Source organism: Flavobacterium sp. PL11 (genome assembly GCF_035985025.1).
Classification (GTDB): domain Bacteria; phylum Bacteroidota; class Bacteroidia; order Flavobacteriales; family Flavobacteriaceae; genus Flavobacterium.
Genome location: NZ_JAXCIA010000001.1, coordinates 230,687 through 346,029 on the forward strand (window position 1 = coordinate 230,687; position 115,343 = coordinate 346,029).

The window sequence follows — 115,343 nt, forward strand, 5'->3', positions numbered from 1 at the left end:
TGATTTACTAGACGCAGAAAACTCTTTGACAGAAGCACAAAATAATTATACAACCGCATTATTAGAGTACAAACTAGCAGAAATTCAATTAATCAAATCCAAAGGAGAATTAAAATCATTACTAAATAATTAAGAACATGAAAAAAATTATCATAACCACAATAGTCATTTTAGTTTCATTAGGAGCTATTGCATTTGTTTTAACGAATAACAAAAAAGAAAACGAAGCTAAAATAGCAGTGGTAGCACAGAAAAACGCAACTGTTTCTGTTAGAATTGACACGGTGAAAACTCAGGAAATCACTTTAGATTTCGTATCAAATGGAAATTTTGAACCAGTTCAAGAATTAAAATTTTCTGCTGAAAAGTCGGGGAAAATCACCAAAATTTTAGTAAAAGAAGGGGATTATGTTTCTGTGGGACAAACTGTAGCAATTGTTAGAAGTGATGTAATTAATGTAAATGCTCAAAATGCAAATGCAATATATCAAAACTCTGTAAATGATTTCAGCCGTTTTGAAAACGCTTTTAAAACCGGTGGTGTTACAAAACAGCAATTAGATCAAGCTAAACTAGCAATGGTAAATGCTAAATCACAATTGACTCAAGCTAATATTAATGTGGGCGATACTAGAATCAAAGCGCCAATAAGTGGTTATATTAATGCTAAATATATAGAAGTAGGTTCTATCATTTCAGCAACACCTGCAACACAATTATTTGATATTGTAAATGTTTCTAAATTAAAATTAAAAGTAAACGTTAGCGAAAGCCAAGTGGCTAGTTTAAAAGTAGGAAGCAAAATAGATGTAAAAGCAAGTGTTTATCCTGATGCAACTTTTTCAGGAAAAATTACATTTATCGCTGCTAAGGCTGATGAGCGTTTGAACTTCCCAGTAGAAATTGAAATTGCAAATAATTCTTCAGCACCTTTAAAAGCAGGAATGTACGGTACTGCAGAATTCGCTTCAAAACAACAAAAACAATCTTTGAAAATTGTTCCTAGAAATGCATTTGTAGGAAGTGTAAGCAGTAATCAAATTTTTGTAATTGAAAATGGCACAGCAAAATTGAAAAAGGTAACTGCTGGAAGAGTTGTAGGTGATCAAGTAGAAATCCTTGATGGGTTGAACGATGGCGAAACTGTTATTGTTACAGGACAGATCAACTTACAAGACGGAACAAAAGTGGAAATTATAAAATAAAGTAATTAGTGATTAGCGAATAGTGAATAGCCAAAAGCTCTTTACCATTTACTATTCACGAATCACCAATCACTCTTTTAAAATAAAAATATGAAATTAGCAGAAATATCCATAAAACGTCCGTCGTTAATTATTGTACTATTTACAATATTAACACTTGGTGGACTGTTTAGTTACAATAATTTAGGTTACGAATTGATTCCAAAATTTGAGACAAACGTCATTACAGTTGCAACAATTTATCCTGGAGCATCACCGAGTGAAGTTGAAAATACAGTTACTAAAAAGATTGAAGATGCGATCGCTTCCCTGGAAAATATAAAGAAAATAGACTCTAAATCATTTGAAAGTTTGTCTACCGTTTCTATTACATTGACCTCATCAGCTGATGTGAATATTTCTATGAATGATGCACAGCGTAAAATAAACGCCATTATCAATGATTTACCAGATGATGCTGAAGCGCCTTCATTGACTAAATTCTCTTTGAGTGATTTACCAATTATGACTATTGGTGCTAATGGGAATATGGATGAAATAGCTTTCTATGATTTAGTAGACAAAAAATTATCTCCCGTACTTTCAAGAGTCCAGGGTGTTGCACAAATCAATATCATTGGAGGACAAGAAAGAGAAATACAGGTAAATCTTGATGCTGCTAAAATGCAAGCGTACGGACTTTCCATTCCGCAAGTACAGCAAAATATTTTATCCTCGAACTTGGATTTCCCAACAGGTAATATTCAAACAAGAGAGCAAAAAATCTTGATACGTTTAGCTGGAAAATATAAAAGTGTTGACGAATTAAGAAACTTAATTGTTTCATCTAAAAACGGAATACAGGTACGTCTTAATGATATTGCTGATGTACAAGATACACAGAAGATCACCGAAAAAGTAGCTCGTATCAACCAGAAAAGTGCAATCATTTTACAAATCATTAAACAATCTGATGCTAATGCGGTTGCGGTTAGTGAGGAAGTAATTAAAACAATAAGCAAACTAGAAGCTGATTATAAAAAGGAAGGATTAAAACTTGAAATCGCAAAAGACAGTACAGTTTTTACCTTAATGGCAGCTGATGCGGTGGTACATGATTTACTTATTGCAGTCCTATTAGTGGCGCTCGTAATGCTGTTTTTCTTGCATAGTATCCGAAACTCACTGATAGTAATGGTTACCATTCCTGCTTCGCTTATTGGTACTTTTATAGGAATTTATTTGATGGGTTATACCCTGAATTTAATGAGTTTATTAGGATTATCTCTTGTTGTAGGTATACTAGTAGATGATGCTATTGTGGTTTTAGAAAACATATATAGGCACATGGAAATGGGTAAAAACCGAGTTCGTGCCGCGTATGATGGAACTGCCGAAATTGGAGGAACAGTAGTTTCTATCACCTTAGTTATTGTAGTCGTGTTTTTACCAATAGCCTTGAGTACAGGTTTAGTTTCAAACATTATTACGCAGTTCTGTGTAACGGTAATTATCTCAACATTGCTATCCTTGCTAGCTTCGTTTACTATTATTCCATGGTTATCATCAAGATATGGAAAATTAGAGCATATAGAAGGTAAAAATCTTTTTGGAAGAATCATTTTAGGTTTTGAAAGTTATTTAACTCGTTTTACGAACTGGATTTCTAATTTGTTAAGCTGGTGTTTAGATCATTACATTAAAACTATTGTGGTTGTTTTAGTATTGTTTTTTAGTTCAACTGTTGGATTATTAGGTGGAGGTTTTATTGGTGGGGAATTCTTTGCGGCATCAGATAGTGGTGAGTTTTTAGTTCAAATTGAAATGCCAAAAGACGCTTCATTGGAACAAACCAATTTTATGACTCAAAAAGCAGAAGCATTTTTAAGTAAAGAAGAATATGTTTTTAGCCAAATTACCACTGTTGGGCAATCCAGTGGCGGTTTAGGAGCGTCACAAGCTACCGCTTATAAATCAGAGATCAACGTTAAGATGGTAGAGTTAGACAAGCGTAGTGAACCTGCAAATGTGTACGCCGCAAAAACAAAACGTAAGCTTGAAAAATTATTGGTAGGCGCTAAAGTGAAAACGGTTCCTGTTGGTATTTTAGGTACTGCTGAAGATGCTACACTAAACTTAATTGTAACGGGTCCAGATGTGGAAAGCGCAATGAGTTTTGCCAAAGCAGCTGAAAAAGAACTACGTACAATTGCTGGAGCCACTGAAATTGAGTTATCAGTTGAAGACGGTAATCCAGAAGTAAATGTAAAAGTGGACAGGGATAAAATGGCTGCACTTGGCTTGAGTTTACAAACTGTGGGAATGACCATGCAAACAGCATTCAGCGGAAATACCGATGGACGATATAGAGCTGGAGAATATGAATACGACATCAATATAAAATACAATGCATTTGACAGAAAAAGCATTAATGATGTGAGCAATCTAATTTTTATAAACGATATAGGTCAACAAATAAAACTAAATCAATTTGCAACTGTTACTGAAGGTTCAGGACCTAGTAATTTAGAGCGAAGAGACAAATCAGCATCGGTGACTGTAAAAGGTCAAAATGTTGGGGTTTCTTCAGGAACTATTGTTGGAATCTGGCAAGAAAAAATTGATAAGTTAGAAAAGCCAACAGGAGTAAATTATATTTACGGTGGTGATCAAGAAAATCAGTCGGAAGGTTTTGGAACACTGGGAATTGCTTTATTAGCCGCTATTATCTTAGTGTATTTAGTGATGGTGTCCTTGTATGATAGTTTTGTACATCCATTTGTAGTATTGTTTGCCATACCGCTTTCGTTTATTGGAGCGATGTTGGCTTTGGCTTTGACCAATAATACATTGAATATATTTACCATTCTTGGTATTATCATGCTAATTGGTCTGGTTTGTAAGAACGCGATTATGCTTGTTGATTATACAAATCAACGACGTAAAGCGGGAGAAACAATTAGAACAGCATTAATCCAAGCGAATCATGCTCGATTACGTCCTATCTTGATGACAACCATTGCGATGGTTTTTGGAATGGTGCCTATCGCACTCGCATCAGGAGCTGGAGCAGAATGGAAAAATGGATTGGCTTGGGTAATTATTGGAGGATTAATTTCTTCATTGTTCCTAACCTTAATCATTGTTCCTGTAATTTACGAAATCATGGAGAAAATTATCGCAAAATTCTCTAAAGATGAAAAAGTAGATTACGATGTAGAAATGATTGCTGATTACGAGCATAGAGAATTAAGTGAAGATGGGTTTACACCAAAGCACTAATTACTCATTACAAAAATAAAAACGACCTGTTCATTAGTTTGAGCAGGTCGTTTTGTTAATAATTGATTTTGAATATATTTTGGTTGTACGAAGGATTGGCAAAGTCATTTAAAAAAATTTATAAATATATATGAAGTAATACCACATCATCATTGAAGATACTACAATAAGTTGTTGATTTTTTGTCTGATTAAGCGCAGTCGAAATGCTTTATAAAAGTCATATATAATCTCGACTACGCTCGATTTGACCAGAAGCTAAACGATAAATTTAAAACACAATTGGTATAATTAAAAGAGTGACCAGTTCACTTTTATTAAAAATAACTTAAAAAAATTTGCTTTTATAGTCATTCTTCAGTACACAAAAATTAATCAATAATCTAATTCCCAATTCATTACAATTAACGAGTGATTTAAATCGATATAAAAGGGAAATTAAGATTAAACTTTATGGCATGTTACTTGAATATTGCTGCCAATAACGTTTAAAAAGCGAAAGCCGAAAAGCTAATGAGTAGGCAAAATTCCAAAAAACATTTATCATGAAAAAAATTACTTTATTAGTAGCTAGTATTTTCCTTTTTGGAAATACCGTAGCTAACGCAGCAGAAAAAAAAGTTTTTTCTGTAGAGAAAAACTCTTTAACAAACTGTGGAAATACTGAACCCGTTGTGTTCACAGAAAGAGGCGTTGAGTTTTTCATATTTACTGACGGACAATTAGATTTTAACACTCGCCCTACAAATCGTAAGGAGAAGTACTACAAGTCTAATAGTCGTGGAGATGTAAATAGAACTTACGGAGCCCCTAACTATTACAGCAACAAAAATCATGGTGTAAAAGTGGAACATGACAATATGGGTCGTGTGCGACGTGTAGGTAATGTTTTTATCAATTACGATTCTAATGATAGAGTGAAACGAGTAGGATCTGTTTATATGAGCTACAACCGTTATCTTTTAGAACAAGTGGGAGGTTTACATATTATTTACGATCGTCGCGGAACTATAATTGATTTTATAGGATCAGTAAATAATGGTAAAGGATATGCATTCAAGCAAGATAACTACCGTAATAATGATTACGCTTTCAATCAAAACAGCGACGAAGACCAATATTACTTTAAGACAAACAAATCTATAAATATCAGAGATAACGAAGTAATTGTTATTAAAAGATAATGAACTAGCTAGTCTTTTATTGTTTTCTTTACCAATAAAATTATAAAAAAATCCCGTGGCTATGTAAAGCATTGACGGGATTTTTTGTAATTATATTTTTTTTCACTTTTTAGTCACAGCCGTCAATTCCACAACTGTCTCCACTTGTAGTATTTAGCACGGTAATCTTTGAATCAAATTTACCTTCTTGCCATACTTTTTCTAGCGTTTCTAGAAAAGCTGAAGCAGGTTGTGCTCCAGAAACAGCATATTTATTGTCAAAAACAAAAAAAGGCACTCCTTGAACACCTACGGCTTGAGCATTTTTAATATCCTGATATACATCATTTGCGTAAGCATCAGAATTCAAAACTTCATTAATAGCATCTGCATTTAATCCTACTGCAATTCCTAATTCGTTTAGTGTCGCGTTGTCGTTGATATTTTTTCCTTCAGTTAAATACGCTTTAAACAAAAGCTCTTCTAAATCATTTGCCAGTTGATGCTTCTTCGCTAAATGCAAAAGGCGGTGTGCGTTAAAAGAATTTGCTAGAATTGCTTTTTCAAAATGAAAATCCAATCCAACACCTTTAGCATTTTGAGTCATATTATCGAGCATTCCTTGAGCCCAAATTTTGTCTTTTCCATATTTATCAGCTAAGTGATCTACCATATTGTCATCAGGCGAAGCGACAAAGCTAGCATCCAGTTGAAAACTTTTCCACTCAATGGCAACTGCATCTTTATGTTCGAAAAGATTTAGCGCTTCTTCAATCCGTCTTTTTCCGATATAACAAAATGGGCACATGATATCCGACCAAATTTGTACTTTTAATTTATTCTCCATTCTTCTTTTTTTTTAAACAATTGTTATGTTGTTCCAGAATAAAATTCGCCACCGATTAAAAAGATTTTTCCTGATTTGCAAAGATTAAATTTTTCTAGATCCCTTTTCGCAGATCTAATTTCTGAATCAATTAAAGTTTCTTAGCTACTTTGCTTGCAAAATATTTTCTATTAAAATGTGTAGTTATTCTGGTCTGTAAAATTAGTCAATTGAATTTATAACAATCCTAAATCAATCTAAATTGTTCCTATAATTTTATCCATCACCCAAGCTGTATGAGCACCCGTAAAACCATTTGAGGGATGAACACTATTTCCTAAAAGATGCTCTCTTATTTGAGCTACATGATATAATTGTATGTTTTTAGGATGCTCAATTAAAAGTTCTTTTTTTCCTTGTTCATTTATAAGGATTATTGGTTGATCATCAAAAACAGAGAAAGTAATCTTGCCTTTGCTACCAAAAATCTCAACACTATCTTCGCGAGTGCTACAGCCAAAATTCCAACTGCCCGTTCCAGTAATCCCACATTCGTGTAGCCAGCAAGCCGTAACTGCATCTTTAGCAGAATAGAGTCCTTGCTGATTCAAGCTAATTCCTGTAGCCTCTTTTATCTCTCCTAGGAGATGAACAAATAAATCTAATCCATGACTCGCTAAATCATCAAAGTATCCCGCTGCTGCTATACCTGCATCAGTACGCCAATTATAGCTTCCTGCTAAATCTTGATCTGTAGCTGGTTTGCTTAAATGCCACCTAATGTGCCTCACCTCGCCTATTTCTTTAGCACCAATCCACGCTTTTATTTGATTAAAACGAGGTAATGATCTTCTATAGTAAGCCACAAATAAAGGAATATTTTTTTCGTTGAAAGCCTCATAAATCGCAACGCAATCATCATAATGCGGTGCTAAAGGCTTTTCTATACAGCAAATTTTTCCGGCTTTGGCTACTTTAAGACCGTATATTTTATGTGTATCAGGAGGAGTAGCTATATAAATAGCATCAATTTCAGGATCATTTATTAATGCATCAGCATCACTATAATATTTTTTAATTCCATGTCTTTTTGCATAATCAGCTGCTTTTTCAGCATCACGTCTCATTACAGCTACCACTTCGAATCCCTCTGTTTTTTGATATGCAGGACCACTTTTCTTTTCCGTTACGTTTCCACATCCCAAAATACCCCAGCGAATCATTCCTAATTTATCTTTTTCGGTCATTATATGAATTTTTATATCAGTTTGGATAATAGCAAAAATAGAAATATTTATCTGAGATTTATTACTTTTTAAATCTTGTGATTATTAATATTTTCTAAGAAACGCAATCAAAGCCTGTGATAAATTTTAATAGACATATAGAAGAATAATTTTAAAAACTACACCTATTAACTACTAGCAGTAATACTTTCTTTTTACTATGCTTCAATCTAGATTGAAAATTATGATGCAAGTATTGTTGAACTTCATTTATTTTTTGATTAAACATAACATTCATAAAATAAAATCGAGTAATTTTTACACATCTGATAAAAAAACTGGTAGGGACTGGTGTACTTCTTTTAAAATTCAACATATATTTGGTTTTTAATTCTTTAATAAACAATTTAACACAAGTTGAGCATTTGAGCATTAAAAAATTAAAATTAAATTAAAAATAGAAAACCTAATCTTTTTAACCTTGTAAATATGAAAATTAATAGCCTTTTAGTTATTAGCTCTTTATTTCTTTTTGGTGTTAATTCCTATAGTCAGAAAGCTGATATATGGCATTACATTGAAAATGAAAGTGTAATTAGCGAAAACAAAGAACCTGGTCGCGCCACTTTTACCTCTTTTTCTTCTGCCGCCGACGCAACTAATGGAAATGCAAAATACAAACAAGTATTAGATGGACTATGGAAGTTTAAATATGTTGATTCTCCAAAAGATCGTCCTACTACCTTTATGAATCCTAATGAAAATTTAAGTTCTTGGGACAATATAAAAGTACCTTCAAACTGGGAAGTAGAAGGTTATGGCATTCCAATATATGTAAATCATCAGTATGAATTTGCTGATTACAAAGCACCGATTGCAAAAGATATGGAGCTAGATGGAATCTATCCTAAATATCCAGGAAAAGTTCCTCACGAAAACAATCCGGTAGGTTCGTACCGCAGGGATTTTGATCTTGCTCAAGATTGGGATGGCAAAGAAATTTTCCTACACATAGGAGCAATGAAATCAGGTGGTTTTGTGTGGCTTAATGGAGAATACATTGGTTATTCTCAGGGAAGCAAACTACCCGCTGAATTTAATATCACAAAGCATGCTAAATCAGGGAAAAACACCATTGCTATCCAAATTTTTAGATGGACAGATGGTAGTTATTTAGAGTGTCAAGATTTTTGGAGAATCAGCGGTATTGAGCGTAGCGTGTATGTATATGCGCAACCAAAAGTGCGACTTAAAGATTTTGAGGTTGTTTCTACTTTAGACAAAGCTTATGAAAAAGGGATTTTTAGTTTAGATATTGAGCTAAAAAATCATTTTGATAAAAATCAAAAATTAAAAATAGCGTATAGTATTCTTGACGGGAAACAGCTTTTACAAAAAGGACAGCAGGCCTTGACGATCGAGAAATTAGCTTCAGACCAAGTAGCTTTTAACACAACCATTGAAAATGTAAAACAGTGGAGTGCCGAACATCCTAATTTATATACTTTGAATATAGATGTTTTAGATTCAAAAGGTAAAGCAATCGAATCAACCACACGCCAAATAGGTTTTAGAAGTGTTGAAATTAAAAATGGATTGTTATTAGTAAATGGCCAACGTATTACCTTAAAAGGTGTAAATGCTCAGGAAACAGATCCTGAAACGGGTCATGTTATGTCAGAAGAAATGATCATGAAAGACATTCGTCTTTGGAAAGAAAATAACATCAACGCAGTGCGTTTAAGCCATTATCCTCGCGGTAGCAGATTTTATGAATTGTGTGATGAGCATGGTATATATGTTGTTGATGAAGCAAACATTGAGTCACATGGTATGTATTATGGAGAGCAATCATTAGCTAAAAAGCCAAGTTGGGAAAATGCCCATGTTGATAGAATGACTCGTATGGTAGCTCGTGATAAAAACCATCCATCAGTTATTATATGGTCTATGGGTAATGAAGCTGGAAATGGTGTGAATTTTTTTGCTGGTTATAGAGCAATCAAAGCCATGGATAAATCAAAACGTCCTGTACAATATGAGCGTCCTTACAAAGATTATGACGGAAGCAATTATGATATGGACTGGAATACTGATATTATTGTTCCTCAATATCCATCGCCTGCAGCATTTGAGGAAATAGGTAGATCTAAAACAGACCGACCTTTTATTCCAAGTGAATATGCACACGCAATGGGAAATAGTACAGGAAATTTTCAAGATTATTGGGATATTATTGAACAATACGAAAATTTACAAGGTGGATTCATTTGGGATTGGGTAGATCAATCGATATGGAAAACGAATGAAAAAGGAGAACGCTTTTATGCTTATGGTGGAGATTATGGTAAAAATATGCCAACAGATAACTCCTTCCTAAATAATGGAATTGTTTTTCCAGACCGTTCACCACAACCTGGATTATATGAAGTAAAAAAAGCACACGAATTTATTAATTTCAAACAAAAAGGAATTAATGGACAAAATGAATTAAGAATACTAGTGGAGAATTTATATGATTTTACCAATCTTAAAGATTTTGATTTAATTGCAAGAATTAAAGCAGATGGTAAAGTATTGAAAACAATTCCTGCTACCACATTAGATGTTGAAGTGCATACTGGTAAATTGATCCGTGTTGATCTCAAGGGAATCGATTACAAAAAAAACACCGAGTATTTTGTTGAAATCGAAGCAGTAACTAAAAAAGACTGGGGTATTTTGCCGAAAGGCTTCCAAGTGGCACATGAGCAAATAAAAATTGATAGATTGCATGTAGAAGAGCAAGCCGCTCTAACGAATGGCACTCCTTTGAAAGTGAAAGAATCCAGTATGGGTGTGTCAGTTTCTAATGAAAAAGTGAGCTTTGAATTCAATAAAAAAGAAGGGCGTATTACTTCCTACATCTACAAAGGGAATGAACTTTTAAAAGATGGCAAAGGGCCTAAACCTAATTTCTGGAGAGCTGTAACAGATAATGACTCTGGAAGCAGAATGTATACTGGAAATATCGAATGGAAGAAAGCGTCATTGTTTTCTGAAGTTACAAGTATGACCACTAAAAGGTTAGCCGATAATTTAATCGAATTAAAAGTAACTTATGAATTACCAGGTGTGAATACTAAATTCTTCAGCACCTACCAAATTGATGGAAATGGAATTGTAAAAGTAGATAATGTTTTAGAAAAAACAGATTACAAAGCAGATTTACCTAGACTTGGAATGCGTATGCAATTGCCAAAGAAATACAACAAAATGACCTATTTTGGTCGTGGACCATGGGAAAACTATTCTGATAGATACCACTCTGCGTTTTTAGATTTGTATGAATCAAGTGTAAGTGATCAATATGTTCCGTACGTGAGACCGCAAGAAAATGGATATAAAACAAATGTAAGATGGGTAGCACTTACTGATGATAAAGACAATGGATTATTAGTTGTTGCTGATAATGTAAAAAAAGGATTAGGAATAAGTGCATTACACATGACTATGGAAGACTTTGACACCGCTGATGGCTTAGATTATGGAAAAGCATCTAAAGTAGAAGCTAAATACATCTCAGATGGAGTTCCACAAATCAATGCAAGCAAGCATATCAATGATATAAAAGAGCGCGACTTAGTAGAGCTAAATATAGATTTAGGTCAAAGAGGTGTAGGTGGAGATGATAGTTGGGGAGCACAACCACAAGATAAGTACAAAATCAAAGGAAATGTAACTCAAGGGTATTCTTTCTACTTAATTCCTTTTGAAAAAGGAACTAAAGAGTCCATGATACAGTTGTCAAAAGAGTATGCTAACTCAAAAGTAAAAACAGCAACTAACTAATAAATATATTTTAGATAAGTAAAAAAGAGTAATAAGGTTTTAAAGCCTTGTTACTCTTTTTTTTTAAAATAATTTAATTCAAAATTTAAATTTATAACCGCAATAATACCTAATAAAATTTTTTAATAGTAAAAGTTTTGAATATAAAATTATAGGCTTAGTTACTATTAAAATTTAAAATAGATGATGTTATTAATCCGAAATAATTTTTTTTATTAATATTATCTTAAAAAAACTGGTAGGTACTATAGTTTGATAATGTTAATCTATTTTACTTTTGATACAGAATAGAAGGCTAAAAATAAATCATAAACCTACAATTGACAGTTACATATTGTAAAATTAATAGTTAATTGTTTTAGTATCGTCATAAATCCTGTGCGCTAACAAAATAATTTTTAGTTTTTATTAATGCTTTTTAGGTAATTCTGATCTGATAAATGTTGCAACTGGTAGGTAAGGAAGAAAATCGAAATAATAAACTTTGCTGCTTTATAAAATTTAAATAAAGTTTGCTCATGCTATCTAACTGATTATTAACAAAAATAAAAACAATGTAAAAATCAAAAAAAACAGAATTTAATATGATAAGGAAACGACTTTGTATTACTTATTGAATATACAGTAATTATAAAAAAGTAAATACTGAATATTATTTAGTCACAAACTAACAAATCAAACTAACGCATGATTAAAAAACACAACACTTACACGATTTTTAAAATAAAAAAAATCGCAATTGTTCAGCTTGTACTAGGAACCTTTATGGTGAGTACGGCTTACGCTGAAACCAGCAAAATAAATGAAGTTGTAACACCTACCTCTGTAGCAATCTCCAATAAAAATATTGCTTTTGAAAAAATTACAGGTCAAGTAGTAGATGAGCAAGGGAATACACTTCCAGGCGTTAATGTAATAAAAAAAGGTAGCACAACTGGAGTTTCTACTGACATGGACGGTAATTTCACCATTGATGCTAATAAAGGTGAGATTTTGGTGTTTTCTTATATTGGTTTTTTAAATCAAGAAATTCAAATAAGAGACAATAAAAATTTGAAGATTATTTTGAAATCTGAGGCAATGCAGATGAATGAGGTAGTTATCGTGGGTTATGGTTCTCAAAAGAAAACGAATTTAACAGGATCAGTTACTCAAATTGATTCTAAAGTTTTAAAAGACCGACCAATCACTAGATTATCACAAGGTTTGCAAGGAGCTGTGGGTGGTTTGAATATTATTAGTAATGGTGGAGCACCAAACGCAACTCAGTCAATAAATATTCGTGGATTTACTGGTTTAGGTTCTTCAGGTTCCCCATTGATTGTTATTGATGGAATTCAAGGAGGCGATATTAACTCCATAAATGCTAATGATGTGGAAAGCATCTCCGTTATAAAAGATGCTGCTGCTTCAGCTGTTTACGGATCAAGTGCTCCTTATGGAGTAATATTGATTAAAACGAAACAAGGAAAAAAAGGGCAGCCTGTTTCTATTACTTATAATAATAATTTTACTTTTGAAGCGCCTATAGGTCTTCCTAAAATGTTGAATTCATTAGAATTTGCAAAAATTTATAATCAATCTCTCGCAAATGGTGGAGGCGCTGCCTTTTTTAACCAAAATACATTAGATCGAATGGCTGCATTTCAAAATGGATCTCTTACAATAGAAACCGAAGCGAATACAACTGGTGATTCTTATAAGGCTTGGGGCGGTGCCAATGCTAATAATGATTGGTATAAAATATATTTCAAAGATGTTTCAAGCAGTCAGCAGCACAATTTAGGAGTAAGTGGAGCAACTGATAACTCAAGTTATTATGTAGGTTTAGGATATAATAAAAAAGAAGGAATGTACCGTTATGGAGATGATAACTATAAGCGCTATAATCTACGCGCAAACCTTTCAAGTAATCTAACTGAATGGTTGACATTTAATTTTAGAGGCGCTTTCTCTCAAGATAAGTTTGACACTCCAAATACTTACAATGGAAAAACTGGAGGTAATTATATGCATCAAATAGGCAGGAAACATCCAAACTTAGCTTTATATAATCCAGACGGTGGCATATCTGACGAAAGTGATGTTTTGTTATTAAAAGATGGCGGTAGAAATATTTCAATTAATGACAAACCAACGTTTACTGGTGAGTTTGTCACTAAATTTACTAAGCAATGGACCGCCACTGTAAACTATACTTACGATGGTGCATTTAATAATCAAACCAGTCATGTAAAAACGCTTTATACGACATTACCTAGCGGAATGTTACGCGAAGTAGGGGGAACCGCTCCGAATAGTTTTTCTAGATATTTTTCTAAATATCAAAAAAACATCTTAAATGCTTTTACTAGCTATGATTTAGAACTTAAGAAACATCAGATTAAATTTTTAGGTGGTTATGTTCAAGAATTAACGGCTTTCTCTTCCTTAAATGGGTCTAATAATAATTTGTATTCTGATAAAATTCCATCCATACAAACATCTTATGGAACAACTCCATCTGTTTCTGATAATGCTTATAAATTAGCCATTCAAGGATATTTTGGAAGAATTAATTATTCATACGATGACAAATATCTATTAGAAGTAACTGGTCGTTACGATGGTACTTCTAGATTTTTAAAAGACGTGCGCTGGAAGGCATACCCGGGGATTTCTATTGGCTGGAATGTAAATAAAGAAAATTTCTGGAAAGAGGGAATTTCAGATGTAGTTAATACGCTTAAATTTAGAGCTTCTTATGGATCTTTAGGAGATCAAGCTCCTGATCTTTTAGGTAATTATCCTTTTTATCCGAGTTTAGGAACCGTTTCTCCTACATCAAGTAATTGGTTTTTTGGTTCTACTAGACAACCTTATGTGAATACTCCAGGCTTAGTTGACCCTAGTTTAACTTGGGTTACAGCTACTACTAGAAACTTTGGTGTTGATGCTTCATTTTTGAATAGAAGATTAACCGCTACTTTTGACACTTACATTAGAAAAATGGATGATTATATTGGACCTGCTCAAGAGCTTCCAGGTGTTCTTGGAATATCGGCACCAAGAACTAATAGCACTTCTATGGAAACAAAGGGTTTTGAATTGACATTAGCTTGGAATGACAACATTGGTGATTTTAAATACGGAGTTAGAGGAGTTTTAAGTGATTATCATGGACGTGTTACTAAGTATCCTAACCCTGACAAATTATTAAATAATTGGTTTGAAGGTGAGAACATGGGTGATATTTGGGGATTTGTTACGGATCGTTATTTCACATCAGATGATGATTTACCAAATGTGAAACAATTAAATTTATCAAATTGGTCTGCTGGAGATATTAAATATGTAGATCTAAATGGTGATGGAAAAATAGATTATGGCAATTCAACTGTGAGTAATCCAGGCGATAGAAAAGTTATTGGAAATTCAACACCTAGATATAGTTATAGTTTCTTTACCGATGGTAGCTGGAAAGGATTTGACTATAGTATCTTTATTCAAGGTGTTGGACAAAGAGATTATTATACCACTAGTAATATGTATTTTGGAATTGTGGGTAGCGAATGGCAAAGTTCATTGTTTTCTGAACATCTTGACAGATGGTCACCAGATAACCCTAATGGATTTTTTCCTAAAGCTTACATCGGTGGTGGAAATTGGTGGAAAAATACAGAAACCCAAACTAAATATTTATTGAATGCTGCTTATTTACGTATTAAGAATGCTCAAGTAGGATATACACTACCAGCCAATATCTCAAATCAAGTTAAAATTCAAAAATTACGTTTTTATATTAGTGTAGATAATTTAGGAACATTTACTAAAATGAGTGATCACTCTGTATTAGATCCTGAAAACGCATTTTCTGATGCTAAATTGTACCCTCTTCAGCGAAGTGTATCTATAGGTGCAAATATCACTTTATAAAGAAAATAATAATTTTAAAATATAATAATATGAAATTTATAAAATGTTTTAGTGCAGGATTAATATGCCTTTTGGCTCTTAATTCTTGTGAAAAAGACTTCTTGGAGCGTTCGCCCGAAGTAAATATTAGTGATGGTGAATTTTGGAAAACTAAAAATGATTTAAAGTTATATACCAATAATTTTTACAATAATTTCTTACCCTCGTATCAAGGTTTTGGAACTCAAGGAATTTATGGTTTAGATGCTGATGAAGGAAGTGACAATATGGTTCACCTTAATTTTAATGGAAACATCCTCAATGGCGAGCGCATTGCTCCTTCTTCAGGTGGTGGATGGAGCATTGGGGATTGGGGAAGAATTAGAAACGTAAACTACTTTTTACAAAACTATACTAAAAGTACAGAGAATTTTGAAATCATTAAAGATCATGTAGGAGAAGCTCATTATTTTAGAGCACTACTATATTTTGATTTAATGAAAAGATTTGGAAATTTACCATGGATTGATAAAGCATTAACTCCAACTGATACTGAATTTTTAAATACGCCTAGGGTATCTAGATCTATTATTGCAGATAACATCTTAGCTGACCTTGACAAAGCAGTTCTTTATTTACCAACTAAGAGTGGTGCATCAAGCAACCGTATTTACAGAGAGATTGCTATGGCATTGCAAGCACGTATAGCATTGTACGAAGGTACTTGGGAGAAATATCATGCTGGAACTGTATTTGGAGTAACAGGATCAAATGGTGAAAAATATTTAACTAAAGCGGCGACAGTTTCGAAGGCTATTATGGATTCGGGCTATTTTGATTTAGATAATAAAGTTACTGGCGCTAATAGAGGTTACTGGTCACTATTTAATCAATCTAATTATGATAGCAGTAAAGAAGTAATGTTCTGGAGAAGATATGATGTTGCTTCTAATTTCACAACTCGCTGGGCTCAATATTCGGCCTTAGGAACTGGTAAAGGATTAACAAAAAGTCTGGTGGACGCTTATTTATGTATTGATGGCAAGCCTATAGCAGCTAGTTCATTATATCAAGGTGACAATACACTAATAGATATTGTTAAAAATAGAGATCCAAGATTAAATCAAACTATCTACGTAAATGATAATGCACATCCTAGAACTAATAATAAACCAGGTGGAGCACCAAATGACGAATTTTTACATCCAATAGTTGATCAAGCAACTGAAGATAATGTATCTACAGGTTTTATGAGATACAAAGGAACAGATCCAAATTATGTGAAGCAATTCAATGGAATGGGTGATCAAGGTTTAATTTTCTTTAGATATGCTGAGGTATTATTAATTAATGCTGAAGCAAAAGCAGAGTTAGGAACTATTACGCAAGCTGATTTAGATTTAACAATCAATAAATTAAGAGCTAGAGTTACCATGCCTAATTTAGTAATTGGTGGTATTGTTACTGACCCTAATTGGAATTTTCCAGCATTATCTCCACTTATTAATGAATTAAGAAGAGAAAGACGTATTGAGTTAGCTGTTGAAGGTTTCCGTCACGATGACATTTGGAGATGGGCTGCTGCAGATGAATTAATTATTGGAAAAAAACCATTAGGTGCTAAAAAAGCACAGTGGGCAGGAGTTCAAAATATAAACATTTATAATACAAATGCTGATGGATATGTAGAACCATATAAAAATGTGGGAGCTATGGCTACAGGATATAAATTTAGAGCGGATAGAGACTATTTACTTCCTATCCCTTTAAACCAAATAACACTAGCTGGATATAATCAAAATCCAGGCTGGTAAAATTTTTCAAGTTAGTTTTATTTTTTGAGAAAAGGCTTTTTATTCGTAAAAAGCCTTTTACTTTTTAAAAATGTTGGATAACAGTTTTTCATTATTTGAATGAATTTTATCTGAATGTCAAGAATTTATAAGAGAGCGATCAAAAAAATTTAGTTTTAGTATTTTTCTAAATTAAAAATAAACTGGTAGGGACTGGTTTATTAAACCAGGAATCTATTCTATTTTTGAGAATAGTTTTCAAATCTGAGATCAAACAATAAATAATATTGAATTTTAAGTAAAAATGTTTTGAATATATGTTTTTTATTTAAACATACATTAAAAAGGGTTTCTTTTATAGAATTTCAATTTTATTATAAACCATACCTAAAATTAAGAACAATCAGAAATCATAGTACATATACAATAATCAAGAAAAACGATAATAAATAAAAGCAGACATTTTTGTTAAATATTGAAATTGAAAAAATTACTAAATAATGTGATATCTGTATATAAACGTTTTTCATCCTCTTTTTATCAATGATAAATAATGAAAATTTAATAAAACAATACATATCAAATTAGCAATCACATTGACCATAATTCTTTACTATTAATTAATTATTTAAATACTTAAACAAATGAAACAGCTACATATTTACATCTTTTTGTTAGTGCCTTTATTTATAATAGCTCAAACTAACGCTGTTGCTATTAACACTCAACATACTAAAACATTACTAACTAAGAGTGCAGCAGATAAAGATCCCTCCATAAGTATTCCTATATTGCCAAACGAGCTTTGGTGGGGCGGAGCAGTTAATGACGGATTTTCTATGCCTTATCAAGAAGGGTTTTCTTATAATATGTACGGCGATAATAAAGGAAATCAAGTCCAACCTTTGCTTATCTCTAATAAAGGCCGTGTGCTGTGGAGTGAAGAACCTTTTCGATTTTCATTTCTTAAAAATACAATTGTAATAGATAAAGCCAAAGGTGAAATTCTACAAAACAAAGCAGGTAAATCCTTGAAAGAAGCCTTTAATTTTGCTTCTAGAAATTATTTTGCTGCAGATGGCAAAATGCCAGATGAAATGCTTTTTTCAGCACCTCAATACAATACATGGATTGAATTGATGTACAATCAAAATCAAAAAGACATATTAGCCTACGCACATGCAATTATTGATAATGGCTTTCCTCCAGGCGTATTGATGATAGATGACAACTGGCAGGAAAATTATGGAAAGTGGGATTTCCATCCCGGACGTTTCCCTAATCCTGATGCAATGATGAAAGAGTTACATCAGCTTGGGTTTAAGGTTATGCTGTGGGTTTGTCCTTTTGTCAGTCCAGATTCCGATGTCTATCGCGACTTAGCTAAGAAGGGATTATTCCTTAAAAATAGTAAAGATACTAATTCATCAATTGTACCTTGGATTCCACCTGGACAACCAGCGATGATTTACTGGTGGAATGGCGCTAGTGCCGTACTTGACTTATCTAATCCTGCAGCAGAGAAGTGGTTTAAAGGAGAGCTAAATTCCTTAATGAAAAAATACAATGTTGATGGATTTAAGTTAGATGCTGGTGATTTTTATTTCTATCCAGATAATTTAGTAAGCCATATTCCAGCGACTACGCCCAATGAGCAATCTGAATTATTTGGAAAAATAGGTTTAGATTATCCACTCAATGAATATCGTGCTATGTGGAAAATGGCAGGAAAGCCATTAGCACAGCGATTGAGTGATAAAGCGCATAATTGGAGAGACCTACAGATGCTTATCCCAAATATTACTGGGCAAGGACTTATGGGTTACGCTTTTTCATGTCCAGACATGATTGGTGGCGGAGAGTTTTCTTCTTTTTTAAACACTAAAACTATCGATCAAGATTTAATCGTAAGATCAGCACAAATACATGCTTTAATGCCTATGATGCAATTTTCTGTCGCACCATGGCGAATTTTAGATCCTGAACACTTGAATGCAGTTAAAGAAGCGGTTGCACTTAGAAAAAAGTTTACGCCTTATATAATGACTCTGACAAAAGAAGCTGCAAAAACAGGTCAGCCAATTGTGCGAACTATGGAATATGAATTTCCAAATCAAGGTTTTGAAAAAGTAATCGACCAGTATATGCTTGGTGACAAAGTATTGATTGCGCCAGTTTTAGAAAAAAATTCACAAACAAAAAGTATACAATTACCACAAGGAACTTGGAAAGACTGGACAGGTAAAATTTATAAAGGAGGAAGTAAAATAACTGTAAAAACAGCATTAACCACTTTACCTCACTTCGAGAAAGTAAGCAAGTAATATAAAATATCAAAAACAAAGTTCAGTATAATTATACAAAACTCCTTTAAAGGATGTTTTAAATTTATATGCATTAAACCATAAAAATGACAACCAATGAAACTACAAGTATTAAATAAGAATCTAATACCTATTATTCTTTTAGCATTACTTTCAATAAGTTCTTTCGCTCAGAAAAATAGATCTTTTTTAAAATCGCAAATTGCTATTGTCCCACAACCTTTATCTCTAAGTGTGCATGAATCTTCATTTGAATTTAAAGATGGACAAGCTATTTTGACAAATTTAGCAGAACAACAGAGCGCAGTACAAGATTTAAAAAATCACGTCTCAGCGATTACTAAATTTAAGCTTTTAGAAAAAAAAGCTGGGAAAACATCAATTGTTTTCGAACAAAAATTAGGTTTAGATGCTGAAGGTTATGAATTGAAAGTAACTCCAAAAAAAATAACTATCTCAGCCACAAGTAAAGCAGGTTATTTTTATGGCGTACAAACTTTGAAACAATTATTGTCTATTGAAACTGAAAAAGATTCACAAAAAACGGCATACTTAATACCATCCGTTACTATAAAGGATAATCCACGTTTTAAGTGGCGTGCTTATATGCTTGATGACGCCCGCTATTTTCATGGCGAAGCATTCGTAAAACAAATGCTTGACCAAATGGCATTGTTAAAAATGAACACTTTGCACTGGCACTTAATTGATGATGCTGGATGGCGCGTTGAAATAAAAAAATATCCGCTTTTAACTAAAGTAGGTGCTTTTCGTAAAGACAGCGAAATTGGCACTTGGAAAAGCGGAAAAACTTCTGGTCAACCACATGGAGGTTTTTACACTCAAGACCAAATAAAAGATATTGTTGCTTATGCTACAGCGCGAAATATTACCATCGTTCCTGAATTTGAAATGCCAGGACATTCTAGCGCAGCGATTGCTGCTTACACTTGGTTAGGAACAGCAGGTATACCTATCGAGGTTCCCGTTAAATTCGGACGTTTATATGATAATTACGATGTTACTAAACCAGAAGTGATCACTTTCATTAAAGATGTTTTGAATGAAATTTTTGAATTATTCCCATCAGAAGTGATTCATATTGGTGGCGATGAAGTAGGGTATGAAGTATGGGAAAACACCGCTTCAGTTCAAAAGTATATGAAGGCAAACAATATTAATTCACCTGCCGATTTGCAAATTGATTTCACCAATAAAATTTCACAATATATCGAAGAAAACGGGCGTAGAATGATGGGATGGAATGAGATTTTAGGTAAAAATATCCATCAAGATTTTGCAGAAAAGAAAAGTGACAAAGAGGCCGAAAAGGAACTGGCTAAAAATGTAATTGTTCATTTTTGGAAAGGTGATTTACAACTTTTAACTGATGCTGCAAAAAAAGGGTACGGTATTGTAAATTCATTACACGACAGAACCTATTTAGATTACAGTTATGAATCTATTCCTCTAAAAAAAGCATATAGCTTTGACCCTATTCCTAAAGGTTTGGAACCGCAATATCACAAAAATATTTATGGATTAGGTTGTCAAATGTGGAGTGAATGGACACCTACCGATGCTGATGTAGAACGTCAAACTTTTCCAAGAATTGCAGCCTATGCAGAAGTAGGTTGGACAGTAATGGATAATAAAAATTACGACAGTTTTAAAATAGCACTTAAAAAAATGCAAAAACATTGGGACACTTTAGGCATAAATTATTTTAAAGATTCAGATAAAATGGATGCAAAATGGGATGCTAAAGAGTAAAGATTTTATTAAGAATACAAAATTTAAGTTGGAAATAATTTTTTTTAAATTGGTTCTATTTCTTGTTGAAAGGCTTTTTATTCGTAAAAAGCCTTTTTTTAGTTATATGATCTATCAACATCTACTGTTTTATAAAAGGATTGAAAAATAGAAATACAATTCATTTAAAAACTAAAGAGGATATATATGCTTTTTTTAAATCTAATACAGAAAAACTGGTAGGTACTAATTTATTTAATACCAAATCTGTTAAAATAATATTCATGTTATTTTATAAAAAATTTATTCTTAAATATTCCAACGAATTATATTTAGAATTAATCCTAAATAATTGCACTCTACAAAGGCTACATGACGAAACAGCTATAGTACCTTAAATTTGTATAAGTACTTAATTATAGATGATAGTAAAATACTTCGTTATTAATTATGACAAAGTTAAAAATTTTACACAAGTAATAAAAAAACTGGTAGGTGCTGGTGTAATCCATATAGAATCTGTTATATTTTTGTTAATATGATTTATTTCAAAATTAGTTAAATAGATGAAATTTTAATCAAAAGACATTTTTGTACTTGCTTTATCTGATCGAATCATCTTTACTGAAATTAACTGTGATTCAAATAAAAAGATAATTATAAAAATAGTAGATATATCATATTAAACTTTAGCAAATAACAGGATTTAGTTTAGTATTAATTTCAAAACTTATTTTTTATCATGTGAGAAATACAAAGGATAATTATGACAAAAATAAATACTAACAATAAATAAATATTATGAAGAAAGGCAAAAAAAATTAGCAACAATTACAAGAAGAAGAAAATTACTTTAAAGCAAATTATTTTCAGAGAAGTTATCCAAAATTAATACTACGTAATTCTAATTAATCTAAAACTAACAAAACCATTTAAGTATGATTAAAAAACATAAAACCAAAACAATTTTTAAGGTAAAAAAAATTGTATTCACTCAGCTTATATTAGGAGTCTTTATAGTCGGTTCAGCTTATGCTGCAAACAGCAATGTAAACGCAAATTTAGTAAATACCTCGATGGCAATTTCAAATAAAAATATTGTATTTGCAAAAATCACAGGCCAAGTAGTTGATGAGCAAGGAAACACACTTCCAGGCGTTAATGTAATGAAAAAGGGTAGCACAACTGGAGTTTCTACTGATATGGACGGCAATTTCACGATTGATGCTAATAAAGGAGATATTTTGATTTTCTCATATATAGGATTTTTGAATCAGGAAGTAATTGTAGATTCAAAAACTAATATAAAAGTTATATTACAATCTGTTGCCGCTTCATTAGATGATGTTGTTGTCGTTGGATTTGGAAAGCAAAAGAAGGAAAGTGTAGTGAGCGCAATAAGCACTATAAAAGGGGAGGCTCTTAGATTACCAAATCGCAGTTTAAGTAATAATTTGGCCGGCCAAATAGCTGGTATTATTGCAGTTCAACGTTCGGGCGAACCAGGGTATGATAATTCTGAGTTTTATATTAGAGGAATTAGTTCTTTTAAAGGTGGAACAACACCATTAGTGTTAGTTGATGGGATACCTAGGAATATGAACGATATAGAACCAGATGAGATAGAGACTTTCACGTTGTTAAAGGATGCCGCATCTACTGCTATATATGGAGCTGAAGGAGCTAATGGCGTAATATTAATTACTTCTAAAAGAGGTAAAGTACAAAGGACAATAATTAGCTATAGAGGAGAGTATAGTTTATTGCAACCTACTCGATTACCTGATTTTTTAGGTTCAGTTGATTTTATGAAACTGTACAATGAAGGTTTGAACAATGAAGGTAAGCAACCTAAATATTCAGATGAAGTAATAGCAAGAACTCAATCAGGACTAGATCCTGATTTATATCCAGATGTATATTGGCTTGATTTATTGAAAAAGACTACTAACAATCAAAGACATACATTGAATTTTAGAGGAGGAGGAGAAAAAGCTCGTTTCTTTATTTCTGGTGCATATTTTGGAGAAAGTGGTATTTTTAAATCAAATCCTAATGTGAATTATGAAAATAATATTGGATTGAAACGCTACAATTTAAGATCAAATGTGGATTTTGATGTAACAAATACTACTTTATTAAGAGTTGACTTAAGTGGTCAGTATTTAGAAACGAATTATCCAGGAGTTGGTACTTCTACGCTTTTTAGAAATATGACAACAGCACCGCCAAATTTATATCCGATGATTTTTTCAGATGGGCATTTTGCTTCACACCCAACACCTAGTGACAATCGTTCGAACCCTTATAATTCACTTATGGAATCTGGCTATTCTAAAGAGTGGAGAAGCAGTTTACAATCAAAAGTTGCTATAGAGCAAAAACTTGATGTGATTACTGATGGATTAATGATAAAAGGAGTTGTAAGTTATGATTCTGATTCCAAATTTCTTTCTTCCAGAAGAAAAACCCCACCTCAGTTTATTGCCAATGGAAGAGATATTAATGGGGATTTGATTTATAGCCAAACTGTAAATGAAACAACTTTTGGAGAACCTATTGAAAGCAGTACTGGAAATAAAAACATATATCTTGAAACATCTTTAAACTATGCTAAAACTTTTGATAGTAAGCATCTCGTGGGTGGAATGTTGTTATACTATCAGAAAGAAATTCAATATAATGACCAAGCTCTTGCCTTTAGAAAACAGGCATATATTGGTAGAGGTACATACATGTATGATCGTAGATATTCAATTGAAGCAAATTTTGGAATTACAGGAAGTGAAGCTTTTTCTAAAGGTAACCGATATGGATTTTTTCCAGCAGTAGGTGTGGCTTGGATTGCAAGTAATGAAAGTTTTTTTGAGAGCATAAAAGACGTAGTTAATGAACTAAAAATTAGAGCGTCTGTAGGAAGAACTGGAAATGATAATACTGGGGGTGATAGATTCCTATATAGAGGAACTTTCGTGAATGTTGCAGGTTATCCAATTGGTATTGGAGGAAGTGGCACTTTAAATGGTTTAGGTGGTTTTGCTGAAGGACGTTTTGCAGCGCCAACTTTGTCGTGGGAAATTGAAGATAAACGAAATATAGGAATTGATTTAGGATTTTTTAATAACAATCTAACTTTGACAGCGGATTATTTTGATAACTCGAGGTTTAATATTTTGTTGCAAAGAAATACTGTTGCGGCATCTACAGGTTTTAGACAATCACCATGGCAAAATTTCGGAAAGGTAACCAATAAAGGAGTTGATTTAAGCTTAAATGCAAAAAAACGTTTTGGAGACGTTTCAGTAGGTATGAGAGGAAATTTCACCTTTGCTAGAAACAAAATAACAGAATATGATGAGGTTAAAAAGTCTTATTCATGGATGAATATTACAGGAACAAGCTTGAACTCTCCTAATTTATATACTGCAGAACGTCTTTATACTGACAACGATTTTGATATAACAGTAATAAATGGAGCGAAAGTTTATGCTTTAAAAAGTGGATTGGCTGTTTCTACACTAAGTGCCAAAAATTTACCAGGTGATATTAAGTACCAGGATTTGAATGGGGATGGTTTAATTGATCAATTTGACCAAAGTAGAGCTACCTCTGCAAAACCAAGTATCCCAGAAATAGTTTATGGTGTTGGTTTTAATGCAGAGTACAAGAATTTTTATGCAAATGCTTTTTTCCAAGGGGCAGCTAGTGTATCTACAGTACTTGGAGGAGATAATCCTCAAGGTTTCTTTCCTTTTACTTTTGGAGTTGAAGAAAGTGCTGTAAGAAAAGAAGGTCTAAGTAGATGGACACAAGCTAATCCATCTCAAGATGTATTATATCCACGTATAAGATCGACATCTTATGCTCATAATAATGTAGCTAGTACTTGGTGGTCAAGAGATGCTAGTTTTGTACGTCTAAAAAACGTTGAAATAGGTTACAATATGAATAAAAGTTTATTAGATAAATTAGGATTAACTACGGGACGAGTTTATGTAATGGGAAACAATCTTTATGTGTGGGATCAGATTAAAATGTGGGATCCTGAAATAGGAAATGCAAATGCGGGTTTAAATTATCCGTTACCTAGAACAATAACTTTTGGACTTGAACTAACACTTTAAAAAAAACACTTATGAAATTATATAATAAAATACATATAGCCATTTTATTCTTGTTTGCGGCTATATCTATGAATTGCAGTAATGACTATCTAGACGTATCAAACGAGTTGGCAGGTGAATTGACTTTGGATAAGGTATTTACTAGCCCTGCTAATACAAGACAGTTCCATAGAAACGTTTTTACCGGAATCCCTAATAGTTCTTGCATGGTATTTGGAACAGATTATTCAATGGATGGTTTAGACAATCCATGGGCTGGGGCAACGGATGAACTAAAAATGGCTCAAGGAACTTTAAGAAACCTTACATCAAACGGTTTTAATGCAGGGAATGCACCTTTTCATAGATGGAGTATTTTATACCGCCAAATTAGACAGGCTAATTTGTTTTTAGAAAACGCTAAAGCAATCCCGAAAAGTGGTGCAGCAGATTATATTGATGATGCGGAGCTTGCTAAAATGAAAGCTCAAGCTAGATTTTTAAGAGCCTATTATCATTATCTATTGTTTGAACAGTATGGACCTATTCCTATAATGAAAACTGCTGTTGATCCAAGCTCATCAAGTTTAGATTTTGCTAGAAATTCAGTAGATGAAGTGGTCAGTTTTATAGATACTGAACTAACCGAAGTTGCAGGTGAACTTAATGATAAAGAAACAGTTGATGCTTTTTTAGCACTTCCCACAAAAGGAGCTGCATTAGCTATAAAAGCTAAGCTATTGGTTTATGCAGCCAGCCCACTTCTAAATGGAGGTTATGCTGAAGCTTTAGCGGTTAAGAATCCTGAGGATGGTAAAAGCATTTTTCCGGCATTTGACAGTACTAAATGGCAAAAAGCAGTAAATGCATTGCAAGAGCTTATTACTTTTGCAGACGCTGGAAATTATAGTCTATATAAGGCTACTACAGTAGGAGTTTTCGATCCACATAAATCTTTATATGAACTATTCATTAATTACAATAATGAAATCATTTGGGCTAATCCTAATAATGATTGGGGTTCATTAGGAGAAGATGGTACTGATAGAAGACTAACTCCAAGATCTGAAGGGTCAGGATTTGCTTCTATTGCAGTAACTCAAGAGTTAGTGGATGACTTTCTTATGATAGATGGCAAGCAAAAAGAGCAATCTCCATTGTATTCTGAAAGTGGGTTTTCTGAAACTGGTGAGGATCTAAGTGGTCAAACTAACGTAGGAACTTACAAAATGTGGATTAATAGAGAACCTCGATTTTATCAAACAGTAATGTTTCAGGGGCGTAAATGGCATAATGGAAATAATAATATAATTAAATTCAATAAAGGGAGCGGAAATGATAATTCATCCGAAAATTATCCTTGGTCTGGTTACTTATTATACAAACGATTAGATAAAACCGTTAGAAACGAAGGTAGTTCTCCAAGAAATAAGTACAGGCCTTCTATAATATTTAGACTTGCCGAATTTTACTTATTATATGCTGAAGCTTTAAATGAGGTCACTCCAAATGATGCTAAAATATTGCAATATGTAAATAAAGTAAGAGAACGTGCTGGTATACCATCCCTCGAGATTAGCAATCTAGGAATTGCAGGAAATCAGCAAGCTCAAAGATTAGCAATAAGAAGAGAAATGAGAGTTGAATTAGCCACTGAAGGACAACGTTATTTTAATGTTAGAAGATGGATGATAGCTGACGGTACTGGTGAAGGCCATCAAGGAGGTCCTTTTTATGGAATGAATATGAATGCTCCTACCGAATCTGGATTTTTTGTTCGTACTCCTTATGAGAATAGATTTTGGGATAAAAAAATGTACTTATATCCACTTCCATTAGTCGAATTACAGAAGAGCACTAAACTGGTTCAAAATCCAGGGGCATGGTAATCTTTGATAATGAATACAGGATAAGTTTAATTAACATAGAAAAAAATTAAAAAATGAAAAAAATAATTTATTTTAAATATCTCTTTTGCTGTCTTGCTATGCTCAATTTATTGGCAGGATGTAACACCAATGACGATTTGGTTAAGGGATCTGATGATAATGGTATTTTTATAGTACCAGCAGGTAAGACTGCTATAGAAAGTAATGTTTTGTTATCGTTTAATCCCGATTATAAATTTCCATTGGCAGTAGCTATTGTTAGCCCTGCTGCTGTAAGTTCGAATGCAACAATTGCTTTAGATAATAGCTTGATTACAGGATTTAATACCAGAAATAACACTAGCTATTCTGTAATGCCAGAGGGAAGTTGTTCATTGGAAACAGCGAACTTGACAATACCTAAAGATGGCAAAGCTTCCCAACAAACAAACCTGATTATAAATCCACGTATTCTTGCTCTAGATACAGACTATTTATTACCAATAAAAGTTGCATCGGTTTCAACAACGGATATTACTTTAAATGATGCTTTGGCTACCAAATATTATATATTCAGGGTTCCAACGCCTGTTCGAGGTAATTTATCTAACGGTAAGCCTGCTTCTAAGAATGGACCTAGTGGCTCACCTGCTGCGAGAGGAAATGATGGGAATACCAATGGAGATTGGGCTGCTAATTCTGTATGTGAGACAGGTGCAATTGCTGAAGGATATTGGCAAGTAGATTTAGGAGCTGTTTCTCCATTAATTGATGATGTAAAAATTTGGAATAGAACTGATTGTTGCGATGATCGCACGGTAAATTTTTATGTATTCATTTCTAATGTACCTTTCAAAGGGACAAGCGTAGCAGAATCATTAGCACAGCAAGGTGTCAAGAGTTTTTATACTCCTGGTAAGGCAGGAAGACCTACACAAATATTGACAGCAGTATCAGGACGTTACATAAGAGTTCAGAATACTGGCTTTACAAGCCTTACTTTGGCTGAATTTACCGCAACAGGAATTAAGCCTTAAAAAAACTAATCTCCCTCAATTGTATTTAACAATAAATTAAAAAGTTCAATATGGTTGTAATTCTGATGTGTTTAATTAAGGTGCTAATAAATTCAAGCTATTATCTTCATTTCGTTTAAAAAAGTTTATCAATTATAAAAAAGAGCAGTGAACTAGCTCGTGCGTATCAATAAATGAAACAAAAATGCAATAGGTTATATATAAAATTACAAAGAGTAGGATACATAATTTCAGGATATAAATTTAAAGTCGATAAAGATTCTTCTTTAACTGTTATATTAAATCAAATCATATTTTTTAGATATAAACAAAATCCAGGTTGGTAATAATATTTTTGAGTTAGTTGTAATTGTTGAAGAAAGGCTTTTTATTCGTAAAAAGCCTTTCTTTATAAATGTAGTAGTAGAATGCCGTACATAAAAGCTTAAATCAAATATAAAATTAAGAAATACTTTTTTTTAAATTCTTATTATAAAAAACTGGTAGGCACTGGTGTATTAAACAAAGAATCTGTTCTATTTTTGAGAATATCTTTTTGAGCAGAATTAAAACAGCTATCATTACCAAATGTAACACGGTTAGTTGATTTTTAAAATAAACAAGTACAGCTGAAAGTTGTTAAGTTTTAGAAGTATAATCATGCCTCTAAACAAAATTTATATCAGCTGTTATCCATCTGGAAATAATTATGATCGAGCAAATATTAGCATGGTTAGAATTTTTAAGTTAACCATTATCAAAAAAATGGAATAAATTAAGAAGATTCCAGTACAAATTAGTAGAGGCAATAATATTTGTACTGGATTTCTAATAGAAGAATAAACAAAAAAAAATATAATTAATAATAAATATGACACTCTATCTTAAAAACGGCTACGGATTATTACTCTGCATTTCTATCTTGTGCTTTTCAATACAAAGTAGTACTGCGCAAAACAACGATAAAATAGCGACAGCCAGACAAACTGAATCACTGAATAAAAACTGGAAATTCCATTTAGGAAGCGCTAATAATCCTGAAAAAGATTTCAGTTACGGCATTGTTCGTAATTTTACTATTGCTGGCGGCGGCGGCGGTGCTGTGGCGCCAAAATTTGACGATAGTAAATGGCGTACAGTTAATGTCCCTCATGACTGGGCTGTTGAACTTCCGTTTGAATACCACAAACATTTTGATGTGCAAAGCCATGGTTATAGACCTGTTGGTGGTTTTTATCCCGATAATAGTATAGGGTGGTATAGAAAAAAATTCACCGTAGATAAATCAAAGGAAGGACAACGTTTTGTGCTTAGATTTGAGGGCGTTTATCGTGATTTTAAACTATTTGTAAATAATAATTATATAGGAGGAAATTTTGGTGGCTACACCGAAAGCTCTTTTGATATTACTGATTTTATCGAATTTGGGAAAGACAACCTAATCGTTATGCGCGTTGATGCCACACAATATGAAGGCTGGTTCTATGAAGGAGCGGGTATATATAGAAATGTAGATTTAGAAACATTCACGCCAGTTCATATTCCAGAATATGGTGTTTATGTGTATGCCAAAGTGGAGAAATCACAAGCAAAAGTAGTGGCTCAAACAACGGTTAAAAATCAAGAAGGTAAAACAGTAGATTGCACAGTATCTTCTTATTTGATTGATGCTAAAGGAACACAAGTTACTCCAACGAGAACCGAAAAACTAAAGATAAAAAATAACGAAACACAACAAGTTGAACAGAACTTTTCTATTAAAAACCCTTTATTGTGGGGGCTTGATACACCCAACCTTTACCGATTAGTATCAATAGTAAAAAAGGATGGAAAAACAATAGACAATCTCGAAACGGAATTTGGAGTGCGTACCTTCACTTTTGACGCTACCACAGGATTTTATCTTAATGGAGAAGGTATGAAATTAAAAGGAATGTGCGTCCATCAAGATCATGCTGGTGTTGGATCCGCAGTACCAGACGCTTTAGTATTCTACAGAATAAAATTGCTGAAAGAAATGGGCGTTAATGCGTATCGTTGTAGTCATAATCCACCTTCAAAATCAGTACTGGATGCATGTGATAAACTGGGAATGTTAGTGATGGATGAGATTCGTGTAATAGGTACTGGGAAAGAAAATCTAGATCAGTTTGAACGATTAGTAAAAAGAGACAGGAATCATGCAAGTGTGATGCTTTGGAGTTTAGGAAACGAAGAAACCGGAGTTCAAAACACCGAGCTAGGCAGGCGTATGGCGCATACTCTAGTACAACGCCAGAGAGAATTAGATCCGTCTCGTATGAGTACATACGGTGGAAATAACGGAATTAATTTCAAAGGAATTAATCAAGAAATGGACGTGAGAGGTTTTAATTACCACATTGCGGAATTAGATGATTATCATAAGGAACATCCCACACAACCTATCGTTTTTAGCGAAGTTTCAAGTATGGTAAGTTCCCGTGGAATGTATGTAAAGGATCCAGAAAAAGGATATTTACCAGATTACGACATGAACAAACCAGGTTGGGGACAAAATGCCGAACAATGGTGGAAGTTTACCGTAGATAGACCTTGGTTAATGGGAGGTTTTGTTTGGACTGGCTTTGACTATCGTGGTGAACCAACGCCTTTTACGTGGCCAAATGTAAATTCTCACTTTGGAATAATGGATGTTTGTGGTTTTCCAAAAAATACTTATTATTACTATCAAAGCTGGTGGACAGACAAAGATGTGATTAAAATATATCCGCATTGGAACGGGCATAAAGAGGGTGACAAAGTCAATGTATGGTGTAATAGTAATGCGGATGAAGTAGAACTAGTTTTAAATGGTAAAAGTCTTGGCAAAAAAGCAATGCCGCGCAATGGCCATTTAGAATGGGATGTTATTTACGAAGCTGGAAAACTAGAAGCTATTGGTACTAAAAACGGAAAAACAATTCGTACTGCTGTAGAAACGACAACTGCTGCTCACCAAATTGTTTTAACACCAGATCGCCAATCAATAACTGCTGACGGTAGAGATGTTTCTGTAATTAATGTAAGTGTTCTTGATAAACAAGGCAGAGAAATTCCTGATGCTATGAACATGATTCAGTTTAAATTAAATGGAAATGCCACTATTTTAGGAGTTGGAAACGGAGATCCAAGTTCACATGAGGCTGACAAATGTTTAGATGGAAACTGGAAGCGTTCGCTATTTAATGGAAAATGCCAAATCATATTGGAATCTATGGATAAAGAAGGCAATTTTACACTTACAGCTACTGCCGAGGGTTTACAAAATACAGCTGCTACCGTACAAATGAAAAAATAAGTAAAGATGAAAATATTTAAAATATCCACATTAGCTCTGGCACTATCGTGCAGCATTTCTGCTTCATTACTTGCGCAAAACAAAGCAGAGACTAAAAAAAGACCTAATATTGTAATCATCATTTCTGATGATCATGCATATCAAGCTATCAGTGCTTATGGCAATAAATACGTAAAGACGCCTAACATTGATCGTATTGCTAAAGAAGGAGTCCTCTTTAACAAAGGCTACGTTACGAATTCAATTTGTGGGCCAAGTCGCGCCGTAATATTGACAGGTAAATACAGTCATAAAAACGGATTTAAGGACAACGAAAATTCACATTTTGATGGAAGTCAAGACAGCTTTATCAAGCAATTGAAAGGCTCAGGTTATGAGACCGCTTGGATTGGAAAATGGCATTTAGAATCGCAACCACAAGGTTTTGATTACTGGCAAATTCTACCGGGACAAGGACACTATTACAATCCTGATTTCCAAATGATGGATGGTACTAAAAAAAGAACCGAAGGTTACGTTTCGGATATCGTTGAAGATGTTTCAGAAAATTGGATGGATAATCGAGATAAAGACAAACCATTTTGTTTGGTGATTGGTCATAAAGCTACACACCGCACTTGGATTCCTGATACTAAAGACATGGGTACTTTTGATAATGTTACCTTTCCCCTACCCCATAATTTTTATGATGATTATGCAAATCGTGAAGCTGCCAAAGTTCAGGATATGTCTATTTCTAAAACGATGGTAATGGGTTACGATCTAAAAGTTTTTAAGGATGATGCTGCGGCTGATAAAGAAGGAACCGTTTCCCGAATGAATCCGGAACAACGAAAAAAATTCGACGATTATTATTTGCCAATAGCTGCTGATTTAAAATCTCGCAACTTGACTGGAAATGAATTAACGGAATGGAAATATCAACGCTATATGCGTGATTATTTGAGCACAGCTGTTTCTTTGGATAGAAACATTGGGCGAACTTTGGATTATCTAGATAAAAATAATTTGACAGAGAATACAATCGTGATTTACATGTCAGATCAAGGGTTTTATTTAGGAGAACACGGCTGGTTTGACAAGCGTTTTATCTATGAAGAATCGTTTAGAACACCCATGGTCATGCGTTATCCTGGTGTGATTAAACCGGGATCGGTTTCTAATGATTTAGTGATGAATTTAGACATTGCCCCTACTATGCTTGACGCTGCAGGCGTAGCGATACCAAAAGATGAGCAAGGAGAATCAATGTTGCCCTTATTTACTGATAAAAAAGCTAAAGGCCGTGATGCAATTTATTATCATTACTATGAAAATGGTGAACATTCAGTGTCTCCTCACTTCGGAATAAGAACAGATCGTTATAAACTAGTGCGTTTTTATAAGCGTGTTAATTCTTGGGAGTTATATGATTTGAAAAAAGATCCTAACGAAATGAATAATATATACGGACAAAAAAAGTATAAAAAAATCACTGATGAACTGACTGTAAAAATGGATCAGTTAATTAATCAATACGAAGATAAAGAGGCCAAGATATTGAAAGCTAAACAGATTTAGCGGTAGAGTGTTAGCTTTTGATAGTTTGAAATTTATTTCATTTTGATGACTCAATAATTTTTTAATTTTTATAGAAGAGACATTGGTACAATTTAATTTTTTTTATAAAATAACAAGGACATCAAAAATTTAAAATAAATAATGGAAATAAACGCAAAATATAGGTTTGTAATAGCAAGCATTTTTATACTATTCGCTTTCTCAGTAAGCGGACAAGTTAATTCTTTGCCTCTGCCAAATAAACAACAACTAGCTTGGCAAAAAGCCGAATTAGGTGTTGTGTTTCATTACGACTTACATGTATTTGACACTGCAAAATACAATCAAGGTACAAATAGAATTACACCAGTTGTAGATTACAACATCTTTAATCCAGAAAAATTAGATGTCGAACAATGGGTACTTTCTGCAAAAGCAGCGGGTGCGAAGTTTGCAATTCTTACTGTAACTCATGAAACAGGTTTCGCTTTATTTCAGTCGGATGTGAATCCGTATTCGATGAAGAGTTTAAAATTTAAAGAAGGAAAAGCAGATCTTTTTAAGGATTTTACAGATGCTTGTCGAAAGCATGGTATAAAACCTGGTGTTTATGTTGGGATACGATGGAATTCATTTTTTGGTGTGCATGATTTTGTAGTAGATGGCGAACTAAATAGCGCCATGCAAAAAAGAAGACAAGCCTATTACAACAAAATGGTAGAAGGAATGGTCAAAGAAATTTGCACGAATTATGGTCCTTTATTCGAAATATGGTTTGATGGTGGTGCCAGTAGTCCTGATAAAGGCGCACCAGATGTGTTGCCAATAGTAAAAAAATACCAACCAGATTGTTTGTTTTATCACAACGATCAATTGGCAGAAGCACGTTGGGGCGGTTCAGAAAGTGGTACAGTGAGCTATCCAAGCTGGTCTACATTTCCATACAATTTTACAGGTTCAGGCGAAAGTGCTATTCCCGGAATTTCTAAAAACGGCTTTCAATTATTAAAAGAAGGGGATGTAAATGGAAAATATTGGGTGCCAGCAATGGCCGATGCGCCTTTGCGCGGTTTTAACGGAAGACACGAATGGTTTTGGGAACCGGGAGATGAAAACAGCATTTATCCTTTAGACGAACTGATGAAGATTTATTACAAATCAGTTGGACGTAATGCCACACTTATTATGGGTTTAACGCCCGATAATACTGGGCTTATGCCAAAAGAAGATGTACAACGCCTAAAGGAATGGGGAGACGAAATTAAAAAAAGATTCGATTCTCCTCTTGCAACAACAAAAGGCAAAGGAAAAATTATTGAACTAAAATTGAATAAAGAAACAGCGGTAAATCAATTTGTAATTCAAGAAAATATTGCATTAGGACATCGAGTACGAGCCTTCAGCATTCAAGTTTATGAGAAAGGAAAATGGCAGACAATCAATAAAGGTAGTGCCGTAGGAAATAAATATATTTTCCTATCTGAAAAAACTGTGGTGACAAAAAATGTACGATTGGTGGTTGATGAATCAGTAGCGCAACCTGACATAATCAATTTTGCTGTATATCATGTAGAAGGAAAATTATAAATTTTAAATAGTACAATACAATAATAATTACTCGCCTGATTTGAGTAAAATATAAAATTAATAATTAGATAACATGAGAAATAATATTATCTGGATTTTCGTATTCCTTTTTATGTTATCACATGCAAATGGGCAAGATATAAGTCTTGATTTACAAAAAATCCCTGCTTTTGATACCGTTGTGCAAATCGCAAAATGGAGAAGTATGAAAAGCAAAGTAGGTGTAAGCTTTGGCAATAGCAATAGGCGCTACACACAAAATGTTTTCCCCGAAATCAAGCAGCAAAACAATTTGAATCTTACCGCTTGGAAGGGCGAAAAACTAAATGCACAACTTTTAGTTTGGGCAAAAACTAATGTTCCATCTATCAAAGTAGCTGTAAGCGAATTAAGATCAAATACTGGAAAAACGATATCGAGAACTAATATTACTTCTGGCTTTGTTGATTATGTAATTACGGATGAGTTTGCAGCTGGCTGCGGCCATCGCAAACCACAAGATTTTGCTTTCTCGTTAGTAGCTGATCCTGTTAATACAATAGACAAATCTGCTTCTTTGAAAAAGGATAATGTGCAACCTATTTGGCTTAGTATTAAAATTCCAGCCAATACGACGGAAGGAAATTATACAGCTACCGTAACTGTTCATGCTGACAAAAGTTATCAATTAATGCTTAACATTAAAGTGCTGAATAGAACATTACCTCCTCCCTCACAATGGTCGTTTAATCTTGATTTTTGGCAACATCCAGCAGCTATCGCCAGAGTTCATAATGTTGAATTATGGAGTGATGCGCATTTTGATTTAATGAGAAAATATTATACCATGCTTGCTGATGCAGGTCAGAAAAATATAACGGCCAGTATTGTAGATGAACCTTGGGGACATCAAACCTATGATGATTATCCAAGTCTTATAAAATGGACTAAAAAGAAAGATGGTAGTTGGATTTATGATTACAGCTTATTTGATAAGTACGTATCATTTGTAATGAGCTGCGGAATCGATCAACGCATCAATTGTTATAGTATGGTTCCTTGGAAAATAGCCTTTCAATATTATGATGAGAATTTGGGTAAGAACACTACGTTTACAGGAGCAATTGGCTCAGATGAATATACTGTTTTTTGGACATCAATGCTACAAGATTTTACAAAACATCTTAAGCAAAAAGGATGGTTTTCAATAACTGCAATTGCAATGGACGAACGTCCTATGCCCGCTATGCAAGCTGTTATCAAATTATTAAAAAAAATAGATCCAGACTGGAAAATTACATTAGCTGGAGAATATCATCCTGAAATAGAACAAGATATTTTTGATTATTGCATCGCTTCTTACCACAGTTTTCCTGATGCTATATTGAAAAAACGCCAGCAGCAAGGAAAGCTGAGCACATGGTACACCTGTTGTACAGAGAAATATCCAAACGGATTTACGTTTTCGCCACCAGCTGAACATGTATGGTTGGGATCATACACTGCCGCAAAAAACATGGATGGTTATTTGAGATGGGCGTATAACAGCTGGCCAAAAGAACCATTAAAAGACAGCCGATTTACAGCTTGGCCAGCAGGCGATACTTTTCAAGTTTATCCAGGCCCAATGACTTCTATACGTTTTGAAAAATTGATTGAAGGTATTCAAGATTTTGAAAAAATAAAAATACTAAAAGAGCAGTATAAAAAAGAAGATAAACAGACAGAATTAAAAGCTTTAGAAGCTGTTTTATCGGAGTTTGAAATTAAAAAATTAGAACAGCAAAGCGCCGAAGAAATGATTGGTAAAGCAAAACACATTTTGAATGCTTTGTAATAAAATTAAAAAATGTCAAATTATTATTAAAAACAGAATGTTTTACTTTTATTAAACTGATAAATTCCAAAACATTCAAAAACTTAAAAAGATGAACTATACACTTTTCAGCCGCTATTTATTCATAACAGTGTTTACAGTTTTCAGTTGTTTAAAAACTACTGCTCAAAACAAACGTCCAAATATTATATATATTCTTGTTGATGATATGGGTTACGGCGATGTTGGTGTATTTTTTCAAAACCAACGTATGAAAAGTGACGATCGTTCTAAACCATATCAAATCACACCTTATCTTGACCAAATGGCTGCTACTGGTGCTATTTTTACACAGCAATATTGTAATGCACCTGTTTGTGCACCATCAAGAAGTTCGTTATTAACTGGTGTAAATCAAGGAAATGCGCACGTTAGAAACAATCAATTTGATAAAGCATTAGAAAATAATCATACTCTGGGTACCGTTTTAAAAGAAGCGGGTTATCAAACTATAGCAATAGGAAAATGGGGGTTGCAGGGAACTGATGAAAAAGCAGCTCCTTACTGGCCCGCTCATCCTTTAAAAAGAGGATTTGACACTTATTTTGGATACATCCGTCACATGGATGGTCACGAGCATTATCCTTATGAGGGTGTTTATCGTGGTAAAAAGGAAGTCTATGATAATTATGTAAATATCACTGATGGATTGGCCAAGTCGTACACTACTGATTTGTGGACGGCTGTCGCCAAAAAACAAATAGTAGAACACTCAAAAGCGGCAACTGCTGACAAACCTTTTTTTATGTATCTTGCTTATGATGCGCCACATGCTGTTTTAGAATTACCTACGCAAGCCTATCCTAGCGGATTAGGTTTAGAGGGTGGCATGCAATGGACTGGTAAAAAAGGAGAAATGATAAATACGGCTTCAGGAGTGCCAGATACATTTGTATATCCAGAATATGCCACTGCCACTTATGACGATGATAACAATTCTGCTACGCCCGAGATCGCGTGGCCAGACACTTACAAGCGTTATGCTACTGCTAATAGACGTATTGATGATGGCGTAGGTGATATTTTGCAATTATTAAAAGATCTAAATATTGACGAAAATACATTAGTAGTTTTCTCATCAGATAATGGTGCCGCCGTAGAATCATATCTTCCAGCTCCTTTTGTGGGATTCAAACCTACTTTTTTTGCTAGTAATGCCACTTTTGAAGGGATCAAGAGAGATCTTCTTGAAGGCGGCGTTCGAATGCCAGTTTTGGCTCATTGGCCGAAACATATTGCTGCAGGAAAGGTAATCACAACGCCATCTATGTTATCAGATTGGATGGCTACATTTGCAGATATTGCTGGTGTTGCTGCTCCTGCTAGAACAGATGGAGTTTCATTACTACCCTCATTAATAGCTAAAGGGAAACAAAAAGAAAGCCTAGTATATGTAGAATACGAAGGCGAAGGGAGAACACCCGATTTTAAAGAATTTGATGCTTCACACAGAAATAAAAAGCGAGGCCAAATGCAATTGATCAGACTAGGAAATTACAAGGGAGTTCGCTTTGACATCAAATCATCAGAGGACAATTTCGAAATTTTTGATGTTGTAAATGATCCAAGAGAATTAAACAATTTAGCAGTGAAGCTGGGTTTTGAAAAAATGCAAGAACAAATGAAATCTTCTGTATTACAGTTACGACGTGCTGATACAGCTGCGATTCGCCCTTATGATAAAGCTTTAATTCCTGCAGTTGTTGTAAAGGGTAAATTTTATCAAGGTGTTTCACAACAATTTTTTGAAGGCGATTTCCCTTGGGTAGTTTCTGAAAAAGAGTTAAAAAGTACGGTGCAAAAATTTACAAAATCAATTAGTGACACTTCTAAAAACACTAAAAAAGGAATGTTCCTTTATACCACTTTCGTGAAAGTACCAACGGATGGAAAATATAATTTCTCCATGCAAACCTCTAGTAGAGCTTTTGTGCGATTGCACGAAGCAAATCTATTTGATGCTGATTTTGGTTACCATTCCGGCACCGAATTAAATGAAGAAATTTACTTGAAAGCAGGCTATCATCCAATCTCGGTTTATTTATTAAAAAAATCTGAATCCGCAGAAACAATAGATCTAAAATGGAAATTATCGGCAGCAACAGATTGGAAAAATTTAGATAGAAATGACTTATTTCAAACGAAAAATAAAATAAAATAATTGATTGCTAAAACCGCTAAATAATTTACAAATAATGGCTGCTAAAAATTTATATAATCTGTACGCCTTTTTAAATATCAAATTATGTCTAATATGAAATTTAACCTTAATATTTCTGCTAAAATAAAGCAATATTCTCTGTGCGTTTTAACCGCCTTAGTATTTTCAGGAGGCTCTTTTGCGCAATTATCAAAAAAACAATCACAATCACGACCTAACATTATTGTTTTTATGGTCGATGATATGGGCTGGATGGATACTTCTTTGCCTTTTGGAGAAAGTGTTATGCCATTAAACAAACGCTATCATACTCCAAACATGGAGCGTTTAGCTCGGGAAGGAATGAAATTCACAAATGCTTATGCACAACCTGTATGTACACCAACGAGAGTTAGTATGTTGACTGGCATGAATTCTGCACATGCTCGAATAACAAACTGGACGTCCCCTGCAAAAAACAGTCCTACGGATGCTGGAGACAATCAGTTTTCATCCTCAGAATGGAATTACAACGGTTTAAGTCCGGTGGCAGGAATTCCACATACAATACATGCAACTGCTTTTCCGCAGCTATTGAAAGATGCAGGCTATTTTACGGTTCATATTGGTAAGGCGCATTGGGGTTCATCAGGAACTCCCGGAGCTAATCCTATGAATTTAGGTTTTATTGTTAATATTGCAGGCCATTCGGCTGGTCATCCACAAAGTTATTTATCGGAAGATTTTTATGGTAACAAACCAGGAAAAGGAAGCTGGCAATCAGTTCCGGACTTACAAGAATATTATGGAACAGGTACTTTCTTAACTGATGCATTAACCAAAGAAGCTATTAAAACAATAGAAAAACCTATAAATGACAAACAACCTTTCTATTTAAATATGGCGCATTATGCGATTCACGATCCTATTATGGCTGACCCTCGGTACCACCAAAAATATGTAGATGCAGGATTAGATCCTATTGAAGCAAAATATGCCAGTCTTATAGAAGGGATGGATACCAGCCTAGGAGATATAATGGATTATTTAAGGTCTAAAAAGGCAGATAAAAATACAATTGTTATTTTCATGAGTGATAATGGTGGTTTAAGCACGGTACCGCCAAGAGGTGGACCAGAACACACTCAAAACCTACCATTAAAAGCCGGAAAAGGCTCTGTAAACGAAGGTGGAATAAGAGTACCGATGATTGTAAAGTGGCCAAGTGTTACCAAACCAGCAACAATTGCAAGTCAATATGTAATCATAGAAGATTTCTTCCCTACTCTATTGGAAATGGCTAAAGTAATTAAATACAAAACCATACAAACTATCGACGGAAAAAGTTTTATGCCAATTTTAAAAAATGCCAACTTTAAAGATGATAGTAGAAGTATAATTTTTCATATCCCAAATAAGTGGACGGCGGTAGACGGACCTGGAATCAATTATCAAAGCGCTATCAGAAAAGGCGATTGGAAAATGGTTTATGATATGCGTGACCGCAGTAAGCAATTGTATAATTTAAAAACTGATAAAGGCGAAAGCAATGATGTTGCGGCGAAAAATCCAGAAGTGGTTCAATCACTTTCGGCAGCTTTGGGAAAGCAATTACGACAATGGAAAGCGACTATGCCACTAGATAAAAGAACTAATATAACTGCACCAATGCCTGATGAGAACTAATAAATGAGGCTGAACTATAAAAAGTAAAAAGGTATTAGCGTTTATGAATGCTAAGACCTTTTTTTGTGCAGTATAAGTTTTTATAAATTGGTATTTATAAATTTCCAGCACTCTATCAATTATAAGTCATCTTAAAGAAAATTACTCAAGCGCATTAGAAATATTGGCATAATAGTGATCCTAAATTTGTTTAACTATTTATAATTTATCAACCACTTAATTCTAATTTACATAAAGAAAATATAACAATCGTATTGAAAAAATATTTACAACATACAATCAGTAATCTCATTTCCCTACAAATTAAAACAGCCTTAAACAAAAAAAACCATTCGCAGCAACGAATGGTTTTTTATATAAATACATTATGATATTTTTACGACAATAAATCCAATACTAACGAAGGGAATAATCCTAATGCAATATTTAATCCAATAGCAATAACTGCAACTGCATAAATTATAAATGGCGTTGCTTTTCTTTCTTCATTTGGCTCTTTAGTGTACATAGCCAATATCAATTTAAAATAGTATCCAACACTTATAATAGAATTTATAACGGCAACAATTACTAAAGCAATATATCCTGCCTCAATAGTAGCACTAAACAAAACTAACTTGGCAAAAAATCCAGCAAATATTGGAATACCTGCCATGGAAAATAAAGAAGCAGTTAGGACAGCTGCTAATATAGGATTGTTTTTTCCAAGACCATGGAAATTTACAATATCCTCATTGTCTCTATTTTTACACACATATATAATTACACTAAAAGCAGCAATTCCAGCTAATGCGTAAGCAGAAGCATAATACAGTAAACTTCCAGCAGAATTAGAAATGCTTAATAAAGTCATTAGCATAAAACCAGCATGCGATATACCAGAATAAGCAAGTATCCTTTTTACGTTAATTTGGCGCAAAGCCATGATATTTCCAACAGTCATTGAAGCCATTGATATAATCACCACTACAATTTTAAAAGATTCAGAAATATCAGCATTCATCACTGATAATAATTTATATAAAGTAGCCATTGCAACCACCTTTGCCAAAGTACTCATTAATGCTGTAGTCATTGTTGGAGATCCTTCGTAAACGTCTGGTGCCCAAAAATGGAAAGGAACTGCGGCAATCTTAAATAACATTCCTATTGTTACTAAGACTACACCTATTGGAAACCAAATAGGTAATTCAGCCGATTGCGACATCGCACTGATGTCACTCACATCAAAACTTCCCATTGCACCATATATCATACAAATTCCAAAAAGAATAATACCAGAGGCAAAAGATCCCATTAGGAAATATTTCATTCCTGCTTCGTTACTTTTTAAACTCAATCGATCGCTTGCTGCAAGGACATAAAGTGCAATTGATAATACTTCGATACCTAAAAAGAACATGGCTAAGTTTCCAAAAGAAACCATCGCAACAGATCCCGCTAATAAAAATATTTTTATCGCAACATAATCAGATATCTTGGTTTGATGTTTTTCATAAAAGTTATGACTTAGCGCCACTAAGAAAGTAGTAAGCACAATAAATAAAGCAGAAAATGAAGTAGAAAATTTATTAACAACAATCATATTGTTATAATAACTCTGCTCCATACCAAATTCAGATACAGTTAAACCAAGAACCGCTAACAAACCAACGATTGTTAATGGGACAATGGCTTTAGTCAAATTAAAAATTTCAAATAAAAGGCATAAAACACCTAATCCTATTATAGCTATTAATGTATTCATTTTTTTATCTGACTAGTTGATTCTATTGATTTGAGTTAAAATTTCTTCAAGACTTGGCGTAATCAAATCTATAATTGGTTTTGGATACATTCCAAAAAACAATAAAACCGCAATGATTGCAACCAATGTTACTGCTTCGTTTAGTGAAACATCTGCAAAGACTTTTGCATTTGTTTCCCCTAACATTGCATGCTGAAACATCTTTAACATATAATATGCTCCAAGAATTATTGTGGTTCCTCCTAATAAAGCAAACCATATATTAATTTGAGATAGACTATATAAAACAGTAAACTCTCCAACAAAATTAAAAGTTAGTGGTAACGATACCGAAGCCAAAACTAATATTAAAAACATAGAGCTAAATCTTGGCGTCTGTTCACGTATACCACCCATTTCAGCTATTAGTCTAGTTTCATACCTTCTGAAAATGATTTCTGCAGCAAAGAACAAACCTACTACCACAAAACCGTGTGCAATCATTTGTAATACGGCACCGCGAAATCCATCAATAGTCAATGTATACGTACCAGCGGCAATCAAACCAACGTGAGCCAGCGAGGAATAAGCCAATAGTTTCTTTAAATCTCTTTGTCTCAACGCAACTATAGAACCATAAATTACTCCAGCTATTCCAAGACCGATGAAAATAAACATATACTCTTTAGCAGCAAGCGGTGACAATGGTAATTGCCAACGAATAACACTATACAAACCCATTTTCAACATAATTCCAGAAAGGAGCATTGTACCAACGGTTGGGGCTTTTTGATAAACATTTGCTTGCCAAGTGTGGAATGGAATTAATGGAATTTTTATGGCATAAGCAAGGAAGAAAGCTAAAAATATCCATAATTGCTCATTTGCAGATAAATCTAATTTATATAAATCCTCAATAAGAAAACTGCCCGCTTTTAAGTATAAATAAACAAAAGCAACTAACATAAATAAAGAGCCTGCAAAAGTATAAATAAAGAACTTGATGACTGCTTTTTTGCGTTCCTCTAAATCTCCGTTACCCCAAACTAACGCAATAAAATAAATAGGTATAAGTGCTAATTCCCAGAAAATATAGTATAAAAGTCCATCACTAGCTAAAAATGTTCCAGCCATTGCAAAGGCCATAAATAAAATCAACGCATAAAATGACTTGGCATTTTTATATTGATTTCCAAATGAAGAAAAAATAATGATCGGTGTCAAAACAGTAGTTAACAATAGCATCGCCATCGATAACCCATCTGCTTTTAAGGCGAAAGAAACATTCGGTTTTGAAATCCACTGGCTAATAAAACTAATGTTTTCACCAAGATTATAATGATTAAGTAATACAATTGAGCAGCCAGCTGCGGCTAACCCAAAGAACAATGCTACTTTTGAAGCTATTTTATCACCTGAGAGAAAAGTGACCAAAGCACCAACAAAAAGTATTATTAATATGAGAGATACATTCATGGTATAAATTATTGAGCTAAAAATAAATAAGAAACAATGGCACAAAGCCCAAGTACAAAAGCAAAAAGATAAAGACCAATACTTCCCGTCTGTAATTTTTTACCTTGATAACTTATTTCGTTAGTAACCTTCCCGAATCCAAAAACTAAAGAAGATAGACTTGTCTCTACAGTGTCTCTGAAAAAATTTGACAATGCGTTGATTGGTTTCACAAAAATTGAGTTGTAAGCTTCATCTACGTAGTACTTATTATAAAGTACTTTTGAGAAACCTGTAATTGCAGCATCCTGTGTAGGAACTGTATTTTGTTTGATATATATAATGTACGCTAAACCAATACCCACTAATCCACCAACAACTGCAATGGCCATTAATATGTATTCAGTAGTTCCTAAGTGATGCGTTGCTGTTGCTAGTTTTGGTAAAATTGGTGTTAAATAACTATTCAACCAACTGTTTCCTGGCAAACTAATAATTCCACCCACTGTAGCTAGAAAGGCTAATATAATTAAAGGAATAGTAATTAATGCTGGACTTTCATGCAAAAGATGTTTTTGTTCTACTGTTCCCCTAAATTCTTTGAAAAATGTTAAGAACATCAATCTAAACATATAAAATGCCGTCATTATAGAAGCTACAGAAGCAATAACCCATAATGGAATATTCTGATGAAAAGCGACTAATAAAATCTCATCTTTTGAGAAAAACCCAGAAAATAATGGAACACCTGATATCGCTAATGAAGCGATAAGCATCGTTGTAAACGTAATAGGCATTGCTTTTTTCAATCCACCCATATTACGCATATCTTGTTCGCCTCCTAAAGCATGTATTACTGAACCAGAACCTAAGAATAAACAAGCCTTAAAGAATGCATGAGTAATTACATGGAAAACAGCAACTTCATAAGCTCCTAAACCTAAAGCTAAGAACATTAATCCTAATTGAGAAACTGTTGAATAAGCTAAAACTTTTTTAATATCATTTTGCACCAAACCAATAGTTGCAGCTACAAGTGCAGTTATCGCACCCACTATAGCAATTATAGATTGCACATTAGGAGTTATATCAAATAGAAAATTTAATCTCGTTATCATAAATATTCCTGCAGTTACCATTGTAGCTGCGTGAATCAATGCTGAAACAGGCGTTGGACCAGCCATTGCATCAGGTAACCATGTATATAAAGGGATTTGTGCTGATTTTCCACAAGCTCCAATAAATAATGCAAATGCTGCAATTGAAATCATTGTTATTTTATCTTCCAATCCACCATTTAGAAAAATAGCTTTAAGTTCCATAAAGTCTAAAGTACTGAAAAGCATTCCTAAAATGAATATCCCTATCAGTAATCCTAAATCACCTATTCTATTCATGATAAATGCTTTCTTAGCAGCGTCATTAAAATCTTGGTTTTTATACCAAAACCCAATCAATAAGTAAGAACAAAGTCCGACGCCTTCCCAACCAATAAACATAACCAGTAGATTACTTCCCACTACTAAAGCAATCATAAAAAACACAAACAAGTTTAAATAGGCAAAAAACTGATGTATCTTATCATCATCATGCATATAACTAATTGAATATAAGTGGATCAAAAATGCAATTCCTGTTAAAAACAACAACCACAAAACAGATAATTGATCTAGCAGAAAACCAAAATCAATTTTTAAATTACTAATTTGGATCCAATCAAAAAGAGAAACCTTGACTCCATCAGGCGTTGTGCCTAACAAAATAAAAAAATAGATTGAAATAATAAAGGAAACGGCAACAGCTACAGTTCCAAGTATACCTGAAAATGTTTTTCCTAAACTTTTTCCAAAAAAAATATTAATTAAAAATCCTAAAAAAGGAGCTAACAGTAAGAGTAAAGCTAAATTCGTGTTCATTATAGTCTATCCTTTTAAGTTTTTTAAATTATCGATTGTAATTGAACCTAAATTTCTAAAGATCGAAACTAAGATTGCCAATCCTACTGCAACTTCTGCCGCTGCAACAGCCATTGAGAAGAATACAAAAACTTGTCCCTCGGCGTCTTGATGATAGGTAGAAAATGCTACAAATAGAAGATTGACAGCATTCAACATGATTTCGATTGACATAAATACGATAATGGCATTTCGTCTATATAAAACTCCAAAGACTCCGATACAAAAAAGTATCACGCTTAGGAAAATATAATTTTCAATACCTATCTGGTTTAAAATATTATTCATATTACTTTTCTAATTTTTCTTTTTTAGACAATAAAACAGCACCAATCATTGCCACTAAAAGCAGTATAGAAGCAAATTCAAAAGGAACCATATATTCATTTAGTAGAATTTTACCTAATACTTTTATAGATTGATAATCTTCGCCTGTAGCAGTATATTCACCTACTATAGGTTTAGAGTTTACAAAGATGGCTATCAGTATTAAGCAAATTAAACAAAAAGAGACAACCGCTCCCAATCTTGTAATTCTAGGTCGATGGACTTCTCTTTGCTCATTTAAATTCATTAACATAATGGTGAATAAAAACAGAATCATTATTGCCCCTGAATAAACAATAACATGAACTATCGCTAAGAATTGGGCATTTAGTAATAAATAATGACCTGCAATAGAGAAAAAACAGATAACTAAATAAATAGCACTGTGAATAGGATTTTTACTAAAAACAGTTAAAAATGCAGTTGCTAAAGTTACAGCAGCTAGCACACAAAATATTATAAGAACTACAGACATTAATTCACGTTTTTTAATTGTGCATTTTTCATTGCGATATCTAAAGGCATCACCAACTTATCCTTTCCAAAAATAAAATCTTCTCTATCGTAGCTCGAAGGTACTAATACTTTTGAAGTAGTTAAATAAATAGCGTCTTTTGGACATGCTTCTTCGCATAGTCCACAAAAAATGCAACGTAGCATATTAATTTCGTAAATAGAAGCGTATTTTTCTTCTCTATATAAATGCTTTTCATCAGCTTTACGCTCTTCAGCTTTCATCGTTATAGCTTCGGCAGGACATGATAAAGCACATAATCCACATGCAGTACAATTTTCTCGCCCTAATTCATCACGCTTTAGCATGTGTTGACCACGATAAACAGGACTCATTGTCCGCACTTGCTCCGGATACTGAATCGTCACTTTTCTTGTGAATAAATGTTGAATTGTTATTATCAAACCTTTGATAATCGCAACGAGATACATTCTTTCCCAAAAACTCATCTCATTGTTTGAGACTAATTTTTTTCTTCCTGATAAGGATATACTTTCTATTGACATTTTCTACTTTTTTTTGAAGTTTACTCCTGCTCTTGACGCTTCAATCTATTTATTTGCCGTGGCGAATAAAAAGGATTTAAACTTCTATCAGGGCTAGGCATTCAGGTATTTATTGATTCTAAGTTAATTTCGTGTTTTTATTTTTCATAACCAATCCTTAATCTCTCTACTTTCTTGTGTTCTTTTTAATTTATTCATCAAGCTAACTAAAAACTAATTCAATATTTTTATCGTGATAATTAAATTTCTCTTAATCTCTTCCATTTCTAATTTAGTGCTCAATTTAACATTTAGAAACTCTCGCATTTTTACAAAAACTTCTATTATCCTGATGCTAAATTTACCTGCTTTTTAACTATTAATAACATTTCCTAACATCATCGTTCCCTCTTCTGTAATTACATAGGTTCAAAAAGAAGAAAATTTTAAACTTTCGAGGCGGTAGCGATTTGCGATCACCTATTGTTTATCACTTTCATTCAACTGAAACATAAAATTCTCAGGGAATCTTATAATGTTCCTTTTTACTTGTTCATTTAATCTTTTGGTTGTTACTCCATATAATTCAACCCAATCGCTAACAATCATTACTTTTTGATTTCTAATAAGAAGTATTTTACTCATTATAATCTAATCTGGAATAATAATTTCTCCCATTTAGTATGTACTTTATGTAAAACAAAAAATTAAAATTTGATATATTATTTTACACCATAATAGATCTGCCTTACCTAATAACTACTTTATCTCTTTATAAACTTCCTTCGAAAGGCAGCAAGTTTTAAAATCCAAAATAGGCAGCAATATCTGCTCTCAACATAACAATTCCTGTAATAATAATATTAATTATAGATAGTGGAATTAATATTCTCCAACCTAAATGCATTAATTGATCATATCTAAATCTTGGAATAGTCCATCGAACCCACATAAAGAAAAATATGAATCCGCAAAGTTTAACAAATAAAGCTCCAAATCCAATGATATTGGCAATATTAACACCCCAGTTATCAACAGCCCACTCCATTCCTGGATAATTATATCCTCCGAAAAACAATACAGCTAAAAGCGTGGAGGAAATAAACATATTTGCGTATTCAGCAAAAAGATAAAAACCCATTTTCATTGATGAATACTCTGTATGATATCCACCGATTAGCTCAGTTTCACATTCTGGTAAATCAAAAGGAGTTCTGTTGGCTTCAGCAAAAGCACAGATTAAGAATATAACAAAAGACAAAGGCTGGTAAAAAACATTCCAATCCATACCTGCTTGCTGTACTGAAATTTCTTTTAAACTCAATGTGCCAGTCATCATCAATAAAGCAATGATTGAAAGACCCATGGCAATTTCATAAGAAACCATTTGCGATGCAGCACGAACTGCTCCAATTAACGAGAATTTATTATTAGATGCCCAACCACCAATCATAATCCCGTAAATACCTATAGAAACAACTCCAAAAAAATAGAGTAGCCCAATATTTAAATCAGTAGCTTGTAACAAAATATCTCTGCCAAATAAATGTAGTTTATCTCCCCAAGGTATAACAGCACTAGTCATAAGTGCCGTGCTCATAGCAATAGCAGGACCAACAAAAAATAAAAATCGATTAGGCGTATTTGGCTCAAATTCCTCCTTTGCAAATAATTTTAATCCATCAGCAAGAGGTTGAAACAATCCAAAAGGTCCAGCACGATTCGGACCTACACGATCCTGAAGCCAAGCTGCTACTTTACGCTCAGCCCAAGTAGAATACATGGCCATTAACATTGTCATTCCAAAAACAACAACAATGATCAAGCCTTTTTCTATTATAAAAGTATTATCCATTATTACCCAACCTTTTTTGATTAATAATATCTTCCTCTGTTAATGGAACTTCGGCCATACTTATTTTTTTACGATCTTCTTCTCTACCTGCTAGAATATGTTCTTCAGTAGCAATTTCTACTTTCTCTAATTTTCTAGTATAATTATTTTGATTAATAACTGAATCTTTTTCAAAAGCTCGAGGACCTTCAATGATCCAATCCGTCACTTCTTTTTTATCAAATCGACAAGTGTTACAAATAAATTCCTCTACTTCATGGTATTCATCTTTCCTACCCGTAACACGTTGGATTTCGTCACCAAACATCCAAACCGTAGTTTTTCCACAACATTTATCACAATCTCTGTGTGCATTATAAGGCTTATTAAACCATACTCTAGATTTAAATCTAAAGGTCTTATCAGTTAGTGCACCTACAGGACACACATCAATCATATTTCCAGAAAATTCATTATCAATTGCCTTAGAAATACACGTTGAAATATTAGAATGATCTCCTCTATCCATAACTCCATGAACTCTATCATCAGTTAACTGATCTGCAACCATTACACAACGGTAGCAAAGAATACAACGATTCATGTGCAATTGGATATTTTCACCAATGTTTTCAGGCTCAAATGTTCTTTTTTCTTCTATGAAGCGACTTTGTGATTTTCCATGTTCAAAACTTAAATTTTGTAAATCACATTCACCAGCTTGATCACATACTGGGCAATCTAATGGATGATTTATTAATAAAAATTCAGTTACTGATTTACGTGCTTCTTGCACTCTAGGCGAAGACTTACTATTCACTTCCATTCCATCCATGCAACCTGTTACACAAGATGCCATCAATTTAGGCATTGGTCTGGGGTCAGCTTCACTTCCTTTTGCAACTTCTACTAAACAACAACGGCATTTACCACCACTCCCTTTTAGTTTAGAATAATAACACATCGCTGGCGGAACTACTTCACCACCTATCATACGTGCTGCTTGCAGGATTGTTGTCCCTGGTTCTACTTCTATCGACTGTCCGTCTATTGTTACTTTCATTTTTCTATTGGTTTAAAGTTTCAGATTTAAAATTTAGAGTATTTGGACTTTAAACATCGATTCTGAAAATTTAGTACTCTTTATTATTCTTTACGACACTGCATCCTTATAAAATGAGATTGACGTTATTTATATTCTAATTTACAGTGCAAATAGCCCGCATTATATTTTTAAGATATTAAACTAGTGCTACTCCTAGTAAATGCTTTACTTTTTCAAAAGGCTCAGCAACAAAGTGATCTCTATTTTTAATTTTTTCTGGAAAACGAATGTGGTATTCAAACTCATGTCTAAAATGGCGTATCGCGGCTGCAACTGGCCAAGCGGCTGCATCTCCCAAAGGACAAATTGTATTTCCTTCGATTTTGCTTTGGATACTTAATAGCAAATCAATATCTTCCTCACGACCAAAACCGTTTTCTATTCTATATAAAACTTTTTCCATCCACCCAGTACCTTCGCGACATGGTGAACATTGTCCACAACTCTCATGATGATAGAATTTAGAGAAATTCCATGTATTACGCACGATACAAGCGGTATCATTATAAACTATAAATCCACCCGAACCTAACATGGAACCTGTTGCAAATCCTCCATCACTTAATGACTCATAGGACATTAATCGATCTTCTCCGTTTGCGGTCTTAAATATTAAATCAGCTGGCAATACGGGTACTGAACTTCCTCCAGGCACAAAAGCTTTTAGAGGCCTATTAGAACTCATTCCACCTAAATATTCGTCGGAATTCATAAATTCATAGACACTTAATCCCAACTCAATTTCATAAACACCCGGATTTTTTATATGACCAGAAGCTGAAATTAATTTAGTTCCAGTAGAGCGACCAATACCAATCTTCGCATAATCAGCACCAGAATTATTTACAATCCACGGCACAGCAGCTATCGTTTCTACATTATTTACAACAGTAGGATTAGACCATAACCCTGATATAGCAGGGAATGGTGGTTTAATACGAGGATTCCCTCTTTTACCTTCTAATGATTCTATTAGTGCTGTTTCTTCACCACATATATAAGCTCCAGCGCCACAATGAACATAAAGCTCTAAGTCAAAGCCTGATCCTAGTATATTTTTACCTAAAAATCCAGCTGCTTTAGCTTCACCTATCGCTTTTTCTAATATTTTATATATCCACATATACTCACCACGGATATAAATATAAGATAAGTTTGCACCTAATGCGTAACTTGAAGTAATCATTCCTTCAATCAATAAATGAGGAATAAACTCCATCAAATACCGATCTTTGAAAGTGCCTGGCTCAGATTCATCAGCATTACAAACAAGATGTCTCGGTTTACCAGATTTCTTATCTATAAAGCTCCATTTCATTCCAGCAGGAAAACCCGCCCCACCACGACCACGTAATCCCGAAGTTTTTACTTCTTCAACTACTTCGTCAGGAGTTAAGGTTTTTAGTGCTTTTTCAACTGAGGCGTAACCTCCGTTTGCACGGTAAACATCGTAGTTTTTAATTCCTAGAATGTTTATTTTATCTAATAATATTTTTTGTGACATGTTATTTATCGTGTAATATTATAGTATCATTTTTACAATCTTCAATCAACTGATCTACTTTTTCTTTAGTCAAATGTTCCTTATAAAAATCACCTAATTGCATCATTGGTGCATAGCCGCAAGCGCCGAGACACTCAACAGCTCTTATTTCAAAAAGACCATCTGCCGTAGGTTCTCCAACTTTTACTCCTAACTTTTCACAAGTATAATCAATTAAGTCCTCCACGCCATTTAAACAACAAGGAGAAGTTTGACAAAATTCAAACATGTATTTCCCAATCGGTCTTTGATTATACATCGTGTAAAAAGAAACAACTTCATAAACCTCGATTGGTTTAATTTGAATAATTTCTGCTACTTTGTTCATTAACTCAATACTCAACCAGTTGTTATGTGCATCTTGAACCTCATGTAAAACAGGCAACAAAGCTGATTTTCTTTTATCTGCGGGATAATGACTTATAAGCTCATTAATACGATTCATTAATGACTCCGTAATATTTATTTCTTGTGCGTGATATGTTCTTTCCATTTTTATTGTTTTTGCCTCAAAGGCGCAAAGTCAAAAAGTTTTTATTAGTTATAAGATTATAAAAGTCTGCAATCAATCCCGAAAATTATCGAGACTTTAATCTGCAATCATCAATCTTTTTAAGCGTCTAGTTCTCCTGCAATTACATTTAAACTTGACAAAATCACAATAGCATCAGAAAGCAAAGCGCCTTTAATCATTTCAGGATAAGCTTGGTAATAAATAAAACAAGGCCTACGGAAATGTAATCTGTAAGGGGTACGACTTCCATCAGTAATTAAGTAAAAACCTAATTCGCCATTTCCGCCTTCTACTGGATGATAAACTTCTGCAGCTGGAACAGGAACTTCTCCCATTACAATTTTAAAATGATATATTAAAGACTCCATATTGTGATACACATCTTCTTTTGGAGGAAGATAATAATCAGGAACATCAGCATGATAAACATTTCCTTCTGGCATTTTATCTAATGCTTGACGAATGATACTCAAACTTTGCCATACTTCAGCATTACGAACACAAAAACGATCATAAGTATCTCCTGATTTACCCACTGGGATAATAAAATCAAAATCTTCGTAAGAAGAATAAGGTTGGGCGACCCTAACATCATAATCTACTCCAGTTGCACGTAAATTAGGACCTGTAAATCCGTATGACATTGCTTGTTCAGCAGTTATTGCGCCCACATTAACTGTACGATCCATAAAAATTCTATTCCTGACAAATAAGTTTTCAAATTCTTGCCACGCAGCAGGAAATTCTTCTAAAAAAACATCTAATTTTCTAAATGCTTCAGGAGACCAATCCCTTTCAAAACCGCCAATCCTTCCCATGTTTGTCGTCAATCGCGCTCCACAAATCTCCTCATAAATTTCATATACTTTTTCTCTAAATTGGAAAACATATAAAAATCCAGTATAGGCACCAGTATCAACCCCTAAAATTGAATTACAAATAATATGATCAGTTATCCTTGCTAACTCCATTACAATTACTCTTAAATACTGCGCTCTTTTAGGAATTTCAATATCTAGTAATTTTTCTAATGTCATCCACCATCCCATATTGTTTATAGGAGAGGAACAATAATTCATTCTATCGGTAAGCGGTGTAATTTGATAAAACGGACGATTCTCGGCTATTTTTTCAAAAGCGCGGTGAATGTAACCAATAGTTGGCTCAGCCTCTAAAATTCGCTCTCCATCCATCAACAAAATATTTTGAAAAATACCGTGTGTCGCAGGGTGAGTAGGACCTAAATTCAAGATTGAAAGCTCGCTTCCATCTTCGTTGAGTTGCGCATTTATACGCTTAGCATAACGATGCTCTGGTGGTAATAATAGTTCTGACATTTATTGAATGTGAAAAATTATAATAGTTTACTTAATAGTTATCTGTTGTTCTTCCAAAGAAACGATCATCTTTGTCCGTTCTTCCACCGTCTTCTAATGGGAACTCTTTTCGCATTGGAAAAGAAATCATTTCATCCATATTTAAAATACGTTTTAATTGTGGATGACCTATAAAATCTATTCCATAAAAATCAAATGTTTCTCTTTCCATCCAATTAGAACATAAGAATATATTTGAAATCGTCCTGATTTGCGGATTATCTCCGTCAATAAATGCTTTTATTTTAATCCTTTTATTTTCATACCAATTATGCATGTGATATACCACTGCAAATTGCCTATCGATTTCATTATCTGGATAATGAATACCACATAGGTCAGTTAAAAAATGAAATCTTAATTCTGAGTGATTTTTTAAAAATAGGATTACTGAAGTATTAATATCTGCAGCAACTTCAAATGAAAATATATCTTTTTCTTGATTAAAATTAAAAACATTTTCTCCGAATGTTTCAATTAATTTTTCTTGAATTTCTATCGTTTCTAAAGCCATTATTTATTTAATATTATAAGAAGCTAATAATTCTTGATATTCTGGAGAACTTCTTCTACGTACAGACTCATTTTTTACTAATTCCTGTAGTCTCATTACTCCATCTACAATTTGCTCTGGTCTTGGTGGACATCCTGGCACATATACATCAACAGGAATAACTTTATCTATTCCTTGCAATACAGAATAAGTATCAAATATTCCACCTGAACTAGCACATGCTCCCACAGCTATAACCCAGCGAGGCTCAGACATCTGTTCATATACTTGACGTAAAATAGGTCCCATTTTTTTTGAAATAGTTCCCATTACCATTAACATATCAGCTTGACGTGGAGAGAAACTTACTCTTTCGGATCCAAATCGTGCTAAGTCATAATGGGAGGCCATTGTTGCCATAAACTCAATTCCACAGCAAGAAGTTGCAAAAGGAAGCGGCCATAGTGAATTAGCTCTAGCCATTCCTACAACATCATTTAGCTTTGTAGCGAAGAAGCCTTCGCCAACAACTCCTTCTGGAGGGGCAACCATATTTATTTTTGAATCGCTCATCTTTGTTATGTTTTATGATCTACATATATTTACAATTTAAATAATTAAGATCACTATTACTTAAAATCAACCTATTTAAAACTATTAAATATAGTTCTAATTGTTGAACTTACCTATTCCCACTCTAATGCTTTCTTTTTGATAATATAGAAAAAACCGACCAGAAGTAACATCATAAATATGATCATTTTTACCATTCCTTCTATTCCTAATTCTTTAAAATTTACAGCCCATGGATATAAAAATATAACCTCTACATCAAATAATACAAATAATATAGCAACTAAAAAGTACTTAACTGAAAATGGAATTCGTGCATTTCCTACAGATTCAATTCCACATTCAAAATTTTTATTTTTAGCTTCAGAGGAACGTTTAGGCCCTAATTTTCCTGAAACGATAATTGTTCCTACAACAAATCCTACAGCTAAAATAAACTGCATTAAAATAGGAATATAATTTAATTGATCTGATTGCATTTTGCTTTTTTTATAATGAGAATAAGCAACAAAGATAGGTTTCAGGTTTATAACACACAAGTTTAATATAGCGATAAGTATAAAGCCTATCAGATATACCGACTAATTTTTATTGATTATAAATAAAGCTTTATTTTAGTAATAAATAAACTACCCTTTTTAAAATTAATGTAAAAAAAAACGTTTCGAGATAAATCGAAACGTTTTACACATTCTTTAACAAAAATAAAATTTTTGTTTAGATAACTGCTACTTTCGCAGCAACTTTGCCTTTTCTTCCTTCTTCTTCTTCGTAGCTTACTCTATCACCTTCGCGTAACTCTTCCGCGTTGATTCCTGATGCATGAACAAAAATGTCTTTTCCTGTTTCTTCGTCTGTAATGAATCCGTAACCTTTAGATTCATTGAAAAATTTAACTGTACCTGTACGCATTGTAATTGTAATAATAATTTATAATGAGGCAAATGTAATATTTAATATAATACGAAATACCAACTTGTGTTTTTATTTTCCAAAAATAATGATATTCATCGTTTTCATACAAATTTAATCGATCAACTACATTCTGTTAATTTTCAAGCTCTTATAACCATTGCAGTACGCTCTTATTTTAATAACTTTCCCTTACATTATTAAGTCTAAAAATTATTTCTACTGTTTAAAATAAAAGTATGAGCCATCATGTAAAAAAGTATTTGCTCATTTTTTCTCTAAATTACAAGTAATATTTGTACACTTAACCACTTTTTCATGATCAAATTTATTATCAAAAAATTGGATCTAAAAAATAATTTTTTAATACTTATATTTTCATCAACCAATTTCTTATTGAAACTTCATTCTCAATAATAGATTTTAAATCGGTTATAGCCACGCGATCTTGTTTCATTGTATCTCGATGTCTTATGGTTACTGTATTATCCTCAACAGTTTGATGATCTACGGTAATACAAAAAGGAGTTCCTAAAGCATCTTGTCTTCTATAACGTCTACCTACGGCATCTTTTTCATCATAAGCAACATTAAAATCCCATTTTAAATTTTCTACAATTTTATGCGCTAATTCTGGCAATCCATCTTTTTTAACTAACGGGAAGACTGCTGCTTTTGTAGGAGCTAAAACGGATGGTAATTTTAATACTGTTCTTGTAGAACCATCTTCTAATATTTCCTCTTTTAAAGAAGTAGCAAAGACAGCTAAGAACATTCTATCTAATCCCACTGAAGTTTCTACAACGTAAGGAACATAATTTTCATTTAATTCAGCATCGAAATATTGTAATTTTCTACCTGAAAATTGTTCATGTGCTTTTAAATCAAAATCTGTTCTTGAGTGAATTCCCTCTAATTCTTTAAATCCAAAGGGAAAATTAAATTCAATATCTGCAGCAGCATTGGCATAATGTGCTAATTTTTCGTGATTATGAAAACGGTAGTTCTCTTTTCCTAAACCTAGGGATAAATGCCATTTTAATCTGGCTTCTTTCCAAAATTCGTAGTGCTTCATTTCTTCTCCTGGACGTACAAAAAATTGCATTTCCATTTGTTCGAACTCGCGCATACGGAAAATAAATTGTCGTGCTACAATCTCATTTCTAAAAGCTTTACCTGTTTGTGCAATCCCAAAAGGAACTTTCATTCGTCCTGTTTTTTGAACATTTAGGAAGTTTACAAAAATACCTTGTGCTGTTTCTGGTCGCAAATACAAATCCATAGCAGTGTCAGATGATGCTCCTAGTTTAGTACCAAACATTAAATTAAATTGTCTAACCTCTGTCCAATTTCTAGAACCCGTTTCAGGACAAGCAATCTCTAATTCTTCAATTAAGGCTTTTACATCTTCAAGATCTTCATTACCAAGTGAACGACCCATTCTTTCCAGAATTTCACGCTCTCTTGATTTATATTCTATAACTCTTGTATTTGTAGTAACAAACTCCTGTTCATTAAATTCATCGCCAAAACGTGCTCTTGCTTTTTCGATTTCTTTAATTGCTTTTTGATTTAACTTTTCAGCATAATCCTCAATCAAAACATCAGCTCTATATCTTCTTTTTGAATCTTTATTGTCTATTAATGGATCATTGAAGGCATCTACGTGACCTGAAGCTTTCCAAGTTGTAGGATGCATCAATATTGAAGAGTCAAGACCTACAATATTGTCATTTAATTGAACCATCGCTTTCCACCAGTACTCGCGTATATTCTTTTTTAACTCCACTCCATTTTGTGCATAATCATAAACTGCACTTAGACCATCGTAGATTTCGCTTGATGGAAAAATAAATCCGTATTCTTTTGCGTGCGAAACTACATTCTTAAATAAATCTTCTTGTTTTGCCATAGTGCTGCAAAAATATAAAAAGTGAGGTTCTAAAAAAAGGAAAAAGCTAAACATTAAAGCACTGATTTGTTTATTTTTACTAATAAATTAGTGAATATATGTTAGAAAGTATCATGAACCTCTTTTTTCCTAAAGTCTGTTCAGGCTGCGGTTCATTTTTATTATCTAATGAAAATGTAATTTGCACTGTTTGCCGGCATGACATTCCGCTAACAAATCATCATTTAAACGCCGAAAATGATGCTTTTAAAAAATTTTATGGTAGAATCCCTATTATCTATGCGTCAACATTATTTTATTTCCATAAAAAAGGCATTGTTCAACAACTTATTCATAATTTAAAATATAAAGGACATCAAGAGATAGGAACAATTATAGGTGACTGGTACGCTGAAGATTTAAAAACAATTGACATTTTAAAAACTGTTGATGAAATCATTCCAGTGCCTTTGCATAAAAGAAAGTTAAAAGAAAGAGGATACAATCAAGTAACTACTTTTGGCGAAGCACTCTCCTCAAGTTTGAATTTGAATTTTAACGCTTCTATTTTAGTTCGAAATATCTATTCTAAAACGCAATCTAAGAAAAACCTTCTCGGTAGAACTGAGGGAATAGAAACTATATTTGACGTATCCTTCACAGAAAAAGATCATAACAAACATTTTCTTTTAATTGATGACGTAATAACAACAGGAGCTACACTTGAGGCTTGCTCTGGCGCGTTGTTAAAAATTCCTGGTGCAAAAATTAGTATTGTTTGTATGGCAATGGCTCAATCCTAATTATACATACTTATTGTTTTATATATGTTTTAAAATATCCACATTCAGCAATAACTTCTCTATAATATTGAGTATTAGAATAATTATTCTTTAGATTTTTAAATCCATTCCAAGCTAGAAAATTGATTTTCTCATCATCCATTTCCCACCAACTTGCGACTCCTTTATACTTATTATTATAAAAATCATTTCGTTCGCATTTCGCTAACATATATTGACTTTTTGCTTTTTGTTCATCAGTCAAAGCTGATTCAAATGCTTTCTGATAATACATTTTAGCGATAGAACAATCAGTTATCAAATTCTTATTGTAATTCCTCATATCATAAACACTTGATTCGTAACCCACAATGTTACCTTGATAAAACAAGCGCGCATTACCATAATAAGTAATATTATAAAAGGCATTACCTAAGAGCAAAGCATTTTGATATATATCTTCTTGCTTTTCAATTTTATCCTGCATTGTCTTAATGGTATTTAGAAAATCAATTTGAGTAAATTTTTTACTTTGCGTTTCTGCATGTTCACAATCGTGACAATCTTTAATTCGACCATTAAACGGATTTCCGTAAAACACAATTTCTTGCAAACTATCTGATTGTTTAATAAAAGTAATTGCTTCTGGAATTTTATTTGCAAAAGTTGCCTTGACGGCTTGATATTTATTAATATCATTCAAATTCAAATCATAAATCATTTTGGCGATATTTTCAATACTACTTAAACTTTGGCTATTCAAAAAATTCTTCATGGCTATTAAGCGTTTTTCATTTTCATAAAAATCAGACTCTTTATTAAAAAGCTCGGCCATCACATTATTATTTTGAGTTTTATATAGCGCAGCTAAATACTTTTTACTCCATAAAGTCGCGTTTTGATAACGAAAATTAGATAAATCCACCTTTGGAACCTCAAAATATAGCCAGTTTAAATCAGCTAAAATGGTTTTTTCAGTTGTTAAATTTATAGTATCTACTTTACTTAAATTATTTACAAATCTAAGCAACCTTAATTGACTGATAGCTAAAGCTGTTTTTGGCATTGTAAGCTCAGCTTTATCATATTTTGTATTGGCTTGCACAAAATCTCCATTTAGTGTTTCAAGATATCCCGCAGCAATATTCCATAGATATGGTTTTGCCGTTTTATTTGCCTCGGCAATAGATACAACTAATTGTATTGGAGTTCCAGAAATACTGTCTTTAATTTTTTGTTTATTTTGAACAACATTCTGATCTTTAAAAGATTTGTCAATCTTCTTTTCTACTTTATTAATTAATCGTGTAAGCAAATAATTGAGATGTTCACTTTTCGGATCAAGTTCGTAAATTTTTTGAATAGCATTTTCTTCATCCGCATAAAAGCCATGAATTGCCCAAAGTGCAATTTTTTCAGTGTCATTTTTAGCCATAGCTAGCGATTGATTCCAATCTTCTTGATTTTGTGGGTGAAAACTATATGCTGTAACCACTCTTAATTGAGGACATTTGTCGAAAATCTGTGCATATTGATAATTTGATTTAGCGTAATTTTTATTTCTGTATTCTAAACCAGCTAAATAAGAGACCGCTCTATAATACAAAGTGTTTTTAGGAACACTACTTTCTGTTTTTGCAAAAAATAAATCGGTATTTTCTTTATAATTGCTATAAAAATTAGCTTTTATAGTTAAAAACCAATATCTATTTTTCAAAAATGAATCTGTTGTTATATTGTATTGACGCTCTATACTTTTCACGCGTTCGCTATTATTAAAAAAAACAGTTTTTTGAGGCTCATAACTCCAATTCTCTGTACTAATTGACACTTTTTCCAAAGCTTGTGCATGGTGTAAAAACTCAAAAAAGTTAAATACTTTAACGTCTTTTAAATTAATTTTTTTAGACCACTTTGTGGCTACTGAATTAGACTTTTTATATTTTAGAGAGGAATAAATTTTATTTACTGTAACAGCACTTGAATCTAATAGAAAAAACTTGACTTGTTGCACATCCATTTTACCTTCAAGATATAAACTCCAATCATTAACTATCTCTTCATTAAATCTTGTATTATGCTCTTGATCAAAACCAATTCCATAAAACACATCAGCTGATAAAAAGAGTGGAGAGTAGGATTTATCCACAAATGTTTCAGGTGTAAAATTAGAATCAAAAAACCAATCCCAGTCGCCATTATCACTACATGCATAAATAACGGAGTAAATAAATAATCCAATTGTACTAAAAACGAGCAATAACGTGTTCGAAGATATTTTTTTCATAATCCTTTAAATTGAGTTCATCTAAATCGTAAAATATAATTTCTTGAGGTGTTTTCTTCAAATGCTCTCTTAAATCACTTGCCATTTCTATTAAATTGTGTCTTGAAATTCTCTCTAATTTAACTATATCATTACTTTTATAAAATCGTCCATTTTTATAATTAGAGTATTTAACCCTAAAATAATTTTTATTATTAAACGCAAAATTAGAATCTTTTTTAAATTCAGAAAGCAAAATTTTATTTCGTAAACCAATGACTTGTTGATCTCTTATGTGCACGCCCCATGAATAAATAGGCAATGCAATATCCAATTGTAAAGGATAGTTTTCTAAACTTTTTAAATACCGATCAGCAATATTTTTATCATAAATTGAGTTTAAAGAATCAGCTGCAATTACGCCCATATTATAATACATCAAAACCCCTTTATCAACCGCTGGTATTTTAGTTTTTGTATAATATTTTATCTGGTGTAATCTAATAGTAGCCGATAATTTTTTATTGCTAACTTTTTTAAACGTTTCAATAAATTGTAAATATTGTTCACGACTAGCAAGTGTCCAGTCACAGTCTATTTGTATTTCTTGGATATTAATTTTATTTTTATTGTTGATCTGTATTATATATTCAATCGTTTTTTTAGCCAAGTCATTTACATCGGTAGCTTTATTTAGCATTACTTTATTTTTAATATAAATGACGGGAACAATAGTATAATTATTGGTTTTAGTTTGAAAATGTATTGGAGCGAGCGGGTAAGGCTGATTTTTAGCATCTAAATCAATATCAAAGTAACGAATATATAATTTTTTTACATTGTTGTTTTCTAAAACATCTATTTCAGATTGTGATAATTTAAAATTTGTTTTCCAATAATAAAATGCAATTGCAGGTTTATCTCGTAAATTACAAGAGAAAAAGAATACTATAGTAAATAGTGAGAGATATAAATATTTAAACAATTGTGGTTTTATTTTTATTTACAAAAATAGTTTTTTAATATATCATTTCGTTTTTTACGCACAGCAATAGATATTGAAACTTGATTAAATAAAAGACGTCAGTATTGATTATGTGTTATAAGCTTAAAAGCAAGGGTATATTAATTCTAAGAACATCTTTAGAAGCAACTTTAAGTAAATTATAAGGCATCATAATTTCCTTTTCCAAAGTAAAAAGTATAAATTTGAATAAAATAATAATTTAAATTAATTTAAACAATCATATTATGGCTTTTGAATTACCACAATTACCGTATGCGTATGACGCATTAGAACCTAATATTGATGCACGTACTATGGAAATCCATCATACTAAGCATCATAACGCTTATACAACTAATCTTAATGCTGCCACAACTGGTACAGATATGGAAGGTAAGACCATCGAGAATATTTTAATAAATCTTGATTTGAAAAATATGGCCGTACGCAATAATGGTGGCGGATATTATAATCACAATTTATTTTGGACTGTTATGTCGCCTGACGGGGGCGGATTACCTACCGGTGATTTATTAGCAGCTATTGAAGCAGCTTATGGAACATTTGAAGAATTTAAAGCTAGTTTTAGTAAAGCCGGTGCTACTCAATTTGGATCAGGATGGGCTTGGCTTTGTGTACACAAAGGTGGAAAAGTAGAAGTTTGCGGAACTCCAAATCAAGACAACCCATTGATGCCTGGTGTAGGTTGTGGCGGTACTCCAATATTAGGAATGGATGTTTGGGAACATGCGTACTACCTGCATTATCAAAACAGAAGACCTGATTATATAGAAGCATTTTTTAATGTAATTAATTGGACAGAAGTTTCAAGAAGATTTGCTTTAGAGAAGTAAAAAATGTTTAATAAAATAAAAAAAAATAGACGAATAATCGCAATGATTATTCGTCTATTTTTTTATGTATTGTCTTTGTATTTATTTGTAAATCAATTTATTATAATAAAAAAGGTGGAATTGCTTCCACCCTTTTTGCCCCAAATCTACCATAAACTTAACCTACTAATATTATGGTGACGTAAAAGTATATTAGAAGTATATTGCTAGCAAATATTTTAGATAAACAACCTATAAAACCGACTAAATGCCATTTAGCCTTAATTTTCAATAAGCCCTAGCATCTTTTCCTTCATAAAAATTCATAAATGCACGATTGACTACTCTATTACCACCTGGAGTAGGATAATCTCCAGTAAAGTACCAATCGCCTAAATTTTTAGGACAGGCAATATGTAAATCATCTACAGTTTGAAATATTATTTTTACCTCTGCTTTTATTTCAGGAGAGCTTAACATCTCCGCTATCTTATCTGATATTTCTTGTGGTTCAAAAGGTGCATATATTGCAGTAACATAATTGACAACCGCAGTATCTACAAAATTTTCCTGAGCTTTACATTTTGCATACACTTCCGCAACAATATGATAAAGGTTTCTTTCCTTTAATAATTCAAGTGCGGCTTTAAATGCAATTAAACCCTCCATTTTAGCCATGTCAATTCCATAGCAATCAGGATAACGAATTTGCGGGGCTGATGATACAATCACTATTCGTTTTGGATTTAAGCGATCCATCATTTTTATAATACTCATTTTTAATGTAGTACCACGTACAATACTATCATCAATGATTACTAGATTATCAGTGGGTTTGATTACACCATACGTAACATCATAAACATGCGCAACCAGATCATCCCTACTACTATCTTCCGTAATAAAAGTTCTTAATTTAGCATCTTTTATAGCTACTTTTTCAGTACGGATTTTTACAGCTAGTAATTCTTGCAACGATTCTTTGGTTAGAGTATTTCTATTCTCCAGAATGTAATTATTCTTTCTTTGATTTAAAAAATCTTGAGCAGCTTCAACTAACCCATAAAACGAGGTTTCAGCCGTATTAGGAATATAAGAAAACACCGTATTATCTGTATCTTGATCTATAGATTGTAAAACAGCAGGCAAAATTAACCTCCCTAAAGTCTTTCTTTCTTGATAAATTTCAGCATCACTACCTCTAGAAAAATAGATACGTTCAAAAGAACATGATTTTCTAACTGTAGGAGGCAAAATTTCTTCCATAGAAATTGTTCCATCTTTTTTGATAATTAGTGCATTCCCAGGTTCGATTTCCTGTACTTTTTCAAAAGGAACATTAAAAGCAGTTTGAATTACAGGTCTTTCTGAAGCTACTACCACTATCTCATCATCTTGATAAAAATAAGCAGGGCGAATTCCTGCCGGGTCTCTAAACACAAAAGCATCACCATGACCCAGTAAACCAGCCATTGCATAACCTCCATCTAGGTTTTTAGACGCGCGTCTTAATATTCGACCCACATCTAATCGTTCAGCAATTATTGGCGAAGCTTCTCTTTTACTTAAACCTTCATTCTTACATTCTTGATATAAGTCAGTTACAGCATCATCAAGAAAATGACCTATTTTTTCCATAACCGTAACAGTATCTGCCATTTCTTTTGGATGCTGTCCTAATTCTATAAGGCTTTGAAAAAGCTCTTGTACATTAGTCATATTAAAATTACCAGCTAATATCAAGTTGCGGTGCATCCAATTGTTTTGACGTAAAAATGGATGTACACTTTCGATACTATTTTTACCAAAAGTTCCATAACGAACATGACCTAAAAATAACTCACCTAGATAAGGTATTTTCTTTTTTTGAAGAGCTACATCATCAGCATATTCAGGATGATTAGCAATTTCTTCATTTATTCTATCATTAATTTGAGAAAAAACATCTTGAATTGGTTGTGCCTCATTCGATCGTACGCGACTTATATAACGCTCACCTGCCTCAACATCTAACTTAATGCTAGCAAATCCAGCACCATCTTGACCTCGATTGTGCTGCTTTTCCATAAGCAAGTACATTTTTTGAATACCGTAAAATGCGGTACCATATTTCTCTTTATAAAATTCAAGAGGTTTAAGAAGTCTAACCAGTGCTATACCACATTCATGTTTTAAAGCGTCACTCATTATATTGTAATTTGTAGTTGTGTTGTTCTAAGAAATAAATTGGAATGTTTTCAAAAATCAATCCATTTACTGTTGAGCAGTATGTTATTTTACAAAAAAACCCCGTTTCCGAGGTTGATTTTTAATTATAGTTCTATGTCAAATTGTGTCAATGATCTGAATTGGTGTAATCTTGACACTACATCATTTTTATTTAATTCAACCATTCTTTCTGTTCCAAATTTTTCGACACAAAAGGATGCTAAATTTGATCCCTGAATAATTGCATTTTTCATATTATCGAATGAAATATTTTCACTTTGCGTAATATACCCAGCAAATCCTCCAGCAAATGTATCGCCTGCTCCTGTAGGATCAAAAACTTCTTCTAATGGTAAAGCGGGAGCAAAAAAGACCTCTTTATTGTGAAACAATAGTGCTCCGTGTTCTCCTTTTTTGATTACAACATATTTTGGACCCATCAGTTGAATTTTGGCGGCAGCCTTAACTAAAGAATATTCTCCAGAGAGTTGACGCGCCTCTTCATCATTAATCGTAATAACATCTACACGCTTAATTACTTCCATCAGTTGAGGCAATGCACAATCCATCCAAAAATTCATTGTATCAAGAACAACTAATTTAGGCTGAGTTTCCATCTGATCTAAAACACTACTTTGAACAAGTGGATGTAAGTTTCCTAGCATTACAATGTCAGCATTTTGAAAATCCTGAGGCACCTTTGGTTGGAAATCTGCTAAAACATTTAGTTGCGTATCTAGTGTATCTCTTGAATTTAAATCATTATGATAGCGACCGCTCCAAAAAAATGTTTTACCACCATTTACTACTTCAAGTCCAGAAATATCAATATTTTTAGACGATAATAAATCTAAATATTCTTGTGGAAAGTCATCGCCAACTACAGAAACAATAGCCGATTTTAAATTAAAAAAAGAGGCCGATAGCCCTATATAAGTTGCAGCACCACCTAAAATTTTATCTGTTTTACCAAAAGGAGTTTCAATTGCGTCAAAAGCTACGGTTCCAACAATCAATAATTTATTCATTATGTATGTTTCTAATTAAGTTGCAAAGATAGTTTATAACTAATAAAACTGCAATGCATTTAAAACGTAAAATTTTACTAATTTTTTCGTTTTTAGAGTAAGAAAATTATAATAATTTGGCTTCTTCTCTTTCGTAAAAAGCATCAATGGAAACACTAGGTAAAGCAGAGGCGTAAACCGCTAATTCATCGCATCTTTCATTTTGTTTGTGATTATTATGTCCTTTTATCCATTTAAAATCTACTTTATGCTTGCGATAAATTATTAAAAATCGCTTCCATAGATCTGAGTTTTTTCTATTGGCAAATCCTTTTTTCTCCCAACCTAAAACCCATTTTTTAACTACTGAATCTACTACATATTTTGAGTCAGAAATTACTAAAACTTTAGTGTCTGAATATTTCAATTTTTCAAGACCCACTATAACAGCAAGCAATTCCATTCTATTATTAGTAGTTTTACGAAAACCTTCAAAAAATTCTTTTTTATAGGGCTTGCCTACCCATTCCATAACCACTCCATAACCACCATTACCAGGATTTCCTTTGGCTGCACCGTCAGTATAAATATGCACATCGTATTCCATAATTTATTATTTATCCTTTTATGCTTATTTTCTCGTTAAATTGAGATCAATTAAATGAGCTTCCGCTATAGTGTTATATTATTTTTATAACAACCCTTCTATTATTTTTGGAAAATACTCTTGCTCCAAAACATGAATTTTTGCAGCCACTTCTGCAGCATTTTGTATGCCTAATAAAGTGACGGCTTGCTGAAAAATAATAGCACCTTCATCATAATTTTCATTTACATAATGAATAGTTATTCCAGTTTCTTTTTCTTTATTTTCTACAATAGCTTTATGAATATGCATGCCATACATTCCTTTTCCGCCGTACTTAGGTAATAATGCAGGATGTATATTTACAATTAAATTAGGGTACGCTTTTATAATATTTTCTGGGAATTTTAGTAAAAAACCAGCTAAAATAATCATATCGGGCTTAATCCTATTTAAGTTATGTAGTACTATACTTCCAATTAGATCCTCTTTAGAAAAAATTTCAGTGGGTACATTATAGTTTTTGGCTTTTACAATTACACCTGCATTTGCATTATTAGTATAAACGGCCACCACTCTTGCAGTCTTTTTTTTTTCAAAATACTGAATGATGTTTTCAGCGTTAGTACCCGATCCAGAAGCAAAAACAACGATTTTCTTCATATTATAGTCTCTTTTAAAAGTACAAAAAAACGCATAAAAAATGAAAATATATAACATTGCTTGAGCTTTGTTAAAATAAATTTTATACATTAGTGCTCACATTTATTAACTAAAGCGTGGTTTTCAAATAAAGTTTTTTATTTTTGCCAACAAATTAAATTCTAAAATTAAAGATTATGTCAGACATTGCATCAAGAGTAAAAGCGATTATCGTAGACAAATTAGGTGTTGACGAAAACGAAGTTGTAACAGAAGCAAGCTTCACTAATGATTTAGGCGCTGACTCATTAGACACTGTAGAGCTTATTATGGAATTCGAAAAAGAATTTGATATCCAAATTCCAGACGATCAAGCAGAAAACATTGCTACTGTAGGTCAAGCTATCTCTTATATTGAGGAAGCTAAAAAATAATAAGTTTACACTCGGTTTTTAGATTTGTAAATCTAAAAACCGGGTGTTATTATTTTTTTAAAATTAAATCTAAGATTGAATTTCAATCAAAATTATATTATTTGTAACACCCATCGCTCCTTTACACTATAATATAGTAAAGTTTGCATGGGTTTTATTTGTTTTTTAGATAACAAAAAGTAAAGAATTTATGGTATTAAAACGAGTTGTTGTAACAGGTTTAGGCGCTCTTACACCTATTGGAAATAACATTGAGGAATTTTGGAATGGGCTTATTAATGGCGTTAGCGGAGCTGCTCCAATAACTTATTTTGATGCTTCAAAGTTTAAGACTCATTTTGCTTGTGAATTAAAGAATTTTAAAGCTGAAGATTTTCTAGATCGAAAAGAAGCTAGAAAAATGGACCGTTATGCACAATATGCCATGGTGAGTTCTGATGAGGCTGTGACTGATGCGGCTTTTAATTTTGAAAAATTAGATAAAGATAGAGTTGGTGTCATTTGGGGTTCTGGAATAGGTGGTTTAGAAACCTTTCAAATTGAAATGTTGAACTTTGCTGCTGGAGATGGAACGCCAAAATTCAATCCATTTTTTATTCCGAAAATGATTTCTGATATAGCTGGTGGCCACATTTCTATAAAATATGGTTTTAGAGGTCCAAATTTTACAACTGTTTCAGCTTGTGCATCCTCTACAAATGCAATTATTGATGCTTTTAATTATATTCGATTAGGTCATGCTGATGTGATGGTAACCGGTGGATCTGAAGCTGCAGTTACAATTGCTGGTATGGGTGGATTTAATGCAATGCACGCTTTATCTACTAGAAATGATGATCCAAAAACAGCCTCGAGACCAATGGATAAAGACCGTGATGGTTTTATTTTAGGTGAAGGAGCTGGGGCATTAATCCTTGAAGAGTACGAACACGCTATAGCACGTGGTGCAAAAATTTATTGCGAAATAGGTGGCGGCGGCATGTCAGCTGATGCATATCATATTACCGCACCACATCCAGAGGGTTTAGGTGCCAAAAATGTAATGATTAATTGTTTAAGAGATGCTGGATTACAAGCAAGCGACGTTGATGGTGTAAACATGCACGGGACATCTACTCCACTTGGTGATATTGCAGAGTCTAAGGCTATACTGCACGTTTTTGGTGAGCATGCCTATACGATGAATTTGAATTCAACTAAATCAATGACAGGTCATTTATTAGGAGCAGCTGGGGCAATTGAAACTATTTCTTCAATTCTTTCATTAAAACATGGCATTGTGCCTCCTACAATAAATCATTTCACTGATGATGAGAACATAGACTCTAAATTAAACTTTACATTTAATAAAGCGCAGAAAAGAGATATGAAGGTGGTGATGAGTAATACCTTTGGTTTTGGAGGTCATAACGCTTGCGTGCTAGTTAAAAAATTAGAAATCTAATTATATATATGCGTATAATCAGGAAAATATTTTCAAAATCCCGTTCTCTTGAAGACGGGATTTTTTTTGATTCTATTCAAACAATTTTAGGATTTAAACCTATTCATTTAGAAATTTATAAAAAAGCATTTACACATCGTTCTGCTAATAGATCTGATAACCTTGGCAATCCTATGAATTATGAGCGTTTAGAGTTTTTAGGAGACGCCATGCTTAGTTCAGTTATTGCTGCTTATTTATTTGATAAGTCACCTTTGGGAGATGAAGGATATCTTACTAAAATGCGTTCTAAAATTGTAAGCAGAGAGCATTTAAATGAATTGGGAAAAGACTTAAACCTAGCTCAATATATCGAAAGTAAAGTTCCAATTGACCATTTTGGCGATAATTTACATGGAAACATTTTTGAATCTTTGATAGGTGCTATCTACTTAGATCGAGGCTATACATACTGTGAGAAATTTATTAAAAAAAGAGTGGTAACGCCTTATATTGATATTGTCAAATTAGAAGGTAAAGTCATAAGTTATAAAAGTTTGATTATAGAATGGTGTCAAAAAGAAAAAAGAATGTTTCATTATGATATTTTTGAGGATAACGGTATTAATGGTGAACGCTTGTTTGGAGTAAAACTTAGTATTGACGATAAAGTAATTGCAAAAGCCAGAGCAACATCCAAGAAAAAAGCAGAGGAAAAAGCATCGCAACGTGCTTACTTTGCATTTCAAGAAAAAATGGATCGAAAATAAATAATTTATTACCTACACTATATCGTTATCGTTTATAAATTATAAAAAACATCCAATACTAAAAGAGTAATACAGAAATAGAAATCTTATATTTACATCTTATTTTTTCGAAAAATGGCTATTCATAAACTTGATCTTGGCGACTTTGACGAAATAGATTATAATCTTATTGCCATTCATACTTCTATAGAAGCCTATAGATTAGCGTATCTTATTAATCAAAGATTAGTATTAAATTTAATTTTAATTGATAAGGAAATAGAAATTAATTTAAAAGAAGGGAAAATAAATTTTTCTTCATTTTTTTACGATGATGAAGAAAATAATAGTAGCTGGCTTTTATTTCAAAATCGATATGAAATTATCCATCATCAAGAAATAACTCCCGAAAATTTATTTTCCAATATAATTATGGATCTGACTACTAGAAATTTTTTAGTTCCTGAATTAAAAAAAGTGGATTATTTTCTAAAGATAGAAAATAAGAGTAGCCCATTAAAAATTGCGCAGACAATGCAATTATTAAATACTATACCTATTGTAACAACTGCTTACATAGTAGAAATAAATAAAATGAAATTTAAAAACAATTTAATTTTTTAATGATAATGCTGAATAACAAAAAAACTAAAATTGTAGCCACGTTAGGACCTGCATGTAGTACTAGAGAAATTATAAAAGATATGATTGATGCTGGTGTAAATGTCTTTCGAGTAAATTTTTCTCATGCTGACTATGATGATGTAAAAGAGAAAATTGCTCTTATACGAGGCTTAAACGAAGAATTTGGGTACACTACAGCTATATTAGGCGATTTACAAGGTCCAAAACTTCGAGTTGGAGTTATGGAAGAAGGAGTTATAGTTCAAGATGGAGATCTAATAACATTTACAACTGCTGAAGATATTCTAGGAACGGCTTCAAAAGTTTTTATGAAATATAAAAACTTCCCAAACGATGTTAATCCGGGTGAGCGTATTTTACTTGATGATGGAAAACTTATTTTTGAAATTGTAGAAACAGATAAGAAATCAGAGGTTGTAGCTAAGGTTATACAAGGTGGAGAATTAAAATCTAAAAAAGGAGTAAATCTACCGAATACGAAAATTTCGCTTCCTGCAATGACAGAAAAAGACATTGAAGATGCTCTTTTTGCTATTGAGCAACATGTAGATTGGATTGCACTATCATTTGTAAAAACACCACAAGATTTACAAGACTTACAGGAATTAATAGCAAAACATTCAGATTACAAAATTCCGATAATAGCCAAGATAGAAATGCCTGAGGCATTAGAAAATATTGATAAAATTGTAGCCTATTGTGATGGTTTGATGGTAGCTCGTGGAGATTTAGGTGTTGAACTTCCTGCTCATGAAGTACCTCTTGTACAAAAAGAGTTGATTCGAAGAGCTAAAACTGCCAGAATTCCAGTAATTGTTGCTACACAAATGATGGAGACAATGATTACTAGTTTGACTCCAACACGTGCTGAGGTCAATGATGTTGCTAACTCAGTAATGGATGGTGCAGATGCTGTTATGCTCTCTGGTGAGACTGCCACAGGAAATTATCCTGTTCAAGTGATACAAAAAATGTCACAAATCATTCAAGCTGTGGAAGACTCTCCGTTGATTCATGTGCCTCAAAATACTCCTCAAGTAAAAACAAAGCGATTTATAACTAAAACAATTTGTCACCACGCGGCAACAATGGCTAATGCAATTCATGCAAAGGCAATTTGTACCTTGACAAACAGTGGCTATACTGCATTTCAAATTTCTGCTTGGAGACCAAATGCTCATATTTTAGTTTTTACTTCTAATAAAAGAATTCTAACTCAGCTTAATTTATTATGGGGCGTACGTTCTTTTTTCTATGAAAGAACCGTAAGCACTGATGATACTGTAATCGATATTAATGAAATTGTGAAAGTAAAAGGGTTTGTTGAAAAAGGTGATTTCTTAATTAATTTAGCTGCAATGCCTATAAAAGATAGAGGAATGGTAAATACCTTAAGAGTTTCTGAAATAGAGTAATATTACATTTTTTTAAATAGTAAAAACCGTCTTATTCTGTAATAAGACGGTTTTTTTTTAAATTAATCTAACAGATAAATTAGTTCAATATCATCAAAAAATAATGAATGTATTTAAGTTTAAAAAACACAAAAAATTAACTAATTATATGTCAATCTAAACTATTCAAAAATACTATTATTGAATAGTTTAGATTACTGCGTAAAAATAATAAACCTTTCTAACTAGAAAGGTTTATTATTTTATGCAGCTTTTTCAAAAGCGATATAGTGACTTAATATTCCTTTATTATCAAAAATAGGATATCCTTTGATTAAACATTCATAGGTTTCACCATTTTTCTTATAATTTATGATTGTTTTTTCAAAAGATTTTACTTCTTGTAAAGCTATACGAATTTCATTAGAAGTAACCTTATTAGTAGCTTCGCCTTGAAACATTCTTGGACTTTTCCCAACTACTTCCTCGGAAGTATATCCATTCATATCAATAATATTGTAAGATGCAAATACAATTTTTAGTTTTACATCCGTAACAATAATTACTTCCTCTTTCAAGCTATTTTTTATATCCCACTCATTGTTGGACCACTTATTTTGTAAAGCAATTAACTCAATCTTATTTAAATCGTAAAAATAATTCTTTACGTTATTTAAAAAATTATTATGAAAATCCCATGAATTTATAGGAGTGGATTTGCTCTTTAAATTGCTGTTATACAACGCAATAGTATCTTCGTATTGTTTAAAGTCACTCATAATAATTCAATTTAAGAAGGCAAATATAAATTTAATTGTATTAAAAAAATAAGAAATGCATAACTTTAACCCTTGTTGAAGCACTTTCAAATGATTTAAAAGTCAAATTTCAACTGCACTGCGACAAAACGTTTCTCATCTGTATTTAAGTTACTTAACGAAATGCCAAGCAGTCGCACTGAATCTTTCATTCTCTCTTGATATAAAAGTTCACTTACAATTGATAAAATTAAAATTTTGTCTGAAACAAAATAAGGCAGCGTTTTACTTCTCGTTTGTTGTGTAAAATCACTGTATTTAATTTTTAATGTAATAGTTTTCCCTGCAACTCCATGCTTTTTAATTCTTTTTTCTAAAGAACCAGCAATACTTTCTAGTTTTTCAATCATATATATTTCAGAAGACAAATTGCTATCAAAAGTATGTTCAGCCGCAACTGATTTACTAATTCGATCTGACTTTACTGGACTATTATGAATCCCTCGAACTACATTGTAATAAAATTTTCCTGATTTTCCAAAATGTTTTTCTAAGAATTCATCTGATTTACTTTTTAAATCTAGACCAGTAAAAATTCCCAATTGATACATCTTTTCAGTAGTAACTTTACCTACTCCATGAAATTTCCTTATAGCTAATTGTTCCAAAAAAGGAATAACTTCATCGGGATTTACTGTTTTCTGGCCATTGGGTTTATTGTAATCGCTTGCAATTTTAGCCACAAATTTGTTAACTGATATTCCAGCTGAAGCAGTTAAACCAACCGTCTCAAAAATACGTTGCCTAATTTCTTGCGCTAAAATTGTTGCACTTGGATTGCCTTTTTTATTAATAGTCACATCAAGGTATGCTTCATCAAGTGATAGCGGTTCAACTAAATCAGTATATTCATAGAAAATTTTTTGAATTTGATTTGATATTTCCTTATAACGGTCAAATCTTGGGGTTACAAATATAAGTTCAGGACAATTTTTCTTAGCTATAATGCTACTTAATGCACTGCGCACTCCAAACTTTCTAGCTTCATAACTCGCTGCAGCAACAACTCCTCGATTTTCAGAACCTCCAACAGCAATTGGCTTACCACGTAATTGAGGATTATCCATTTGTTCTACCGATGCATAAAAAGCATCCATATCAACATGTATAATTTTTCTATTGGGAATTAAATCCTCCATCACAGTAAATTAGGAATTGATTTTTTGTGGCTTTGACTACTTTCTTATCTATTGTATAGAATTCACTTCTTCTTCAGGCAATACAATTAGTTTTCGCTCTGTTGGAAAAAAGAAACTTACTGGCTTTGATTTAAAATGTTTCCAAATCGAAACCGTTACAAATCGCAACTCAAAAAGGGAAATAGATCTAGAGCGAAAGGCTAGACCTAAAGAAAGACTGAAACTAACTATAAAATTGACTAGTCCTATTATACCAATTCCAAAGATTCCCCAAAATAGCATCCAAGAACTAATTTGATAATTTGCCCCATACAAAGCTAAGGCAAGATTTCCACTAGCAAAGGTGATATGTCGTATATCTAAATTTAATCCTAAAAATAAACCTATTGATCCTGTACTACCCATAAATACACCAAACCAGAAATTAGAAATCACACCAGCCCATCTTTTTTCATAAAGCTTTGCTAGATTTAGCGTTCTGAGTTTTCCTAGATTTCTTTTTAAAAATGGATGTTCTGTGATTCTAAAATAAACCTGATTATGTTTATCCCTGTTAGTTACACTGCCTGAAATAATTCCAGATAAAAAAAGAAATACCCCTGCAATAGCGGCATGGAAAATAGCTAATGAATGGATAGGACTTAGATCAGTAACTAAAGTTTCCCATTTTGATGCAGCAATATTGTAATGTAAAAAATAATCAATTAACCAAATTCCCAACAGTGAAACTGGAAACGCCATAATTACATTTCCAAAAAACGCAATTAACTGAGAGCGAACAACTCGAGCAAAAAGAATAGCAAAAGCTTTATATTTATCGGCACCTCGACCCTGTTGCAGTACTCCTTCTTCTAATGCCTTAATCAAAGCAGCAGCAGTCATTGCCGGCTGCTTTGTAGCCAATGCAAATCCTAATATATAAATGGCGATAAATCCAAAAGCATAATTCATACTATAAATAAAAGCATGTCCAAAATAACTAGTATCTACTTTTGAAAGCAAGATCTTAATAATACATAAAAGCCCCACAATCAAACCACCTCCTAATGAGGCTTTAAACATATTAAAATACTCTTTCCTACTTTCAGTTATATAACGTTCACCCGTTTTAGCGGTGTGTTGTGTTATTTCATAAGAAATCAATTGTGTGCTTTCAGCTATAAATTTTCGAACGTTATTTTTATAACAGTTAAATTTTATTAAACGTAAAGCCAGCGCAATTCCGTTCTTTTTTTTATCTTTTTCAGAATCAACTGTTAATAATGAAATTAAAAATTTTAGTCGTACCAATTGCTGTCTAATTTTCAACAGATTTTGATTTACCCTTAAAGAAATTCCATATTTTGAACTATTATGAAATGCCTTATCAACAAAACCTTCACACTGTTTTTGTAAAACTAAGAGTTGTGCGTATGAAATATCATTTGATGGTATATAATGTTTCTCAGAACTTCTAATTTGATCCTCTATTAAATATAATTCCTTTTCAAAAGCTGAAAACGGATTTTCCAAATCATCATATTCAGGCACCATTTTAATTACGTCAGTCTCCATTGCTCTACCACTAATACGCTGTATTAATAAGTGTTGCGCTATTAATAATTCAGACATTGCCGAATTAGGAACCATCGTATCATAGATAGATTTGAACTTTAAAAGATCATATAACTCGCCTAATTGCTGTTTAGAAATATTTCCAATCCAGTTTCCATCATTAGCCAAATAAAACACTTGATTTAGCACATATTCTAAGGTGTCTTTTTGCGGCTGATAAGGCAAGAATTTAGCGAAAATTCTTTTTTTTACTTCAAATATAAAATCTACATCTTGCAGTATTGCAGCGTCAGAAAGAATTTTGTTAAATTTTCTATCTTCCAACACCTCTTTAATGTAAATCGCTAATTGCTGACGGCAAGAATGATTTTGTTTTAAAAACGTAATAATTTCTTGCAAATCAACTGCTTGATTTTTTATTACCTTTATAGGTCGAATTAAACGAATTAATTCTACTAAAGGTTCCAAGTTATCGACTGAATCACGCCACGATTGCGCTTCACCAAAAAATTCAGTTAATAGTCCCGCTGGGGTTGATTTAGGTTTCGCTTTAAGGAATAACTTCATTTATTTGCTACAATTTGTGTAAAAATACAAATAGACAAACCAATTTTCGATAACATAACAGTAAAAATTATTAGTTAAGCAAGAAAAAATTAAACCAAAGTAAGTTTTACAGCTATTCACAATGATTTATTTATTAATAACAAGATATGATTTGTTGTTATATCTAAAATTTTGAAAAACAAACTTAGAACCTTACTACTAATTAAGATCTTATTAAAACTGTTTTAAATTAAAAAATATAATTTAAACAATGCTAAAATGATCAATTACAATATTACGTTTAACCTCGAGAGAGCGATAATATTAAAAATATCTCAAAACTGTCGCATAGATATAATTTAATAAAGTTTCCTTTGCTTTAAAAAAACTAATTGCTATTATAATAAAATGATTGAAATAGAAAGAAAATTTTTAGTGAAAAACGATTCTTATAAAAGTTTAAGTTTTTCGAGAAGTATTATTGCGCAAGGATATTTAAGCTCTGTACCTGAACGTACTGTTAGAATACGTATTAAAGGAGATGATGCTTTCTTGACTATTAAAGGCGCCTCAAATGATAGTGGTTTATCTCGATTTGAATGGGAGAATGAACTTTCAATTGACGACGCAAAGAAACTACTGCTATTATGCGAAACTGGCATTATTGAAAAGACGCGCTACGAGGTTCAAAGTGGCGAACACGTATTTGAAGTTGATGAATTTCACGGCGAAAATATGGGATTATGTATTGCTGAAATTGAACTTAAATCTGAAGAAGAGGTATTTATTAAACCAAGCTGGGTTGGAGATGAAATGACTGGTAATATCAAATATTATAATGCATACCTAAGTAAAAATCCTTTCAGATTATGGTAGCTTAGTTTGTCATAACCTCAATAGTCACTATCATACCTCCGCTTCCTTTATTAGTAGCAATATCCATAAAAGCACGCTTTGTTAGATCAATCTCCCTAGCCTTTACATAGGGACCTCGATCAGTAATTTCTACCACTACTGATTTTCCGTTTTTTTCATTAGTTACTCTTACTTTAGTACCAAAAGGTAATTTTTTGTGTGCTGCTGTATATTTATTGTTGTCAAATCTAGTTCCACTAGTAGTCTTTTTTCCAGTAAACTTAGCGGCATAATAGGATGCATGAACTGATTTTTTATAGGGTTTAAAAACGGCAAGTACATTACCTACAGAATCTAATTTTCTCTGCTGAAATTCAAGTGCAATTTTGATTTTGGTAATAGAATCATTTTCAATAGTTATTTTTTCAGTAGAAGGTTTTAGCACTGCAACTTTAGAACTTGTACTTTTTTGCGAATTTATTACAACACTTTGACCTAACACTGTAGATATAAATGCGAATAAAAATAATGTAGTAATTAATCTTTTCATGTATATTTTAGTATATCCAAATCATTTTACAAAAATCATACCTAGATAAAAAAAGCTCTATTTCTAGAGCTTTTTTTAAGGTTTTTATAACCACATTGACCATGGAATTCTACTTAATATAAGTAAGAGTCCTAAACCATAGAAAATAGAAAATGTTTTAAATTTAGATTCAGATGTCATTAATTTTTTATGTTTTGTCCATCCTATTGTTATTAGAGCAATTGCAATTATATTAATTAATGGATGTTCTAAAGAAGTTAATCGCAGTGCTTTATCAGACATTTGTCCTAAAGAAGCAAATCCTAAAGGCGAAACAAAATATAGAATAAGACCTACTAATAATTGTATGTGAATCACTATTAGTGCAATTAAGCCAATTTTGCGATTTCCAGAGGTAAATTCTGTTTTAGAAAACATGCCACTCAAGAAAGTTACCACCGCAACCACCAAAATTAATAATGCTATATAGGACCAACCTGAATGAAATTTTTGAATGAAATTGTACATAAAATAAGTTTTTGTTTTCAACAAATATAATAAAAAAAGCCATAAAAAAACCCCCATTTCTGGTGAAATGAGGGTTTTGTTTTAAACTAAACTAGTTGAACGTATAACGAACACCAGTTTGCATTTGCCATCTTGATGAACTTAAACCTACATCATCAGCTTGATTAATTCTTGCTGCAGCATCAGGATTGAATCTAAATCTTGGAGTTGTACCATCTGGAGCAAAGTCAGCAAATGTAATTAACTGAACTTGGTCAACACTAGTAAAATATCTTTTGCCTCAATTTTTATTTATAAGGTTAGTGAAATTATAGATATCGACTGTAATTTCAAGAGTATGTTTCTTTTTACCTACATTGGATGTAAATTCTTGAGCGAATTTTAAATCAATAACATGACTTGTTATTAAACGGTCACCCTTGCATTCCGCATAGTTACCTTTCCTACCTCTTAAATAATCGTCACCATCAATAAAAGCACTTAGTGCATTCCATTGTTGCTGTGGTATTAAAATATATACAGTAGTTAAAATAAGGTTAATTTCAATATGCTGTGACCTAGAGTTTGTGTTGAACCAATACCTTATATCTAAGTTCTCAAGTTAGCGAATATAACTTTAGCAAAGGGGAAATTATCAAAAAAACTTCTAATGTGTAATCTAAGCTTAAAACTTATAATATATACCAGTAAAAAAACCGCTTCAATTGAAGCGGTTTTACATTTTTGAAACGTTTATAAAATCTAAGAAGAATTAAATAAGTATTTTCCTAAATCTAGTTTCCATTAAATTATAAAATTAATACTGTTTCCCTAGAAAGAATACTTAACACCTAATTGAAGTTTCCAAGTTTGAGCATAAAAGTAGTTGTAATCATACGTTTTATCAGGGAACTTACCACTAACTTTATTAAATGAATAAGAAGGAATATTGCTAGCGTCCTTACCCTCATATTTTAAAATTCTACCATTACCAGAAATTGAGTTGTTTTTTTGCACACCCCATTCTGAATTTAACATATTACCTACATTTAAGAAATCCATGGTAAATTGTAATGTGTTATTATTTCCGCCTACTTTAAAATAGTATTCACGTACTAATTTTAGATCAAAACTATTAACCCAAGGGCTACGAGCCGCGTTAGCTTCAGCGTATTTGCCTTTGTTTGCTTTCAAATAACTATCTTGTTCCATGAACTTAAAAAATGCATCTTCGCTAGCAGTATTAATGAATTTAATGTCACCTTTAGCTTTTGGAATATAAATTAAATCTGACCCTATACCATCGCCATTCATATCATTTGAATATATAAAGCTATATCCATTAGGAGAGTATCCTGAATAGAACACATTAATAAAAGTAGCCGATTTTAATAAATTATTTGACCACGGAAGTTTGTAAGAAGCTGATCCAATTACTTTATTTGGCACCACATATTGAGAACGCTGAAGTTCTGGCAAATGCGGTCCATTAACTGTAACTAAACCTGTATATGCAGATGTTGCATTACTACCAGGCATACCAGAAATCTCTTGGGATTCTGTAAAAGTGTATGCTGCCATTAATTTTAAAAACTCTACTGGTTGTGCATTAATAGTAATATTTCCTATAGCACTCCATCCCTTACTTGTATTTGATAATACATAGGCATCTTTTGCAGTGTAAGTATAATTAGCTTTAGCTGGATAAATATATCTATCATCAGAACCAGAAAAACGGTTCCATGTAGCATCTGGTTGTTTTAGATTATAATTTTTAAGCATGACACCATTCATGTTTTTTGTATAAATACCTTCAACAGTAACCGATAATGGGAAAGAAACTGGAACTTCATAATCAAAGGCTAAAGAAGATTTCCACACTTGTGGCATTTTAAAATTAGAATCTACACCATTAATAGCGCTTGGTAAAACACCATTCGCAGGAGTGATTGTATTTGGTAAATTCAATTTTGTAATCATTTGATCTACATCAGTAATAATTGGCCCAGCTAAGCCTGCTAGAGCTGCATTAGCGGTTTTTACAGTACCATTTGCATTATATGTAGTAGTGGCCGCATAACTTCCTTGCACCATACCTGAATTGGTTGGCATATTGGTAAAAAATACTAATGGTAATCTTCCAGAGAAAATACCAGTTCCTCCACGAAGTTTCATTGTTTGATCTCCTTTTGTATCCCAAATAAAACCAACCCTTGGGGACAACTGAACGTTTGCATCTGGCCATTTACCAGTGTCAATTTTTCTGCCACCAAAATCTAGACCATAAATAGCATTATTTCTAAGAATATTGTCCTCATACTTCAAATAATCTGCACGAATACCATACGATAATTTAAAGTTAGGATTAACACTCCATTCATCCTGAAGATAAATTCCAAATTGATTGAAAGCAACTTCTGCAGTAGGATTTTTTTCACCATTATAACCATAAGTCAAAGCGAAATCTCTTGGAGCAGCCTGATTGATAAAATCATCAATACTTGCGTAACGATAATAACCCGTTCCATTTCTCATATAAGAATTGTTTGCCAACTGATGTTCAAAACTTAGCCCACCTGTAATTTTATGACTATCTAAATAATAGGTTAAATTATCTGTAACTGTAAATGTATTATTATTAACAGCATTGTTCCATGTGAATAGCTCATAACCTGCAGAAATATAAGGCTCAAGACTCTGAACACCTCCTGTAACACCATTCATGATGTCAATAAACGGAAATGGTGAAGAATTTGTACCACGTGCATCTTGTATTTTCGAAGATGTAATAAGAAGCTGATTTGAAAGCTTATCTGAAAATCTAGTATTTAAATCTAAAGATAGCGAATTCACAATATTATCCATTGAATAAATAGAATTAGAAAAAGCCATGGAATATTGTGAGATACGATCCATTGTGTTATTACGGAAACCAGCATCAGTAGAGTTACCATTAGTAGAAAACCATCCTTGATTTTTAGTGTAGTTGTATCGTACACTTAATTTGTTTGCATTATTGATATTCCAATCAATACGAAAAAGAAGTTTTTTATTAGTTTCATCTGCAGGATAATCACTGTAAGAACCTGGATCATAGCCATAGTTAGAGATTAAATGCTGTTTTACTCTTTCCATGTCTGCAATACTAGTGCGGGAAAGTGACATATTAAGATCGGCAACACCATTTGCTGAAGGTCTCCAATTAACAACTTGTCCTGGACGAACTATAGATTCTGCATTAACGAAAAAGAACAATTTGTTTTTAATAATTGGACCTCCTAAAGTTAAACCATAAGTTTTTGTTGATGACTCAGGACGTACTCCAAAATCAGTATTACCAATTTTATTGCCTCGCAAATCTTGGTTTGTTAAATAAGAATAAACAGAACCTTTAAATCTGTTAGTTCCCGATTTAGTAATCGCATTAATACCTCCACCAATAAAATTTGTTTGACGCACATCAAAAGGAGCTATTACTACTTGAATTTCTTCAATCGCATCTACTGAAATTGGACTTCCTCCTCCTGGCAGGCTAGAACTCAATCCGAAGTTGTTGTTAAAATTAGAACCATCTATCGTAAAGTTAGTTGAACGACCGTCCCCACCTGCAATACTCATTCCATTAGCATATGGAGAAAGACGAGCCATATCAGTTATGCTTCTGTTGATAGTTGGCATAGCAGTTATCTGCGCATTAGAGATGTTAGTTGTCGCACCTGTTTTCTCTGCTGAAAATTTTGTTCTTTTAGAAGTAACAATAACTTGATCTAATGTAATATTTTCTTCATTTAAAACTACATTATGAACATAAGCTGCACCTAGTCCAATAATAATGTTTTTAGTTATGTTTTTCCCATATCCAATATAAGAAACTTCTACACTATAAGGACCACCAACTCGCATTCCTGGTAAATTGAAATACCCTTCGCTATTTGTAACACTTCCGTAGGTAGTTCCTGAAGGTGTATGAGTTGCGATTACTGTTACACCTACGAGAGGCCCTGTTGCGTCTGAAACTCTACCAGTCATACTAGATGAAGTTACCTGAGCCATCATAACTGTAGTTAATAACAAAGTTACAGTCAGCAATAAAAACTTATTAATTTTTTTCATTGTTTTCATTTTAAATTAGTTTCGTAATATTTGGCAAAAATATAACATTTATATTTCTTAAAGTTAATATAACGTTAAGAATGATAATTATTTTATCCTCATATTTAGCTCATTTTACATTAATTGTAATTTTTAACCTGATTATTACTTTTTTGAACTAAATAGTTGCTTTTTATTATTGAATCATTAAAAAAATTTTAGTTAAGTTATAGAAGAATTATTTAATTAAGCGCTAGTTTCTATGCCATAATTTCTATTTTTTTTAAAATTTGGAAACCTCAGATGATTTCTTAAAAAGAAATAGAAATAATTTGAGAATTTTAAAAGATTACTTATTTTTTAGAAAATAGTTTAGTAAAAAAGTAGTTGAACTATCATGCTCTTTAACCACCTTGTTATCTATTTCTTCTAAAATTGAATTTGCCAATTGTTTTCCTAGTTCAACACCCCATTGATCAAAGCTAAATATATTCCAAATTACACCTTGTACGAATATCTTATGCTCATATAATGCAATTAATGAACCTAAAGATTCAGGTGTTAACTTTTGAATTAATATGGTATTGGTGGGTTTGTTACCAGTAAATACTTTAAATGGCAAAAGGAATTCAGCTTTCTCTGCTGATAGTCCTTGCTTGTGAAATTCAGCTTGCACTTGTTGTTTAGATTTTCCATGCATTAAAGCCTCAGTTTGAGCGAAAAAATTAGACATCAACTTATTATGATGATCTTGATCACCATATAAAGGAGAAACAAATCCTATAAAATCGGCAGGGATCAGTTTAGTCCCTTGATGAATTAATTGAAAAAAAGCATGTTGCGCGTTTGTTCCGGGCTCACCCCAAATAATAGTTCCGGTTTGATAATTCACTTCTTTCCCATCACGACCTATACTTTTTCCATTACTTTCCATGGTCCCTTGCTGTAAGTAAGACGCTAGTTTTTGCAAATATTGTGTATATGGAATTAAAGTTTCACTCTCAGCGCCAAAAAAATTATTATACCATATACTCAATAAAGCTAAAACAATGGGCATATTTTTATCAAATGGAGTATCTTTAAAATGCTTATCCATTTTATTAGCTCCTTTTAGTAGGCTATTAAAATTTTCATACCCAACTGCTAAACTAATAGTAAGTCCAACTGCACTCCATAATGAAAAACGTCCACCAACCCAATCCCACATTGGGAAAACATTAGCTGGATTTATACCAAAGTGAGTTACCTTTTCAATATTAGTAGAAACCGCAACAAAATGTTTAGCTACATCATCTTGACTAGCTGACTGTAAAAACCATTTTTTGATAGTTTCAGAATTAGTCAACGTTTCCTGAGTGGTAAAAGTTTTAGATACAATAACAAATAATGTCGTTTCAGGATCTAATTTCTTTATAATCTCTTGTACATGATCGCCATCTACGTTAGAAACAAAATGTGTATTTAAATGATTTTTATAAAATTGCAGTGCTTCAACTACCATAACGGGACCTAAATCTGAACCACCAATACCTATATTTACTATATCTGTGAATGACTTACCTGTATACCCTTTTCTTTCTCCAGAGGTAACTTGATTTGTAAACTGCTCTATTTTGCGTTTTACTTTATATACTTCAGGGATTATATTTATTCCATCGACAGTAACAACAGCGGAATCATCTGCTCGTAAAGCAGTGTGTAAAACGGCTCTATTCTCAGTTTGATTGATTATAGCACCGTCAAAATAATCAGTAATAGCACTTTCAAGCCCAACCTCGTCAGCAAGTTCAAGTAGTAATTCTATTGTTTCTTGGTTAATAATGTTTTTAGAATAATCAATTAAAATATCATTCCATTGTAAATGCAAGTGATGAGTTCTTTCGCTGTCTTGCTCAAACATACTTTTTATAGAAGTATTTTGCATTTCAACAAAATGAGCTTCTAGTTTTTTCCAAGCGGTAGTATCAGTTGGGTTTATTGTTTTTAATGCCATTAAATTTGAGTTTACTTGTGAATTTTGGTTTCATCAAAAATACTCAAATTTGTTTTAATCAGAATTATTTTCTTTTTATAATCAAGATAGAAAGCATGAAAATTTTATTTAGAAGATTTATAATCTCATTTTGAGATTATGCAATTATAAAAAAGCGCAGATATTCGGCATTACATTGTAACTTATAAATTCGCAATGCTATCTAATTCAAATTTCAATGGTTCAATTTTTTCCATAAACCGAGCTCTATTACTTCCTGTCATCGGCTCACCTGTTGGCAATTTTAAACGTAAAGCATCGACTTGAACTCCATTTTGCCAAAAGCGATAGCATACGTGTGGTCCAGTTGCTAATCCAGTACTTCCAACTAAACCAATCACTTGGCCTTGTGTCACGCGTTGTCCACGTCTCACTAATATTTTTGACATGTGTAAATACTGTGTTGAATAGGTTCCATTATGTTTTACTTTAACAAAATTACCATTTCCTGCTGTATAGCCACTTTGCTCTACAACTCCTCCAGCTGTCGTGGTAATAGGGGTTCCGCGTGGAGCAGCATAATCAGTTCCCTTATGTGCTTTCCATCGATGTTGCACAGGATGAAATCTACTAGAAGAAAATCGCGATGAAATTCTGCTAAATTTTATTGGAGATTTTAAAAAGAAATTTCTTAAGGTTTTGCCCTGCTCATCATAGTATTCAACCTTATCAGAATTAGGATTTTGAGCAAATGGGAAGGCATAAATAATTTTTCCTCTGTATTCAAAAAATGAAGCTTCAAGTTCCTCAACTCCATCATAAACTGTATCATTTATAAATCGCTCTGTAAAAGTAAGTGCAAAACGGTCCCCTTTTTTTAATTTCATAAAATCAATAGAATACGCATATATTTTAGCAATTTTACTGGCTAGCGCACCCTCAATTTTTGCATTGCCTAATGTTTCAGATAAGGATTCCTTTAAAACTCCACCTATAGTCCGCCTTTTAATAGTAACTGGTTTTGTTTTTTTATACGCTTTTATGATTGTATCGCGCATATCAATAACATAATAAGTCAATGCATCTGGTTGATAAATAAAAACTTGTAATTTGTGTTTTTTACTTTTTGATCGTAGTAAAGTAAAAGGTTTATTATATCTAATATTTCTAACATCTATAGAATCCTTTATTGCAGCAATAATGTCATAAACCCTATGGTCTCCAATATTTTGCTTGTCTATAATAGTTCCAAAAGTATCTCCCTTTTTTATAGTATCACGAACCACATTAAAATCAGCATAAACAAAGCCAAATTCTTCTTTTTTAGATACTGGTTTAACTATTTCTTTAACTTTTATGTTCTCTTTTTTATTACAAGACGCTAACGAAAAAAGTACTATTATAATTATTAATATTTGTTTCAAACCTTATTTTTTTTATCACACTAAATTTCCACTCCCCAATTTTCTAATTCATGACTGCTCCATAATTCTGGAAAAAAAATTCTTCTTTGAAATTTAGGATGCATATATTTTTTCCAGTCACTTCCTCCAGTTGCCGCACCATCACCTATGCCACTATGATCTATATATTTTTTGGCTGTATTCAAATGTTGCATGACCCATGTAATATTTACTGTACGGTCATAATGGCGCATCGCCTGAACTAATTCAGGATTTCTCTGATCATTTACTGGAAGCTGTATGAATTTTTGCCATATATTTATAGTGTTGTACTCTTCTATATGATTTAAAAACGCTTTTTTATATTTTTTTTCAAACTCATCTAACAAATAAGACTTTTTACCACTTCCATAATCTACCCCTGCTGCCTGCCAGTATAAGTGTTCAAAAGCAAATTCATAAGAAGTATTTGAATCAATTGTATCTCGATAACGATGATCGATCAAATTAATTAAATCTGTTGAGGAAAATTCAATTAATCTATATTGTGCGCTTTGAAAGCCGCTGGCTGGAGTTAACGTATTTCTAAATTTCATATATTGTTCTACTTCCATGCCGTCAGCCATAATGCTAAAAGACGACGTTAGCATATCAAAGTAGCGACTGATTCTCATTAATCTTTCGGTAAAAAAAACAGTATCAATTTGTTCGCAATAGGAAATCTGCTTCATCTCCCATAGAATCATTTTAAAGATTAATTCGTTTACTTGATGATACATGATAAATACCATTTCATCTGGAAGCGTAGTTCTTTGAATCTGAAGGTTTAATAGAGCATCTGTTTGAATATAATCCCAGTATGTAATGGGTTTAGACCATAAAAGGCCTTCAAGTTGTGTTTCTGTCTTTTGGTTTATTGATTGATATTTATGCTCGATTTCTTTTAAAAGATGATCTGTATGCTCATTGTTAATCATTATTATTTTGTTTTAAAAGGATATTTCAATCCTCTATATCCATCAATATCTGCTTTTATTGATCCTACGGCTAAACTAGCTTTTATTCTGAGTGGTAATTTATTATTATCATCTGAAATCCAAACGGTTAAACTTTCCTGCTCTTTAAATACGCGCCCCGATTGTACTAATGGTCTAAAAATCATTGCAGGCACAACGCCAAATTTAGTGCTTATATTTTCTCGTCCAATAAATTTTAATTTAAATTTTGTAGTCTCATCATCAAAAAACATGTCAATTGCAATAGACTCTCCTATTTTTAACTTATCAATATTAGGATGATTCCTTAAATAATAAAATGTAGATAATATATCTTGAGTGTTTTTAGGAATTAAAAGTGATTTTTCAGAATTGTTTTTATAATCTTTAACGATAACCCTATTTGTTGTTTGATTGAAAAAACCCTCTTGATTTTTGGTATATCCACCCTCGTTTATCTTTCTTACATATTGATAGGGATTACCCGTTTCTTTATCAATATAACTTTCGTAAACATCCTCAACCTTAAAGAAAAAACGAGACATTCCAGTAGTATATCCTTTACCTATGACATGAAAAGACTTTTTGTTATTTACAACAGCATCTTTAACCTCTAAAGTAGCGTAACCAGCATTGACAATACCATAGTGAATTCTAAGTTTGATCCACTCTCCAGCATCAAAGGCGTTTTCTTGTAGGGTATCAAAACTAACTGTGGTTATTAAAATTAATATAAGTAGTATTTTTTTCATTGCTTTATCAAGTAAGATTGGTATCCCTATTTACAAAATTCATTCCAAATGTATAAAAACAAAAAAACTCAGTCAAATAATGACTGAGTTTTTATGCTATTAACTAACCAAAAAACTATAAATTATGAAATTTATATCAAATTAAGAAGGAAACCACCCCTTCTAGTTTTGCGAGGGCAAAGGTAAATAAGAAAACAAGTTTTTCTATATAAAAAATATACTTTAACACTATATTTATAAAAAAACATGTCGTTCATCGGTTAAAAATGCACTTTACATTAAAAAAAGGGCTTTTTATAGCGTTCCACGTAATGCTTGTTCTCTCTCAATTGATTCAAATAGCGCTTTAAAGTTACCCGCACCAAAACCTTTAGCTCCCATTCTTTGAATGATTTCAAAAAACAAAGTTGGTCTATCTTGCACTGGTTTTGTAAAAATTTGCAATAAGTAGCCTTCTTCATCGGCATCGACCATGATTGCTAATTTTTCGATTTCGTTTAAATCTTCTTTCATCATTTTCATGTGATCTCCCAGTCTTTCTGGAATCGCTTGATAATAGGTATGTGGTGGCGCTGATAAAAATTCAATTCCTCTCGCTTTTAGTTGTGAAACTGTTTTTATAATATCATCGGTCGCAATGGCAATATGCTGGATTCCTGGACCTCCATAAAAGTCAAGATATTCCTCGATTTGAGATTTTTTCTTTCCTTCAGCTGGTTCATTTATTGGAAATTTGATTCTTCCATTTCCATTGGACATTACCTTACTCATTAATGCAGAATATTCCGTATTAATTTGTTTGTCGTCAAATGACAAGAAATTCACAAATCCCATTACTTCTTCATAAAATTTAACCCAAGTGTTCATTTCGTTCCAACCTACATTACCCACCATGTGGTCTATGTATTTTAAACCTGTTGGTTCTGGATTATAATCTGATTTCCATTCTTTATAGCCTGGTAAAAATACACCTGTATAATTTTTCCTTTCTACAAAAATGTGAACCGTGTCTCCGTAGGTATAAATTCCAGAGCGTATTACTTCTCCAAATTCATCTTTTTCAACTGTTGGTTCCATAAAAGAACGAGCACCGCGCTTGATTGTCTCCTCATAAGCGCTTGTAGCATCTTCAACCCAAAGAGCGGCGACTTTTACGCCATCCCCGTGTTTTTTTAGATGTTCATGTATAGGAGAATCTTGAGTTAAGGGTGTAGTTAAGACAATTCGGATTTTATCTTGCTTTAGTACATAAGACGTTCTGTCTTTTACTCCTGTTTCCAATCCTGCATAAGCTAATGATTGATAACCAAAAGCTGTTTTATAATAATGTGCAGACTGCTTTGCATTCCCTACGTAGAATTCTACGTAATCGGTTCCTAATAATGGAAGGAAATCTTGAGCTCCTTCAAATATTTTTTCTAAACCGTATTCCACTGATTTTACTTCTTTTGACATATTCTTTTAAATTATATAATTGGTTAATTAGATAATTAGTTAATTAGTTATTTCGATAATTTGGAATCGAGAGAATTATCAGTAATTTACTTATCTCATTTTCAAATTTCCTAATTTTCTAATTTCTAGTTCTCTAATGGTTCAATTTTGTCGTTGCTATTATTTTATTTAGTATTCTTAAAATTTCTGATAAGTCGTTCAAAAGCCCTTCACAATCAGGATAAGCTTGATGAGCATGACATAAGAACAACCAATATTCTGTTTCGTCAGCCTCTTTTATTGCAATTTATAAATTGTGGATAAAATCTGCTTTACTTTCTGCGTTCTGTGATTCCTTTGAATTTGCACCTATCGAAGTACCGCTTTTTGATAATTAATTTGCAATAACAAACTTCTTTTTTTCTTGCAGCTCTTCAGTATAATCAATTATTTTTAATACAAAATTAAAATTACGTTGTCTTTTATATTCCTCGTTGAATGTCATATTTTGTAAATTAGAAAATTAATAAATATTAAAAATTAGTAATTTATTCACAGCACATTTAGTCCATTCGGTTTTAAATTATCTAATCGTCACATTATCTAATTATCTAATTTTTCTTACTCTACCCACGATTTATAATACATACCATCATCAAGTCCCATCGCTTCTTCTGTTACCATTAGCGGGCGAAAAGTATCAACCATTACTGCTAATTCATGCGTTTCTGTATGACCTATGCTTCTTTCCATCGCACCTGGCGCTGGACCATGAGGAATTCCCTTTGGATGCAATGTAATATGACCTTGCTCTATGTTATTACGTGACATAAAATCACCATCTACATAATATAATACCTCATCACTATCAATATTACTGTGATTATAAGGAGCAGGAATTGATTTTGGATGATAATCGTATAGCCTTGGAACAAATGAGCAAACTACAAAAGTAGCCGTCTCAAATGTTTGATGAACTGGTGGCGGTTGATGTACGCGTCCTGTAATAGGTTCAAAATTATGGATACTAAACCCGTAAGGAAAATTGTAACCATCCCAACCTACAACATCATAAGGATGTGAAGCATAAACTATTTCGTGCATCATTCCTTCTTTCTTGATTTTGATTAAAAAATCCCCTTTTTGATCGTGCGTTTCTAATTCAGTAGGCAAAATAAAATCACGCTCACAAAATGGCGAATGTTCTAGGTGCTGACCTGATTCGTTCTTATATCTTTTAGGGGTATAAAAAGGTGAGAAAGATTCAACATAGAATAATCGATTTTCATCTGTATCAAAGTCAATTTGATAGATCATTCCTCTTGGGATAATTAAATAATCACCATATTTAAAAGGGATATTTCCCATCATGGTGCGCAATTTTCCTGTTCCTTTGTGAATGAAAATCATTTCATCTGCATCAGCATTTTTATAGAAATAATTGCGAAATGATTTTCTAGGTGCTGCTAATCCTATAGTACAATCTTTGTTGACTAACATGGCTTTACGGCTGTCTAAGAAATCATCCTCCGGTTTTAGTTCAAAACCTTTAAAAAGTAATGATTTTATATTTTTCCCAATCGCAATTTTTGGCTCAACAGAATAAGAGTTTACAATTTCTTTAACCTGTGTAGGTCTATGAACGTGGTACAATAATGATGAATGTCCATTAAAGCCCTCCGTTCCAAAAAGCTGTTCGTAATATAAACCGCCATTGGGTTTCTCGAATTGTGTATGTCTTTTTTGAGGGAAACTACCCAATTTATGGTATAAAGGCATCGTAATTTGAATTAGAAAGTTAGAAAATCAAATCTATATAGAAAATGAAAAGATACTACTGGTTAATATTTTAATTTGCTTGCTATTTTGGATAAATTTAAAAGATCCATTTGAAAAACAATCTTATTATTTACTGTACAACTATTTATCAAATTATTCATTCCAAATTTCTATTAATCATAAATTACAGATTATTTAACAAACCTATCTGTTTATTCTAAATAATAACAAATATCGGAATTTATATTTATATAAATTGTATTTAAAACAAAAATCCTATACTAAACCAAGTAAATCCTTTGGGTTGTTCTGGAGACCAAGAATATTTCATTTCAACAGGTCCAATTATTGTTTCTAAACCATACCCTACTGCATAACCTGAATATTTTGGAATAGAAATCCAATCTACTGTTTCAAAGAGTCGATCACCTGCATTAGCAAAATTAGCTGAAAAATTAATATGATTTTTTTTGTAGAATTCATAATCCACTGTTGCCGTTGATTTTATATAGCTATTTGCAACTAAACTTAAATAATCATATCCATACAAATATTTAAAATTGTTGATTGGATTATATCCGTAGCCTCCTAAAATAAAATTAAAAAAAGTAACGCTTTCTTGTCCAAAAGAGAAACCTGCATCAGTTTCTATTTTTAAAGTAGCGTTTTTAAATAATGTCGCCACTACTCCAAAATCAGCTTTTGCAATAGAAAAAGGTTGGAAATTACCCGTGTAATTTGATGAGAATAAATAAGTTTGTATGTCACCTGTAAAAAACCATCCTTTCTTAGGAAAATATTTGTTGTCATAAGAATCAAATTTCATGTAACTAAACAAACTCACATAATTACTTTTATCTATTATAGGATCTACATTAGCGAGTGTCTCAGACTTAATTTTTAAATATTTTAATTCAACACCACCACCTATCAAAAATTTTTGGACAAATAAAGACTGAAAATATATTTGATTGGTTTGATCTGAAAAGTCAACATTAATTGTATTAACATCAACATTACTGGATACCATTGTACTGATTTCTTTAGCTATATTTCTGTTAAATTGTGTGTAATGTGACTTAAAGCCAAAGCTCAAATTAAATCCGTTTTCAATATAATAATCTAAATTATATCTAAAATTATCTCCTAAAATAATATCTAATGAGGCTAAGTCATTTTTAAAAAGTGTTTTTTTACGTGTCAAATTTATCAACACACCACTTTTAAATAAATTATCGTAATGCAATCCAAATTTCAAATATGTTTTTGTTGAGTTTTCTTTTAAATCGAGATTTAAGTCGACACCCTCTTTATTTTTTTCAAAAGAATAAGAAATCGTACCAAAATTTTGTGTAGCATTTAAATTGTCTATTCCCGTATTCAAATCACGATAATCTATTTTTGAATTTGGTTTGAATCTTAATTTTCCATGAATATATTCATTAGTATAATCCGCTAATTGGTTAGTGTTTATGGCTTTAATCTGTAAGCTATCCGATTGTAAATTAAGTTTTGGTTTTCTATATGGATTAGATTCATCCGTTAATTTTTTAATTTCTTCAAAAACGGCAAAAGTGGCTTCTTCACCTTTTATAATTATTTCTTTTCCTTTATCAAATGAAATAACACCATATTGAGTGATATCTGGTTTTATATAAACATCTGTGTTTTCAATTTTTTTCTTCATACGCTCAATCGAATGTAGATTTGTAATTTGAACTAAAATTTTAGTAGCATCTTTTAATTGATCTCTATCCAATAAATCGTTCTGAACGTCCACACCTATAATTATATCAGCGCCTAATTTACGCACTTCCTCAATGGGATAATTATTAACTACCCCACCATCTACTAAAATCTCCCCATTTATTTCAACTGGCGAAAATAAAGATGGAAATGAAGCACTTGCAATCATTGCTTGTGCTAAATTACCTTTGTTTAACAACACTTCTTTTCCTGTCTCAATATTAGTAGCAATGCATAAAAATGGAATGGGAAGCTGATTAAAATCTTTAATGTCCCTTACATTTCTTGTAATCCTACTCAATAAATTATAGTTATACAGTCCTTTCGATAATGCTTCGGGAATTCCAACTTTGAAATTTTTGAAGGGTAAAACAAGTGAATACATTTCTTCATTTCTTTTTTCGTAAAAATTTTTTGAAGATCTTGGTATATAATCATTAATTAGTTTGTTGAAATCAGTTGATTGAAAAATAGAATCAATTTGAGCTGCATTGTATCCAGAGGCGTAAAGACCTCCTATAACTGCACCCATACTGGTGCCGCCAATATAATCTATTTTTAATCCAGCCTCTTCTAATACTTTTAAAACACCAATATGAGCAAAACCTTTAGCTCCACCGCCGCTTAAAACTAAACCTATTTTTGGGTGTTTTATATCTTGTGCTATTGTGGTTTGTGAAAGAAAAAGTATAGAAAACAGAATAAAGAATATGGTAAGAAATTGTCTAGATGAAAATGGATTTAAGCCCCAGATGGAAGTGAAAAGCCTCGATAGCGAAAAATCTATTTTTTCTTGAAAAAAAAGAGCGACCTTAGAAGCTCCTTTTTTTTTATTAGAAAAAAAGATTTTTCGCAGAGAGCTTGAAACGGACAGCTGGAATAGGCTCATAAAAAAAAGACTAGTTATTGTTGTAAAAGTCGACAATTTTTTTGGCCTTTGATACTCCTATCACTTCAGAAATTTCTTTTTCGCTGGCTAATTTTAATCTTTTAACACTTTTAAAGTGTTGAATTAAAGCTAACATCGTTTTTTCACCAATCCCTGGAATGCTTTCAATTGAGGAGTTTAATGCTGCTTTACTTCTTTTATCTCGGTGATGGGTAATTCCAAAACGATGCGCCTCGTTTCGTAATTGTTGAATGATTTTGAGTGTTTCTGATTTTTTATCTAAATACAAAGGAATTGAATCGCCTGGATAAAATAATTCTTCAAGCCTTTTAGCGATTCCTATGATAGCAATTTTTCCTCTTAAATCGAGTTCATCTAAACTTTTAAGTGCGGCTGATAATTGTCCTTTTCCACCATCGATAATGATTAAATTAGGTAGTGGTTCGTTTTCATCTAATAATCTTTTATATCGTCTATAGACCACTTCAGTCATGGAAGCAAAATCATCAGGACCTTCGACCGTTTTTATGTTAAAATGACGGTAATCTTTCTTGCTTGGTTTGCCATCTTTAAACACCACACAAGCCGAAACGGGATTTGTTCCTTGAATATTAGAGTTATCAAAACATTCTATGTGACGCGGTTCTAATGGTAATCGCAGGTCTTTTTGCATTTGTGCCATAATGCGTTTTGTATGGCGATCCGGATCTACAATTTGTAATTGTTTTAACTGTTCGATGCGGTAAAACTTAGCATTCCTGATGGATAAATCTAGAATTTGCTTTTTATCGCCTAGTTGTGGGACAGTTACTTTTACGTTCTCACCAACTTCAACGAGAAATGGAACTACGATTTCACGTGATAATAAATGGAAACGTTCACGTAGCTCGATAATAGCTAATTCCAATAATTCCTCGTCAGTTTCATCAAGTTTTTTCTTGATTTCCATGGTGTGCGATCGAATGATGGAACCGTGAGCAATTTGTAAAAAATTGATGTAAGCGGCACTTTCATCAGAAACAATTGAAAACACGTCGATATTGCTAATCTTAGGATTTACAATTGTAGAACGCGACTGATAGTTTTCTAAAATTTCAATTTTTTCTTTTATTTTTTGCGCTTCTTCAAAGTGCATATCAGCAGCTAGATTAATCATTACTCGCTTGAAATCTTTCATGCTTTCTTTGAAATTCCCTTTTAAAATTTCTCGGATAGCATCTACTTGCTTTTGATAATTTTCTAATGTTTCATGTCCCTCACACGGCCCCATGCAATTGCCTATATGATATTCGAGACAAACTTTAAACTTACCGCTTTCTATATTACTTTTAGTTAAGTCATAATTGCAAGTTCGAAGTGGGTACAGCTCTTTTATAAGATCTAAAATAGTACTTACAGTTTTGAAGCTGGTGTACGGTCCAAAATATTCTGAGCCATCTTTGACCATTCTTCTGGTGGCAAAAATGCGTGAAAACGGTTCTTTTTTTATGCACAACCAAGGGTAACTTTTGTCATCACGCAACAACACATTATAGCGAGGTTGCAAGGTTTTTATTAAATTATTTTCTAATAAAAGTGCATCGGTTTCTGTGGGGACAACAATGTGCTTTATGGTTACAATTTTCTTTACCAGTACATTGGTTTTTGCCGTATCATGAATTTTATTAAAATAGGAAGAAACCCTTTTTTTTAAATTTTTGGCTTTGCCTACATATAATATTTTGCCTTCTTTATCATAATATTGATATACGCCTGGATTGTCAGGCAAGGTTTGGATTTGAAGTGCTAAAGCAGTTGGAGTCATAGAACAAAGTTAATGGCAAATATTTCGATATACAAACTTAAATTTTGTTAACTAATTAGAATAAAAGTTTACAAGAAATATAGTTCATAATTAGTTATTATAGTTATTTTTATCTTTTCAAGATTTAAAGATGAAATTAAGCACAACTCCTATTATTCTTTTTGGCGAAAGCATTATGCCGGGAGAAAACAAGACTATAAATGTTGAAATTGCCAGATTGCATACCACAACAAAACTAAATATGCCTATAATAGTAAGGCGATCTAAATATGAAGGGCCTATTGTGCTCTTCTCAGCAGGGATTCATGGTGACGAAATTAATGGAGTCGAAATTGTAAGACAGTTGATTCGTAAAAAAATAAATAAACCCAAAAAAGGAACAGTTATTTGCATTCCTATTATTAATGTTTATGGTTTTATCAATAAATCAAGAGAATTTCCAGACGGAAGAGATTTAAATCGAATGTTTCCTGGAAGCAAAACGGGTTCGTTAGCAAGCCAATTCGCTTTTTATATTCTTGCAGAAATTATGCCGATTGTGCAATATGCTGTTGATTTTCATGCTGGTGGCGCCAGTAGGTTTAATGCTCCACAAATTAGAATATCGCATAATAATTCAGATTTAAAAGGTCTAGCGGATGTCTTTAACGCCCCTTTTACTTTGTATTCTAGAAATATTGTGGGCTCGTTCCGTAATTCTAGCGAGAGAATGGATGTTAAAATGTTACTTTTTGAAGGCGGGAAATCGCTTGATATCAATAAATCAGTCACTAATGAAGGGGTAAATGGAGCAGAGCGGCTGCTTTCTCATTTAGACATGTTAAACGCTAAACTCGATGTAACTGTACAACCTTCGAATACTATTTACATTGAAAAATCAGGTTGGATTCGAGCTAAATGTTCTGGATTACTTCATGATCATAATACCATTGGCACGTTTGTAAAAAAAGGAACTGTACTTGCAATCATAACAGATCCATACGGGAAATTTGAAAGGAAAGTAACAGCACCAAATGCCGGTTATATTATCAATGCAAATCATTCACCAATCGTATATGAAGGTGATGCTATTTATCATTTATCGAATGCACTAGATTCAGAGGAAGGCGAATAAATAATTGAAATGAAAAAATTAGAATTAAGACTAAAATACAAAGCGCTACGAAAAGAATTTTCTGAAAGAGAAATAGAGGAAATGAGTTTGGCTATTGCCAATAATTTACTCAAACTTCCTATCTGGCAAAAGACCTATTTCCACATTTTCCTACCAATAACGGAGCATAATGAAGTAAATACTGAGTTTTTATTGCATTTACTGTCAGGCAAAGACAAGGAAACTATTATTTCTCAAAGTGATTTTAAGACTAGAAATATGACTCATTTTTTACTAACAGATAATACTAAAATCAAGAAAAACGAATACAATATTCCTGAACCGGTTGATGGTATTCAAGTTCCATCAGACAAAATAGAAGTTGTTTTTATTCCACTTTTAGCTTTTGATAAAAAAGGACACCGTGTAGGTTACGGAAAAGGATTTTATGATAAATTCCTTTCGGAGTGCAAGGCAGAAACTATTAAAATAGGACTATCTTTTTTTGAAGCGGAGGAATTAATTGAAGATATATTTGCAGGTGATGTACAATTGGATTATTGTGTAACGCCTCAAGGGATTTATGAGTTTTAATATATTTTAAAAAATTGAAACTTATCATTAATTAGACAATACCGTCTTTGAAAAAATAAAAATCTTTGTAAAAAAAAGCCCGATAACAAATCGAGCTTTTTTTTTACAACTATTTACGATAATTACTATTATTTTGGATCGAGAATAGTCTCAATTCTCTTTATACAATCTAAGTAGTGAAATTTTGTTTCGGCGTTAACTGCTGCTCCTTTTGCGGTTACAAGCGTACCTTTCAAAATATTTAATTGACCTCTTACTAATCCTCTAATATCAGATTGAGAAACGTTATAATATTCTTTTGATCCTGCTTTTAATTCTTCAATCATCAAGAAACTCATTCTTTCGATGTAGGCACGTTGCAAGTTTCTTCTGTAAATAGTAACATTCGATCCTGAGCTAGCTTCTTTCCAAATCCCTTTGCGCATGTCTTGAAGTAAATCAGAAGCAGTGTAATTATTAGCTCCTAAAATTTCAGCATCCATCAATCGTCCTATGCGATCAAGGCTCAAAATAGTATTTAAATGACGAACTTGCAAACCTCTAAAACGCTCCGTATAACCCGAATAATTAATGTTTTTTAATGTTGGAATATTTACCAGCCAAGTTGGTGATGAAAAAGCATTCGACTGCAACCATTGCATGGCTTCTTGTTGTTTTGCTTTTGGCACCACATCATAAACACTCCCTTTCTGATTTGGTTTTTTAGTGTTTTCATAAACGCCACCAACATTTGTGACAACATGACCTACATATCTACCCCAAACATCTAGCATTTCTTTATACAATTCATCTAAATCTTCGTAATTATTTGTTACATCACTTGTCCATTTTGACAAATTAGAGGCTACATATTCTAAGTTTTTAAGTCCGTACGTACTCGCTTTCATCGAATTATTCCCAATATCTTCCGTTTGAGATGTAGGGTCAAAACTGCTACTTTGTTTACCAAATTTATAATTTAGATCTCCTGCTTTGTCCATAATCCATTTATTTAGTGTGGGAACTTCAACTTCGGGAGAAGTAGCATTTGGAATCACACGATAACCCCAGTTTAACGCGTAATAATCATAAGGTCCCATTTGACGAATAAAACGAATCCCTTGATCACCCGGCTGAGCGATATAATTAAAACGGGCATAATCCATTAAACTAGCAGCTATTCCACTTTTTTGAGTAAACGGGCCATTTCTATAATTTTCTATTTCATAAGCGCTACTAGCTCCCATATTATGTGGAAAACCCAGCGCATGACCTACCTCGTGAGCAATTACAAATCGCATCATTTCACCCATTTCTTCATCAGACGTGTTTAAAGTTCGAGCTGATGGATTAGCAGCTCCCGTTTCTAATAAATATCTATTTCTATAGGAACGCAAATGATTGTGATACCAAATCACATCGCTCTCAATAATTTCACCTGTCCTAGGATCAGAGACACTAGGCCCAACTGCATTTCGAGTTGTACTCGCTACATAACGAATTACTGAATACCGTATATCCTCTGGACTAAAGTCAGGATCTTCCTCTATTGTAGGAGGATCTTTAGCGATAATTGCGTTTTTAAAACCGGCTGACTCAAAAGGTTTTTGCCACTCTTCAATTCCTTGTTTAATGTATTTCCTTAATTTTTCTGGCGTAGCTGGATCGATGTAGTAAACGATTGGCTTTATTGGCTCCACTAGTTCTCCTCTAGCATAAGCTTCAGGATCTTTTGGCTCGAGCCTCCATCTACGAATAAACGTTTTACTATCTGATTTTAATTCTTTGCTTCCGTAATCAATTTGGTTCATTGTAAACCATCCCACTCTAGGATCTGCTAGTCTTGGTTGCATAGGAACTTCAGGTAATAAAATCATCGATTGATTCATTTGTATACTGATAGTCTCGGCATCTTTCATTACTGGAGGATTGGAAGCATTATAGCTAAAGTCTTGAATAACCTCTATGTTCATGGGAAAACTTTTCATAGCTGTTATAAAACTACGAGAATCGTCTAAGCCTTTTACTTTATAGGTTTCTCGCATGGAAGCAGAAAGACCGCTGATTGCTTTTACATCTGTGCTATAAAACTTAGTAACATCAATAACCGTGTTTTCAGCATTTGTGCTGAAAGCAACAATGTCAAAAGCAAACAAAACAGGTTCGTAGTTATTATTTTTTACCGAAAGACTAATGGGTAAACTACCATCTGCCACAGCACTATATGATTTTACTTTTAGCAACACTTTGTCTTGAAAACGCTGCCACACTACTAATTGCTCATTGGTTTCAGAACCTGCGTTAACATAACCGCCACCTAAATCAGAAGGTAATTTAGAAAGCCGACTTACTAAAAGCATGTCTTTATCTAAAAGTTTATTGGGGATTTCAAAATAGTATTTTTTATCTACTTTATGAACAGTAAAAAGTCCATCATCAGATTTAGCCTCTTTGGTAATCACTTTACCATAGTCCTTAATCGAGGTTTCTGGTTTTTTCTCTGCAACAGCGGATGCAGTTTGTGCCATCTTTTCTTTTTCCTTTTTAGACTGAGCAAACTGCGTTGCAGGAATTAACAAAAGTGAAGAGACCGCAGTTAAAATAAAAAATTTTTTCATTTAGTATTTTTTGTTTGTTAGGGTTGTTCAAAAATAATTTTTAAGCCTGCAAATATGATTATTCCTTAATGATTTAACTAAAAATTAACAATTAAAAACAAAAGCGATTTTGAATATTTGTTCAGATTTGTTGATGTTTTTAAACTTAAAGAAACAAATTAAAGAATCACTTTGCAAATTTTTTATAACAACAAAATATTTTTATCGCTTTTTTTTACTTAAATAAATTACATCTAATTTGATACTATTCGCCAGAGATTGCTATTTTTACCTTTAACACAAACAATTACTAAAACAAATTAAAATGAAAGCACAATTCTGGAATGGTAAACCTATTGCCAGTGCTTTATTTGCTGTAACCACAATCTTTTTTATCAGCAACCTTCAAGCACAACAACTCAACGACAACCAAACTGTTAAAACAGCAACTCAGTCTACTATAAAAATTACAACAGCAGCTAAAATTAATCCTACTACTATAGCGGTCACTTTTTCAAACAATCAAAATATACTTTTCGATTTTTATGGGGAGAATATTTTTAGATTGTATCAAGATAATTCTGGTAAAGCAATGCGCGCACCCGAAGCAAAGCAAGAAGCACATATATTAGTTGACAATCCTAGAAAAATAATTTCCACTTTGGATATAAACAATCAAGAAAGTGAACTGTCTATATCCACTGCTTCTATTGCGATTATTTTTGATAAAAATACCTCATTATTCAAAATTATAAACTCGAAAACAAAAGCCGTAATTGTTGAACAAACGGTACTTCCTGTTTTTGAAGAAAAGCAAGTTAAGCTAACTTTAAAAGAAAATCCAAAAGAATATTTCTATGGCGGCGGTGTTCAAAACGGTCGATTTTCTCATAAAGGAAAAGCAATTGCTATAGAAAACCAAAATAGTTGGACGGATGGTGGCGTTGCTTCACCAACTCCCTATTATTGGTCTTCTAACGGATACGGAATTATGTGGTACACTTTCAAAAAAGGGAAATATGATTTTGGCGCCAAAGCAAAAGGCAGCGTGCAACTCTCCCATGAAACGGATTATTTAGATGTCTTTTTTATGATTAACGAACCCCTAACAGGTTTATTAAATGACTTTTATCAGTTGACGGGAAATCCAGTATTGCTGCCGAAATTTGGCTTTTACGAAGGTCATTTGAATGCTTACAATCGTGATTATTGGAAAGAATCTCCAAAAGGAATTTTATTTGAAGATGGAAAAACCTATTCTGAAAGTCAAAAAGACAATACAGGTATTAAAGAATCTTTAAACGGAGAAAAAAACAATTATCAGTTTTCGGCGCGTGGGGTAATCGATCGTTATAAAAAACACGATATGCCGTTGGGCTGGATTTTGCCTAATGATGGGTATGGCGCTGGTTATGGCCAAACAGAAACTTTAGATGGCAATATTAAAAACTTAAAAAGCTTTGGTGAATATGCCCGAAAAAACGGTATTGAAATTGGACTTTGGACACAATCTGATCTTCATCCTAAAGAGGGAATTAGTGCGCTTTTAGAAAGAGATATTATAAAAGAAGTTAGAGATGCTGGCGTTCGTGTGCTTAAAACAGATGTGGCGTGGGTTGGGGAAGGCTATTCTTTTGGACTTAATGGCGTTGCCGATGCTGGAGTGGTCATGCCACAATACGGAAATGATGCAAGACCTTTTATCATTTCCCTTGACGGATGGGCTGGAACGCAACGCTACGCCACGATCTGGTCTGGTGATCAAACGGGTGGCGTTTGGGAATACATTCGTTTTCACATTCCTACTTATTTAGGTTCGGGATTATCAGGACAACCTAACATTACCTCGGATGTAGATGGAATTTTTGGCGGTAAAAACCCAATTGTAAATACTAGAGATTTCCAGTGGAAAACTTTTACTCCAATGCAATTAAACATGGATGGATGGGGTTCTAACCCAAAATATCCTCATGCTTTAGACGAACCAGTGACTTCCATCAACAGACATTATCTAAAATTGAAATCAGAGCTTATGCCATACGCTTATAGTATTGCCAAAGAAGCTGTGACTGGTTTACCAATGATTCGACCGATGTTTTTAGAGTCTAAAAACTCCTTTACACAAGGAAAAGCAACCCAATACCAGTTTATGTATGGACCAAATTTGCTAGTAGCACCTATTTATCAAACTACTAAATCAGATGATAAAGGTAATGATATCCGAAATGGCATCTATTTACCAGAAGGAACTTGGGTTGATTATTTCAGTGGAGAAAAATTCCAAGGAAATCGCGTTATTAATGAGTTTGATAGTCCAGTTTGGAAACTGCCTGTTTTTGTAAAAAGCGGTGCAATTATCCCAATGGTAAATCCTAATAACAATGTGGGCGAAATCGATACTAGATTGCGTATTTATGAAATTTACCCTGACGGTAAATCCCTATTTACGGAATATGATGACGATGGGATTTCTGAAGGGTATAAAGCAGGAAAAGGAACTTCAACTGTAATAGAATCTGAAGTTAAAAAGAACAAAGTTACGATCACAATTCAAGCTACTACAGGGGATTTTAATGGTTTTGTAAAAGAAAAAGCAACTGAATTAAAGATTAATGTAACGCAAGAACCTAAAAAAATAACCGCTAAAATTGGCAACAGAAAATTCAAATTATCTAAAGCGAATTCTTTAGCAGATTTTCAAAATAAAGAAAATGTTTATTTTTATAATGCTGCGCCAAATTTAAACCAATTTGCCACTAAAGGGAGTGAGTTTGAAAAGGTAATCATCACTAAAAATCCTCAAATTTTAGTAAAATTAGCCTTGACCAATACAACTGAAAATGCAGTAACTGTTGAAATAAAAGATTTTAGTTTTGCACCAATTGACAATTATGAAGTAACCACGGGACCTTTAACAGGAGTAGAAAACGCAGCTGTTTTAGAGTCGGATTCTGAACCGTACACGCTGAAACCCTCTTGGAACAAAGTCAATAATGCTGATTTCTACGAAATAGAATTCGATGATATGCTTTACACCACTATCAAAGGGACTGAATTATTGTTTAATGGATTAAATGCCGAAACAAATTATAGTTTTAAACTTCGCGCCGTAAATAAAAGTGGCTACTCAGCCTGGACTACTTTCGACGCTAAAACAAAAAATAATCCGCTCGAGTTTGCTATAAAAGGAATCACAGCAACACTAAATGTGCCAGATCAAGATGGCTCTGGAATTGAACAGTTATTTGATTATGATGAAGCTAATATGTGGCATACAAAATGGGATATAAACGCTATTCCCTTTGAAATGGTTATCGATTTAAACACAAGCAACCAAATTGAGCGGTTTGATTATTTACCAAGAATGAGCGGTGGCAACGGTAATTTACGAAAAGGGAAAGTATATTACAGCATTGACAAACAGGATTGGATTGATGCAGGTACATTTGAATGGAAAAATAACTCCGAGGTAAAAAGCTTTAAATTTGAAAACCAGCCAACGGTTCGTTTTATAAAAATTATGGTTAGCGAGGGAGTTGGTAATTTTGGTACTGGTCGTGAGTTATATGTTTTTAAAGTTCCAGGAACATCAAGTTATCTACCAGGCGACATCAACAATGACCAATTGATTGATCGAAATGATTTAACTTCATATATTAATTATATAGGATTGCGACAAGGTGATGCTGATTTTGAAGGGTATGTAAGTAATGGTGATGTAAACAAGAATAAACTAATCGATGCGTATGATGTATCTACAGTAGCTACAAAAATTGATGGTGGCATTAGTGACACTAAAATTGATAATTTAGCTGGAAAAATAGTTTTAACCACTGCAAAACAAAGTTATAATAAAGACGAAATGATTGAAGTGAAAGTTTCTGGCAAAGACTTGAAATCTGTAAATGCGTTAAGTTTTGCACTTCCATACGGCACGAGAGATTTTGAATTTGTTGGAATCCAATCTTTAAACACTAAGAAAATGGAAAACCTAACCAATGATAGATTACACTCTAATGGAGAAAAAGTGTTATACCCTACTTTCGTAAATTTAGGAAAACAAGAAGCTTTAGAAGGAAACTCCGATTTGTTTATTATCACGTTCAAAGCAAAACAAAAAGTGAAATTTAGTTTAAAACCGATGCAAATGATGCTAGTAGATAAAAATTTGAATGCGTTAAAAATGTAAGTTAATCTCTTTAGCTAAAAACCAGTTTACATTAATAAAAGCCCTTTCAACAAAATAGAAAGGGCTTATTTTTAAAATGATTTTAAATTACTGTCAAAATAACTATAATAGTTATATTTATCAAAAGTTAATATATTACAACCACTTAGTTTTATAAAATTAATAAAAAAGTAAACTCCATTAAGTCATAATAACAATTGATTAATGCAAGTAAAATAATGCCGTTTTTAAATTAAATCAGAAATACAACATAATATAAATTGTTAATTTAAACTTTCGTACGCGATGCTCAAATGTTAATAGTAAAAGTGTACATTATTAAATGCAGTTGTTTCTTTATTATAAAATCTAAAGTTAAACTTAACAAAAAACAACAAAAAAAAAGTCCTTTTGATACCAATCAAAAGGACTTTTTTTTTAAATTTATTAACGTCTTACAAAAAACAATTCAATAACTATTATTCATGATTATGAAATGCTTTTTTATTAAAAACTATTAAAATACCTACTCCTGTTGAAATTGCCATATCAGCAATGTTAAAAATGGCATTGAAAAAAGTAAAGTCTTTTCCTCCCCAAATAGGCAACCAACTTGGTAAAATTCCACTCCAAAAAGGGAAATATAACATATCTACCACTTTACCATGAAACAAAGTGCCATAAGGCTGATCAGAAAATAATGTCGCTACTTCGTAATGACTATCATTGAATATGATACCATATAGTACAGAATCTATAATGTTACCAAAAGCTCCAGCAAGTATTAAAGAAATTGCGACAATCAAAAAATTAGAACTGTCCTTTTTTACTACCGAATCCCACAGCCAATATCCTATTCCTACAACGGCTACTAATCTAAAAAGTGTTAGAAATAATTTCCCGTACTCCCCTGGTATTTCTGTTCCCCAAGCCATTCCTTCATTCTCAATAAAAAGAATTTTGAACCACTTAAACACTTCCACTTCTTCACCTAAAACAAAATTAGTTTTAATATAAATTTTAGAAACTTGATCGACAAGTAGAATAATAAAAATAAGGAGATAGGCTTTTCTTAATGACATTTTATAAAATTTGATGGCAAAAGTAATCAAAATCTAAAAAGTAAATTCCAAATTCCAATAATTAATAGTTATTATTGAAGTTTGGAATTTTAAATTAGAATCTAAAATTTATTATCGTTGTAAGTTCTTTGCTTCGATACTCATAGTTGCATGAGGAACAATTCGTAGTCTATCTTTCCCAATTAACTTACCTGTAACTTTACAAACGCCGTATGTTTTATTCTCCACACGGAAAAGTGCATTTTTTAAGTCACGAAGAAACTTTTCTTGGCGGATCGCTAATTGTGAGTTGGCCTCTTTTGACATGGTCTCACTTCCTTCTTCAAAGGCTTTAAATGTAGGCGAAGTATCATCAGTTCCATTATTCAAGTCATTCATATAAGCACTTTTGATCAAATCTAAATCTGATTGTGCTTTTTGCATTTTGTTCAATATAATTTCTTTGAACTCTGCTAAATCTAGATCAGAGTATCTTGCGGTTTGGTTAGTCATTTTTATATTATTTAGAAATTAATATCCTTGTTTTTATTTCGTCAAATTCAATTTCGGTTCCATTTTCAAGTTCATCAATAAAAACTAATTCATTAGTTAATGTTTCTGATTTAATATAGTTTTCATTTTGAAGAATCGCTGTTTCTAAAATTCCATTTCTCTTTAATTGCACTTTGATTTTATCAGTAACTTCAAATCCAGAATCTTTACGAATATTTTGAATTCTGTTTACTAATTCTCTTGCAATTCCTTCATATTTCAACTCTTCCGTCAAAGTAATATCAAGGGCAACCGTTATACCATTGGCGTTAGCGACAAGCCAACCCTCTATATCTTGTGATGTAATTTCTACATCTTCTAGCGTTAAAAATACATTATTTTCTGCAATAACAATCTCTAAACTTCCTTTCTTATCAAACTGATTTAACTGTTCTTTTGATAAATTTTGTATCTCCTTAGAAACCAGTCCTATATCTTTTCCGAAACGGGGTCCAAGGACTTTAAAATTAGGTTTTATTTGTTTGACTAAAATCCCAGAAGCATCATCTAAAAGGACGATCTCTTTTACATTTACCTCTGCTTTAATTAAATCGGATACTGCTTCAATTTCTATTCTCTGATTCTCGTCAAGTACTGGAATCATTATCTTTTGTAGAGGCTGACGTACCTTTATCATTTCTTTTTTTCGAAGTGATAAAACTAATGATGAAATAATCTGTGCCTTTTGCATTTTACTCTCCAATGATTTATCTACAAAATTTTCATTATGAATTGGAAATTCGGCCAAATGTACACTGCTAAATTCTTCTGAATGCGTTGCTAAAGTTAAATCTCTGTATAACTTATCCATAAAGAAAGGTGCAATGGGAGCTCCAAGTTTACTAATGGTTAACAAACATGTATATAAAGTTTGGTAAGCGGCGATTTTATCTTGTGCATATTCCCCTTTCCAAAAACGACGACGACATAAACGAACGTACCAGTTACTCAAGTTTTCTTGAACAAATTCTGATATCGCACGTGCTGCTTTTGTGGGCTCATAATCAGCATAAAAACTATCAACTTCTTTTATCAACGTATTCAATTCTGAAATAATCCATTGATCAATTTCAGGTCTTTCATTTAAAGGAACTTCAGCTTCTTCATATTTAAAACCATCGATATTAGCATACAAACTAAAGAAAGAATAGGTGTTATAAAGTGTTCCAAAGAATTTACGACGCACCTCAGCTATTCCTTCTAAGTCAAACTTTAAGTTGTCCCAAGGATTTGCATTGGAAATCATATACCATCGCGTTGCATCTGGACCATACTCTTTTAGTGTTTCAAACGGATCAGCGGCATTTCCTAAACGTTTAGACATTTTCTGTCCATTTTTGTCTAAAACCAAACCATTAGAAACTACATTTTTATAAGCCACTTTATCAAAAACTAAAGTCGCTATTGCATGCAAGGTGTAAAACCAACCACGTGTTTGATCCACTCCTTCAGCGATAAAATCAGCTGGAAAATCTTTATTTTGGTCAATTTTATCCTTGTTTTCAAAAGGATAATGCCACTGTGCATAAGGCATCGAACCCGAATCAAACCAAACATCAATCAAATCAGCTTCACGAGTCATAGGCTTACCAGAAGCAGAAATTAAAGTAATTTGATCGACTACATTTTTATGTAAGTCAACTAAATCATAATTAGATTCAGCCATATTCCCAATTTCAAAACCTTTAAAAGGATTTTCCTTTTGGAAACCAGCAGCAATAGATTTTTCTATTTCGTTATATAATTCTTCGATAGATCCTATTAAAATTTCTTCTTGTTTGTCTTCCGTTCTCCATATCGGCAATGGAATTCCCCAAAACCTTGAACGTGATAAATTCCAATCGTTGGCATTTTTTAACCAATTACCAAAACGTCCTTCTCCCGTTGCTTTTGGCTTCCAGTTGATAGTTTCGTTCAAGTCGAACATTCTATGCTTAACTTCTGAAATTTTTATAAACCAAGAATCTAAAGGATAATATAAAATAGGCTTGTCAGTTCGCCAGCAATGTGGATAACTGTGTACATATTTCTCGACTTTAAATGCTTTGTTTTCTTCTTTTAATTGAATAGCAATTTCTACATCTACAGATCTTTCTGGTGCGTCGCCTTCATTATAATATTCGTTTTTAACATATTTCCCCGATAAATTTCCAAGACCTTGCACAAATCTTCCTTGCAAATCTACTAATGGAACTGGAGTTCCATTGTCATCTAAAACTAGCATTGGTGGAATTTCTGGTGTAGCTTCTTTGGCTACTTTAGCATCATCGGCTCCAAAAGTGGGCGAAGTATGAACTATTCCAGTTCCATCTTCAGTAGTAACAAAATCACCTGCAATTACTCTAAAGGCATTTTTGGCGTTTTGATAAGGTAAAACTAATGGCATTAATTGTTCATAGCTGATATTGACTAAATCAGCACCTTTACATTCTGCAAGGACTTTAAATGGAATTTTTTTATCTCCTTCTTGAAAATTCTCAAAATCAGCAGATTCGGTGCTTTCAAAAAAACCTTTTCCAAATTGTTTTCCAACTAAGTTTTTTGCCAAAATTACAGTCGAAGGACGAAATGTATATTGATTGAATGTTTTTACTAGAGCATATTCAATTTTTGGACCTACAGTCAATGCCGTATTACTTGGCAGTGTCCAAGGAGTTGTAGTCCAAGCTAGGATGAAAATCTCATCTAAATCTAGTGCTTCTAATTTATAATGCAATAAGTTATTTGAACTGATATAATCATAAAACTTAGCAAAAACTAATTCTTTTTGCGAATCAATGACTTTGAACTGCGCTACCACCGTAGTATCTGTGATATCTTTATAACTACCTGGCTGATTAACCTCATGGGATGACAATCCTGTTCCAGCTTTTGGTGAATAAGGCTGTATAGTATAGCCTTTGTACATCAAATCCTTATTGTAAATTTGTTTTAAAAGCCACCAAACCGATTCCATGTATTTGGATTTATAAGTCACATACGGATCTTCCATATCTACCCAATATCCCATTTTTTCAGTCAAATCATTCCACACATCAGTATAACGCATCACGGTTTTTTTACACGCTTCGTTATACTCCTCTATTGAAATGGTTTTTCCAATATCTTCTTTTGTAATTCCTAATTCCTTTTCAGTTCCTAATTCTACAGGCAAACCGTGAGTATCCCAGCCTGCTTTACGCTTTACTTGGAATCCCTTTTGTGTTTTGTATCTACAAAAAATATCTTTAATCGCACGTGCCATTACATGGTGAATTCCTGGCAAACCATTAGCCGAAGGCGGTCCTTCAAAAAAAACGAATGGTTGACTGCCTTCACGTGTAGTTACACTCTTTTCAAATATGTTTTCCTTCTTCCAAAAATCAAGTACTTCTGACGCTACTGTTGGTAAGTCAAGTCCTTTGTATTCAGTAAATTTTGTGCTCATTTTATCCTTTTCTTAAATCGTGGTGCGAAAGTAAGAAATAGTTATGAATTATGAGTTATGAATTATGAGTTGTGAATTATGAGTTATGAATTACGCCTCCCGATTAACGAATCACGCATCACGAATCACGATTTACGCCTCACGAAAAAACCTCTTTCAAAACATCTATAGATTTAGGTTTTTTAAAACCGTCTAGGTGAAAACTGTAATAATCAATTAAAATTTTTAAAACTATTTGCCTCTCTAATACATGAAATACTTTCTTACTATTATCAAATCTAAGATCAATTAGTTTTTTAAATAGATTTGTTTCATGTTCAGTAAGCGAACTAATGGCGTGAAATGGAGTGAAAACACCTTCAATCATTTCGAAAAAAGGCAAATCGATATCTGAAATATCAGGATAAAAACCTAAATATTTAGTAGTTTCTAACATTAAAATCAAATGAAAATTAGCAATCTCATCATGATTGTCTAACCAGTTTAAAGCTGCTTCTAAAAAAGTAAATAATTGCTCATTACTTTCTTCTTCACGAATAGAATGGTGTAAAATTTCAGAAATAAACATCACAATGGTACTTTTATAAATATCATAGTGAATTGAATGAAAAGCGGATGCAATTTTTACCTCTTTAAAATTTTCTAAAGTACCTTTGTTTTTATGAACGGCTTCTATCTCAAGTATCGTCAGTGGCTGAAAATAAGCAATTTTATTTCCTGATCTTCGCGCTGATTTTTTAGAAGAAAAAGCGTCTCTCACCAAATAAGATTTTAAACCATGAGACAATGTAAAACATCGTACAATCAAACCTTTATCTTGAAATTTTAGAGATGAAATAACGATAGCTTTAGTTTTAACTTGCACTTTTAGGAATTTGGAATTTTAATTATTTAAAATTTTTATCGAATTATCATCACTTTTTTGACTTTAGTTTCCACTCCATCTTGAGCAGAAATAAAAATCATATATACTCCTGAAGCTACTTTATAATTACCAAAAGCAGTTGTGTCCCATTCTATCGTTCCTCCTTCGGCAGTGTTTTCATATACTAAATTCCCCGCTATATCAGCGATTTTAATAGTTGCTTTATCGAGTAAACCAGTAATTTTCACGGTGCCTTGATATTCTGGTCGTACTGGATTTGGGTATACATATACATTATTTAAATCCTCGTTTGCAGATGTTGCTGTTCCTTTAAATGAAACTAACCCTTTTGAAGTCGCTATAAAAACCTCTCCGGTAATGCTATTGATATCAATATCATTTATAATATTACTAGGCAATGGTGAATTATTGATTGTAAAATGATATTTAGTTTCTTGACCATTTGGAGACAGTAAAAATAATCCAGAGTCAGCGGTACCAATCCATTTATTATTTGCTCCATCTACAGCAATATCGGTAATAAATTGTTCATATAATAATTCTTGTGGCAAATTATCGTCCATAATGATAATCGGATTAGTAGTTAGTTGACCCTCTGTTTGATAACTACTTACATTAGGTAACACGCGTAATCCTTTATTAGTACCAATCCAGAGTTGATTTCTATTGTCAATAGCAATAGATCGCACATCACGCGAAGGTAAATTTCCAATTTCACTACCTTCGGAAATTAGTTTTAGAATCCCTCCTTTTTCGTCAAACCCAATTACTCCTCTTCTGGATGCAATCCATTTAATGTTATTTTTATCAATAACTAAACCACCAAAAGAGGTTAAATCAGGCAGGACTGATACTAAGGAATAACTTTGCCATTGTCCATTAGTTCTGAGCACTTTAAGTGCTTTTTTAACTAAACTATTAGTAGTCCACAAATTACCTGCTGCATCAAAGACAGGGTTATTAACACGGATATCGTTAGGGTTATTAGCGATTTCGATGTTTTCAAGACCGTTTGGCCCCGTATTTTGTGGTGTTAATAATTGAGTGGGAACATCCTTTACTACTTTTAGTAAACCTGAATAAAAAGAAGATATATAGACTTCATCATTATCTTGAGGATTAATGGCGATATTAGATAAATCTTTGGCACCAAACAATTTTTGATAAGGAATATTCAACCATCCTTTATCAGTAAATTTACTTATTCCATAACTATCTAAAGGATAAGGATTATAATTTCCTGGGAAAAAACCATACACTGCCCACAGTGCAGCAGCTGAAGATTGAAGCGCAAAAACATTATTTCTTAAGGGTCCATTGGGAGTGCTATTTTCAAAATTTCCACCTAAAGAAAGTGATGTACTTAACATTCCATTTTCTTTTGTACCAATAAATATAGAATTCCCAATTACGGTAGCAAAGCTGAAAGTAGCATTTATTTCGGGAATTTGAGCTGCATTAATTTGGCGAGTCAAAAACATTTGATTATCATAAATATAAACGCTAGAAGTAGTCGTTATTATAAAATATGTTGCTGTAGCTTTACTATCTACTATTGATTGAGGAAGTTGATTATAGGTATTAAAAGTATTAGAACCCACAATAAATTTATATATATTCCCTGTAGAATTAATAGCATATAAATTAGATGTAAAGGTTGCTATACTAGACCAATTTCCTAAAAGAACAGTTGTCCATTGTTTAAAATCATTTAAATTTTCATTGGTAATAGCTGCCTTTCTTATTCCATTATTAGTAGCTGCATAAATAAAACCTTCAAACAATGTCGTTTGCATCACCTTAATTTCTGCACCATTATCACCTATATAATAGCTATCGCCAAAAAGCATAGTTTTTAAATTGAACTGAACAATACCAAAATCACACGAGATATAGATTATATCTCCAAATTCCATAAAGTGATTTATTTTCTTGATTTCAGCTGGTAGTTGCTTACTAATAATATCAACAACATTTGCTATTTTTCCATCAGCCTCATTAATGATTATTAGTAATCCGTTTTCGTGGCCCACAATAGTTTTATTCAATTTTTTACTATGATATATTGCAGAAATAGTTTGACCTGAAAGTCCGTCAATAGTATTTGTTGTTTTAATTAAATTTGTATCAAGATTCTTTGAAAATAATGCATTTTCAGATGCGGCAAATACAGTATTTGAAGATTCTGTTAGCCCTTTAATCTCATTAAAAGAAAAGTAACCCTGCCATAATTGTTTTTCTTGTGCAAATCCCAGTTGGATAAAGAGCAGAAATGAGAGATAAAAAATAAGATTTTTCATTATGTATAGTGACATTAAAATACAAATATAGAACAAACGAATTTCTTATCATTTTGTTACAAAAAAAAATGCCTTTCAATAAGAAGTTCTTTAGAAAGGCATTTTAAATTCTAATACATATAATTACACTACACCTTGAGCTAGCATTGCATCTGCTACTTTAACAAATCCTGCAATATTTGCACCTTTTACATAATCAACATGACCTGTTTCATCCATACCATATTTCATACATGAACTATGTATGTCAGTCATAATTTCTTTTAATCTATCGTCTACTTTTTCAAAAGTCCATTTTAATCGCAGTGAATTTTGAGACATTTCAAGACCTGAAGTAGTAACACCGCCAGCATTTGAGGCTTTACCTGGAGCATATAATATTTTAGCATTTTGAAAAACCAGAACAGCTTGAGGTGTAGATGGCATATTAGCACCTTCGGCAACACAAATACAACCATTAGCAATTAAAGCTTTAGCATCTTCAGCATCTAATTCGTTTTGAGTTGCACAAGGTAAAGCAATATCACATTTTACGCCCCATGGACGAGCTCCAACTATATAAGTAGCATTTGGATATTTAGTGACATAATCTTGAATGGTGCCTCTTAATTCATTTTTAAGTTCCATAACATGTGCTAATTTTTCTGAATCAAATCCATCACCATCATAAACATAACCTAAAGAATCTGATAGCGCTACTACCTTGCCACCTAATTCATTTACTTTTTCAGTTGCATATTGCGCTACATTTCCTGATCCAGAAATCACCACTATTTTACCTTTAAAGTTATCTCCTTTTGTGGCTAGCATACTTTGTGCAAAATAAACAGTACCATAACCCGTAGATTGCGGTCTAATCAAGGAACCACCAAAGGAAATTCCCTTACCTGTTAAAACTCCTGTAAATTCATTTTTGATTTTTTTATATTGACCAAACATATAGCCCACTTCCCTAGCGCCAACGCCAATATCACCAGCAGGAACATCAGTATCTGGACCTATATGTCTGCATAATTCATTCATAAAACTTTGGCAAAAACGCATTACTTCAATATCTGATTTCCCTTTTGGATCAAAGTTAGCGCCTCCTTTTCCACCACCCATCGGCAACGTAGTTAAGCTATTTTTAAAAGTTTGCTCAAAGGCTAAAAATTTCAAAATACTTAAATTGACTGAAGGATGAAAACGAATTCCTCCTTTATACGGACCAATAGCAGAATTCATTTGAATGCGATATCCTCTATTTACTTGTGTCTTTCCACTATCATCAATCCATGGCACCCTGAAAATAACAATACGCTCTGCCTCGACCATTCGCTCTAAAAGCATTTTGTTTTGATATTTCTTATTGTTCTCGATAAATGGAATCACAGCTTCTGCAACTTCAATAACTGATTGCATAAACTCAGGTTCATTTGGATTGTTTTTAGTAACCTCATCAATAAAATTAGTGATACTTTGTGACATGGGAGTATGGATTATATATGTTTTGTAAACTCATTTCTTAGTTTTACAAAGATATGGCACAATGAAAACTCTCAAAACTTATTTTAATTTTAGCTTAAGAATTCTGTATTAGTGAAATATCACTATTCAAATTTATTGGTAAGCAACAATGAATTAGTGAATTTTGTGAATTCCGTAATAAAACAAAATTACAAGTTTAATAAAATTTAATAAAATTAGGAAAATACATATATAAATTTCTAAAATTCAATAGCATTAAAGTAATTTTATCTACGAAATAGTGATTGTTATTTTAAAAAAGATCTAAAAGTGATTCTTTTAGACTAAAAGGTGATCTTAAATAAAAAAACCTTCTGCCATAAATGACAGAAGGTTTTCAATTGAAAATTAAAATATTTTATACTACACCTTGTGCAAGCATGGCATCAGCAACTTTTACAAAACCAGCAATATTTGCTCCTTTTACATAATTTACATATCCTTCCCCATCAGCACCATATTTTTTACATTGATTATGAATTCCTACCATAATTTCTTTTAATCTAGAATCTACCTCTTCACTAGTCCAATTCAAACGTATTGAGTTTTGTGTCATCTCTAATCCAGACGCTGCTACTCCACCAGCATTAGCTGCTTTACCGGGAGCAAAAAGGACTTTCGCATTTAAAAATTCTTTAATAGCCCCTAAAGTACTTGGCATATTAGCTGCTTCGGTAACGCACATTACACCATTAGCAATTAATTTTTTAGCATCTTCTTCCAATAACTCGTTTTGAGTAGCACATGGAATTGCCACATCAACTTTTACCTCCCACACACTTCTACCTTTATGGAAAACCGCATTAGGAAACTTTTCTAAATAGGATTCTACTTTATTATCTCCTCTAGCTCTCATATCAACCATAAAGTCGATTTTCTCTCCTGATATACCTTCTTCATCATAAATATATCCATCAGGTCCAGAAATTGTCACCAATTTTCCACCAAGGTCATTCACTTTTAGGGCCACGCCCCAAGCTACATTACCAAATCCTGAAATTGCAACTCTTTTACCTTTGATGGTTTCTCCAATAGTTTGCAACATTTGTTCTGTGAAATATACGACGCCGTAACCTGTTGCTTCTGGACGAATTAATGAACCTCCATAAGCCAATCCTTTACCCGTTAAAACACCTGTAAATTCATTTCGTATTCTTTTATATTGTCCAAATAAATATCCTATTTCTCTAGCTCCAACACCTATGTCACCAGCAGGCACATCTAATTGTGGTCCTATATGTCTACATAATTCAGTCATATAAGATTGGCAAAAACGCATCACTTCACCATCCGATTTGCCTTGAGGATCAAAATCAGATCCTCCTTTTCCACCACCCATTGGAAGTGTTGTTAAACTATTTTTAAAAACTTGTTCAAAAGCTAAGAATTTCAGTACCGATAAGTTTACCGTATGATGAAAACGAATTCCTCCCTTGTAAGGTCCAATAGCTGAATTCATCTGAATTCTAAAGCCTCTATTTACCTGAATTCCTCCTTGATCATCTACCCACGGAACGCGAAAAATAATAGAACGTTCTGGCTCAGCCATTCGTAAAAGTAGATTCTTTCCGTCATATTTTTTTTGTGTCGCAATAAATGGGATTACTGTTTCAGCAAACTCTCTAACTGCTTGAATGAATTCAGGTTCATTCGGATTCTTGGCTTCAACCTGAGCCATAAATTCATCTATTTTTGGTAACATAAACTATAATATTAAATTAAGAAAACGATTTCGTATTGTATGACAAATATACATCATAATAAAAATATTTACACTCGGTTTTATTATTACCTATAGAATTATCTTTTTAACAAAGATTCACAATGAATTATGTTTTTTTATAACATTAATATAACAAATGATTCATTTTTTCATAAAGAAAATAGACTCTATCCTACTTTTTAATTTTTAAATATTAAAAATCAAATCTTGTTTTATATATTTGTTAGTATTCCAAAATTTTATTGACAAATGATAAAGCAACTTTTATATTGTTTAATACTATTGTTTGGATCTTTTTCTACCGTTAAAGCACAATTTAATGGTTTTTCACAAGAGATAGGAATTATTGCAGGGCCCATAACATTCCAGTCCGACTATGGACAACGCAGCAATTTAGCTACAACCGCTGGAAATACAGGATTAGGGATTGGAATAATACACTACTTAAATTTCTCCTACACAACTGATTGTAATTGTTACACTAACAACACTTATTTTAATGATCATTTTAAAGTACGATCAGAGCTGTCCTATAATAAAACGGAATTACAACATTTTGGAAAATGGGTTTCCTCAAATAAAAATTCACTTACTAGCCGACAATTAAAAGCAATGAGAGGAAGCACTGCGCTAACTAATCTTGGAGTTCAATTAGAATATTTTCCATTGAGTATTCGTGATTTTAGTGTTAGTGTGGGTAGTTTAATACCATTTATAGGTTTTGGTACGCAATTTAGTTTTTACACTTCTAAAGCCTCTTCTTCTTTGGGTCCATTAGGAACTAAATTAACAACTATTCCAAAATATTTAACCCCCAGTGATGGGCGAACTTTCGGATTTTCGACCGAAGGTAAAAACGTTTGGTCTTTAGTGTCAAATGTAGGCGTACGATATAAACTTGCACCACTTTCAGACTTAATGATTGATCTGCGATTTCAATATTTTTTTTCAAATTGGGTCGATGGTTTAAACCCAAATCCCGAATTATATCCAGAGAATAAAGCTAACGATGGGTTGATTTGGATTAATCTTGGTTATATTTATTACCTATAATGTGTATTTAAGTCTTTTATAAAAGTAAAAACTCCAATTCAAAATTTTAAATTGGAGTTTTTACTTAATGATAATTTATACTTATGCTAATGCTTGTTTTAAATCCTCAATTAAATCCTCAGCATCTTCAATACCTACACTTAATCGAACTAGATCATCTGTAATTCCTATTTCTTTTCGCTTTTCTTCAGGAATTGATGCATGTGTCATCAATGCAGGATGATTTGCTAATGATTCCACTCCACCTAAAGATTCCGCAAGTGTAAAAACTTTTACTTTTTCTAGAAAGTCAATGGCATCTTCTTTTTTACCTGAAATAAAAGTAAAAGAGACCATTCCTCCAAAACCACTCATTTGTTTTTTAGCAATTTCGTGATACGGATGGCTTGGTAGTCCTGGATAATAAACGGTTTTAACTTTAGGATGATTGTTTAAAAATTCAACTACTTTTCCTCCATTTTCGCAATGTCTTTGAACTCTCAAGTGCAATGTTTTTATTCCTCTTAAAACAAGAAAACTGTCCAT

79 protein-coding genes (2 of these 79 running past the window's edge) are annotated in these 115,343 nt (G+C 32.7%); 30 read left to right on the forward strand and 49 right to left on the reverse strand.

The window, feature by feature from the left end; all coding sequences use genetic code 11:
• The 4 genes from RCH18_RS00940 to RCH18_RS00955 form a co-directional block, all read left to right on the forward strand.
• Window positions 1-133, forward strand: the 3' end of a protein-coding gene (locus tag RCH18_RS00940) for a TolC family protein (protein ID WP_326934882.1). The gene continues 1,232 nt to the left of window position 1, outside the view; 133 of the gene's 1,365 nt are visible here — the last part of the coding sequence; its start codon lies beyond the left edge, outside the window; the stop codon is at window positions 131-133.
• 4 nt (window positions 134-137) lie between these two features.
• Window positions 138-1,205 carry an efflux RND transporter periplasmic adaptor subunit gene (locus tag RCH18_RS00945; protein ID WP_326934883.1) on the forward strand — a complete coding sequence of 356 codons (1,068 nt, stop codon included), beginning with the start codon at window positions 138-140 and terminating at the stop codon, window positions 1,203-1,205.
• A 90-nt stretch (window positions 1,206-1,295) separates the two neighbouring features.
• The gene (locus RCH18_RS00950) at window positions 1,296-4,466 is read left to right on the forward strand and encodes an efflux RND transporter permease subunit (protein ID WP_326934884.1); all 3,171 of its coding nucleotides are present in this window, start codon (window positions 1,296-1,298) and stop codon (window positions 4,464-4,466) included.
• Between the two features lie 544 nt (window positions 4,467-5,010).
• Window positions 5,011-5,649, forward strand: coding sequence for a hypothetical protein (locus RCH18_RS00955; protein WP_326934885.1), 639 nt, complete (start codon window positions 5,011-5,013; stop codon window positions 5,647-5,649).
• A 109-nt stretch (window positions 5,650-5,758) separates the two neighbouring features.
• On the opposite strand, the gene RCH18_RS00960 is transcribed toward RCH18_RS00955, so the two are convergent.
• Together RCH18_RS00960 and RCH18_RS00965 are read right to left on the reverse strand one after the other, a co-directional pair.
• Window positions 5,759-6,475 (reverse strand): DsbA family oxidoreductase, encoded by a 717-nt coding sequence (locus RCH18_RS00960; protein ID WP_326934886.1) that lies wholly within the window; start codon window positions 6,473-6,475, stop codon window positions 5,759-5,761.
• A 236-nt stretch (window positions 6,476-6,711) separates the two neighbouring features.
• Window positions 6,712-7,701: a Gfo/Idh/MocA family protein gene (locus RCH18_RS00965; RefSeq protein WP_326934887.1), complete on the reverse strand. Its 990-nt coding sequence runs from the start codon at window positions 7,699-7,701 to the stop codon at window positions 6,712-6,714.
• A gap of 468 nt (window positions 7,702-8,169) precedes the next feature.
• Between RCH18_RS00965 and RCH18_RS00970 the strand changes: the two genes are divergently transcribed.
• The 14 genes from RCH18_RS00970 (at window position 8,170) to RCH18_RS01035 (ending at window position 40,387) form a co-directional block, all read left to right on the forward strand.
• A complete protein-coding gene (locus tag RCH18_RS00970; RefSeq protein WP_326934888.1) occupies window positions 8,170-11,511 on the forward strand; it encodes a glycoside hydrolase family 2 TIM barrel-domain containing protein in 3,342 nt (1,113 codons plus the stop codon).
• A gap of 687 nt (window positions 11,512-12,198) precedes the next feature.
• The gene (locus RCH18_RS00975) at window positions 12,199-15,426 is read left to right on the forward strand and encodes a SusC/RagA family TonB-linked outer membrane protein (protein WP_326934889.1); all 3,228 of its coding nucleotides are present in this window, start codon (window positions 12,199-12,201) and stop codon (window positions 15,424-15,426) included.
• Between the two features lie 29 nt (window positions 15,427-15,455).
• Window positions 15,456-17,219 carry a RagB/SusD family nutrient uptake outer membrane protein gene (locus RCH18_RS00980; RefSeq protein WP_326934890.1) on the forward strand — a complete coding sequence of 588 codons (1,764 nt, stop codon included), beginning with the start codon at window positions 15,456-15,458 and terminating at the stop codon, window positions 17,217-17,219.
• A 623-nt stretch (window positions 17,220-17,842) separates the two neighbouring features.
• The gene (locus tag RCH18_RS00985) at window positions 17,843-19,522 is read left to right on the forward strand and encodes a glycoside hydrolase family 31 protein (protein ID WP_326934891.1); all 1,680 of its coding nucleotides are present in this window, start codon (window positions 17,843-17,845) and stop codon (window positions 19,520-19,522) included.
• Between the two features lie 96 nt (window positions 19,523-19,618).
• Window positions 19,619-21,295: a beta-N-acetylhexosaminidase gene (locus RCH18_RS00990; protein ID WP_326934892.1), complete on the forward strand. Its 1,677-nt coding sequence runs from the start codon at window positions 19,619-19,621 to the stop codon at window positions 21,293-21,295.
• Window positions 21,296-22,212: 917 nt separating this feature from the next.
• Window positions 22,213-25,398 (forward strand): SusC/RagA family TonB-linked outer membrane protein, encoded by a 3,186-nt coding sequence (locus RCH18_RS00995; protein WP_326934893.1) that lies wholly within the window; start codon window positions 22,213-22,215, stop codon window positions 25,396-25,398.
• A gap of 11 nt (window positions 25,399-25,409) precedes the next feature.
• Window positions 25,410-27,266 (forward strand): RagB/SusD family nutrient uptake outer membrane protein, encoded by a 1,857-nt coding sequence (locus RCH18_RS01000; protein WP_326934894.1) that lies wholly within the window; start codon window positions 25,410-25,412, stop codon window positions 27,264-27,266.
• A gap of 53 nt (window positions 27,267-27,319) precedes the next feature.
• Entirely contained in the window at window positions 27,320-28,282 is a 963-nt protein-coding gene (locus tag RCH18_RS01005) for a BT_3987 domain-containing protein (RefSeq protein ID WP_326934895.1), read from the forward strand.
• Between the two features lie 850 nt (window positions 28,283-29,132).
• Window positions 29,133-31,580 (forward strand): beta-galactosidase GalA, encoded by a 2,448-nt coding sequence (gene galA / locus RCH18_RS01010; protein ID WP_326934896.1) that lies wholly within the window; start codon window positions 29,133-29,135, stop codon window positions 31,578-31,580.
• A gap of 6 nt (window positions 31,581-31,586) precedes the next feature.
• Complete coding sequence (locus RCH18_RS01015; protein ID WP_326934897.1) at window positions 31,587-33,140, forward strand: sulfatase family protein; 1,554 nt, start codon at window positions 31,587-31,589, stop codon at window positions 33,138-33,140.
• Window positions 33,141-33,281: 141 nt separating this feature from the next.
• On the forward strand, window positions 33,282-34,706 hold the full coding sequence (locus RCH18_RS01020; RefSeq protein ID WP_326934898.1) for an alpha-L-fucosidase: 1,425 nt from the start codon (window positions 33,282-33,284) through the stop codon (window positions 34,704-34,706).
• Between the two features lie 73 nt (window positions 34,707-34,779).
• Window positions 34,780-36,522 carry a DUF4091 domain-containing protein gene (locus RCH18_RS01025; RefSeq protein WP_326934899.1) on the forward strand — a complete coding sequence of 581 codons (1,743 nt, stop codon included), beginning with the start codon at window positions 34,780-34,782 and terminating at the stop codon, window positions 36,520-36,522.
• A 91-nt stretch (window positions 36,523-36,613) separates the two neighbouring features.
• Complete coding sequence (locus RCH18_RS01030; RefSeq protein WP_326934900.1) at window positions 36,614-38,722, forward strand: arylsulfatase; 2,109 nt, start codon at window positions 36,614-36,616, stop codon at window positions 38,720-38,722.
• A gap of 93 nt (window positions 38,723-38,815) precedes the next feature.
• Window positions 38,816-40,387: a sulfatase gene (locus tag RCH18_RS01035; RefSeq protein ID WP_326934901.1), complete on the forward strand. Its 1,572-nt coding sequence runs from the start codon at window positions 38,816-38,818 to the stop codon at window positions 40,385-40,387.
• A 376-nt stretch (window positions 40,388-40,763) separates the two neighbouring features.
• On the opposite strand, the gene RCH18_RS01040 is transcribed toward RCH18_RS01035, so the two are convergent.
• The 17 genes from RCH18_RS01040 to RCH18_RS01120 all read right to left on the reverse strand — a co-directional run bounded on the left by RCH18_RS01040 (window position 40,764) and on the right by RCH18_RS01120 (window position 57,111).
• Window positions 40,764-42,134 carry an NADH-quinone oxidoreductase subunit N gene (locus RCH18_RS01040; protein ID WP_326934902.1) on the reverse strand — a complete coding sequence of 457 codons (1,371 nt, stop codon included), beginning with the start codon at window positions 42,132-42,134 and terminating at the stop codon, window positions 40,764-40,766.
• Between the two features lie 12 nt (window positions 42,135-42,146).
• Window positions 42,147-43,589 (reverse strand): complex I subunit 4 family protein, encoded by a 1,443-nt coding sequence (locus RCH18_RS01045; RefSeq protein WP_326934903.1) that lies wholly within the window; start codon window positions 43,587-43,589, stop codon window positions 42,147-42,149.
• A gap of 8 nt (window positions 43,590-43,597) precedes the next feature.
• Complete coding sequence (gene nuoL / locus RCH18_RS01050; RefSeq protein WP_326934904.1) at window positions 43,598-45,484, reverse strand: NADH-quinone oxidoreductase subunit L; 1,887 nt, start codon at window positions 45,482-45,484, stop codon at window positions 43,598-43,600.
• A gap of 6 nt (window positions 45,485-45,490) precedes the next feature.
• Entirely contained in the window at window positions 45,491-45,811 is a 321-nt protein-coding gene (gene nuoK, locus RCH18_RS01055) for an NADH-quinone oxidoreductase subunit NuoK (RefSeq protein WP_291251331.1), read from the reverse strand.
• 1 nt (window position 45,812) lies between these two features.
• Window positions 45,813-46,325 (reverse strand): NADH-quinone oxidoreductase subunit J family protein, encoded by a 513-nt coding sequence (locus RCH18_RS01060; protein ID WP_326934905.1) that lies wholly within the window; start codon window positions 46,323-46,325, stop codon window positions 45,813-45,815.
• A complete protein-coding gene (locus RCH18_RS01065) occupies window positions 46,325-46,870 on the reverse strand; it encodes a NuoI/complex I 23 kDa subunit family protein (RefSeq protein WP_326934906.1) in 546 nt (181 codons plus the stop codon). The genes RCH18_RS01060 and RCH18_RS01065 overlap by 1 nt, the downstream gene beginning before the upstream one ends.
• 459 nt (window positions 46,871-47,329) lie before the next feature.
• Entirely contained in the window at window positions 47,330-47,494 is a 165-nt protein-coding gene (locus RCH18_RS01070) for an ORF6N domain-containing protein (RefSeq protein ID WP_326934907.1), read from the reverse strand.
• Between the two features lie 157 nt (window positions 47,495-47,651).
• Complete coding sequence (gene nuoH / locus RCH18_RS01075) at window positions 47,652-48,704, reverse strand: NADH-quinone oxidoreductase subunit NuoH (RefSeq protein WP_326934908.1); 1,053 nt, start codon at window positions 48,702-48,704, stop codon at window positions 47,652-47,654.
• Window positions 48,697-49,746: a 2Fe-2S iron-sulfur cluster-binding protein gene (locus RCH18_RS01080; protein ID WP_326934909.1), complete on the reverse strand. Its 1,050-nt coding sequence runs from the start codon at window positions 49,744-49,746 to the stop codon at window positions 48,697-48,699. The genes nuoH and RCH18_RS01080 overlap by 8 nt, the downstream gene beginning before the upstream one ends.
• Before the next feature lie 178 nt (window positions 49,747-49,924).
• Window positions 49,925-51,292 carry an NADH-quinone oxidoreductase subunit NuoF gene (gene nuoF / locus RCH18_RS01085; protein WP_326934910.1) on the reverse strand — a complete coding sequence of 456 codons (1,368 nt, stop codon included), beginning with the start codon at window positions 51,290-51,292 and terminating at the stop codon, window positions 49,925-49,927.
• 1 nt (window position 51,293) lies between these two features.
• On the reverse strand, window positions 51,294-51,824 hold the full coding sequence (locus RCH18_RS01090) for a complex I 24 kDa subunit family protein (RefSeq protein WP_326934911.1): 531 nt from the start codon (window positions 51,822-51,824) through the stop codon (window positions 51,294-51,296).
• Between the two features lie 119 nt (window positions 51,825-51,943).
• Window positions 51,944-53,182 (reverse strand): NADH-quinone oxidoreductase subunit D, encoded by a 1,239-nt coding sequence (locus RCH18_RS01095; protein ID WP_326934912.1) that lies wholly within the window; start codon window positions 53,180-53,182, stop codon window positions 51,944-51,946.
• A 31-nt stretch (window positions 53,183-53,213) separates the two neighbouring features.
• A complete protein-coding gene (locus RCH18_RS01100; protein ID WP_326934913.1) occupies window positions 53,214-53,735 on the reverse strand; it encodes an NADH-quinone oxidoreductase subunit C in 522 nt (173 codons plus the stop codon).
• Between the two features lie 3 nt (window positions 53,736-53,738).
• Window positions 53,739-54,287, reverse strand: coding sequence for an NADH-quinone oxidoreductase subunit B (locus RCH18_RS01105; RefSeq protein ID WP_326934914.1), 549 nt, complete (start codon window positions 54,285-54,287; stop codon window positions 53,739-53,741).
• Window positions 54,288-54,400: 113 nt separating this feature from the next.
• Window positions 54,401-54,766, reverse strand: a complete 366-nt coding sequence (locus RCH18_RS01110; RefSeq protein WP_326934915.1) for an NADH-quinone oxidoreductase subunit A — start codon at window positions 54,764-54,766, stop codon at window positions 54,401-54,403.
• Between the two features lie 238 nt (window positions 54,767-55,004).
• Window positions 55,005-55,199, reverse strand: a complete 195-nt coding sequence (locus RCH18_RS01115; protein ID WP_007137066.1) for a cold-shock protein — start codon at window positions 55,197-55,199, stop codon at window positions 55,005-55,007.
• Between the two features lie 370 nt (window positions 55,200-55,569).
• Window positions 55,570-57,111, reverse strand: coding sequence for a glycine--tRNA ligase (locus tag RCH18_RS01120; RefSeq protein WP_326934916.1), 1,542 nt, complete (start codon window positions 57,109-57,111; stop codon window positions 55,570-55,572).
• Between the two features lie 98 nt (window positions 57,112-57,209).
• Between RCH18_RS01120 and RCH18_RS01125 the strand changes: the two genes are divergently transcribed.
• A complete protein-coding gene (locus tag RCH18_RS01125) occupies window positions 57,210-57,893 on the forward strand; it encodes a ComF family protein (RefSeq protein ID WP_326934917.1) in 684 nt (227 codons plus the stop codon).
• A gap of 10 nt (window positions 57,894-57,903) precedes the next feature.
• Here the strand turns inward: RCH18_RS01125 and RCH18_RS01130 are convergent, their stop codons facing one another.
• Entirely contained in the window at window positions 57,904-60,159 is a 2,256-nt protein-coding gene (locus RCH18_RS01130; protein WP_326934918.1) for a hypothetical protein, read from the reverse strand.
• Entirely contained in the window at window positions 60,119-61,123 is a 1,005-nt protein-coding gene (locus RCH18_RS01135; RefSeq protein ID WP_326934919.1) for a hypothetical protein, read from the reverse strand. Before RCH18_RS01135 ends, RCH18_RS01130 begins: the two co-directional genes overlap by 41 nt.
• 266 nt (window positions 61,124-61,389) lie before the next feature.
• Between RCH18_RS01135 and RCH18_RS01140 the strand changes: the two genes are divergently transcribed.
• Window positions 61,390-61,998: a superoxide dismutase gene (locus RCH18_RS01140; RefSeq protein ID WP_326934920.1), complete on the forward strand. Its 609-nt coding sequence runs from the start codon at window positions 61,390-61,392 to the stop codon at window positions 61,996-61,998.
• A 267-nt stretch (window positions 61,999-62,265) separates the two neighbouring features.
• Here the strand turns inward: RCH18_RS01140 and RCH18_RS01145 are convergent, their stop codons facing one another.
• The 4 genes from RCH18_RS01145 to purN form a co-directional block, all read right to left on the reverse strand.
• Window positions 62,266-64,164 (reverse strand): amidophosphoribosyltransferase, encoded by a 1,899-nt coding sequence (locus RCH18_RS01145; RefSeq protein WP_326934921.1) that lies wholly within the window; start codon window positions 64,162-64,164, stop codon window positions 62,266-62,268.
• A 125-nt stretch (window positions 64,165-64,289) separates the two neighbouring features.
• The gene (locus RCH18_RS01150) at window positions 64,290-65,213 is read right to left on the reverse strand and encodes a PfkB family carbohydrate kinase (RefSeq protein ID WP_326934922.1); all 924 of its coding nucleotides are present in this window, start codon (window positions 65,211-65,213) and stop codon (window positions 64,290-64,292) included.
• A 106-nt stretch (window positions 65,214-65,319) separates the two neighbouring features.
• Window positions 65,320-65,799: a ribonuclease HI gene (gene rnhA, locus RCH18_RS01155; protein ID WP_326934923.1), complete on the reverse strand. Its 480-nt coding sequence runs from the start codon at window positions 65,797-65,799 to the stop codon at window positions 65,320-65,322.
• Between the two features lie 84 nt (window positions 65,800-65,883).
• On the reverse strand, window positions 65,884-66,441 hold the full coding sequence (purN, locus tag RCH18_RS01160) for a phosphoribosylglycinamide formyltransferase (protein WP_326934924.1): 558 nt from the start codon (window positions 66,439-66,441) through the stop codon (window positions 65,884-65,886).
• A 176-nt stretch (window positions 66,442-66,617) separates the two neighbouring features.
• Between purN and RCH18_RS01165 the strand changes: the two genes are divergently transcribed.
• The 5 genes from RCH18_RS01165 (at window position 66,618) to pyk (ending at window position 71,086) form a co-directional block, all read left to right on the forward strand.
• Entirely contained in the window at window positions 66,618-66,854 is a 237-nt protein-coding gene (locus RCH18_RS01165) for an acyl carrier protein (RefSeq protein WP_007137004.1), read from the forward strand.
• Window positions 66,855-67,044: 190 nt separating this feature from the next.
• Window positions 67,045-68,298: a beta-ketoacyl-ACP synthase II gene (gene fabF / locus RCH18_RS01170; RefSeq protein WP_326934925.1), complete on the forward strand. Its 1,254-nt coding sequence runs from the start codon at window positions 67,045-67,047 to the stop codon at window positions 68,296-68,298.
• Between the two features lie 8 nt (window positions 68,299-68,306).
• Window positions 68,307-69,047, forward strand: coding sequence for a ribonuclease III (rnc, locus tag RCH18_RS01175; protein ID WP_326934926.1), 741 nt, complete (start codon window positions 68,307-68,309; stop codon window positions 69,045-69,047).
• Window positions 69,048-69,161: 114 nt separating this feature from the next.
• The gene (locus RCH18_RS01180; protein ID WP_326934927.1) at window positions 69,162-69,650 is read left to right on the forward strand and encodes an IPExxxVDY family protein; all 489 of its coding nucleotides are present in this window, start codon (window positions 69,162-69,164) and stop codon (window positions 69,648-69,650) included.
• A 5-nt stretch (window positions 69,651-69,655) separates the two neighbouring features.
• The gene (pyk, locus tag RCH18_RS01185; RefSeq protein WP_326934928.1) at window positions 69,656-71,086 is read left to right on the forward strand and encodes a pyruvate kinase; all 1,431 of its coding nucleotides are present in this window, start codon (window positions 69,656-69,658) and stop codon (window positions 71,084-71,086) included.
• A gap of 242 nt (window positions 71,087-71,328) precedes the next feature.
• On the opposite strand, the gene RCH18_RS01190 is transcribed toward pyk, so the two are convergent.
• The 3 genes from RCH18_RS01190 to RCH18_RS01200 form a co-directional block, all read right to left on the reverse strand.
• Window positions 71,329-71,844, reverse strand: coding sequence for a PAS domain-containing protein (locus tag RCH18_RS01190; RefSeq protein ID WP_326934929.1), 516 nt, complete (start codon window positions 71,842-71,844; stop codon window positions 71,329-71,331).
• Between the two features lie 95 nt (window positions 71,845-71,939).
• Window positions 71,940-73,022: a DNA polymerase IV gene (dinB, locus tag RCH18_RS01195; RefSeq protein ID WP_326934930.1), complete on the reverse strand. Its 1,083-nt coding sequence runs from the start codon at window positions 73,020-73,022 to the stop codon at window positions 71,940-71,942.
• Between the two features lie 48 nt (window positions 73,023-73,070).
• Entirely contained in the window at window positions 73,071-75,143 is a 2,073-nt protein-coding gene (locus tag RCH18_RS01200; protein WP_326934931.1) for a recombinase, read from the reverse strand.
• A gap of 387 nt (window positions 75,144-75,530) precedes the next feature.
• Between RCH18_RS01200 and RCH18_RS01205 the strand changes: the two genes are divergently transcribed.
• Window positions 75,531-75,998, forward strand: coding sequence for a CYTH domain-containing protein (locus tag RCH18_RS01205; protein ID WP_326934932.1), 468 nt, complete (start codon window positions 75,531-75,533; stop codon window positions 75,996-75,998).
• Between the two features lies 1 nt (window position 75,999).
• On the opposite strand, the gene RCH18_RS01210 is transcribed toward RCH18_RS01205, so the two are convergent.
• From RCH18_RS01210 to uvrC, 12 genes are all read right to left on the reverse strand, one after another.
• Entirely contained in the window at window positions 76,000-76,527 is a 528-nt protein-coding gene (locus tag RCH18_RS01210) for a septal ring lytic transglycosylase RlpA family protein (protein WP_326934933.1), read from the reverse strand.
• An 84-nt stretch (window positions 76,528-76,611) separates the two neighbouring features.
• Complete coding sequence (locus RCH18_RS01215) at window positions 76,612-77,034, reverse strand: hypothetical protein (RefSeq protein WP_326934934.1); 423 nt, start codon at window positions 77,032-77,034, stop codon at window positions 76,612-76,614.
• An 810-nt stretch (window positions 77,035-77,844) separates the two neighbouring features.
• Window positions 77,845-81,126 (reverse strand): TonB-dependent receptor, encoded by a 3,282-nt coding sequence (locus RCH18_RS01220; RefSeq protein WP_326934935.1) that lies wholly within the window; start codon window positions 81,124-81,126, stop codon window positions 77,845-77,847.
• 328 nt (window positions 81,127-81,454) lie between these two features.
• Window positions 81,455-83,098, reverse strand: coding sequence for a glucose-6-phosphate isomerase (pgi, locus tag RCH18_RS01225; protein WP_326934936.1), 1,644 nt, complete (start codon window positions 83,096-83,098; stop codon window positions 81,455-81,457).
• A gap of 182 nt (window positions 83,099-83,280) precedes the next feature.
• A complete protein-coding gene (locus RCH18_RS01230) occupies window positions 83,281-84,501 on the reverse strand; it encodes a M23 family metallopeptidase (protein ID WP_326934937.1) in 1,221 nt (406 codons plus the stop codon).
• A gap of 20 nt (window positions 84,502-84,521) precedes the next feature.
• Window positions 84,522-85,457: a tryptophan 2,3-dioxygenase family protein gene (locus RCH18_RS01235; RefSeq protein ID WP_326934938.1), complete on the reverse strand. Its 936-nt coding sequence runs from the start codon at window positions 85,455-85,457 to the stop codon at window positions 84,522-84,524.
• 2 nt (window positions 85,458-85,459) lie between these two features.
• Entirely contained in the window at window positions 85,460-86,227 is a 768-nt protein-coding gene (locus RCH18_RS01240; protein WP_326934939.1) for a DUF3108 domain-containing protein, read from the reverse strand.
• Between the two features lie 294 nt (window positions 86,228-86,521).
• On the reverse strand, window positions 86,522-87,682 hold the full coding sequence (hppD, locus tag RCH18_RS01245; RefSeq protein WP_326934940.1) for a 4-hydroxyphenylpyruvate dioxygenase: 1,161 nt from the start codon (window positions 87,680-87,682) through the stop codon (window positions 86,522-86,524).
• Window positions 87,683-87,815: 133 nt separating this feature from the next.
• Window positions 87,816-87,968 carry a four helix bundle protein gene (locus tag RCH18_RS01250; protein ID WP_326935008.1) on the reverse strand — a complete coding sequence of 51 codons (153 nt, stop codon included), beginning with the start codon at window positions 87,966-87,968 and terminating at the stop codon, window positions 87,816-87,818.
• Window positions 87,969-88,282: 314 nt separating this feature from the next.
• Window positions 88,283-89,440 carry a homogentisate 1,2-dioxygenase gene (locus RCH18_RS01255; RefSeq protein WP_326934941.1) on the reverse strand — a complete coding sequence of 386 codons (1,158 nt, stop codon included), beginning with the start codon at window positions 89,438-89,440 and terminating at the stop codon, window positions 88,283-88,285.
• 262 nt (window positions 89,441-89,702) lie between these two features.
• Complete coding sequence (locus tag RCH18_RS01260; RefSeq protein ID WP_326934942.1) at window positions 89,703-92,075, reverse strand: patatin-like phospholipase family protein; 2,373 nt, start codon at window positions 92,073-92,075, stop codon at window positions 89,703-89,705.
• 10 nt (window positions 92,076-92,085) lie between these two features.
• A complete protein-coding gene (gene uvrC / locus RCH18_RS01265; RefSeq protein ID WP_326934943.1) occupies window positions 92,086-93,879 on the reverse strand; it encodes an excinuclease ABC subunit UvrC in 1,794 nt (597 codons plus the stop codon).
• Window positions 93,880-94,009: 130 nt separating this feature from the next.
• On the opposite strand from uvrC, the gene RCH18_RS01270 reads away from it, so the two are divergent.
• Together RCH18_RS01270 and RCH18_RS01275 are read left to right on the forward strand one after the other, a co-directional pair.
• Window positions 94,010-94,993 (forward strand): succinylglutamate desuccinylase/aspartoacylase family protein, encoded by a 984-nt coding sequence (locus RCH18_RS01270; protein WP_326934944.1) that lies wholly within the window; start codon window positions 94,010-94,012, stop codon window positions 94,991-94,993.
• Between the two features lie 9 nt (window positions 94,994-95,002).
• Window positions 95,003-95,566 (forward strand): 5-formyltetrahydrofolate cyclo-ligase, encoded by a 564-nt coding sequence (locus tag RCH18_RS01275; protein WP_326934945.1) that lies wholly within the window; start codon window positions 95,003-95,005, stop codon window positions 95,564-95,566.
• A 128-nt stretch (window positions 95,567-95,694) separates the two neighbouring features.
• Here RCH18_RS01275 and RCH18_RS01280 read toward each other — a convergent pair whose 3' ends face one another.
• Complete coding sequence (locus RCH18_RS01280) at window positions 95,695-98,163, reverse strand: zinc-dependent metalloprotease (protein WP_326934946.1); 2,469 nt, start codon at window positions 98,161-98,163, stop codon at window positions 95,695-95,697.
• Between the two features lie 304 nt (window positions 98,164-98,467).
• Between RCH18_RS01280 and RCH18_RS01285 the strand changes: the two genes are divergently transcribed.
• Window positions 98,468-102,331 carry a TIM-barrel domain-containing protein gene (locus RCH18_RS01285; RefSeq protein ID WP_326934947.1) on the forward strand — a complete coding sequence of 1,288 codons (3,864 nt, stop codon included), beginning with the start codon at window positions 98,468-98,470 and terminating at the stop codon, window positions 102,329-102,331.
• A gap of 458 nt (window positions 102,332-102,789) precedes the next feature.
• On the opposite strand, the gene RCH18_RS01290 is transcribed toward RCH18_RS01285, so the two are convergent.
• The 7 genes from RCH18_RS01290 to gdhA (RCH18_RS01320) form a co-directional block, all read right to left on the reverse strand.
• Window positions 102,790-103,392 carry a lipoprotein signal peptidase gene (locus tag RCH18_RS01290; protein WP_326934948.1) on the reverse strand — a complete coding sequence of 201 codons (603 nt, stop codon included), beginning with the start codon at window positions 103,390-103,392 and terminating at the stop codon, window positions 102,790-102,792.
• Window positions 103,393-103,503: 111 nt separating this feature from the next.
• Window positions 103,504-103,884, reverse strand: a complete 381-nt coding sequence (locus tag RCH18_RS01295) for a TraR/DksA family transcriptional regulator (protein WP_326934949.1) — start codon at window positions 103,882-103,884, stop codon at window positions 103,504-103,506.
• A gap of 7 nt (window positions 103,885-103,891) precedes the next feature.
• Window positions 103,892-107,350 (reverse strand): isoleucine--tRNA ligase, encoded by a 3,459-nt coding sequence (gene ileS / locus RCH18_RS01300; protein ID WP_326934950.1) that lies wholly within the window; start codon window positions 107,348-107,350, stop codon window positions 103,892-103,894.
• A 139-nt stretch (window positions 107,351-107,489) separates the two neighbouring features.
• On the reverse strand, window positions 107,490-108,215 hold the full coding sequence (gene recO, locus RCH18_RS01305) for a DNA repair protein RecO (RefSeq protein WP_326934951.1): 726 nt from the start codon (window positions 108,213-108,215) through the stop codon (window positions 107,490-107,492).
• Window positions 108,216-108,250: 35 nt separating this feature from the next.
• The gene (gene porZ / locus RCH18_RS01310; RefSeq protein WP_326934952.1) at window positions 108,251-110,536 is read right to left on the reverse strand and encodes a type IX secretion system anionic LPS delivery protein PorZ; all 2,286 of its coding nucleotides are present in this window, start codon (window positions 110,534-110,536) and stop codon (window positions 108,251-108,253) included.
• A 123-nt stretch (window positions 110,537-110,659) separates the two neighbouring features.
• Complete coding sequence (gdhA, locus tag RCH18_RS01315; RefSeq protein ID WP_326934953.1) at window positions 110,660-112,003, reverse strand: NADP-specific glutamate dehydrogenase; 1,344 nt, start codon at window positions 112,001-112,003, stop codon at window positions 110,660-110,662.
• A 397-nt stretch (window positions 112,004-112,400) separates the two neighbouring features.
• Window positions 112,401-113,744: an NADP-specific glutamate dehydrogenase gene (gene gdhA, locus RCH18_RS01320; RefSeq protein ID WP_326934954.1), complete on the reverse strand. Its 1,344-nt coding sequence runs from the start codon at window positions 113,742-113,744 to the stop codon at window positions 112,401-112,403.
• 270 nt (window positions 113,745-114,014) lie between these two features.
• On the opposite strand from gdhA (RCH18_RS01320), the gene RCH18_RS01325 reads away from it, so the two are divergent.
• Window positions 114,015-114,818, forward strand: a complete 804-nt coding sequence (locus tag RCH18_RS01325; protein WP_326934955.1) for a THC0290_0291 family protein — start codon at window positions 114,015-114,017, stop codon at window positions 114,816-114,818.
• A gap of 81 nt (window positions 114,819-114,899) precedes the next feature.
• Here the strand turns inward: RCH18_RS01325 and RCH18_RS01330 are convergent, their stop codons facing one another.
• Window positions 114,900-115,343: the 3' portion of a cystathionine gamma-synthase gene (locus tag RCH18_RS01330; RefSeq protein WP_326934956.1), read on the reverse strand. The gene runs 702 nt beyond the window's last position; the window shows 444 of its 1,146 coding nt (coding positions 703-1,146); its start codon lies off the right edge, out of view; it ends in the stop codon at window positions 114,900-114,902.

What these genes read in the sequence shown, in the direction of transcription:
- RCH18_RS00945 (WP_326934883.1), top strand. Translation starts at nt 138, where the DNA reads ATGAAAAAAATTATCATAACCACAATAGTCATTTTAGTTTCATTAGGA.
- RCH18_RS00950 (WP_326934884.1), top strand. Translation starts at nt 1,296, where the DNA reads ATGAAATTAGCAGAAATATCCATAAAACGTCCGTCGTTAATTATTGTA.
- RCH18_RS00955 (WP_326934885.1), top strand. Translation starts at nt 5,011, where the DNA reads ATGAAAAAAATTACTTTATTAGTAGCTAGTATTTTCCTTTTTGGAAAT.
- RCH18_RS00960 (WP_326934886.1), bottom strand. Translation starts at nt 6,475, where the DNA reads ATGGAGAATAAATTAAAAGTACAAATTTGGTCGGATATCATGTGCCCA.
- RCH18_RS00965 (WP_326934887.1), bottom strand. Translation starts at nt 7,701, where the DNA reads ATGACCGAAAAAGATAAATTAGGAATGATTCGCTGGGGTATTTTGGGA.
- RCH18_RS00970 (WP_326934888.1), top strand. Translation starts at nt 8,170, where the DNA reads ATGAAAATTAATAGCCTTTTAGTTATTAGCTCTTTATTTCTTTTTGGT.
- RCH18_RS00975 (WP_326934889.1), top strand. Translation starts at nt 12,199, where the DNA reads ATGATTAAAAAACACAACACTTACACGATTTTTAAAATAAAAAAAATC.
- RCH18_RS00980 (WP_326934890.1), top strand. Translation starts at nt 15,456, where the DNA reads ATGAAATTTATAAAATGTTTTAGTGCAGGATTAATATGCCTTTTGGCT.
- RCH18_RS00985 (WP_326934891.1), top strand. Translation starts at nt 17,843, where the DNA reads ATGAAACAGCTACATATTTACATCTTTTTGTTAGTGCCTTTATTTATA.
- RCH18_RS00990 (WP_326934892.1), top strand. Translation starts at nt 19,619, where the DNA reads ATGAAACTACAAGTATTAAATAAGAATCTAATACCTATTATTCTTTTA.
- RCH18_RS00995 (WP_326934893.1), top strand. Translation starts at nt 22,213, where the DNA reads ATGATTAAAAAACATAAAACCAAAACAATTTTTAAGGTAAAAAAAATT.
- RCH18_RS01000 (WP_326934894.1), top strand. Translation starts at nt 25,410, where the DNA reads ATGAAATTATATAATAAAATACATATAGCCATTTTATTCTTGTTTGCG.
- RCH18_RS01005 (WP_326934895.1), top strand. Translation starts at nt 27,320, where the DNA reads ATGAAAAAAATAATTTATTTTAAATATCTCTTTTGCTGTCTTGCTATG.
- galA (WP_326934896.1), top strand. Translation starts at nt 29,133, where the DNA reads ATGACACTCTATCTTAAAAACGGCTACGGATTATTACTCTGCATTTCT.
- RCH18_RS01015 (WP_326934897.1), top strand. Translation starts at nt 31,587, where the DNA reads ATGAAAATATTTAAAATATCCACATTAGCTCTGGCACTATCGTGCAGC.
- RCH18_RS01020 (WP_326934898.1), top strand. Translation starts at nt 33,282, where the DNA reads ATGGAAATAAACGCAAAATATAGGTTTGTAATAGCAAGCATTTTTATA.
- RCH18_RS01025 (WP_326934899.1), top strand. Translation starts at nt 34,780, where the DNA reads ATGAGAAATAATATTATCTGGATTTTCGTATTCCTTTTTATGTTATCA.
- RCH18_RS01030 (WP_326934900.1), top strand. Translation starts at nt 36,614, where the DNA reads ATGAACTATACACTTTTCAGCCGCTATTTATTCATAACAGTGTTTACA.
- RCH18_RS01035 (WP_326934901.1), top strand. Translation starts at nt 38,816, where the DNA reads ATGAAATTTAACCTTAATATTTCTGCTAAAATAAAGCAATATTCTCTG.
- RCH18_RS01040 (WP_326934902.1), bottom strand. Translation starts at nt 42,134, where the DNA reads ATGAATACATTAATAGCTATAATAGGATTAGGTGTTTTATGCCTTTTA.
- RCH18_RS01045 (WP_326934903.1), bottom strand. Translation starts at nt 43,589, where the DNA reads ATGAATGTATCTCTCATATTAATAATACTTTTTGTTGGTGCTTTGGTC.
- nuoL (WP_326934904.1), bottom strand. Translation starts at nt 45,484, where the DNA reads ATGAACACGAATTTAGCTTTACTCTTACTGTTAGCTCCTTTTTTAGGA.
- nuoK (WP_291251331.1), bottom strand. Translation starts at nt 45,811, where the DNA reads ATGAATAATATTTTAAACCAGATAGGTATTGAAAATTATATTTTCCTA.
- RCH18_RS01060 (WP_326934905.1), bottom strand. Translation starts at nt 46,325, where the DNA reads ATGTCTGTAGTTCTTATAATATTTTGTGTGCTAGCTGCTGTAACTTTA.
- RCH18_RS01065 (WP_326934906.1), bottom strand. Translation starts at nt 46,870, where the DNA reads ATGTCAATAGAAAGTATATCCTTATCAGGAAGAAAAAAATTAGTCTCA.
- RCH18_RS01070 (WP_326934907.1), bottom strand. Translation starts at nt 47,494, where the DNA reads ATGAGTAAAATACTTCTTATTAGAAATCAAAAAGTAATGATTGTTAGC.
- nuoH (WP_326934908.1), bottom strand. Translation starts at nt 48,704, where the DNA reads ATGGATAATACTTTTATAATAGAAAAAGGCTTGATCATTGTTGTTGTT.
- RCH18_RS01080 (WP_326934909.1), bottom strand. Translation starts at nt 49,746, where the DNA reads ATGAAAGTAACAATAGACGGACAGTCGATAGAAGTAGAACCAGGGACA.
- nuoF (WP_326934910.1), bottom strand. Translation starts at nt 51,292, where the DNA reads ATGTCACAAAAAATATTATTAGATAAAATAAACATTCTAGGAATTAAA.
- RCH18_RS01090 (WP_326934911.1), bottom strand. Translation starts at nt 51,824, where the DNA reads ATGGAAAGAACATATCACGCACAAGAAATAAATATTACGGAGTCATTA.
- RCH18_RS01095 (WP_326934912.1), bottom strand. Translation starts at nt 53,182, where the DNA reads ATGTCAGAACTATTATTACCACCAGAGCATCGTTATGCTAAGCGTATA.
- RCH18_RS01100 (WP_326934913.1), bottom strand. Translation starts at nt 53,735, where the DNA reads ATGGCTTTAGAAACGATAGAAATTCAAGAAAAATTAATTGAAACATTC.
- RCH18_RS01105 (WP_326934914.1), bottom strand. Translation starts at nt 54,287, where the DNA reads ATGAGCGATTCAAAAATAAATATGGTTGCCCCTCCAGAAGGAGTTGTT.
- RCH18_RS01110 (WP_326934915.1), bottom strand. Translation starts at nt 54,766, where the DNA reads ATGCAATCAGATCAATTAAATTATATTCCTATTTTAATGCAGTTTATT.
- RCH18_RS01115 (WP_007137066.1), bottom strand. Translation starts at nt 55,199, where the DNA reads ATGCGTACAGGTACAGTTAAATTTTTCAATGAATCTAAAGGTTACGGA.
- RCH18_RS01120 (WP_326934916.1), bottom strand. Translation starts at nt 57,111, where the DNA reads ATGGCAAAACAAGAAGATTTATTTAAGAATGTAGTTTCGCACGCAAAA.
- RCH18_RS01125 (WP_326934917.1), top strand. Translation starts at nt 57,210, where the DNA reads ATGTTAGAAAGTATCATGAACCTCTTTTTTCCTAAAGTCTGTTCAGGC.
- RCH18_RS01130 (WP_326934918.1), bottom strand. Translation starts at nt 60,159, where the DNA reads ATGAAAAAAATATCTTCGAACACGTTATTGCTCGTTTTTAGTACAATT.
- RCH18_RS01140 (WP_326934920.1), top strand. Translation starts at nt 61,390, where the DNA reads ATGGCTTTTGAATTACCACAATTACCGTATGCGTATGACGCATTAGAA.
- RCH18_RS01145 (WP_326934921.1), bottom strand. Translation starts at nt 64,164, where the DNA reads ATGAGTGACGCTTTAAAACATGAATGTGGTATAGCACTGGTTAGACTT.
- RCH18_RS01150 (WP_326934922.1), bottom strand. Translation starts at nt 65,213, where the DNA reads ATGAATAAATTATTGATTGTTGGAACCGTAGCTTTTGACGCAATTGAA.
- rnhA (WP_326934923.1), bottom strand. Translation starts at nt 65,799, where the DNA reads ATGGAATACGATGTGCATATTTATACTGACGGTGCAGCCAAAGGAAAT.
- purN (WP_326934924.1), bottom strand. Translation starts at nt 66,441, where the DNA reads ATGAAGAAAATCGTTGTTTTTGCTTCTGGATCGGGTACTAACGCTGAA.
- RCH18_RS01165 (WP_007137004.1), top strand. Translation starts at nt 66,618, where the DNA reads ATGTCAGACATTGCATCAAGAGTAAAAGCGATTATCGTAGACAAATTA.
- fabF (WP_326934925.1), top strand. Translation starts at nt 67,045, where the DNA reads ATGGTATTAAAACGAGTTGTTGTAACAGGTTTAGGCGCTCTTACACCT.
- rnc (WP_326934926.1), top strand. Translation starts at nt 68,307, where the DNA reads ATGCGTATAATCAGGAAAATATTTTCAAAATCCCGTTCTCTTGAAGAC.
- RCH18_RS01180 (WP_326934927.1), top strand. Translation starts at nt 69,162, where the DNA reads ATGGCTATTCATAAACTTGATCTTGGCGACTTTGACGAAATAGATTAT.
- pyk (WP_326934928.1), top strand. Translation starts at nt 69,656, where the DNA reads ATGCTGAATAACAAAAAAACTAAAATTGTAGCCACGTTAGGACCTGCA.
- RCH18_RS01190 (WP_326934929.1), bottom strand. Translation starts at nt 71,844, where the DNA reads ATGAGTGACTTTAAACAATACGAAGATACTATTGCGTTGTATAACAGC.
- dinB (WP_326934930.1), bottom strand. Translation starts at nt 73,022, where the DNA reads ATGGAGGATTTAATTCCCAATAGAAAAATTATACATGTTGATATGGAT.
- RCH18_RS01200 (WP_326934931.1), bottom strand. Translation starts at nt 75,143, where the DNA reads ATGAAGTTATTCCTTAAAGCGAAACCTAAATCAACCCCAGCGGGACTA.
- RCH18_RS01205 (WP_326934932.1), top strand. Translation starts at nt 75,531, where the DNA reads ATGATTGAAATAGAAAGAAAATTTTTAGTGAAAAACGATTCTTATAAA.
- RCH18_RS01210 (WP_326934933.1), bottom strand. Translation starts at nt 76,527, where the DNA reads ATGAAAAGATTAATTACTACATTATTTTTATTCGCATTTATATCTACA.
- RCH18_RS01215 (WP_326934934.1), bottom strand. Translation starts at nt 77,034, where the DNA reads ATGTACAATTTCATTCAAAAATTTCATTCAGGTTGGTCCTATATAGCA.
- RCH18_RS01220 (WP_326934935.1), bottom strand. Translation starts at nt 81,126, where the DNA reads ATGAAAAAAATTAATAAGTTTTTATTGCTGACTGTAACTTTGTTATTA.
- pgi (WP_326934936.1), bottom strand. Translation starts at nt 83,098, where the DNA reads ATGGCATTAAAAACAATAAACCCAACTGATACTACCGCTTGGAAAAAA.
- RCH18_RS01235 (WP_326934938.1), bottom strand. Translation starts at nt 85,457, where the DNA reads ATGATTAACAATGAGCATACAGATCATCTTTTAAAAGAAATCGAGCAT.
- RCH18_RS01240 (WP_326934939.1), bottom strand. Translation starts at nt 86,227, where the DNA reads ATGAAAAAAATACTACTTATATTAATTTTAATAACCACAGTTAGTTTT.
- hppD (WP_326934940.1), bottom strand. Translation starts at nt 87,682, where the DNA reads ATGTCAAAAGAAGTAAAATCAGTGGAATACGGTTTAGAAAAAATATTT.
- RCH18_RS01255 (WP_326934941.1), bottom strand. Translation starts at nt 89,440, where the DNA reads ATGCCTTTATACCATAAATTGGGTAGTTTCCCTCAAAAAAGACATACA.
- RCH18_RS01260 (WP_326934942.1), bottom strand. Translation starts at nt 92,075, where the DNA reads ATGAGCCTATTCCAGCTGTCCGTTTCAAGCTCTCTGCGAAAAATCTTT.
- uvrC (WP_326934943.1), bottom strand. Translation starts at nt 93,879, where the DNA reads ATGACTCCAACTGCTTTAGCACTTCAAATCCAAACCTTGCCTGACAAT.
- RCH18_RS01270 (WP_326934944.1), top strand. Translation starts at nt 94,010, where the DNA reads ATGAAATTAAGCACAACTCCTATTATTCTTTTTGGCGAAAGCATTATG.
- RCH18_RS01275 (WP_326934945.1), top strand. Translation starts at nt 95,003, where the DNA reads ATGAAAAAATTAGAATTAAGACTAAAATACAAAGCGCTACGAAAAGAA.
- RCH18_RS01280 (WP_326934946.1), bottom strand. Translation starts at nt 98,163, where the DNA reads ATGAAAAAATTTTTTATTTTAACTGCGGTCTCTTCACTTTTGTTAATT.
- RCH18_RS01285 (WP_326934947.1), top strand. Translation starts at nt 98,468, where the DNA reads ATGAAAGCACAATTCTGGAATGGTAAACCTATTGCCAGTGCTTTATTT.
- RCH18_RS01290 (WP_326934948.1), bottom strand. Translation starts at nt 103,392, where the DNA reads ATGTCATTAAGAAAAGCCTATCTCCTTATTTTTATTATTCTACTTGTC.
- RCH18_RS01295 (WP_326934949.1), bottom strand. Translation starts at nt 103,884, where the DNA reads ATGACTAACCAAACCGCAAGATACTCTGATCTAGATTTAGCAGAGTTC.
- ileS (WP_326934950.1), bottom strand. Translation starts at nt 107,350, where the DNA reads ATGAGCACAAAATTTACTGAATACAAAGGACTTGACTTACCAACAGTA.
- porZ (WP_326934952.1), bottom strand. Translation starts at nt 110,536, where the DNA reads ATGAAAAATCTTATTTTTTATCTCTCATTTCTGCTCTTTATCCAACTG.
- gdhA (WP_326934953.1), bottom strand. Translation starts at nt 112,003, where the DNA reads ATGTCACAAAGTATCACTAATTTTATTGATGAGGTTACTAAAAACAAT.
- gdhA (WP_326934954.1), bottom strand. Translation starts at nt 113,744, where the DNA reads ATGTTACCAAAAATAGATGAATTTATGGCTCAGGTTGAAGCCAAGAAT.
- RCH18_RS01325 (WP_326934955.1), top strand. Translation starts at nt 114,015, where the DNA reads ATGATAAAGCAACTTTTATATTGTTTAATACTATTGTTTGGATCTTTT.